This window comes from Sphingopyxis sp. Geo25 (assembly GCF_949769135.1).
In the GTDB taxonomy this organism is placed as follows: domain Bacteria; phylum Pseudomonadota; class Alphaproteobacteria; order Sphingomonadales; family Sphingomonadaceae; genus Sphingopyxis.
In genome coordinates, this window is sequence record NZ_CATKOZ010000001.1 from 1063077 (window position 1) to 1177541 (window position 114465).

Consider the following 114465-nt stretch of genomic DNA (forward strand, 5'->3'; position numbering starts at 1 on the left):
ATGCGAAGGGCAAGCCGCGGCGCGTCGTCATCCAGCTCATGCCCGCACCCTTCAGCCGAGGCTGGATCGGGAATATCCGCAAGCTCGCCGCCGCGCATTGGTGGGACGGGACGAGCGTCAACCGGGTGCAGGACAATTATGTCGTGCAATGGGGTGACGCGACCGAGAAGAAGCCGTTGCCCCAAGATTTGGTGACGGTGCCCGAGAGCGAATATGTTGTTTCCGACCCCGCCAGCAAAGATACGACGAGCGGCGGAAAGCCGGTCATCATCCTATCCAAGGACGAAGCGGCGCGGCGGGCAGGAAGGATGGATAGAGACCGAGGGCTCGACATATATGGAAGCAGCTTCGAACCGGCAACCGACGCCTATGCGCCGAGGGTAACCTTCGAATCGGGTTGGCCGATCGGTCTCGACGATCGCAAGGTGCCCGATCAACGGTGGCCGCTGCACTGCTATGGCATGGTCGGCGTCGGCCGCAATATGTCTCCCGATACCGGGTCGGGTGCCGAACTCTATGTGGTTATCGGGCAAGCACCCCGCCATCTCGACCGCAATATTGCCCTGGTCGGACGCGTTGTTCGCGGGATTGAGCATTTGTCGAGCCTGCCCCGGGGGACCGGGGCGCTGGGTTTCTACGAGACCGGGGCTGAACGGGTGCCGATCATGTCGATCCGCGTGGCGACGGAATTGCCTGTCGCCGAACGGCCGCGGTTCGAATATCTGTCGACCGACAGCGAAAGCTTTCGACGCTATGCGGACGCACGCGCCAACCGCCGCGATCCCTTTTTCATTCGTCCGGCGGGCGGCGCAGATATCTGCAACATTCCCATTCCGATCCGGCCGGTCGAAGCGAAATAGCCGCCTTGGAGGATTTCACCGTCACGACGCGGCTTTGGCGCTGGCAGTCGGCGACCGCGCCGGCGGCGTGGTTTTTCGTCACTATTTCGGGCGACGTCGCCGATGGAATAAGGCTCGCGGCGATCAGCGGGCAATGGCTCGATGGCCGCAAGGGCTTCGGATCGGCCAAGGTACGCGCGACGATCGGCGACACGATCTGGAGCACATCGGTGTTTCCCCACAAGGAAAGCGGCGGCTGGTTGCTGCCAGTCAAGGCTGCGGTGCGCAAGGCCGAAGGGATGGTTGAAGGCGACGATGTGACGGTGACCGTCAGTCTTTAGGCGGCGTATCGGGCCTGGCTTCGCGAGCCTGCGCCTTGCGTTTGCGCAGATTGGCGCGGAGCGCCTCGGCGAGGCGGCGCTCGCGTTCGAGGTCGGCGGGGGAGGGCGGCTTGCTCACGCGGCGGCGATGCGGGGAAATCGACCCGGCGTCAAGTCTCGCACCTTGACAGGCGAAGGCCGCCCCGCCATAGGCCGCGCCTGCCCCGCGAACAGGCGTTCCCGGGCGCCCCGGACGCTGCTGTAGCTCAGTGGTAGAGCGCACCCTTGGTAAGGGTGAGGTCGAGAGTTCAATCCTCTCCAGCAGCACCATTTTTCCGCCTTCGTTTCCGACTTTACCGGGGCTCGCCCCCCGGGCTAGGATTGCTGTACGCCGCGCGCGGCGACCGAGGGGACATGTGGTGAGCGACGGCAGAGGAGCGAGGGCGAGCGGCTATTGGGCGTTCCTGGTCGTGCTGATCAGCGTCTCGCTGGCCTTCGCCGCAATTCTGCTGCCCTATTTCGCCGCGATCCTGTGGGCGGTGATCGTCGCGATCTTGTTCGAGCCCGCCTATCGCCGCCTGCTGGCCGTCATGCCGGCCCGGCGTAACGGCGCGGCCCTGCTTACGCTGCTGATGATTCTGGCGATCGTCGTGCTGCCCGCCGCATTGCTGACCGTCGCGCTGCTCAACGAGGCTGCCTCGGTGTATCAGCGGATCCAGTCGGGCAACCTTGATCCCGAACAAATCTTCGTCGCGTTCGAATCGGCAATTCCCGCATGGCTGTCGGATGCGCTCGACCGGCTCGGGATCGGCAACATTGCCGCCGTGAAAGACATGTTCGGCGGCGGCGCCGCGGCAGGGGTCCGCGCGGTGCTGGGCCAGGCCCTGTCGATCGGGCAGGGGGTTTTCGACCTGTTCGTCAAGCTGATGGTGATGCTCTACCTCGCTTTCTTCCTCATTCGCGACGGAGAGACGATCCAGCAGCGCGTCAGCGCCGCAATTCCCCTGCAGACCGACCATCTGCAGCTTCTGGTCGAACGGTTCATCGTGGTGGTGCGCGCGACGATCAAAGGGAGCATCGTCGTCGCGATCCTGCAGGGCCTGATCGGCGGTATCGTCCTCTGGGCGCTGGGGATCGAGGCTGCGCTGCTGTGGGGGGTGTTGATGGGCGCGGCTTCGCTGCTTCCTGCGGTGGGCACCGGGCTCGTGTGGGTGCCGATGGCGCTCTATCTTTTCCTGTCGGGATCGATCTGGCAGGGCGTCGTGCTCGTATTCTGCGGCCTGTTCGTGATCGGGATGGTCGACAATGTGGTGCGGCCGGTACTCGTCGGACGCGAAACGCGCATTCCCGATTATGTCGTGCTGATCACGACGCTCGGCGGGCTCCAGCTTTTCGGCCTGCACGGCATCGTGATCGGCCCGGTGATCGCCGCGATGTTCATCGCGGTATGGGATATCGCCGCGACGATGCGGACCGAGGCGTCGGCCTGAGGGCGCTCAGATCCGGGCGCCCAGCAACCAGTCGTGAAACAGCTTGACCGCCGGCTGGCGTAGCGCGCGCGGGCGGCAGACGAACCAATAGCTGTACGGACTGTCGACATCGAAATCGAAGAGGCGGACGAGGCGCGGATCATGGGCGTCGTCGAAATGGTGACCGTGCATGAAGGCAACGCCGATCCCCTGCGCGGCCGCTTCGAGCATCAGCGGGCCTGAATCGAAGAAGTCGATCCCGGCGGGCTCGAGATAGGGCATCCCGATCGCCTTTTTCCATTCGGCGAAGGTTTCTGGCATTTCGCGGTGGAGCAGGATCGTCTGGCGCTGGAGCTGTTCGGGCACGGCGATCGCGCGGCCCCCGTCGGTCAGCGTCCGCGCCGCGATCGGGAACACCTTGTCCTGGTCGAGGCGCGCCGCATAGAGCATGGGGTCGATCGATCGGGCGAGCGCGATGGCGACGTCGATCCCTTCGCCGAGCCGCGCTTCGGCGTGCGACATGGTGTCGATATCGATGTGCAGTTCGGGATGGTCGCGCCTCAGTTCGGGCAGGCGCGGAAACAGCCGTTGCTGTGCAAAGAGCGGCAGGACGTTGAGATGGAGGCGGAGCGACGCGTCTGGGCTGCCCGCCTTTTCGATCACGCCGCGCAGCTCGTCGAGGATCGGCGAGAGCTGATCCTGCATTTCTCGCCCCGTCTCGGTGAGCCGGAGACCATGGTGATGGCGGTTGAACAGCGGCCGCCCGACGGCATGTTCCAGCGTCTGGATGCGCCGCGACAGGGCGGGCATCGACAAGCCGAGCTCGCTGGCGGCGGCTTTCACCGTGCCATGGCGGGCGACCTCCAGAAAGGCCTCCATGCTGCTGAGGGGAGGAAGGCGTGGCATGTGCGTCTCTCGGCGGATGATGGCATGGCGATATCGGACATGCCAGACAATTTGTGCAGTGCGGCATAGTATCGTTCGAATATTACGCGCTCTCGGGGCTCGAAAATCGCGAGCGATCGCCCTATCTTGCGCATTCCGACCTTTTTGCGGGAGATACGCCTTGGCCGATGCGGCAATAAAGGAAAAGCAGGTCAAACTGCAGGTGGCGACGTTGCGGGCCGAGGAAAGCGGCGCCGGAATCGCGCGAATCCCGCGCACCGCGATGGCCGAACTGGGCCTGACCGAGGGCGATGTCGTCCAGATCAGCGCCAAACGCGACACCGCGGCGCGGGTCGTCGCGCCCTACCCCGAGGATGAGGGGCTGGAGGTTATTCGTCTCGATGGCCTGCAACGCGCCAATGCGGGCGCGGGCGCCGGCGATATGGTGGCACTGAGCCGTGCCGAAATGCGACCCGCGACGCGGGTGACCTTTGCGCCAGCGCAGGAAAATCTTCGCCTGCAAGGCTCGGCGATGGCGCTGAAACGCAGCTTTTTCGGCCGGCCGCTCGTCGCCGGCGACACGGTGGCGACCGCCGGGCAGCAGCGACTTCCGGCGGGCGACATGCCGCCGCAGCTTCGCCAGATGCTCAACGCGCCCGCCTATGCGCTTGCCGAGGTGCGCCTGATCGTCGTGTCGGCGAACCCCAAGGGGATCGTGTATATCGACGAGAATACCGAGGTCGAACTGCTCGCGGAATATCAGGAGCCGCAGGACGCGCGGCGTACCGACGTCACTTATGACGATCTCGGCGGGCTTGGTGACACGATCAATCAACTCCGCGAGATGGTCGAATTGCCGCTTCGTTACCCCGAGTTGTTCCAGCGCCTCGGCGTCGATCCGCCGCGCGGGGTTTTGCTGCACGGCCCGCCGGGCACCGGCAAGACGCGGCTCGCGCGTGCTGTCGCCAACGAAAGCGACGCGCAATTCTTCCTGATCAACGGCCCCGAGATCATGGGCAGCGCCTATGGCGAGTCCGAAAAGCGGCTGCGCGAGATTTTCGAGCAGGCGACCAAAGCAGCGCCGTCGATCCTGTTCATCGACGAGATCGATTCGATCGCGCCCAAACGCGGACAAGTGACCGGTGAGGCCGAGAAGCGCATCGTCGCGCAGTTGCTGACGCTGATGGACGGGCTCGAGCCGCGGACCAACCTTGTCGTCATTGCCGCGACCAACCGCCCCGACGCGATCGACGAGGCGCTGCGGCGTCCCGGTCGCTTCGACCGCGAAATCGTGATCGGCGTGCCCGACGAGAAGGGACGACGCGAGATACTGGGCATTCACACGCGCGGTATGCCGCTGGGTGACGACGTCGACCTCGACGAACTGGCGCGCACGACCTTCGGCTTCGTTGGCGCCGACATGGCGGCGCTGACGCGCGAGGCTGCCATCGAGGCGGTGCGGCGGATCATGCCCAAGATCGACCTCGAGGAAGGAACGATTCCGCCCGAGGTGCTCGAAGGGGTTCGCGTGACCCGCGACGATTTTCTGGGCGCACTGAAACGCGTCCAGCCCTCGGCGATGCGCGAGGTGATGGTGCAGGCGCCGAATACGCGCTGGAGCGACATCGGCGGGCTCGACGCGGCGCGCGACAAGCTGATCGAGGGAATCGAACTCCCCTTGAAGCATCCCGAAGCGTTCCGTCGGCTCGGCATCCGCCCGGCCAAAGGCTTCCTGCTCTATGGCCCACCGGGGACAGGCAAAACCTTGCTTGCGAAGGCAGCGGCGCGCGAGTCCGACGCCAATTTCATCGCGATCAAGTCGTCCGATCTCCTGTCCAAATGGTATGGCGAGAGCGAGCAGCAGATCGCGCGCCTGTTCGCGCGGGCGCGGGCGGTGGCACCGACGATCATCTTCATCGACGAACTCGACAGCCTGGTGCCCGCGCGCGGCAGCGGCACGTCGGGCGAGCCGCAGGTGACCGAGCGTGTCGTCAACACGATTCTCGCCGAGATGGACGGGATCGAGGAAATGCAATCGGTTGTCGTGATCGGCGCGACGAACCGCCCGAACCTGATCGATCCGGCGCTGCTGCGCCCCGGACGGCTAGACGAACTGATCTATGTGTCGGTACCGAGCGCCGAGGGGCGGAAGCGCATCCTCGAAATCCATACGTCGCGGATGCCGCTCGCGAAGGACGTCGATCTGGCTGCGCTTGCCGAAAAGGCCGATCGCTTCACGGGCGCCGATCTGGAGGATCTGGTGCGCCGCGCGGGTCTCGCGGCGCTCAAACGTTCGATCAACAGCGATCTGGTCACGCTGGAGGACTTCGAGGCGGCGTTAAAGGACACGCGCGCGTCGGTGACCGAGGCGATGGAAAAGGATTATGAAAAGATCCAGGGCGAGATCAAGCAGCAGGCGATGAGCGTCGACCCGATCGGCTTCTTTGCGCCGGGGATGCTGAAGCCGGTTCGCGAGCAGAAGCACGCGGGCGAACCGACGAAGGACTAAGAGTTTGCGGGCTGGTCCTGCCTGAGCGCGGACCAGCCCCACACCATCAGCCAGACGCAGAAGGCCGCCATCAGCCCGTAGGCGACCATCGGGTGCCAGTTGTAGAGCAGCACGCCGATCGCGGGTGAGATGATATACGCCGATCCGTTGATCGACGCGGTCATGCCGGCGACCGCGCCTTGGTCGCGGCGCGGGACCGATAGCGACGCGCCGGCAGTGAAGCCGGGACGGAACAGGCCAAAGCCGAGCGATGCCGACGCGAAACCGATGACGATCGCGTGCAGATCCTGTGCGAGCCCGGTCATCAAGATGCCGAGGATGGCGAGGGCGGCACCCGCGAGCACGGTCGGCCGCGGCGTCAGCTTCAGGATCGGGATCAGCCCCCATTGCGCGAGCAACGTTGCGAAGGCGCCGGCCATCAGTACGATGCCGGTAATCGCCGCGCCCTCATCGGGTTTCAGCCGCAGGTGCAGGCGGTCGAGAATCAGGAAGCCGACGACGCCCAGCATCATCGCCTGCGCCTGACCGCCGAAGAAGCCCGCGAGCAGCCATGGCCGGACGCGGCGGTCGCGCCAGTGAAGCGGTTCCTGTTCGGCTGGGTCGAGTTCATTTTCCTCTTCTGCCGTTGGTTCCGACGGGCCCGCCGACAGGGGGTAGGAAGCAATCGCGCCGCGCGCGGCGAATCGTGGCACGTCGTCGGGCAGGCGCCAGCGCAGCATGACGAGCACGATCAGTCCGATCAGCGCGAAGACCAGCAAGGGGCCAGCGAGGCCGACCATGGGCAGAATGAAGAAAGGCGCGATCGCGGGTCCGATCACCGTACCCAGGCCAAAGGAGGAGGAGACAAGCGACAGCGCCTGCGTGCGCTGTTCGGGGTCGGTGCGCGAAGCGACATAGGCCTGCACCGCGGGGGGAGATGCCGATCCCAACCCGCCATAAAGGCTGCGAAAGATTGCGAAGACAATGAAGGTGAAACCAGCGGCCAGATAGCCCTCGAGTCCGGCCCACAAGGTCAGGCCGCACAGCGCCATCGACGAAAAGAAGCCGATGACCCCTAGCGCCATCAACGCTTTGCGCCCGCGCTTGTCCGATTGCCGCGCCCAATGCGGTGCGGTCAGCACCCAGAGCAGTGCCGACCAGCTGAACGCCAGGCTGACCCATACGTCGGGAATGTGGAGCTTGGCGCCGATAGCGGGGAGGATCGACTGCATCGCGGTATTGCCCGCCGCGGCTACGAGCATGATCGCGAACAGCACGGCCATGCGGTCGGCTGGAATCGATCGCGATGCGGCAGTCACTTGGTCCCCTTTTTGCGCATAGTTCGTTGCGGGTTGCCCCTCCCCGTACATCGGGTTGCATTTCTGTCCAGTGTCAAGACTGACTCTTTTGTTGCGCGAGCGTCACGATTTTGCCACGCATTCGTCAACCGCAACAACGCGAAAGCCATCATGACCAATCCACGGGCGCACGCCCAATCGAATGTCTCGCCGATCCGCAAGATCCGCGAGAAACTGAAGCGCTTTTTCGGCCCCTGGGGCATGTTCGTAAAGGGCTTCATCAAGCATCCGGTCATGGTGGGATCGATCGTTCCGTCCTCGCCAACGCTGATCCGCAATATGCTGCGGCCGGTCGACTGGAAAAATACGAAGCTGTTTGTCGAATATGGCCCCGGTGTCGGCACCTTCTGCCGTCCCGTCCTCGAAAAAATGGCGGGCGACGCGACCCTGATCGCGATCGACACCAACGAGGATTTCATCGACTATCTGCGCAAGGATATTCGAGACAGTCGCTTCATCGCCGTTCATGGCTCGGCCGCCGATGTCGAGGAGATCGTCCGCGCGCATGGGTTCGAGCGGGCCGACTATGTGCTGTCGGGCCTGCCTTTCTCCACTCTTCCGTCGGGCGTCGGCCCTGCGATCGCCGCCGCGACGCATCGCGTGCTGCGCCCTGGCGGCGCTTTTCTCGTTTATCAGTTCCGCGCCCGCGCGCGCGATTTCCTCGCGGCACATTTCAGGCGCATCGACAATGCGTTCGAGTGGGTGAACGTCCCGCCCTGCTTCCTGTTCTGGGGCTGGAAGGACTAGCGCAGCACATCGACGTTCGGGTCGTGTTCGGTCAGCCCGAAGTTCAACCGGCGCGTAACGGTATAGTCGGCGAAACCCACGACAAACCAGGCAAGAAGCCAGCGGAGGCGCGTAAGCCAGGTTCCGCGCTTCTTGTGCGATTCGACGGTGACGACGTCGCATTGCGGCTCAAGGCCCGCGACGAAATCGCGCAGCCTTTGGGCAAAGGCGGCATCGGTGATCCGCACCATCAACTCGACATTGATGAACAGGCTCCGCATGTCGAAATTGGCGGTTCCGATATAGGTGACGTCGTCGATGACGATCAGCTTCATGTGCAATTTGCACGGCTGATATTCCCAGATGTCTGCGCTGCGGCGCAGCAGGAAGCCGTAGAGAAGGCGGGAGGCACCGATCGTCGCCGGATTGTCGGACTTCGCCGCCATGACGAAGCGCGCCTTGCCGCGGCGCGCCAGGCGCCCGAGACGCCGCAGCACGCCTTGGCCGGGCGAAAAATAGGCCATTGCCATATCGAGGCGGCGGCCGCGGTCGAGGTCCGCTCGCACGGCCCGCGCCCAAGGCGACAGCCGCTCGGTCGGTCCGCCGACCAGCCATTGCACCGGCTCCGTTCCGATATTCCATTCGCGTACCAGTCGCCGCAGCATCAGCAGCTTGCCGTCGTCATGGACCGTATAGTCATGGATCGTGTCGAACCATTGCACCGCGCGCTCGACGGTCGGGCCGGTCACAACAAGGCCAAGGTCGAACCAGCAGTCGGCGGACGGCTTGCTCAGATAGTCGTCGGCAATATTGAAGCCGCCGGTGACCGCCACATGCCCGTCGATCAGGATCAATTTCTGGTGGTTGCGGACGAGGTAGCTCGATCGCCAGCGGCGCGAGAAGAAGGTCACCGTGCCGCCTGCCTCGCGCAGCGGCGTGAAGACGCTGTCGGCCACATCGCCCGAACCGAAGCTGTCGATCACCGCGCGCACGCGCACGCCGCGCTGCGCGGCGGCAGTCATCGCGCCCAGCACGCGGGTGCCCGCGCCGTCATGCTCGAAGATATACATGATGAGGTCGATGCTGCGGATCGCCCCGTCGATCAGCGTGAGCAGGCGTTCGAGGCGCCTTTCGCCGTCGAAGATCAGTTCGAGCCGGTGGCCGCCAACCTCCGCCTTCATCCGGTCGCTCGCGCTTCCGGAGGGCTCGCTGACGCTAACGGCGGTATCGGTCATCTCCTGCTCATAGGCCGGGCGCGTCGAGGGCCGCAAGCACGGGGTTGGGGGAGGGCGGTTTGATTGACATTCGCATGGACCCCTGCTAGCGCGCAGCGCTTGCCGCCATGCCATTGGCTGGCCTCTCCGTCTTTTAAGGAAACAACATGGCCCGCGTTACCGTCGAAGATTGCGTCGACAAGGTTCCCAACCGGTTCGACCTGGTGCTGCTTTCGGCGCACCGTGCCCGCGAAATCTCGGGCGGCTCGGAGCTGACCGTCGATCGCGACCGCGACAAGAACCCCGTCGTCGCGCTGCGCGAAATCGCCGAACAGACGATCCGTCCGGTCGAGCTCAAGGATGCGCTCGTTGGCACGCTGCAGAAGGTCGTCGTCGACGATGACGACACGCCCGATGAAATCAGCTCGATCGCGCGTTCGGCAGAAGCGCTTCGCCTGACCGCCGCTGCGCCGCCGCGCAGCCCGGCCGGTGGCGGCGCCGACTTCGAATAAGCGAAGCGCGACAGCGATCGCCAAAGGGGGCCGCGGGAAACCGCGGCCCTTCCTGTTTTCAGGCTCGTAGCGCGGTCAGGGAAGCCGTTTCAGTTCGGCGATGCGGATCGCGCGCGAGGCGAGCAACGGTTCGATGATCACGCCGATGCGCTGTGCGCGGGGCGAACCGATCGTGACGTTGAACAGGCTGTTCGCGACCACATCGGCAATCTGGACCCCGTCGGAGCGGCGGCTGTCGGCGAGCGAGGCCTGGCCCCATCCGGCGAGCCCCGTCTGGATCGTTTCGCGCACGCCCGCGAGGATCGCGGGATCATAGCGTCCATCGTCGATCACCACGTCGGTACACACGCCGCCGGTTTCGGGAAGCCAATTGCTCACCGCCAAATCGAGGAGGGCGGTGTAGAGCGCGAGGTCGCTCGGCAACTTGCCGTCGGAGGGCGGCGCCAGCGTCTGGCGCCTCGCGACCGCGACCCAGGCACGTCCACCGGCGCGGTCGAACAGCTCGAGCAGATAGGCGCGCTCGGTGAGGCTGATCCGGCTGCCCTTGAGTTCGCCGCGCAAGCCGGTGACGGCGCGAAAGCGCGCGTGGATGGCCGCTGCGGCCTCCGATGACAGCATCACCGCCGCGAAAGTCATCGCCCCGGCGTTGAGGCCGCCGGACTCATCGCAATAGATGGTCATGGCGCGCGCGAACCCGTGCCGATCACTTCACTTTGCCGAAGAAGGCGACGGCGCGCGAGGTGCCGACGGGAATCGGGGTACTCCAGAGCCAGCGGACATGAGTTACGTCAAAAACGGTGGCCGGGCGCGGTGCCGCGCCCGCGACCGGAACCGTGAGCATCTCGATTGCCCCGAAAGTCTGGCCGCCATCGACCGAGACGGTGAAATCTTTCGGATCGGACGTGCCGTCGAATACCAGTCCCTCGGGAATGGGATTGACGATCTTGACGTCGGCAGCGGGTGCCGCGCCGCCATTGGTGAAAATCAGCGTGATCCGTACCCGGTCACCCGGAACGACGACATCGGGCGAGGTATAGCTTTTGGCGGCGGGCTGGCCTGGGCTGGCGGACGTCAGCTTCTCGAGTTCGACCTTCGAGGTCAGCGTGCCCTGTGCTGCTGCAGGCTGTGAGCCCAGCAGGAGCGCGGCCGCAAGCAGCGCTGGTCCGCAAAACCTCATACGTCTCTCCTCGAAGCCGTTTCCATCACGCCGGGCAGGGATAGCGTTTCCGCATCAGCCCGTCGAATGCCGAATAGATCGAGATCATTTTGCGCGACTGGGCGGGATAGCTGCGCAGATGCGCGAGCCACTGTTCCGGGGTGAGCGTGCCGCTTTCGGGTGGGCAGCTTGCCGTTTTGCGACCGGCCTTGCGGTCGGCATCGATCCGCGCCTTGTAGCGCCTGCCGGCCTCGATAACCTCGCCTTTCAGGCGTTGCGCTTCGGGTGTGGCAATGGCGAGCGGGCCCAGCCGCTCGAGCAGGCTCGCGCGCTGGAGAAAGGCGGCGACGCTCATGTCACCGGGCGCCATGCCGCACAGCAGGACACCCGCACTGAGGGCGGCGATAGCCAATCCGGGCCGCATGTCCCTGCTGGTCATGCGGCCCGGAATCGCTTCAAATCACTGAACAAGGTCTGAATCAGACGCCTTGCGGGTTCGCGTCGCCGAAGGGGCGCGGCTTGCGCTTGATCTGCGGCAGGCCGCCGACGTGGCCCGATACGGGCGTCCCCGACCTGTCCTGATCATTCTCGCGGCCGATATCCTCGCCCTTGATCGCGCGGCGCGCTTCCTCGCCCGACAGCGTCTCATATTCGAGCAGCGCGCCCGCGAGGAGGTGCAGCTCGTCGAGATGATCTGTGAGTACCTTGCGCGCGGTCTTTTCGCCTTCCTCGACCAGTCGGCGGACCTCGGCATCGATCAGTTTGGCGGTCTCTTCGGACATGTTCTGCGCGCGCGACACGCTGTGGCCGAGGAACACCTCGTCCTGATTGTCGCGGTAGCGCAGCCAGCCGAGCTTTTCGGACATGCCATATTCCATGACCATCGCGCGCGCCGAGTCGGTCGCCTGCTGGATGTCGTTCGACGCGCCGGTGTTGAGCTCGTCCTTGCCATAGATGAGCTGTTCGGCGATGCGGCCGCCGAAGCAGAGCGCGAGACGCGCCTTCATCTGTTTCATGTTCATCGAATAGCGGTCGCGTTCGGGCAGGTTCCACGTCACGCCCAGCGCACGGCCGCGCGGGATGATCGTTACCTTGTGCAGCGGATCATTGCCCTCGACATGGAGCGAGACGAGCGCGTGGCCGGCCTCGTGATAGGCGGTCGCTTTCTTCTCGTCCTCGGTCATTACCATCGAGCGGCGCTCGGCGCCCATCATCACCTTGTCCTTGGCTTCCTCGAACTCGTTCGAGGCGATCAGGCGCTTGCCCTTGCGCGCCGCTAGCAGCGCCGCCTCGTTCGCGAGGTTCGCAAGGTCGGCACCCGAGAATCCCGGCGTGCCGCGCGCGATCCGGCGGAGGTCGACGTCGGGCGCGAGCGGCTTCTTGCGCGTGTGGACCTCGAGGATCTTCTGGCGTCCCTCGATGTCGGGGCGCGGCACGACGACCTGGCGGTCGAAGCGGCCCGGGCGGAGCAGGGCGGGGTCGAGCACGTCGGGGCGGTTGGTTGCCGCGACGATGATGATGCCTTCGTTCGCCTCGAACCCGTCCATTTCGACGAGGAGCTGGTTCAGCGTCTGCTCGCGCTCGTCATTTCCATTGCCGAGCCCGGCGCCGCGGTGGCGGCCGACGGCGTCGATTTCGTCGATGAAGACGATGCACGGCGCGTTGCGCTTCGCCTGCTCGAACATGTCGCGGACGCGGCTGGCGCCGACACCGACGAACATCTCGACGAAGTCCGAACCCGAAATGGTGAAGAAGGGAACGCCCGCCTCACCCGCGATCGCGCGGGCGAGCAGCGTCTTGCCGGTACCGGGCGAGCCGACGAGCAGCGCGCCCTTCGGGATCTGGCCGCCGAGCTTCGAGAATTTGCTGGGGTCTTTCAGGAATTCGACGATCTCCTGCAGTTCCTCGCGCGCCTCGTCGATGCCTGCGACATCGTCGAAGGTCACGCGGCCCTGCTTTTCGGTGAGCATCTTGGCGCGGCTCTTGCCGAAGCCCATTGCGCCTGAACCATTATTCTTCTGCACCTGGCGGAACACGAAGAAGGCAATGCCCAGAATCAGCAGGAAGGGCAGCGACTGGACGAGCAGATACATCCAGAAATTGGGCACCTCGGTCGGTTTTCCGTCATATTTGACATTATTGTCGTTGAGCATCTTCAGGAGATCGGGGTCGCGGACGATATTCGCGGTGAAGCTTTCGCCATTGTCGAGCTTGCCGGTTACGCGATCCTCGGACAGCACGACCTCTTTGACCGCGCCTTCCTGAACCTTCTGCCGGAACTCGGAATAGGCGAGGGGGGCTCCGGTCGGCTGCGTCGCGCCGCCGAACATCGAGGCGACGAGGAGCATAGCGAGCAGGATGCCGCTCCAGATCATCACGCTCTTCATCCAGGGATTGCCCTGCGGTTCCTTGTCGTCCTGCATCGGAAACTTTCCAAACTTCGCGCACGTTCGCGCTTCAATCCCGATAATGTAGGATAATTGGGTTAAATGACAATGAGCCAGATTGTCCTATTTTCGGGCTTTTCGGCGCGGTGCGGCGGAAATGCGCCAGATCGTGCCCTGAAGTCCCGGCACGGCGTCGATCAGCAGCGCGCCGACCATCGCGCGGCGGCCGCCCTTCATCGCCGCGATCACCCCGTCGAGCGAGGCGCCGCGCAGGCGAAGCTGACCGTCGTTCGCGCGCAGGCGCTGGGTGACGACGCGGCGGAAAATCTCGGCCGGATAGCCCTCGTCGCGAATGACCGCGATGTCCGAGGCGTCGGGCCAGTTCGCGATCAGCCGCTCGACCGCCCAGTCGATCGCCTCGTCGGCCTCGGCGAGCCAGCCCGCCGAACGCGCCGCCGCCTCGACGTCGATCGCGGTCTGCGAGGCGAGGGCGTGGCGCAGCCGCGCGCGGTCGAAACGATCGTCGCTGTTCGACGGATCGTCGACGAACGGAATATCGTGATCGAGCGCGATGCGCAGCAGTTCGGCGCGGCGCCACGCGAGCAGCGGGCGCAGCACGAGCCGGTAGCGCGCGCGGATCGCGGCGAGGCCGCCGACCCCGCTGCTGCGGTTGAGGCGCATGACGATCGTTTCGAGCTGGTCGTCGGCATGATGCGCGGTGAGCAGGTGCGCCAGCCCGTTCGCCGCGCGCCAGTCCTCCATAAGTCGATAGCGTTCGGTGCGCGCCGCGGCCTGCAGCGAACCGCGAAGCGGAACGGGGGGCATCAATGTCGCGTGCGGGATATGCTCGCGCGCGCAGAAGCCCGCGACCATGCGCGCTTCCTCCGCCGATTCCTTGCGCAGGCCATGGTCGACGGTGACCGCCCGGACCTGTCCGGGCAGCAGCGTCGCCATGAGCCAAAGGAGGGCCATGCTGTCGGGGCCGCCCGACACCGCGACGCCATAGTGGAGGCGCTGCCAGTCGGGGCCGGCGAGCGCGGCAAGATCACGGCCGAGACGCTCGACCGCGTCGCCGCTGTCAACAGCCTGCTTTTGCTTTTGCGGCGGCTGCATCGGTGCGGACATCCTGCGGCGCTTTTGCCCCATAGACTTCGTCGAGTTCGCGGAACGCCTTGCAAGCGTCGGCCTTGCGTCCAAGCTTGTCGAGCGCCACCCCCATGTACATCAGGCTGTGCGGGGCGCGCGGGCCATCGGGGCGGTCCTTGTAATTGTTGTAGAAGGCCACCGCGGCGAGGCTGGGCTTGCCATCGTCGAGATAGGCGCGGCCGAGCAGGTTCTGCGCATAGCTCGCCTGGTTGCTTTTCGGCCATTTGGTGACGACGGTCTTGAGCTGGGCCTGCGCCTCCGGATAGAGTTTCGCCGACCAGAGGCGGAAGCCGTAATCATAGGCGTCCTGCTGCTCGTTGCCCGATGACGGGATTTCGACCTTCTTCACGAGCGCGAGGCGTGCCGCGTCGGGCTTTCCAGTGCTGGCGGCTGGCGGCGTCGCGGGTTTTTTCGGCGGCGTGGCTGTCGCCACCGGGGTTGGCGTCGGCGCGACCGGCTTGGGCGCGAGGGCGACCGGCAGGCTGGCAGGCGTCACGGCGGGCTCTCCGGCAGCGGCGGGGGGCACACGCTTGTCCATTTCGGCCTTGTAGGCAGCGAACTGCTTCTCGAGCTCGCGGAGATGGAAGGCATTTTGCTCGGTCTGGCCGGTGAGCGCCTGAAGCTGCGATTCGAGAGCATCGACGCGCGCGGTGAGGTCGGCGACCGGCGAATTGCTTTTCACCGCCTGGCCCGGCGTCGCCTCGGGTGCGATCTCGCCTTCGAAGAAGGTCGGGGCGCCGCCCGGGAACACTTGCCGCTGAACCGCGCGCATTTCCTTTTCGAGCTTGTCGACGCGTTTCGCGACCGTCGCGTCCTGCGCCAGCGCGGCGGGTGCCGCCACGGCGATCGCGATCGCGGCCGCGCCGGCAAGGGTGATGTGATGCTTCGTCATGTGCCGATTGGCCCCCAAGAGATATTAACTATTCTGCGGGTCCATCCATAACGCCGCAAAGCGCGGGCGCGCAAACCCATTTCGGCGCGATGCCGCGCGTTGTCGCCGGAACGAGGCGAGACAGCGCGCGGTTAGCCCCTGGTCTTGGGCGCCGCGGCGGGCACCGCCGGGCTGCCTTCGGCGCGCGCGACGAGGTCGGCCGGCTTCAGCGAAATGCCCTTCACCAGCGTGTCGGCGGGGCCGATCGGGCCGACGTCGCGGCCGCCGACGGTGACCTTGAGCGCCTGCGGGATGCTGGTGCGCAGCGTGAACTGCTCGATATAGGCGGGCGGCACTTCATAGGTTTCGCCAGCGTCGAGCGTCCGCCAATTCTCGGTCTTGCCCTTGGCATCGTCGAAGCCGATCCAGACCTCGGAAATGCCGGTCAGCACGACGGGTGCGTTGGCTGCGATCGTCGCCCCGGCCTTTGCCGGGGCGGGTGCCGCGACCTTGGTTGCGGGGGCTTCCGAAGCGTCGGCAGCCTGGTTCTGTGCAGCGACCAGCGCCTCGTCGGGTTCGACCGACAGGAAGCGCCAAACGCCATAGGCCGACACGAGGATGAGCGCGACGATCACCAGCGTCCACGTCAGGCGCGCGGTGGGCAGGCGGGCGGGATCGGTGGGTTCATAGGCTTCGTAGAGCGGACGCGAACCATAGGCGTCTTCTTCCAGCTCGCGGCGGATGCCGGCGCCGATCTCGGCCTCGGGCAGGTCGACCGCGCGGGCGTAGGCGCGCGCGAATCCGGTCACATAGGTGCGGCCGGGAAGTTCGCTGAAGTCGGACTTTTCGATGGCTTCTAGATGTCGCTGCGTGATGCGCGTACGCGTCGCGACGTCGGCGAGCGACAGGCCCGCCTTCTCGCGCGCGAGGCGGAGCTTGTCGCCGGTGCGCGTGATCGCCAGTTCGCCCTGCGCGGCGACCTCTTCATCTGCCATTACTGTCTCCGTGCCGGTCGTTTGCAACCCGTATCGACCGTGTGGCAACGTTCATCGCATTGACGATGCGCGAAAGTCAAATGAAGTTCGGCGAACGAACGGCTGAAAAGACGCGGATTTGAGTTTGGCGGAAAAGGCGGCGAGGTCGCCGGTGCGGCAGGGCGGAGAACGGGGATGTTTCGGGGCAGAAGGCTGTCATGCCTTGCCCGGTTATCGCGGCAAGGATTTTTCAAAGTTCAGGAAAGTTCAGCCTGGTTGCGCCCTTCCTTGTCGGCCGGGAGGATTGCCGAATGCATGCGGCATGCCCCGCCGCGGCCGGACTGGCAAGCCGAGCCGCGACCGCTTTTATCCGTCGGATGAGAGAGCGGGACGAAGGCTGGCACAGCGGGATGACGTAGGAAAGGCCTGTTTGAAGGCGGTGTCGGCTTTGGGTGGTTAGCTGTCACTTGGCGGAAGCTGCCAATTGTCCGGCAGATCAGCAAAATGACCCCACGAGGACCATTGGTCGTCGCTTCCGTTTGCTCGTGCCGCCAATCGCCATTCTGGCGGATCGGGAAAGCCGTGCCAAACTGACTGCATCAGCAGCAGTTCCTCGCCATCATGCGTAGCGAAAAATGCGACGTCAGCACCAATAAGCTTTTCAATTTCAATGCCGAATACAGATGCGCCTGCGTTTCGCATCGACGTCCACTCAATAGCCTTTGCCGCTCGCTCGCGGAATCCCGTCAGTTGCACTTCCGCGATCGCATCGGAAGCATCCCAAGGATCGGCTTCCCAAGCATTTGAAGCGGAATTCATTCGTTCAGCTTGAGACATCAGCGCCTCCCATGCTGAACGTTACAATGACCTAATAGCGTCCGCAATTGGTCGCTTCCGACCACCCCATTTAGATCGCGGAGAAGTACGGAAATCGGGTGGACCTACCGATTGGACGCAAGCGCCTCCCACGCCGCTGCTTCTAACCGGCCATCGCCATTTGCGATTATGTTACCCTCACCGTCAGCGAGGGCGAAAGACTTTTGGGTCTGACCGAGCGAAGCGGAACCATCAATTGCAAGCAGCATGGTATAAAAGGCGTCAGTCAGAGCGTTGTCGAGCGCCGATACGACATAATTTCTTTGCTCCTGTGACAGGTTCGCCGCTGCAAGAAGAGTTGCTACCTCTGACCCTCCCGATGCGTCGGCATAATTCGCGAGCATAAGATCGCGCTGTTCACGACACGCGACAGCAAAATCGGTAGGTCCCATCGGCATCTCCCCAATTGGTTGATGGCGATTGATCGCCGACTTTGCGAACGTCCGCAATCGGTCGTATGCTGTCATTCGTCATCCCGGACTTGATCGGGGATCCACCGCAGCGCTGAAGTCATGGACCCCGGATCAAGCCCGGGGTGACGATGATGGTTAGGGCAACTTCCGACCGCGACCGGTCACCCCACGCTACAGCACATATTTGCTGAGGTCGGTGTCGCCGACCACATCGGCGAGCTGCTTGTCGACATAGGCGGCGTCGATGTCGAGCGTCGTGCCGGGAGCGTCCTCGGCGGTGAAGCTGATTTCCTCGACCAGCCGCTCCATGATCGTCTGGAGGCGGCGCGCGCCGATATTCTCGACCTTTTCGTTCACGTCTGCGGCAAGTCTGGCGACGCGCGCGATCGCCTCGGGCTTGAAGTTCAGCGTCACCCCCTCGGTGCCGAGCAGCGCCGCATATTGTTCGGGGAGGCCCGCCTTGGTTTCGCTCAAGATACGGACGAAATCCTCCTCGGTCAGCGCGCCGAGCTCGACGCGGATCGGCAGGCGGCCCTGCAGTTCGGGGAGCAGGTCGCTCGGCTTCGCGACATGGAACGCGCCCGAGGCGATGAAGAGGATATGGTCGGTCTTCATCGGGCCATATTTGGTCGCGACGGTCGTGCCTTCGATCAGCGGCAAGAGGTCGCGCTGGACGCCCTCGCGGCTCACCGAGCCGCCGCGCACGTCGCTGACCGCGATCTTGTCGATCTCGTCGAGAAAGACGATGCCGTTCGCTTCGGCATCGGCGAGCGCGACGCGCGCGACATCATCCTGGTCGAGACGCTTGTCCTGCTCCTCTTCGAGCAGCCGTTTCCACGCCTCCATCGCCTTCATGCGGCGGCGCTTCTTCGGCCCGCCGCCGAGCGCCTTGCCGAGCATGTCGGAGAGGTTGATCATGCCGACCTGACCCGGCTGCCCCGGGAGTTCGAACGGCATCGACGGAGTGTCGCTGACCTCGATCTCGACGTCGCTCTGTTCGAGATGCCCGTCGCGGAAGCGCTGGCGGAAGCTTTCGCGCGTCGCCTCGCTTGCGCCCTTGCCGGTGAGCGCATCGAGCAGCCGCTCCATCGCGGCCTCCTCGGCGGCGGCGCGCACGGCCTCGCGGCGGCGGTCCTTTTCGAGCCGGACGGCTTCCTCGACGAGGTCGCGGGCGATCTGTTCGACGTCGCGGCCGACATAGCCGACCTCGGTGAATTTGGTCGCCTCGACCTTGATGAACGGCGCGTCGGCGAGCTTCGCGAGGCGGCGCGAGATCTCGGTCTTGCCGCAGCCCGTGGGGCCGATCATCAGGATATTCTTGGGGCTCACCTCGTCGCGCAGGTCAGGCGCGAGCTGCTGGCGGCGCCAGCGATTGCGCAGCGCGACGGCGACCGCGCGCTTGGCGGCGGCCTGGCCGATGATATGCGTGTCCAAGGCGGCCACGATGGCCTTCGGAGTCAGATCCTTGTTCATATTTATTTCCGGATTTCGATGGTTTCGGAGGTGAACTGGTCGTTGGTATAGACGCAGATGTCGGCGGCGACTTCCATCGCCTTCCGGGCCAGCACCTCGGGGTCTTTTTCATAGTCGGCGAGCGCGCGCGCGGCGGAGAGGGCGAAGTTGCCGCCCGAGCCGATCGCGGCGATCCCGCCCTTGGGTTCGAGCACGTCGCCGTTGCCGGTGATGACCAGCGTTACCTCCCTGTCGGCGACGATCATCATCGCCTCCAGATTGCGGAGATATTTGTCGGTGCGCCAGTCCTTGGCGAGCTCGACCGCGGCGCGGAGGAGCTGGCCGTTGTGACGTTCGAGCTTGGCCTCGAGCCGTTCGAAGAGCGTGAAGGCGTCGGCGGTCGCGCCCGCGAAGCCGCCGATGACGCGGCCGTCGTGAAGGCGGCGGACCTTCTTCGCGTTCGGCTTCATCACGGTCTGGCCCATCGAGACCTGGCCGTCGCCGATCACGACGACCTTGTCGGCACTGCGGGCGGAAAGGATGGTGGTTCCGTGCCAGGGTGCGGCACTTTGCGCATGGGGATTGGTCATGCGGCGGATATGGGCGATGGGTCGGTGCGCCGCAAGGGGAGGGGCAAGGGACGCGCCTGCGGGAGGTGACGTCAGGCCGTCGGCGGCGGGTTCGCGGCCAGATATTCGACGATCGCCTTGACCTCCTGCGCGCGGTCTTTCGGGATGACCAGCACATCGTCGCCGAGCGTGACCACGATCAGGTCCGAGACGCCGACTACCGCGAGGCGCTTGCCGCCGTCGGCGCGGAGGTAATTGCCGTGCGCGTCGAGCGCGACGACATGGCCCATTCGCACGTTGCCGTCCTCATCCTTGTCGGCAAGGTCGTAAAGCGCCGCCCAGCCGCCGACGTCGGACCAGCCGGGATCGACAGGCACGACGACGAGCTGTTCGGCGCCTTCCATCACCGCATAGTCGATCGACTGCGACGGGCTGGCGAGGAAGGCCTGCGGATCGGGGTGGATCAGGTGGCCGTCGGTGCGCGAAGCCGCCATCGCGGCGTCGCAGGCATGGGCGATGGGCGGCTGCTGCCGTTCCAGCTCGGCCAGGAAGCGATCGGCGCGCATCAGGAAGATGCCGGCATTCCAGTAATGCCCGCCCTCGGCCAGCATCGCCTCCGCCTTGTCGCGCGCGGGCTTTTCAACGAAGCGGCGAACACGGTTGACGCCGGGCGCGATGGTTTCGCCCGCCGCGATATAGCCATAACCGGTTTCGGGATGTGCGGGCGCGATGCCGAAGGTCGCGAGCGCGCCCGCTTCGACCGCCGGTCGCGCGGTGTCGACGGCGCGCAGGAACGCCGCGACATCGGTCATCAGATGGTCGGCGGGCATGACGAGGATCAGCGCGGCGGGATTGCCGGCAAGTGCGGCGAGCGCGATCGCGGGGGCGGTGTTGCGCGCCGCGGGCTCGACGATGATCGCCGCGTCGCCGACGCCCGATGCCGAAAGATCGGCCTCGACATGCGCGACATGCGCTGGTCCGCAGACGACGAGCGGCGGCGCGAAGCGGGTGCGGTCGTCGACGCGGGCGAGCGTCTGCCGGAACATATCGCCGTCGCCGATCAGCGGCTGAAACTGTTTCGGCGCCTCGCTCGTCGATACGGGCCACAGACGCGTGCCGGTGCCGCCCGACAGGATGACGGGGACGATCGTCATGTAGGCCAGCACAGCAGCGCGCGGGCGCCGGATTCGAGCGCGATCGTGTCGGCGCGGTCGGTCGCGATGCATTCGCCGAGCGTGACGGCTTCCCCCTCGATGCTGCAGCCGTCGGACAGGGGCACGAAGATATAGGCTTCGGCATCGCTCGGGAGATCGGCGGTGACGTCCGGTCCGGCGAGGTGCAGCAGGTGGAAATGGGGCCCGTCGACGAGAAGGCGGCTTTGGCTTGCGGCGACGCGGCCGTCGCGCGGATCGGGGCGCGGCCGCGTTTCTGCGACGGCGATCCCGGCGTCGAGATGCAGGTCGCGCGGGCGGCCATAGTCGTAGAGGCGGTAGGTACAGTCGACATTCTGCTGCACCTCGACGACGATCAGGCCCGCGCCGATCGCGTGGATCGTGCCCGCGCGGTTATAGACGAAGTCGTCGGTGGTGGCGGGGCGCCAGTCGATCCTGTCGACGATCGATCCGTCGAGCGCGGCCGCGCGCAGCGCCTCGGGCGTCGCCGCGGCCTTCAGCCCCACACCGAGTTCGGCGTTCGGGTCGGCGTCGAGCACCAGCCAGCATTCCTCCTTGCCCGACGCGAAACCTGCTGCGCGCGCGGCAGTATCGTCGGGGTGGACCTGGATCGACAGCCGTTCCGAGGTGAAGAGGAATTTGACCATGATCGGCGCGTCGGTGCCGGCGGGGAGGGTGAACCAGATCTCGCCGATCCGCCGTCCGTCGAAAGCGCCGAACGCGGCCGGAAGATCGATGCGACCCCAGGGCTTTTCGACGGGAACGGGGGTAAGGCGGGTCAGCATCGAACCGAAGGTGCGAGGTTGCCGGAGCGGCGTCAAGCGGCGCGGTAGAGGCGGTTGCCCCCACCCGAGTTCGGCTGGTCGGGCCAGAGGCCGCGGGTGTCATAGACGATCTTGTCGCCGCGCTCTTCGAGCGGGATCGACTTGAAGAGGTCATGGTCGACGAGGACGATGAGCAGGTCGCACTGCGCCAGCGCGCTGTCGAGGTCGATCAGCTCGGCGCCGGTCCCCGCGAAGTCCATCGGCAGGCCGCGCGCATAGGGCTCGACGATGCGGATCTGCTTGCCGAAGCGGCGGGCGAGCGCCGCGGCGACCTCGACGGCGGGGCTTTCGCGGAAATCGTCGATATTGGGCTTGAAGGCGAGGCCGAGGCAGGCGACGCGCGCCTCGGGATGCTGCGACACCAGCATTTCGGCGGCGCCGATCACATGCGCGGTCTTGGCCAGATTGACCTCGCGCGCGGTGCGGATCAGGCGGCTGTGATCGGGCGCGCCGTGAACGAGGAACCAGGGATCGACCGCAATGCAATGGCCGCCGACGCCGGGGCCGGGTTGCAGGATGTTGACGCGCGGGTGCCGGTTGGCGAGGCGGATAACCTCCCACACGTCGACGCCCATCTCCTCGGCCATCATCGACAGCTCATTGGCGAAGGCGATGTTGACGTCGCGGTAGCTGTTCTCGACCAGCTTCACCATTTCGGCGGCGCGCGCGGTCGTGGTGACGCACGCGCCGCGGACGAACTGACGGTAGAAAGTCATCGCGCGACGCGCGCAGCGAGGCGTGATCCCGCCGATGCAGCGGTCGTTGTCGACCAGCTCGACGAGGATGCGGCCGGGCAGCACACGCTCGGGGCAATAGGCGACGAAAATCTCGGCGGCGCCGGCGCAGGCGCCCGGCACCTTGAGGTCGGGACGAAGCTCGGCGAGCAGCGCGGCCACCTTTTCGGTCGTACCGACGGGCGAAGTCGATTCGAGGATGACGAGATTGCCCGCTTCGAGCTGCGGCGCGATCGCGCGCGCGGCGGACAGGACGTGGCTGATGTCGGGACGGTGCTCCGCGTCGTGTGGGGTCGGCACCGCGATCACGAACACGCCCGCAGGCGCAACCTCGGTCGATGCCGTCAACGTCCCGCGCGACACGACGCCCTGCACGAGGCCATCGAGATCGACTTCCTCGATATGCACCCTGCCGCTGTTGACGGTGCCGACCACCTCGCGGCTGACATCGACGCCGGTGACGCGGCTGCCCGATCGCGCGATCAGCGCGGCGGTCGGCAAGCCGATATAGCCGAGGCCGAGGACGGTGACCTTCTGTTCGCTGTCAATGGGCACGCGCTACGATCTCCGCTATTCTGTCCGCCGCCTTGCCGTCGCCAAAGGGATTATGGGCGCGGGCCATGACGTTATAGGCGGCTTCATCGTCCAAAAGACTGAAAATTTCAGAAATGATGCGATTTTTGTCGGTGCCGACGAGCCGCGCGGTGCCCGCCTCGATGCCTTCGGGGCGTTCGGTCGTCTCGCGCATCACGAGCACGGGCTTGCCGAACGAGGGTGCCTCCTCCTGGACGCCGCCGCTGTCGGTGAGGACGAGATCGCTAAGGCCGAGCAGGCGCACGAAATGCGGATAATCGAGCGGATCGATCAATGCGACATTCGGCAAGTTTCCAAGCAGAGGTTCCATCGCCCCGCGAACATGGGGATTTGGATGGACCGGAAACACGACCGCGACATCGTCGCGCGCCGCGATTCCGGCAATCGCTTCGGCGATCGCCTGCATCCCGTCGCCGAAATTTTCTCGCCGATGCGAGGTGACCGCGACAATGCGCTTGCCCGCGAACCGCGCGGCAAGCGGATCGAGACCGGCGGCGAGCGACGGTTCCTCTTCGATCCGCGCTCTGGTCGCGAGCAGGGCATCGATGACCGTGTTGCCGGTGATGTGAATTCGCTCCATCGGAACATTTTCGGCGCGAAGCGCGGCAGCGGCGGTTTCGGTCGGCGCGAAATGCAGGTCGGCGACCGCGCCCGCAACCTTCCGGTTCACTTCCTCGGGCCAGGGATGATAGATGTTCCCGCTGCGCAGCCCCGCCTCGACATGGCCGACCGGGATCTTGCGGAAATACGCCGCAAGCGTCGCCGCCATCGTCGTGAGCGTGTCGCCGTGGACGAGAATCCGGTCGGGCTTTTCGCGGTCGAAGGTTTCGCCGAGGCCGGTGACGAGCCGAGCGAGGAGGGCGTCGAGCGACTGATTCGGGGTCATCACGTCGAGATCGACGTCGGGAACGATCCGACCGATTTCAAGAACCTGGTCGAGCATCTCTCGGTGCTGGGCGGTGACGCAGACGCGTGTCTCGAGCGTGACTCGGGTACGGAGCGCATGCACGACCGGAAACATCTTGATCGCTTCGGGGCGTGTCCCGAAGACGGTCATTACCTTCATGCTTTGGTCCTCCAGCGGCGTCCGCGGTCCATGGCGCGTGCCGGTGCGGTGCCTAATGCGCGATTAATCGTCAAAGCTTGCAACACCCTTAAGGTCTCGGAGCGCAGGCCGAAACGGGTTTTGACCGCGGTCATGCAACGCTCCCCGGCAAAAGCCGTTGTTGTTTCGCGAGGCGAGGGAGGCTAGGGGAACGGCGTTTGACCGCCGGTCCGGAGTCCTCCCCGCGGTAGCGGTGTTTTCGAATTGGGTTCTTTTCATGTTCTGGAAGCGTAAGAGCAAGTCTGCTCCTCCGATGCGCGACAGTTTTGCGATTCCCGACGGTCGGCGTGTCTATGCCATCGGTGACATTCACGGGCGCGACGACCTTTTCGCCGAACTGATTGGATTGATCCGCGCGGACAATGCGGCGCGCGATCATGCCGAAGTGACGCTGATCCTGCTGGGCGACCTTGTCGACCGAGGCCCACAGTCGGCAGAGGTTGTCGAGCGCGCGATCCGGTTGAAGGACGAATTTCCCGATACGCGCCTGTTGATCGGCAATCACGAGGAATGTTTCCTCGCCGCGTTGACGGGGGACGTCAGGCGGCTACGCTATTTCATGCGCATCGGCGGCGACGCGACCGTGCGAAGCTATTGGAAGGATGAAGCGACCTTCGTTGAAGCCAGTTTCGAGGAGGTCGCGGAGCGTTTGCCGGCCATCGTCCCGTTCGAACATGTCCAATTCCTCGGCGGTGGCGAGGATGTCGTCGAAATCGGTGACTATATATTCGTTCATGCCGGCATTCGCCCCGGCGTGCCGATCGGAAAGCAGTCGTTGGGCGATCTGCGCTGGATCCGTGAAGAGTTCCTCGATGACGAGCGCGATCACGGCGCGATAATCGTGCATGGCCACACGATCTACGATGAGGTCGATGAGTGGCCCAATCGCATCGGCATCGATACCGGCGCCTATAAATCCGGCGTCCTTACGGCGATTGTTCTGGAGGGGACCGAGCGCCGCTATTTGAAAACGGACGGTGAATGACGGGGGTGGGCGGGTTTTCATCGCGGCATTCCATCGATCCGGCTCGTTGCCGTTTCCTCGCCCTTGAGAACCGGCCTTTCGGCCACTAGGCGCGAGCGAAACCGGAAAAGGTCCGGTTGTCGCAAAGGTTTACGGATTTGCCGAACCGTCTCCGTCATCATGTTTGTTATTGGGAATGTCGCAGCTTGTCGCTATCAACCGCCTGCGCAAGCTGAACATTCGCGCCGCGACCTGCCGCGCTCGAGAGGTTTGAGAATGGATATTTGGGACGGTCAGGCACTTGCGCTGCGCGAACGCGCCATGGCTCAGGCCGTGCATTGGTTGGCTTGGCTCGCCGATCTGCCGCGTCGGCGCCGCCAGCAAGTGGCAATAATGATGGACGCAGTGCTGTGCGTGGTTGCGGTCTGGATCGCACTGTCGCTCCGCGTCGGCGAGTGGAATTTGTTCACACGCCCAGTCTTCATCCTGTCGGCCGTTGCCATCATCCTTTGGTTCCCGATTGCGCTGCGGTGGGGCATCTATCTGTCGATCATCCGCTTTTCCGGCGGCCGGACGATGATGGGTTTAGCGGTGGCGTCGGCCCTATTCGCGATTCCGATGGTTTTGATATTCATGGTGGTCGGCATCGCGGGGGTTCCCCGCACCATGGGTCTGCTCCATCCGATCATTTTCCTTGCATTGCTGTCGGTCAGTCGGTTGACGATCCGCTTTGCGCTTGTCGACATCCTGCACCGGGCGAATGGCGGACGCGAGCTGAGACGCGTGCTGATCTATGGTGCCGGCAGGGCCGGTCAGCAGCTTTCGCTTTCGCTTCGTCACGAACCGCATGTCCAGGTTCTGGGCTATGTCGACGACGATGTCCGCCTCAACGGTCAGCGGCTCGACGGCATTCCGATCTATTCGTCCGACCGTCTCGCTTGGGCGATCCGGACCCTGATGATCGACGAGGTACTGATCGGCCTCCCGCGGATTTCGAGGGCCCGGCGCAGAGAGATCATCGACGCACTCCAGAATTTCCAGGTGCAAGTTCGCGTGTTGCCGAGCCTGAGCAGGATCATGGATGGCGAGGTTTCGATCAACGACCTGCGGGCCGTGCAGATCGAGGATTTGCTGGGGCGTGACCCGGTTGCGCCCAATGCGCTGTTGATGGGGCGCAATATCGTCGGCAAGACCGTGCTCGTCTCGGGTGCCGGGGGGTCGATCGGTAGCGAGTTGTGCCGCCAGATCCTGAGCTTTCGGCCACATCGCCTGATCCTGGTCGACCAGTCCGAATACGCGCTCTATGCCATCGACGATGAACTGACGGCTGCGGCGGCGCAGATTGACGGTTCGGCGATAGCCATCGTTCCCGAGCTGGGGAATGTCGCCGATCGCGATTCGATTTCACGCATTTATTCGCGCTGGAGGCCGGACACGGTTTTCCACGCCGCCGCATACAAGCACGTCCCGCTTGTCGAGACCAACCCGGTCGCGGGGATGCGCAACAACATATTCGGCACACTGTTCAGCTGCCTCGCGGCCGAGGAGGTCGGGGTCGCCACCTTTATCCTGATCAGCACCGACAAGGCTGTTCGACCGACGAACATCATGGGGGCGTCCAAGCGGGTCTGCGAGTTGATCCTGCAGGCACGCTCGGCAAAGCGGCGCTCGACGGTGTTCACGATGGTCCGGTTCGGTAACGTTCTGGGATCAAGCGGATCGGTCGTTCCGCGCTTTATGGCGCAAATTCGTGCCGGAGGACCAGTTACGCTCACCCATCGGGACGTTACGCGGTACTTCATGACCATTCCCGAGGCGGCGCAACTCGTGATCCAGGCGGGTGCGATGGCGAAAGGGGGCGAAGTTTTCGTGCTCGATATGGGGCAGCCGGTTCGGATTCGTGACCTTGCTGCGTCGATGATCCGGCTGTCAGGTCTTTCCGTGCGCGACGACACACATCCCGACGGCGACATTGAGATTCGCGAAATCGGGATGCGGCCAGGCGAAAAGTTGTATGAAGAGCTGCTGATCGGCGAGGATCCGCAGTCGACGATGCACGAGCGCATCATCCGCGCCAGCGAAACGATGTTAGACTGGGACGATCTTGCGCGCGCGCTCGATGGCTTGGCGGGTCATCTGGCACGCGGGGAGGCTGACGAGGCGCTGCAGATCCTCCGCGCGCTGGTACCTGAATATGCTCCTCCGGTCGACCATTCGGTGATACAGGCCGCAGGGTAAGGCAGGCGGGTTTTCAGGGCCCGTCAAAGTGGTTCAAAAACACGCTAGCGCGCCCTGAAACTATATCCTAAGGGCTCCCCTCCCTGCTCCCCCGCCGGTCATCTTCAAAAGATAATCGAGAAAGCATTTTACGGAATTCCATGCTGATTGCGAAGACGACATCGCCCACGCGGCACGACGAACGCAATGTGCTGCGCTGGCTTCTGCCAGCGACGATTCTGCTCGCCATGCTTTTGGGAGGTTCTTCGCGGGCCGACATTCTTTCCCTGCTGATCCTACGCCCCCTGTCGGCGTTGCTGCTGGTTTATGCTCTCTATCGCTATGGCGCCGAGGCGTGGCGCCAATCGCCATCGCTGATGGCGTTGACGGGGGGCGTGGTTCTGCTGGCCGTCGCGCATGTCGTTCCGTTGCCCCCCGCTGTGTGGTCGGCGCTTCCGGGGCGGGAGGTCGTGGTCCAGACATTTGAAGTTGCAGGTATTCCGCTGCCCTGGCTGCCGTTGTCGATGTCGCCCGTCGGTGCATGGAACGCCCTGTTCAGCCTCATGCTGCCCGTCGCGGCTTTGATATTCGCTCTCGCGGCCAGCCCCGAAGACCGACTTCGAGCGCTCAAATGGGTGATGGCAATCGGGTTGGTCAGCGGATTTATCGGGCTGATGCAGATGCTCGGTCCACCGCGCGGGCCGCTCTATCTCTATAAGGTGACCAACGTCGGCGCGGCCGTTGGCCTTTTTGCCAATCGCAACCACCAGGCCGTCCTTATGGCGAGCCTCTTCCCCCTTTTGGCGATGTACGCTTCGCTGGCTGACAATTCGCGCGGACGGTTGCAACTTCATCGCGCCATTGCGATTGCGGCCGCCGCTTTCATCACGCCCATGATCCTTGTCACAGGATCGAGAAACGGCCTTGTCCTCGGCGCCATCGGACTTGCGCTGGCGGTATGGGTCTATGGCAGGGGCGCGGAGAAGCTGGCCGCCAAGCCGACGGCCATGCGCTGGCGCCGATGGGCGCCTTATGCGGTCGTCGCGGTGCTCGTGGGCCTGTCGTCGTTGACTATCTTTGCGGCGCGGGGTGTCGCCTTCCAGCGGCTCGTCAATCTCGATGCCTCGCAGGATCTTCGCCTGAAGGCGTTCCCGACCGTCGTCGAAATCGCCCGGGATACCTTCCCCTGGGGCAGCGGGATGGGGAGCTTCGACGAGGTTTACCGGCGCTACGAGCCTGGGCAGTTGCTGTCCCCCAATTATTTCAATCGCGCGCATAACGACTGGCTGGAGATCGTGATGACGGGCGGCCTGCCGGCGGTCCTGCTTGCGGCGATGGCGATCACCCTGTTCATCATCGCAGTCGTCGCGGTGCTGAAGCAGAAGGAGCGGGGACGGTCGCGTCGCCGGATATTGATTTCGGCCCGCTGCGCGGCCGCCATATTGCTGTTGCTTGCCATAGGCAGCATTGCCGAGTATCCGGCGCGGACACCCTCGCTGGCTGTGCTTGGAGTATTGTGTGCGGCCATCCTCAGCGGTGTCCGCAAGATAGACACGGACGTTTCTTCGCGCGACCGCCAGGCCGCGCCGAATCGGCATCGTGATACCGGAGAAATTTGACCATGATGCGTGCTATTTTCGCGGCTGTTGTTCTCGCCATGGCGAGTGGCTGTGCCTCGGTTCCGCCGCTTCAGTCGAACCAGTCCATCCAGGTCGTGGACGCAGCGGAGCTTCCGCCGCCAGCAACCGCCGGTATGGAAGGCGGGTACCAAATCGGGGTGTTCGATCGCTTGCTGATCGATGTGCTCGGTTTCGAAGAATTGGCCAAGCGCGAGGTTCAGGTAGATGCGGCGGGCAATATCGCATTTCCGATTGCCGGATCGGTACGCGCCGCCGGCCGAACGCCGGGTCAGGTTGCGCAGGACATCACGGCGCGGATGCAGGCAGGTCATATCCGGAACCCCCAAGTCTCGGTCAACCTGTTCCAGTCGACGAGCCAGTATGTTACGGTTGAAGGGCAGGTGACGGAGCCCGGAAACTATCCGCTGGTCGGCGACATGACGCTGATGCGCGCGGTTGCAGCCGCCAAGGGGCCCGACGAATTCGCGAAGCTGGACGATGTCGTCGTCTTTCGCACTGTGAACGACAAGCGGATGGTCGCGCTCTATAATCTCGCCGCGATCCGTCGTGGTTACTATAGCGATCCGCAACTTTACGCGAAGGATGTCGTCGTGGTCGGCGATTCGCCGGGGCGTAGGCTGTTTACGCGGATCATCGAGGCGTCTTCGCTGATTACCGCGCCGATCATCGCGCTGGTTAGCAGCAATGCTTTGTAATACCGCCCCGTATTGCAACGTGGCCCCTTCTGAATGAGCATGTCAATGAATCGAATCCCCTTCGAATTGCCCGGTAACGAGACTGCGGGGCCGAATTCCGGTGCGGAAACGGCCGAGCCGCCGCTGGTGCTCCAATATTGGAGCATGGCGCTGCGCCATCGCTGGGTCGTGCTCAGCATCGTTATCGGTTCGATCGTCGTCGGGATTCTCGCGACATTGCTCGCGACGCCGCAATATTCGGCGACCTCGCGCATCGAGATTTCGCGCCAGCAGCAGCGCATCACCAACGTGCAGGGCGTGGAATCGGAAGAAACCGGCCGCGACCTCGAGTTCTACTTCACGCAATATTCGTTGCTTGAGGCGCGCTCCTTGGCCGAACGCGTGTCGCGCCAGCTCAACCTGCCCCGGAACGAAGCCTTTTTCGCTGCGCACGGGATCGAACCCGAGGGAGGCGCCTTGTTGAATATCGGCGGCGACCGTCCGCTCGATAGTGCTGCGCTGGCGGAGCGGCAGAATCTTGTCGTGGAAACGCTGCTCGAGCATGTCGCGGTCAATCCGATCCGCAGCTCGGCGCTCGTCGACGTCAGCTATTCGAGCGCGTCGCCTTCGCTTTCGGCCCAGATTTCCAATGCGTGGGTGCAGCAGTTCATCGCGCAGAGCATGGACCGACGGTTCGAATCGACCACCGACGCACGGCGGTTCCTCGAAACGCGGCTGGACGGTCTTCGCCAGCGGGTGGAACAGTCCGAGCGAGATTTGGTGAACTACGCTTCGCGTCGCGGGATCGTTCGTTTGCCGCAGGAGTCGTCCGACGGGCCGACCCGTAACATGGATACACTGGCGGGCAGCAACGTCCGTCAGATCAGCAACGCGCTCGCGCAGGCGACGGTCGCTCGCGTCGATGCCGAAGGAAAGCTCGACGCGGCGCGCGCGCGGCGCGCCAACGAAGCCGCGCTCCAGAACCCGGCACTCAACGAGTTGCGGAAGCAGCTTGCGGAGGCCGAAAGCGAATATTCCCGCGCATTGGTGCAGTTCGAGCCCGAATATCCGGCAGCGAAAGCCCTGCGCGAAAAGGCGGACTCGCTTAAGCGCAGCATCGCGGCCCAGGAAGGGCGTGCGGTTGAGAGCTATGTCACCAACTACGAGGCGGCCGCCAAGCGCGAAGGCGCCTTGAAAGCTCGTCTCGACAAGCTGCTCGGCCAGCTCAACCAAGAGCAACGCGATAGCATCCAGTACAATATCTACCAGCGCGAGGCGGATACCAACCGCCAGCTCTATGATGGTCTTCTGCAGCGCTACAAGGAGATCGGCGTAGCAGGTGTCGGCGCGAACAATATCTCGGTGGTCGACGTCGCGTCGGTTCCCGAACGTCCGTCCTCGCCGCGGCTCATCGTCAATATCCTGATGGCGTTGGCTGCTGGCATCGCCCTTGCTGCAGCGGCAGTGTTCGTCCTCGAAAATCTCGATGAGGGACTTCGCGAACCCGACCAGGTTCGCCAGCGCCTCGGCCTCCCGCTCCTTGGCGCGGTTCCGATGTTCGAGGATGGCAATGTTCGCGACCTGCTGGCCAATCCGAAATCGTCCCAATCGGACGCCTATTTCACCGTTCGAACAAACCTTGGCTTCTCGACCGATCATGGCGTGCCGCAGTCCCTCATGACGACGAGTACGTCGCCCTCTGAGGGCAAGTCGACGACGAGTTTTGCGCTGGCGACGATCCTCGGCCGCATCGGGCGGAAGGTCATCCTGATCGACGCCGACTTGCGCAAGCCGACAATCAACAAATATTTCGACGCGGAGAACAAGTTCGGTACGAGCAACTATCTGGCCGGGGACGACAATCTCGACGGCCTCATCCAGCCGACCGAGCATCCCAATCTGAGCTTCATGGCTTCGGGCCCTCAGCCGCCGAATCCTGCCGAGTTGTTGGGCGGCCGACGCCTGGAGCAGTTGATCGTCGAGCTCCGCAAGCGCTTCGACCATGTGATTGTCGACAGCCCGCCTATGCTCGGCTTTGCCGACGCACCGCTTGTGGCGAATGCCGTTGAAGGGGTGGTCTATGTCGTCGAATCGCAGCGGACCCCCGCACGCGGAGCGACGCTGGCGCTGCGCCGACTTGCCGAAGCGCACGCTCGCGTGTTCGGCGTCGTGCTTACCAAATATCGCGTCAACCAGGCGGGCTACGGCTACGGCTACGGCTACGGCTACGGCTACGGCTCCGACGGACGGGACAAAGCCGACACCGAGGAAAACTGATCGGTGCGGAAGGGATATTCGTTTCGCAAGCGGTCGGATAGGGGGGACGGCATCGCGCCGTTGCTCGCTGCGATTCGCCAGGGCCTGACGCCGTTGGCGTTGTTGGCTGCCATCGTTGCGCTGGGCCTTGCCTGGCTTGCGTTTATGAACGCAAGGGTCGGCGTCGGGCTTCGGTTGATGCCCGATACGACGATGGGGGCGGGTTTCGATCCGGTGCGGTCGCGACTGTCCACGTTCGAGAAAAAGCAGGTCACGCCGGGTTTCAAAGATCAGGCGGCAGCGGTGCGGGTGGCAAAAGCCGCGCTGCGCCAATCACCGTTGAACCCCCGCGCGTTGCGGATGCTGGCGTTTGCCGACATCGCAGGCGGACGTATCGACCGGGCGGAGGCCAAGATGGTCATGGCAGACCGCTTGTCGCGGCGTGACGGCGCGACGCAGTTGTGGCTTGCTGATCGGCGCGGACGGCAGGGCAGGATCGGCGACGCCCTGCGTCATATCGACGTGTTGCTGCGAACGAGCCCGGAAGCGACGACGCCGCTGCTCGAACGATTGGCCGTGGCGCTGGCGCTTCCCGAAGCGCGCGCTGCGATCAAACCGATGATCGTCGCCGATACACCATGGATCGAGCGTTTCTTCGCTGTCGCGGTGGAGCGATCGCCCAGCATGGCGCCGCTTGGCGAACTGGTGGCTTCATTGCGCGAAGCGCCTCGCCTCCAGCGGCTCGAGGGCAGCTACGCCTCGCTCGTTTACCGCCTTGCGGGCGAGCAGCAATATGACCTGATGCGCAAGGTCTATGTTAAGTTGCCGGGTGCGCGAGTGGGAGATCTTTACGACGTCAGTCTTCGCTCGGCGGTCGACCCCAAGGGTTACCGGCCTGTGATCTGGGACTTCGGTTCGCGATCGGATCGGGGGGCTGCGATGCTCGGTCCCGACGAGGCCGAGTTCTTCGCGATGACCGACGTGCGCGGCGTTGCGGCAAGTAAGGCGGTGTTCCTGAAATCCGAGGGGCAGGCGCTGCGATTCCGGAAGAAGGAAGGTGTCGGGGGCGACGGAGCTGCGGCGTTCTGGCGCGTAACCTGTGTCTTAGGGCGCGCGGCGAAGACTTCGATCCAGAGCCGGAACCTGCTCGAGACGCCCAACGGAACCGTCCTTCGCGTTCCGTTCCCCGCTGGCTGTGGCGCGGCGCAGATCGAGATGATCGTCGACGGAGCGATGCGCCGCGATCCGACGCGGGTCGTTCTGTCCGAAATCGGTCTGTCGCGCTGATCGCTTCGAATTTCCGGGTTTTGTTGGCCGTTGGCCGTATCTAGATGGAATGGTACATGCCCCGCGTTTCGGTTGTGGTCCCAGTGTATAATGCCGAAGAATATATCGGCGAGACGCTGCAGTCGATCGGCGGTCAGACGTTCAGCGACTTCGACGTCCACGTCGTCGACGATTGTTCGACCGACAGCTCCGCCGCGATCGTGCAGGCCTTTTGCGCTGCGGACGACCGATTTTTCTACCATCGCTCGCCAAGCAATTTCGGCGGGCCCGCAGGACCGCGAAATTTGGGGATCGAGAAATCGTCCGGTGAATATGTCGCGTTCTGCGACGCCGACGACATATGGGTCGCCCACAAGCTGGAAACGCAGTTGACCGTCGCTGAAGAGACGAGGGCCGACGTCATATCGGCAGTCGTCCGGGATTTTCATGACGGCGAGGAACGCGTTGTCGTCGCGCCGCCGTCGGGCGCCGCCCCGCGTTCGGAAATCTCTCACGCGCGCTTGTTGCTTAAGAACTGGATTGCACTTTCCAGTGTCGTCGCACGCCGCTCGGCGCTCGAGGCGGCCGGTCCGTTCAACCCCGCGCGAACGCACATCGCGGTCGAGGACTTCGATATGTGGCTTCGCATCACCCAAAGCGGCGGGCGCGCCGTGCGGGTGGGCGTGCCGCTCGTGCACTATCGGAAGCTTCCGACATCGATCTCGGCGAGCAAGACGATGATGATACGCAAGGCGCTGAACATGATCGGCGACGATTATGAGCGGCGCGGGAAGGGTGCGCTCTTCAAAATTCTGCGTCCGATCCACTGGGTCTTGTATGTGGGCACCTCGGCTTGGATGCGCGCGATCCGGCGCGAGCTTTGACGGCGAAGTGTCGACGCTATGGAGAATATGAAATGACGACCCCCTACGACTCCAAAAGGATACTGATTACCGGGGCCGCCGGATTCCTCGGCAGCCACCTGTGCGAGCGGCTGGTCGCACAGGGGCATGAGGTGCTGGGCATCGACAATTATTTTACCGGCCGCCGGGCGAACGTCGCTCATCTTCTCGGCAAGCCGAACTTCGAAATGATGCGTCACGACGTGACCTTTCCCCTCTTCGTCGAGGTCGACGAAATCTATAACCTCGCCTGCCCGGCGTCGCCCGTGCATTATCAATATGATCCGGTGCAAACGACGAAGACCAGCGTCCATGGCGCCATCAACATGCTAGGCCTCGCGAAGCGGACGGGAGCCAAGATTCTCCAGGCATCTACGTCGGAGGTTTATGGCGATCCCGAACAGCATCCGCAGACCGAAGAATATTGGGGCAATGTGAACCCGATCGGCCCGCGATCCTGCTATGATGAAGGAAAGCGCTGCGCTGAGACGCTGTTCTTCGATTATCATCGACAGAATAACGTTCGCATCAAGGTCATGCGCATCTTCAACACCTATGGTCCGCGAATGCATCCCGAGGATGGCCGTGTCGTATCCAATTTCATCATGCAGGCGCTGACCAGCCAGCCCATCACCATCTATGGGGACGGTTCGCAGACGCGTTCCTTCTGCTATGTCGACGACCTGATCGAAGGCATGATCCGCCTGATGAATTCGCCTGACGATGTTACGGGGCCGATTAACATCGGCAATCCGGGCGAATTCACGATCCGTCAGCTGGCCGAAAAGATCGTCGAGATGGTTGGCGCCGATGCTGAGCTGGTCTTCAAGGATCTGCCCGTCAACGATCCGATGCAGCGCAAGCCCGATATCGGCAAGGCGATCTCGCTGCTCGACTGGCGACCGACGATCGCGCTTGAGGACGGGCTTGGCAAGACGATCGAGTATTTCCGGTCGCTGGTAAGCGAACGTCAGAGCGCGTGACTATGGGGCGCGAAGCCATACCTGTACTGGGAGGCTCTGCGATGCGGTCGCCGATGCTGTCGATCGTTTGGTTTACGATCGGCTTTGCGCTTATTGCGGCCCTCTACACCGGGCTGATGTTCAAATTCTGGGCGATCGGTTTTGTCCTTCTGCTGACCGGTGCGAGCTACGCAGCGCTGGGCGGCTATACCGTCGCCTCGCTGCGGTCGGTCGATAGGGCCAACAGGCGGCCGACCTCGGCTCTGTTCAATATCATCGTGGCTGTGATTGCTCTGCTCGGCCTGTGGGCCATGTTTTACGACCGGACCGAGATTCGCGGTATCGACTATGTCAATTTGGGGATCGCGGCCGCCCGCGCCGAATTCAACCGCGTGGGTGAACGTGGCGGCCTGATCAGCGTCGCGGGGAATATTTTCTCGGCGGCCGTGTATCTTCCGCTCATCAATATGATATTCGACTGGGAAAAATGGGGGCGGGAACGCTTCATCGTTCTTGGGCTCGTGATCGCCGGAATGCTCGGTCTGACTTATATCACGGGCGGGCGCACTGCGCTGCTGATTGCGGTCGCCGTAGCTGCGGCGGCGATGCTTGGGCGAGGCGCGATCGGTCTGCCGCGGCTGCCTAGCTTTCTGACGAGAGCCCGGCTCATCGTCGGCGGCATTGTCGTGGCGATTCTGTTCGGTGCGATCTTCGCGCTGCGCGCGACAGCATTTGGCGCGGCGAGCGCTGGCGACTATCTGAGCCAGCTCTGCATCCACCTCGCGCAACCAGCGATCGAGATCATGGCGCAATGCTATTCGATCCCCTATTCGAGCGGACTGGAAAGCGTTGACGATGTTTCAAATTTCGGGACCGCCGTCCTTCTGTACGCCTTCCATGTGGCGTGGGTGGGCAACGTCATCATTGTCGACGTCAATCCGGGCGTATCGACCGCCTTTTCGGGTTTTCAGGACATGTTCCTGAGCAGGTTCGGCTATCAACTCACCGCGACCGACTATGACGGATATTTCATCCCGGCCGCGGCAAGCGTGGTCTACGACTTCGGTTATCTGGCCATGGCTATCGGATTTGCATTGCTGGGCTTCATGCTGGGGCTGTTTCAGCGGGCGATGCGCGCGGGAAATTTGTTCTTTGGCCGGGTTGCCTTTTGCTACATCGCTGCGGCGCTGCTGCTGTGCGTTTTGATCAGTCCTGCCAATCTGCCGGTGCTTCTCCTGTCGATCATGGCCATCTCGGCCATTGCTGCCGCGTCGATTTTCGCGCGGGCGCTGGGTTTCGAACTCGTCTTCCTGAAAGAGCTCCCGGCCCGCGAGGCCGGAAGATGAACAAAGCCTCGGACAGACGGCAGTATCGGCATGTCGGGGTCGTCCAAATCTATCCGTGGCGCCCCCACGCCTTCCAGCGCGACTATTTGTTGACGCTGGCCAGCGACAATGGCGCGGAAACCAGCGAACTCGTCTGCAACGGGTCGCTGGAGAAATGCTACGATAAGCAATATCAGACGGTCGGCTTCGGATCGGTCGACCATTGTGTCAAATGCCGATTGGGGCGCAGCGCGAAAGCGCGTTCGCACCGGCAATTCGCGATCGACTGGTCGACCAAGGACATTCCAGTCGAAGGCGAAGAACAGGCAATAATCTCCAACCGCGCAGCGCTGGTTCGAGCCGAGGTGGCAAGCGACGTCAGTCCGGATATCGGCGGACGCGGCCTGCTGCACGCGTATCGGGCTGGCTATCACTCGGCCGTGAAATGGATCGAGAGCTGCAACGTCGACCTGATCCTCCTCTTCAATGGTCGTATCGACATACTCAAGGGAGTGGTCGATGCGGCGACGGCTTGCGGCGTCGACTTCATGTCCTACGAGCGGTCGTGGTTTGGCGACGGGCTGATGCTGCTGCCCCGCGAGAACTGCCTGGGGCTACGTCATATTCATGACATGTGTAGAATCGTCGGCGATTCCGAACTCGCCGAAGAGGATCGGGTCCGCGCCGAGCGGATCATCGCGGGGCGTGTCCACCGGACCGGCAGCAACGAGTGGCGCGATTTCCAGAAGCGCGGCGAAGGAAATTACTCGGACCTCATAAGCCAGATCGGGAAAGCGCCGAAGGTGCTGGTTCTTCCCTCGAGCAACTACGAAATCTGGGGGCACAGCGACTGGCGGGTCGAATGGGTCGATAATTTCGAGGCGATCGACTATCTGCAGTCGGCGCTCGATGTCCCCTTCGAGGATTTCCTGATCCGCGGCCATCCGATATGGGCGCAGCGAGTCGGTGTAAGCTTTGGCAATCGGGCCGACGAGCATTATCGCGACTATTGCGCGCGGCGGGGAATTCGCTACGTCGAGCCGACCTCCGCAATCCACACATCGACGCTGATCGAAGCGTCCGACCTTGTTGTCCTGAACGCCGGAAGTTCGGTCATGGAGGCCGTGTGGCGCGGCAAACCGGTGATATCGCTAGCGGTCAGCACCTATCAGACTGCTGGTGTCTGCCCGACGTTACTTGGCCCCGGCCAGCCAATCGATCTGCCTGATGACGCGACGCGCCGTCGTCAGATCGTGAAGTTCATCCACGCCATGGACCGGGTCGCGCCGACATTCGTCAATCACCTGAAGGCGGTATCGTCCGGCGAGCAACAGGCGTTCGAGGGCGGGGATTTCGGCGATATCGTGCGCCAGCTCGAATTCGACACCCTGATGTCCCCCGGAAAGAACGAAGCGCCGGTTGGCGCTCCGATCGAGCGGCGACCGACCTTGGTAGAGAAGGCGCGTGCGCTGCTCAAATACGGCGATCGATAGGCGGGATGCAGTATTTCTTCTCGTCGACCCTGTTGCTTGCGATGGCCACAGTCATCCACGCGCTTCGCATTATCATACTGTCCTTTCTGCTCGGCAATACCGACTTCGGCGCGGTTTCGACGATCTTGCTCCTCGCGACCCTGTTCACCGAGTTCGGCGCGCTGGGCTTTTCCCAGCTGATTTATAACCAGCCGCTCTTCCATCCCGGTCGCGTGTCGAGGCAAAGTCGCAGGATCGGCCTGTTCTTCCTTACGGGCATGGGGCTGCTGCTCGCAAGCGCGGCGACCGTAGCGGCCATCGCCTCTGCAATTTCGCTGTTCGCGTTCGTCACGATCTTTCTGACGCTGTTTTGCGCCGCGTCCAACATGATGGTGCTGTCGGCGTGCCGGTCGTCGCGCAGCAGCTTTACGCATCCGATTGCTTATTTCATCAAGTCGATTGTCGTCATCCTCGACATCGTGATCCTCGGCTTCTTCACGCCGCCGCTTGCGAAGATGGCGCTATGGGGCGAGGTGGTCGCGCTGCCGATCCTGCTCTTCTATGCCTGGCACGTCGGGATATTGAAGCTGCGCTGGACGACCGCCCGCGAAGTGCCGGCGGTTTTCGCCGCGCATTTCAAGCTCGGCTTGACCGCGATTGCTTCCGCCGCATCGGGCATGCTGTTCTTCAACCAAGAGCGCCTGTTCGGCGTAGCGGCGCTAACGCTGGAGCAGCTCGGCATTCTGACCAAACTGCTGCTACCCAAGATGATCGCGGCGCAGGGAGCGTTCCTGTTGGGCGTTCACTTCCATCGGATGGTCGTCCGCATGTCGGAAGCCGATCGGTCCGCCCTGTTCGCCCGCGCGAAATATTATGAGCGGTTTGCGGTGCCGATCGTAATCTTCACGGTCGCCGCGGGCGGCTATCTGGCGGTGCAGCTCAATATGTTGATCTATGGTATCGCCACCGAATATTCGACCGGATTGGCTGTGACCGTCCTCGCGTTGATCTTCTTCTTCAATCCCTATTCGATCATGCTCCAGGCTACCAATCGTTACTCGTCGCTAGCAATCGCAAACAGCGTTGCGGTGACCGGCTTTATTGCACTGGTCGGGATGGCCGGACCGCACGATCCCGGTGTCGCTGTTCTGTCGGCGCTGTCGGCGTGCCTGTGGTTCCTGATCGTGCGGATCTTCGTCGCCCGTAGCTTTTCCGCCAGCCGCGGATGACGGACGCGGCGATCAATCTTCGATGGGTATGAACAGCGACCAACTGGCGGGCGTGCCGGCCGAAACTGCGCGCGCCACCGGCTTGCCGATCAGAGTCGCAAGAAACTTCGGCGGCAAGCCGTAGCCGGGCCGTATCGCGCGGAGATTCTCGGCCGTCAGCATATCACCTGCTTGCATGTCCTTCGCGATATAGAGCGAGCGACGGAAGATGCGCGAGCCGTCCTCGGCCGGTGTGCCGCCAAAGGCGATCCCACCGATGGCCTGCCAAGCGCGGTCGCATTCGACGCGCAAGGCTAGAAACTCCGAGGGTTCCATCGAAAAGGCGCTGTCGACGCCGCCGTCGGCGCGCGCCAAGGTGAAGTGCTTTTCGATCAACGGCGCACCGAGCGCGACCGAAGCGACCGAAACGCCCGTGCCCATGGTGTGATCCGACAGGCCGACCTCACATCCGAAAGTCTGCCGCATCGCCGGAATGGTGGCGAGGTTCGTGTTCATCGGTTCGGCAGGATAGGTGCTGGTGCATTTGAGCAGGATGATGTCCTGGGCGCCCGCGCGCCGCGCGGCGAGCACGGCTTCGCCGATCTCGGCCACGGTTGCCATCCCGGTCGACATGATCATCGGTTTTCCAGTCGCTGCGACGCGCTCAATCAGCGGAATGTCGACGAGTTCGAACGAAGCGATCTTGTAGGCCGGCACGTCGAGCGTTTCGAGGAAGTCGACGGCGCTATGGTCGAAGGGCGAAGAGAAGCACGCGATCCCGAGCGATTTTGCCCGCTCCATGATCGGCGCATGCCAGTCCCACGGCGTATGCGCCTCATCATAAAGGTCATAGAGATTGCGCCCGTTCCACAGGCTCTTGGGGTCGTCGATGATGAAATCCGCCGTGTGCAGGTCTAGCGTCATCGTGTCGGCGGTATAGGTCTGCAGCTTGATCGCATCGGCGCCCGACGCGGCGGCAGCGTCGACGATTTCCAGCGCGCGGTCGAGCGAGTTGTTATGGTTGCCCGACATTTCGGCGATCAAATAGGGGCGGTGACCCGCACCAATCTCCCGGTTGCCAATTTTCATCTCGCTATTCCTGTTATCCAGATATCAAAAAGGTGAGGCGTCGCGCTCGCGGTCGCCGCGGGGGGTGACCGCTCCCTATCCCGCTCCGAACGGCGGGACAAGCATCGCTCAGGGCCGGAAGAGAAGCTGTAGTTCGAAGCGATCGCCTGACTGCGCATAGCCGGCATTGCGGAACAGGCGCTGCGAAACAGCGTTTCCGGGCAATGTCTCGGCCAGAATGACGAGATCGCGCCCCTCCTTGCGGCTGAGCGCCTGCTGTGCCGCCCTAATCATCGGAAGGCCGAGCCGCCGGCCGGTGACGATCGGGTTGAGATAGAGTGAAATTTCGTAGTGCCGATCGGCAAGGCGATCGAATCGGACGACCCCGATCGGAACGCCGTTTTTCTCCGCGATCAGCAGGAGATGGTCCGGCGACGCGGCGATGCGTTCGAACCATGCACGATGCGCCTCCCATTCGATTATACGAGCGTCGCGCGATACCGCACGGACATAGGGATCGTTACGCCACGCGAGGATGGCCGCCGCATCGTCGCGTGTCGCCCGCCGCGTCGTCACAGAAGCATCGTCGAGGGTCAGCAAAGCCGCCGCCACGCGCTCCGCGCCCCTGGCATCGACGAGTTTTCGGCAGCGCCGGGCCTGCTCCAGTCGGCCGTCCGGATCGGCGAGGATCGCAGGCAGCATTGCGCGCAGCGACGCCCAGTCGCCGGCCTGTACCAGCCACTGGAGACCCTCGTCCGCAAGCTGGTTGGCGATCTCGCGCTGGTTCTCCGCGGTGATGACCGCGATGGCTGGAGCGGCGCTGGCCATGCGTTCCCACGTGGTGCCGCCCGCCGCCAGAATGAAGAGGTCGTGATGCCGAAAAAAGGCCGTGAGATCGGGAAGGTCTACGTCGACTTCGACGTCACCGTCGGTGCTGGCGGCAGCTTGAATCGAAGCAATGTTGGGGTTCATCCCCGACGTGACGATACCGATTTTGCCACCGAACCCTGCAGCTCGCACCGTTTCGAGAACGGGGACCGTCGCGCGGGCCGGGTCGGTCCCGCCCATGAACAGGCCTATCGATGCCACGCCGTTCGATTGTTCGTGAGGCTCGCCGGTCCCGTAGCGCGGATCGATCAGGGCATAGTGCGGGCCGCCGAGTAACTCGGCCTCGCCGACCACATCGCGATATTTGGTCCGGTGATCGCGATCCCAGTTGGGGTCGACGACGAGGTCGGCGCGGAGCGGACGATCGGCGAGATCGTCGATCACCAGAATTCTGCAACCGAGTTCGTAGCGGGCCAGATCGTGCCATTCGGCATCCAGCGCGTAATGATCGACGATGATCCAGTCCGGCCGCCCGCGAGCGAGTGCTGCCAGCAACTCCTGGAAATCATGGACCTGCCCGTGCGGGAGCCAGCTTACCGGATCGGCATCCTGTTCCGGGAGGGGCGAAGGGAGGCGCAGTGCGCCGTCGGCGAATTCGGCGAGAAGCGGCGCAAGGTCAGCGCCCCATTCCTGGACCGCGAACCGGACATCAGCGCCGAATTTTCGAAGCGCCCGTGCGAGCGTCAGGCACCGGCGGACATGGCCGATCCCGATACGGGGAGATGCGTCGGCACGGACGATGATCTGCACGGCCTGCTCCGATCCGGTCAGCGAACCTTGAAGAGGGGTTCGAGCGGCGGGCAGCGCAGCGCTTCGAGGAGCGTGCCGGCGGCAAGCAGGTCTCGGAGCCGCGGGAACAATACTCGATAGGTGTCGAGCAGCGCCGCGAGATCCGTGTCGCCATGCGCGAAACTGAGGTTGTGCGTGCCGTAGCTCAGAATGCCGCGCTGATGCCATTCCTGCATCAGCCAGGTCTTGATCGCGAAGCTGCTCGCGCCGGGCTGGTCGCTGATGGTCAGGAACGACCAGCTCGGATGGCCCTTGATGTCGAGGACATGCGCAATCTGCGTTTCGTCGATGATCGAACGCACCGCGGATTTCAATCCTTCGCCGAGCGCGCCGATCCGCGTGACGACGGGTTCGCGCTTCAGCTTTTCGAGCGTTGCCTTCGCCGCGGCTAGCGACAGGAGTTCTCCGCCGAAGGTGAAGGAAAAGAAGACCTCTTCCATCATCTGCATCACGTCGGCGCGCCCGGCGACGGCCGATACCGGGTAGCCGTTCGCCAGCCCTTTGCCGAATGTCGCGAGATCGGGCATGACGCCGAAGAGTTCCTGCGCCCCGCCGTTGGCATAGCGGAAGCCCGTGATCGTCTCGTCGAATACGAGAATTGCGCCGTGCCGCGTCGCCAGCTCGCGCACTCCTTCGAGGAAACCGGGCGCCGGATATTCGATGTTCATCGGTTCGAGGATCACCGCAGCGATATGGTCCGGCCATTCGGCAAAGACGCGTTCAAGCGATGCGAGGTCATTGTACAGGAACGGGTGCGAGAGCTCGCGGGTCGCCGCCGGCACACCGCGATTGCGCGCCGTCGTGCCGATGTACCAGTCCTGCCAGCCGTGATAGCCGCAGACGGCCACATGGTCGCGGCCGGTGAAGGCGCGCGCGATCCGGATGGCGCCCGAGGTCGCGTCAGAGCCGTTCTTGCCGAACCGGACCTTTTCCGCGCACGGCACCATCTCGCAGATCAGCTCGGCGACTTCGGCCTCCAGCGAAGCTGGAAGCGACAGGATGACGCCGCGATCGAGCTGGTCGCGAACCGCGCCGTCGACGTCAGGATCGGCGTAGCCGAGCGTTACCGAGCAGAGACTGCTGATGAAATCGACATATTCGTTTCCGTCGACATCCCAGACGTGGCTGCCCTTGCCTCGATCGAGGTAGAGCGGCGACACGCCGACCGGGAATTGCGTTCGGCTTTTGCTGAACGTCTGGCTTCCCAGCGGGATGACATTTTCCGCCCGGGCAAGCATGGCTTCCGAACGGTCGAAATGGCGCATTGTCGATACTCCTGTCGTGGTCGGGCCGATGACCCGTCAATTGTCGGCGAAGCGGGCAAGCAGCACGAGATCCTCGAGGCGTCCGTCCGAAACAAAATGCGCGCGGCGAATGGCCTCGACCATGAAACCGGCGCGTTCGAACGCGATCTGGCTGCCCTTGTTGTCGGCATAGCAGCCCGCGGTGAGCTTGCGCAGCCCGAGGTCGCGGAAGCCGATGTCGGCGACCGCCGCGATGGCATGAGTCGCGATGCCGCGCCCCCAGGCGGCCCGCGCACCGATCATCAGGCCGATCTCGCCCAGTCCGTGATGGCGGTCGATCGGTCCGATCTTGATATTGCCGACATGCTGACCGAGCGCCTTCGAATGGATCGCAAGGAACAGCGATGCCGGGCTGGCCAGCATCGATTCGATATAGGCGGCAACACCGTTGTGATCATGGACCACGAAACGGCTTTCGAGATAGCGATTGATTTCGGGGTCGTTGAGCCAGGCGACATAGGAGTCGCTGACATCTTCGGGGGTCAGAACGGCGAGCCGTACGACGTCATTTTCCCAATGGGGTGCCGAATCGATCCGCATCAGGTTTCCATGCGGATGTCGATGCCGCTGTTGCGGACGTGCGAGCGGGTCTGGATCGGGTTCTGATCGCGAAACGCGAAAAAGGTGCCAGCGGAGATCGCCTCCGCACCGCCGTCCAATACGCCGTCCGAAAAATGGCTTGCGATGCCACAGCCGCCCGAAAGGATGACCGGAATGGGCAAGCTGTAGGCGACTTCAGCGCATAGCGCGCAATCGAGCCCTTTTCCCGTGCCGTCGCGGTCGGCGTCGACCAGCACGATCTCCCCCGCGCCGCGCTGCGCCGCTTCGTGCGCCCATTCGACGACGCTGCGCTCGGTGCGGCGCGAGGCCCGGTCGGTATGGACGCGCGGGGTGCCGTCGTCGTCGCGGCGATAGTCGATCGAGACGACGACACATTGCGCACCGAACTGCCCGGCCGCGGCGTCGATGATGTCCGGATTCTCCGCGGCGACGGTGTTGATCACCACCTTGTCGGCACCGTGGTCGAGCAGCCGACCGAAGTCCTCGGCGCTGCTAACGCCGCCGCCCACGGCGAGCGGCATGAAGGTTTCGCTGGCGAGCCGTTCGATGATCCCGAGAAGAAGCTCGTCGGAACCGATCGGGGTCCGGTCGATGTTCAGGACGATGAGCTCGTCGGCCATCTGCGCCTGATATATTTTCGCTTGCGAGACGGGGTCGCCGACGTCGAAGGACTGATCGAACTGGCGCGTCGTGACGAGCACCGGCCGAACCATCGAACCGATCTGGCGGTGCTGGATCAGTAGCTTGGGGATGAGGCGTTTCTTCAGCATGGCGATTACAGCGCGAGGAAGCCTTCGAGGAACCGGATGCCGGCATCCTGGCTCTTTTCGGGGTGGAACTGTGCCGCGACGACATTGCCGCGGCGGATGACCGCGGCGAAATCCTGGCCATGGGTGCAACGGCCGATCGTCTCGCCGAACTCGGGATCGAAGAAGGCAAAGCTGTGGTCGAAATAGAAATCGGCCTTGCTGCCTGCAGCGAAGGCCCCGAACGGCTCGTCGAACATCACGTCGTTCCAGCCGACGTGCGGGACGCGCACCCGGGCGCCATTGGCGATCAGCGGCAGCACCTTGCCGCCCATCCAGTTCAGTCCTTCATGATCGCCAAGCTCGAGCCCGCGGCGGGCCATCAACTGCATTCCGACGCAAATGCCGAGCAGTGGGCGATGTTCGACAAGCGCCCATTGTTCCAGCGCCGGCAGCATCCCGCTTTCGGAAAGCCGTCGCATGCAGAAGGCGAAGGCGCCCACGCCGGGCAGGATGACATGGCTGACGCCGTCCAGCTCGGCCGCGTCTGTGACGAGACGCGTCTCGCAACCGATATGCTCGAAAGCGTTTCGGATCGACCGGATGTTGCCTGCGCGATAATCGATGATGCCGACAACGGTCATCAGGGCGCTCAGGCCTCGTCGTCGGCGAAGGTGAACGATTTGCCGGTACGCATTTCGTAGCGCGCCAGCATTTCGTCCCGCACCCCCTTGGGCATCGCGCCGACGCGCGACCAGCGTTCAAAATCGTGGGTCTTCTTGCCCGGGCGGACCGCGTCGGGATCGTGCTGATAGGGCGAGACCATGTGCTCCATCGCGATGCGGTTGAATTCCGCCTCGCTGAGGCCGACGAAATTCAGAAAATTGTCGAGGCTGGGCGGACGGCGGTTTTCGAACTCGTCGATCAGGTGCTGCCCCTCGTTCAGGGTGATATTGCCCTGCCGAACGTCGATCGCCACCAGATGCGACGGGCGGGTGTAGCCGCGCTTGATATATTTGATGTAATCGCGAACGCCCTGCATCTGGCATTCGATCTTCTCATACTGGTATTGCGGAGGGACGTTCTCGACCTCGTCGCCCTGCCAACCCAGTTCGTCCATGATGATCTTCGACTGCTTCGGCACATCCCACGGAATGTACGAGCCGAGGCAGACCGACCGATAATTGAGCGCGCGCAGGTCCTTGAGCGGCGGATATGAGAAGCATTTGAGATCGCGCGGGTCGACCTTGCCGCCGAGGCGCACGAACATGTCGTCGGCGCTGATGCCGAGATTGACGTAGCGGTTGAACCGCTTCTCGTCGACTTCCTCTTCCTGCTCGTAGCTGAAATAGGCGGTATATTCGGACGAGGGCTCACCCCAGAAGATCAGCGGAACCTTCTTCTCCAGCGCAACCCACATGGGGTAGGAAAAGATGCCGGTGTGGCAATGCCAGCAGAAATCGCCCTTTTCGAGGAAGGACTGGAGCATCAGCTGCTGCACGACCTTCCAGTTCGGGGTGAAGGTCATGATGTCGACGCCGAGCTCGCGACACACCTTCTTGGTGTTTTCCTCGAGGCCGGGACGGAAGAAGCCATGGTCAAAGCGGACGACCAACGGCTTGATCCCATATTCCTTCACCAGATAGTAGAGCGTCCAGGTGCTGTCCTTGCCACCGCTGAAGGGCACGATGCAGTCATAGTCGTATTTGCCGCGATGCTCGGCGATCAGGGCGTCGAGTTCGCCCTTCTTCTGGGCCCAATCGATCCGGTTTTCCTTGAATTCGATCTGGCGGCACACGTTGCACACGCCCTCGTCGTCGAAGGCGATGGTTTCGTGGGTTTCGGGGAGGCCACATTTGCTGCAGCGTTGCATCGGAAAGTCTCCGGAATATGGGGGTGCGGGGAGGGCAGTTGGCGGTTCTCTAGACAGCCGATATCAGCTTTTCAAGGCTTCGTTCCGTTCGTGCGGGTTGGCTTCCAGCAAGCCGGCATCCTGTTGCAGTAGCCGCAAAATGTCGAAATAATCGCATTCGCCGCCCAGCGCCCCGACGATCCGGCGAACGAGCGCCAGATCGTCGGGATAGTCGACGGTCAGCCGCAGATGCGAAGCGGGGACGGCGGCCGTCAGGTTTGCGCGCGACGCACCGCTTTCCGGCGCCCGCATCCAGAGCGTCACATGTTCGCGTTCGGGCCCCGAAACGGCGAGCCGGTCTGCGCGGTCGAGCAGGTCGCGTGTAAAGCATTCGGTGTCCATCCCGTCGGCAAAGCCGGGCGGGTCGACATTGCTGGCATAGTCGACCCCGGCCGACCGATGCAACGCGACCACTTGTGCGATCAGGGCCGGATCGATCAACGGGCAATCGCCGGTCAGCCGGAGAATGGTCCTGGCGTCAAAGACGTCGGCGCCGACGACATAGCGTGCGAGAACGTCGTTCAGCGGCCCGCGCACTACCGGTACGCCATGGGCCTCCGCTGCGGCCGCGAGCGGATCGTCAGATGGGTCGTCGCTGGTCAGCACCGCGACCAGGTCGATTCCCCGAGCCCGACGGACGCGGTCGGCCATGAAGCAGATCATCGGCAGGCCGCCGAGATCGGCGAGCACCTTTCCAGGCAAGCGGCTGCTCGACATGCGGGCCTGAATGAGCGCTACGGTATCGGACATGTCAGCTCCGCCACTGCCGGGGATCAAGAACGTGCGGGTCGTCGCCCGCCAGTTCGGGGGCCTCGATCGCCGATGTCGCATTCCACGCCGTGACGATATCGCGCAACTGCGCCGTGCTGTCGACGCCGACGAGGCAATAATCGACCGTATCGAAGCTTTTCGTAACGGCCAAGGCAGCTGCGAGGCGCGATAGGCCGGCTTCCGCACACCATCGGTCCCAGCGGGCGAGCCAGCCTGCCGCCTGGGGCACGCGCGCGACGGCCCGGTCGCGGTCAACGAGGAGCAGGCCTTGCAGGAACGCCGAGCGCATCGAAACCTCGGTGTCCGTAAGCGCTTCGGCGAGGCCGTCGATGCGCTGATCGTAGGCGTTGCCGGGCAATTGAGCCATAACATGGTCCGGCCATAGTGCTGCGCCGGGCAGCGTTTCCGCTGAATAATGCGATGCCCCGACGCGGATTCCGCTTCCTGCCAACGTGTCGGCCAAGGCCTCGCGGAGCGCGGCGCCATGGGGCCCGATCGGCAGTGACGCGTCGTGGAAGATGATCCCGCACAGCCGGTCGCCTAGCCGCCGGCGACTGAGGTCGACCGATGCGCGCAGCCACGACACCGCCTCGGCGCTGTCGAGTCCTTCGGGCATTGCCGGAATCTTCGAGACGATGCTGAAATCCAGCCGCCCGCAGAGCGCGCCGAGCCGTTCTTCGATGTCGCCATAGGCCGGCGCAGTATCGAGGCGACGGATGCCACCTTCATAGGCCGCTGCCAATATGGTCCGCGCTTCAGATTCCGAAACAGGGTGGTTGCCACCCGCAAAACCATAGGCGAGGCCGAACTGCACCGTACCGAGCGCGAGTTCCATGGATTTTGCCGTCAGGCGCCGATCGCGCGGCTGAGTCGATCGACGACATAATCCTGTTCGGACGGGTCGAGCGACGGAAACAGCGGAAGCGTGATCGCGCCGGCATAATAGGCCTCGCTGGCCGGAAAATCGCCGGGCGCGAAGCCGCGCGCCCGATAATAGGGCTGGAGGTGGATCGGGATATAGTGGACGTTCACCAGTATCCCGTCGGCGCGCAGTGCGGCGAAGACGTCGCCCCGCGAGGTGCTGTCGGCGACTTCCACGACGTATAGGTGATGCGCCGATTGCCGATCGTTCGGTCGAACCGGAAGCTTCAGAGGGAGCCCGGCGAGCTTGTCGTCGTAGCGGCGCGCGGCATCGTCCCGGCGACGAAATTTCTCGTCGAGGCTCGTCAGTTGCGAGCTGCCCAGCGCGGCCTGAATGTCGGTGATGCGATAGTTGAAGCCGAGATCGATCTGCTCGTAATACCAGGCGCCCTCGCCACCGCTTTGCATCTGCGCGGCGTCGCGGGTGATCCCGTGGCTGCTCAACAGCCGTATGCGGTTGGCGAGTGCTGCGTCGTCGGTCAGGCACAGTCCGCCTTCGCCGGTCGTCACGATCTTCACCGGATGAAAGGAGAAGACGCTGATGTCGGCATAGCGGCCGATCGGTTCGCCGCGATAAGTGGCGCCGACGGCGTGCGAGCTGTCCGAAACAATCCTGAAGCCATAGCGGTCGGCGAGCGACCGGATTTCCTTGAGGTCGCAGGGCAGGCCGGAGAAATCGACAGGGATCACGACCTTGGGTAGCCGGCCGTCGCGCTCGGCAGCGGAGAGCCGTTCTGCGAGCGCGCCGACCGACATGTTGCGGGTCACCGGGTCGATGTCGACGAAATCGACATCCGCGCCGCAATAGAGGGCGCAATTGGCCGATGCGACGAAGCTGATCGGCGACGTCCACACGATATCGCCCGGGCCGACGCCGAGCGCGAGGCAGGCGAGGTGGAGCGCGGCAGTCGCGTTGCACACCGCGACCGCGTGGTTGCCGCTGTGGAGCGCCGCGAAGTCGGCCTCGAAACGCGCGACCGCCGGTCCTTGGGTAAGAAACGGCGACCCGAGGGTATTGACAACCGCCGCGATATCGGCGTCGCTAATTTCCTGCCGGCTATAGGGGATAGGCCGCATTACTGACCGTCAACGGCAAAGGCGGAATCGACATGCTGCTGGATTAGGCTGCGGATATCGTCGACCGACAGGAAGTCCTCGTTCGTGCCACTGTCGTATGAGAAGCCCGCCGGAACCAGTTTGGCGCCCACGCGGTCGCAATAGCGGTCGATCGCGTCGGGGTCGCCGGGCGGCAGGATGGCGAAATAGCTGCCGAGATCGACAGTGTTGGGGCTGTCGCTGGCGGTGATCATTTCCTCGTGGATCTTTTCACCAGGACGAATACCGATGATTTCCTGTTTCGCGGCCGGCGCGACCGCGGTTGCGACATCGGTGACGCGATAGGACGGAATCTTGGGTACGAAGATTTCACCACCCTCGGCATGATTTAGAGCCCACATCACCAGCGAAACACCGCCGTCGAGCGAGATGTTGAAACGCGTCATCGACGGGTCGGTGATTGGCAGGCTGCCGTGGTCGCGGCGGCCGAGGAAGAAAGGAATGACCGAACCGCGGCTGCCCATGACGTTGCCGTAGCGGACCACGCTGAAGCGGATGTCGCGGCTACCGCGTATATTGTTGGCGGCGATGAACAGCTTGTCCGAGCAGAGCTTCGTCGCACCATAGAGGTTGACCGGTGCTGCCGCCTTGTCGGTCGAAAGCGCAACGACGCGCTTCACGCCCAGGTCGAGGCAGGCTTCAATGATGTTCTGGGCGCCGATGACATTGGTCTTGATGCATTCGAACGGATTATATTCCGCCGCTGGAACCTGTTTAAGCGCGGCGGCATGAATGACCGTATCGGTGCCCTCCATTGCCCGGCGGACGCGGTCGACATCACGGACATCGCCGATGAAATAGCGGAGGAAAGGATATTTCGATTCGGGAAACTCCTGCGCCATTTCAAACTGCTTAAGTTCATCGCGCGAAAAAATTACCAGTCGCCGGGCCTTCGCGGTCTGGACGACGTGCCGAACGAAAGCCTTGCCGAAGGAGCCGGTGCCGCCCGTGAGAAATATCGAAGCGTCGTCAAGCTGGAACGGGGTCATAAACGTCCTTAAGGTTTTGCAGGGGGCCGCCCATATCCGACAGGATTTGGCTTGTCGAGGCAGCTGTCGCCAAGCCGCGGCGTCTAAGAGCCGTATGTGGATCGCACCAGTTTGCGCAGTTCGTCCTCAAGGCCCAACGGCTGGTTGCCGGCGCGATTTGCCCGCGGGTCGAGGACGCTCGATCGGAATAGCCGACGCCCGATCGCGGGGAAGAGCCGGTCGGCGCCGGCGACGACGATCCGCGGTAGGGAGACGATACGAAGCCTCATACGAGCCTCCTCAACCAGCACCACGCCGAGAAGGTCATAGTCGAAAAGCCGGGGATCGGCTGCGAAAGATATTCCGCCTGTCCCCGACCGCGCGGCATTTGCCAATTGGCGCGCGGCGTCGGCATAGGTGATCATGGAGCGCCGAACGGGGTGTCCCGAAGCGGCCGGCAGGTGCCTCAGCCGGGTTGCCAGCGATAAAAGCGGAGCCAGCAGGCTAGGCTTAGCCGCTGAAAACAAAAAGGGCAATCGTACGCATTCGACCGAAAATGCGTCATCGGAATTTCCTAGCAGGACATGCTCGGCCGCGGCCTTCGATCGGCCATATGCATTGATCGGTCGCTCGACAGTCCGATCGTCGATATGCTCGGCCGCGCCGAGAATGGAAAAGCTGCTGACCTGAACCAGCCGGGGAACGCCGGCATCTTTCGCGGCGTGCGCGATCGCCCGGGGAAGATCTATGTTCGCCGACTGTAGCGTCGGTTTGTCGCCCGTTGCGCTGCCGGCAGCATTGATGACAGCCGCGCAGCGCGCGAGAGTCCCGGCAGGCGGAGTGCCGTCTTGGCCGATTCGGACATGTTCGAAGCCTGGCAGCGGCGTGTCCGCCTTCCGCGTCGCGGCAATGGCTCTTTCGGGGCCCAGCTCGCGCAGCAGTGCCTGCCCGAGCTCGCCATTGGCGCCGACCACCAGATACCGGTCGCGGGTCATCGGCTTTGCGGCCCGGATGCGGCATCGCCCGACCCGGCGCCTGTCGCGGTTGCCCACAGGATCCGCAAATCCTGCGCGAGCGACCAAGGACCGTCGTAGCTTTTGTCGATTAGCGCCAGCTTGTCCGGGGTCGACATATCTATCCCGCGAATCTGTGCGACGCCGGTGATGCCGGGAACGAGGTCGAATACGCCCTGCGTTCGTCGCGCTTCGGTCAATTCGACCTGGTTCGGAAGCCCCGGTCGCGGGCCGACGAAGGACATGGTCCCGTTGAGAACGTTCCAGATTTGCGGCAGCTCGTCGATCTTGAGGCGGCGCAAGAGGCGGCCCGTAACGAGGATGCTGGCGGCGCCAACCTGATGCGATGCGACGCTGGGCGTGGCGACGTGCATGGTCCGCAACTTCAGCAAACGGAACGGACGCTCGCGCAGTCCGAGGCGTGTCTGGAAGAACAGCGGCGAGGCTTTCGCTTCGATCGCGATGGGAATCGCGGCGGCGAGGCACGCGATGACGGCAACGGGAGCCAGAGCCAGACCGAGCAGGACATCGAACAGGCGTTTCATGGGGTCAGTCGGGCGGCGATCGAGAGGAGGAGGACGCGATGACGTCGCTCATAAGGGCTCCCCGGACAGCGCACAACCATTTGATACGGCGGCCATGCAATCTGACCCGCTGCGGCGTTCAATAGGCAGCTAAAATAGGATTGTCGGCCTATTTCCTACTTTCCGTGACGGTTCCATGACGGTTTCGGGACGATGATCCTTCGTCCTTTCTCAAGGAGAATCGAATGTCATGTGAAGCCGCAACTGCACCTATTCTTTCCCCCGCCGATCTGGCGCTTGCCAAATTGCTGGCCGTGAAAACCGGATCGCCCGACAGCTTTGCGCGGGTCGATATGAACGACATTCTGGCGCTTATTTCGTCAGCCGCCTTCGGATTCCAGCGCTATGAGACCGTCGGAGCGCGCGACGCCGATACGACCCAGCCGAACGGCACGCTCAGCTATGTCTGGAACAACAACGACGATCCCGATGATACCGCCAACGGCTTCTATGCCTGGGATCTCTCGGCGACCGACTGGATCGAAGCGCCGTGGATTGCGAACGCCCTGTCGACAGCGGTCAACGATCTCGTCGAAGCGGTCGACGGCCAGTTCGCCGCAATCGAAACGAAACTCGACAATATGAAGAGGCAGGAGGTCGTCTATTGCGGGGTTACGGCCTCGACCGGTTCGCAGATCTCGCTTCAGACGGCCTATGGTACGGAAACGACGCCTGATATCTATCGCCTGTATCGGTTCCAGCTGAACTCGACCTATCCCGGTCCGTCGGTCAACGTTCCGACGGTAGCGCTCAACGGCGGCGCGCCGGTTCCCGTCTATGACCATGCCGGCCAGCTTATCGATCGCGAACAGCTAAAGGCGCAGCACTATGTCACGCTGCAATATCGCACCGCGTTCGGCGGGATCTTCAGTGTCGTCTCGCCGGCTAAGGCGCACACGTCGCCCCCGATCATCCTGACCGACACGGAGTCGAGCAGCGGCAATGCCTATGTGACGCGGACCCGCAATCTCGATTATCTGCCCGACAACAAACAGCTGTACCTGGCGCGCTTCAACGGCACCCAGACGGCATCGCACCTGTCGTTGCAGGTAAACAGCGCGCCTGCGCTCCCGGTATATGAACTAAACGGTGGGGTGCCGGTCGCTGGCCGCATTCAGGCCGGCCAGCTTTACACGCTGCAATATGTCGAAGCTGGCGATCCCGACGACGCCGGCGGCGCGCCCTACTGGATCATCCTCGATCCGGCTGAAGACGTCGGCCAGCGGCAGGCGCTCGTCGCGGCCCAAATCGCGGAGCAAGCGACGCTCTCGCTTCGCGAACGCTGGCGCGACGACAATCTCGCAGCGTTCGATGCTATCCCGCGCACCACGCTCTTTGACCACGATTTCGCAACCGACGTCGATGCCGGCATGTATCGCGCCCGCCTTGGAGGAGAAGCGCTCACCGAGGAGTATATCGCGTATGACTGGAATGCCGAAGGTTACATCGAGAAGGATCTGTCAGGGAACGACGGCCTTTGGTGGGACGCGAATCATGTCTGGCCCGGTCCCGGCTTCCTGCAACTGCCGCTCGTCCTGCAGCCGACGTGGCACGCTGCGCTGAGCAGTTCGACGCCGCTCAAAAATGCCATTCTCACCACGCGGCTACGGCTCGTCGATTTCGAGTTGCCACCGGGCGCCGTGCTGGCATGGCATTTTCAGACCATCGACGATTCGCCGGGCGGATCGGGGAAGGCGGTGAATTATATCAGCGTCGACAGGCTGGTCAGCGATGCGGCCGGCTTCGGCATCGGTCCCGATAGCGGAATCAGCTGGCCGCATCTGAAGCCATCCGTTGCCGATAGCGGATGGTTCGACTTCTCGGTGCGTTTCATCCCCGACGACGCCTTCTGGCAACCGCTGGCGACCAGCGTATTGCGTGGCAATGGCCCGGACGGAACCAACACTTATTCGACGGCGCCGATCCGGCGCGCGCTGGAGGGGACGTTTTTGTCGATGATCCTGGTCGTCCTGTTCCCGCAACAGATCAACCCCCGGGCGCGCCCCGCCCGCCGTGCGAAAGGTACGCTTCAGCTCGACTCGATCCGGCTGGATGTCGTGACCTAAGCCGCCTTCCTATCTGGACGACGCGGTGGTGCCGACACCGCGTCGTCTCGAAGGGGGAATTGCCGATCAGGGCAAATCCGGTAGTAAGAAGGGCAGGTCCGGGCCGTCCGAGCCGATGATCGGAGCAAGAATTTGGCCAAGGTTTCGGATATTTCCCATCGTATCGCGGAAGCCATGGGGCTGGCGTGTGACCTGGAAATTCATGCGTTCGAGGCGGGTTCGGAGACATTCGTCCGTCTGTTCGCCGACCCGGAGCTGACCAAGGCACTGGCGAACCCCGTCTCGGTCCAATTCGGTGCGCCGATACCGCATTTCTATCACGACCATCCGGGTGGCCTGCGCGTCAAGGTGGTTAACGCCAACAGCCAGGGCGTGGTGTTCGACGACGATCCCTATGATCGCCCGGTTTCGTTGCTGTCGTTATCGGGGAACAACGGCGGCGATCTGGTTGGAAACCGCCTCAAGGCTGGTTCGGGCCTGCGCGTCCAGACCGTGTCAGAATGGATCGCTGGCGGGCCGCTCATGCCATCGCAGTTTGTGGGCGACGATCGTGAGCAGCTGGTCGCGGCCATTGGCGAAGGAGCGGCCTGGCGCGGCGATGTCCAGGGGCACTGCATCCAGCTCGGCCGTGGCCAGCTAACTGTGTCGGCGCCATTCAATCTCGAAAACAGGGTAATTTTGCGCGGCCAGAACAAGCGAGGATCGAAGATCAAGGCGGGGCCGGACCATTCCGGTCCTTTCATGACGACAGTCAGGAACGGCAAGGCCAGCTCGTTCGATAATTCGATCGAGCAGCTCACCCTCGATTGCAACAATGTCGCCGGGCTGGGCGGTGTGGACAGCGAGGCGTGGCAAGAAGGCGGTGGCCTCCGGAGCGTACTGATAGAGAAATTCCGGGGAATCGGCGTCCAACTGCGCGGGATGGACGGCGGCGCAGCGCTTTGCCGCTTTTCCGACAGCGAGATCTTCGGTTCGCCCCTCGGCTGCATCTCCGGCATCCGGTTGCACGACATGCTCGCCGCGCAGGCGTTTCAATTAGTCATTTCTGCCACCACGGTCGCCGGAGGCGGCGCGGATAACCGCTCGATGCCCAGGGCGGTCGATATCTTGAGCGGATCGCTGCGCCTTTATGCCAGTCACGTCGAGAATTGTGTGACGGGCGTCTATATCGACGGGGCCGGAGACCATCTCATCGAAGGATTGAGCGGGGCTGATGCCGCAGGCGGCGTTACAAACCTGGTCGAAATCGCACCCGGCTTCACCGGAACGTTGCGGATGCGAAATTGCTGTCGCAATGGGGCTGTGAACTTGCTGAAGGACAATCGTCCTGGCGGGCTCGGCACGATTTCCTACGATACGGACGTGACGATCCGGAACGAGCCCGAGGCAGCGCAGGGAGCGATCCTCGCATCGGCGAACATCGATGGCACGCGAACCCCCAGGATCACGAAGGGATTCGGAGTCGCCGCCGTGCAACGCAAGGGTATCGGCGACTATGTCGTCGTGATGACCCGATCCACCCAGACCGCGAACGACTTTTCGGTGTTCGCCACGACGAACCAGGGCACCGGCAATGTGCGGTGCGATTTGACCGGGGTCAACTCGGTTCGTCTGCGTTGCTTCGACGCAGCCAATAATCCTGTAGATGTGAATGAACTCAAGCTGCTCGTCGTCAGGGTTGCATAGTCCGCTCCGGTGTAGACCCGCCTAGCGACTGGTAGATGTCGCGATACCATCTGACGAACTGCGGTATTCCGACGGCAATCGGCGTGGTCGGCCGGAAACCGAGATCGCGTCCGATCGCGTCGATATCGGCAAAAGTGGCGGGAACGTCGCCGTCCTGCATCGGCAGCAGGTTGAGTTCTGCCTTTCGTCCGCATGCTTCTTCGACTGCGGCGATCAGATCCATCAGAGGCTCGGGCCTGTTGTTACCGATATTGTAGAGCCGGTGCGGGGTGGTAAAGCCGCCCGCCTTTTCCTTGCCGTCGTCGGCCGGGGGATGATCGAGGCTGCGCAGCACACCGTCGACGATATCGTCGATATAGGTGAAGTCGCGCTGCATATCGCCGTGATTGTAGACGTCGATCGGCTTGCCCTCGAGGATGTTCGCCGTGAATTTCCACAGCGCCATGTCGGGGCGTCCCCACGGGCCATAGACGGTGAAAAAACGCAGGCCCGTCTGCGGAACGCGGAACAGATGCGCGTAGGTTTCACTCATCAATTCGTCGGCGCGCTTCGTCGCGGCATAAAGCGAGATCGGATGGTCGGTACGGTCTTCGACCCTGAAAGGCATGCTCTTGTTGGCGCCATAGACCGAGGAAGAGGAGGCATAGACGAGGTGCGCCACGTTGCGATGACGCGCGAGTTCAAGGATGTTGAGGTGCCCGGCAAGGTTCGAACGGACATAGGCCGCAGGGTTGTCGATCGAATAGCGTACCCCCGCCTGCGCGGCGAGATGGACGATCCGGTCGAAATCGACAGGCCCCAGAACGGAGACCAGCGCCGCATCGTCGCCGACGTCGGCGGCGTGAACGGTCAGCCGGTCGCCGCCGAGCCGTTCGAGCTCCGCGATCCGGGCGTTCTTGAGCGCGACGGGATAATAATCGTTGAAATTGTCGACGCCGATCACGGTCTCGCCGCGCGCGAGCAGCCTTGCCGCGACATGCATTCCGATGAATCCTGCGATACCGGTGACCAGGATAGCCATGGTCAGACCTCGCCTGCCATGGGATAACCCTGCGGATTGTCCGACTGCCAGCGCCATGAGGAGGCGCACATCGCGTCGACGTCGAGCGCCGCGCGCCAGTGCAGCAGCTTTTCGGCTTTGGCGGTCGCGGCGTAGCTTCTGGCGACGTCGCCGGGACGGCGGGGGACGATCTCCAAAGGAATGGGCCGGCCGCTCGCTCGCCGATAGGCGATGACGAGTTCCTTGACCGTTACGCCTTGCCCGGTGCCGACGTTGATCGCCTCGCACCCCATCGCGCGGCCGGTGTAGTCGAGCGCCGCCAGATGCGCGTCGGCGAGGTCGACGACATGGATATAGTCGCGCTCGCCGGTGCCGTCGCGCGTGTCATAATCGTCGCCGAAGATCGAGAGTTTTGCGCGCCGACCGACGGCAACCTGCGCGACGAACGGCATGAGATTGTTGGGAATCCCCTGCGGATCCTCGCCGATCCTGCCCGATTCATGCGCGCCGACGGGGTTGAAGTAGCGGAGCAGAACCGCCGAGGCATCAGGCGTCACGCTCACCCAGTCGCTGATGATCCCCTCGACCATCGCCTTGGTGCGGCCATAAGGATTGGTCGGACCGATCGGATGTTCTTCGTCGAAGGGCAGATATTGCGCTTCGCCGTAAACGGTGGCGGACGAGGAGAAGACGATGCGCCGACAGTTTGCGGCATCCATCGCCGCCAGCAGATTGGTCGAACCAGTGACGTTGGTCTGGTAATAGAGAAGCGGCTTTTCGTTCGATTCGCCGACCGCCTTCAGCCCCGCGAAGTGAATGACGGCGTCCGGCGCGAAATCGACCAGTGCGGCGGTCAGGGCGTCGGCGTCGCGAATGTCGCCCTCCACCACGGTCATGTCCCGATTGGTCAACTGACGGACGCGCGCGAGGGCGACCGGCGAACTGTTGCAATAATTGTCGAAGACGCAGACGTCGTGCCCGGCGGCGAGCAACTGGACCAGCGTGTGGCTGCCGATATAGCCAGCCCCGCCGGTTACGAACACCTTCATTCACGTTCCTTTCGATGCGCCCGTGTTTTGCTGCCGATCCTTGGAGCGCCGCCCATATAGCTCAAAGAACACGAAAAGATGAAGATCGACGGCGTCAGCCCGCAGCGATGGCCTCGACCGGACGGGTCTTGGCAAAGGGGCTGAGGCCGAGCCATGCCTCGATGCTGGCGGTCAGTCCGTCGTCACCGGTGAGCAGGAGGCGCCGATCGGCCGTGGCCGCCGCAACCGAATCATAGCCCATCCAGATCGCGGTCATCGTCCTCAGGTCGGTCGCGGCATAAAGGTCGACGTCGTGGCCCGGATCGACCGAGCAGAGCTCGGTTTCGGCGCCGGGCTCGACGACGAGCCACCATGAACGGCGGTCGGCGGGAAGGTCGGTGTAGCGGAACTGGACGATCGTCTTGCGGTCGGGCATCGGGTCGAGGACGAGCCCGCGGCGCATGTCCCACATCAGCAGCTGCACATCGAGCTTCTCGAGCGAGAGGTCGCCGTCGATCCAGCGCTTGCCCCAGATGCCGAACGCCTCGACCACCGGCGCGAGCTCCTGTCCCGCGCGGGTCAGTCGATATTCGAACACACCCGATTCCCCATCGACCGGCGTGCGGTGGACGATCCCCGCCGCCTCCAGATCCTTCAGCCGCTGCGACAGCAGCGCGGGCGACATGCGCGGGACGCCGCGGCGCAAGTCGTTGAAACGCGTGGAACCTGCGGCAAGTTCGCGGACCAGCACGATCGTCCAGCGCGTGCACAATATCTCGGCCGCCATCGCGACCGGACAGAATTGACCGTAACTGGCGTTCGCCATGCTATGCTCCTCCTGCGCGCATCATATCGCAGGAGTCGTGTCCGGCGCGAGTTCAGTTTCTGTACCGGGGTCGATTCAGTTCCTGAACTATCTCCGATCGCCGCGGGCCGTCATTACCCGTCGCCATCAAGGGACATTCATGGAGATGAACATGTTGGTAGCGACTGAAGAAAAGACCCCGGAATATTGGTATGGCATCGCGGACCGGATCGCCGCGAAGATCGGGGAGACCGCGGCCGCGCACGATCGCGATGGCAGTTTTGTCGCCGAGAATTACGACCTGCTCCGCGAATCGGGGCTGATCGGCGCGGCGGTGCCCGTCGAGCTTGGCGGCGACGGGATGGACCATGCGACGCTGTGCGGCGTGGTGCGGCGGATCGGCCGGGCGTGCGGTTCGACCGCGCTCGCCTTTTCGATGCACTGTCATCAGGTCGCGGTCGCGGCGTGGCGCTGGCAGCATATGCAGGCGCCGACCGATGGGCTGCTGCGGCGCGTTGCGGCCGAGAATCTCGTGCTCGTGTCGAGCGGCGGGTCGGACTGGCTGCAGGGGGCGGGGACCGCGACGAAGGTCGAGGGCGGCTTCCGGATCGACGCGCGCAAGGTCTTTTCGAGCGGTTGCCAAGCCGGCAGTCTGCTGATGACGAGCGCGGTCTATGACGATCCCGAAGCGGGCGCGACGGTCCTGCATTTCGCCATTCCCTTTTCGGCCGAAGGGGTAACGATCCTCGACACCTGGGATACGATGGGGATGCGCGGCACCGGATCGCACGATGTCGAGCTGAAGGCGGTGTTCGTCGCCGACGCGGCGGTGTCGGGCCGCCGCCCGCAGGGCAAATGGCATCCGTTGTTCCATATCATCAGCATGATCGCCTTTCCGCTGATCTATTCGGCCTATCTGGGCGTTGCCGAAGGCGCACGCGACGCGGCGCTGGAGATGGCGCGGAAGAAACCGGCGAATGCGGGATTGGTCTCGCTGACCGGCGAGATGCAGAATGCGGTCTGGACCGCCGAGACTGCGCTTGCTGCAATGATAGCCACCGCCGCGACCGCGCAGCCGGGCCCCGAGACGACGAGCCGCGTGATGACCGGTCGGACCGTCGCGGGTCGCGCCGCGATCCGCACCGTGGAGTTGGCGCTCGAAGTGGGGGGCGGCGGCGCCTTCTATCGCAAGTCGCCGATCGAGCGTGCCTTCCGCGATATCCAGGGCGCGCGCTTCCATCCGCTGCAGGAGCCTGCGCAGCTCGAGCTGGCGGGACGTCTCGCGCTCGGCCTCGATATCGACGGCTGACGCCCAGGCTGGCCGGGCTGCATGAGGTGCCGCCCGGCCACTTGCATTCGGGACGTCAACGCTCGACAAGGCGCCATGGATATTGCGTTCGACAATAGTTTTCACGATTCCATGGAGGGCTTCTACGCCCCCGCCGAAGCCGCGAAGCCATCGGCGCCGCGGCTGCTGGTCTTCAATCGGCCGCTCGCCGACCGGCTCGGTATCGACGTCGCCGATGCGAGCGACGATCAACTCGCGCGGCTCTTTTCGGGCGAGGAGATGCCCGGCGGCGCCAACCCGCTCGCCCTCGCTTATGCCGGGCACCAGTTCGGCCATTTCTCGCCGCAACTCGGCGACGGGCGCGCGCTATTGCTCGGTGAGCTGGTCGCGCCCGATGGCGCGCGCTTCGATATCCAGCTCAAGGGGTCGGGACCGACGCCCTTTTCGCGCAACGGAGACGGCAAGGCCGCGGTCGGACCGGTGCTGCGCGAATTCCTGATATCCGAGGCGATGGTCGCGATGGGCGTCCCGACCACCCGGTCGCTCGCCGCGGTCGCAACCGGGGACCGCGTGCAGCGCGAGCAGGCGCATCCGGGTGCAGTGCTGACGCGCGTCGCCAGCAGTCATATCCGCGTCGGCACCTTCCAGTTCTTCGCCGCGCACTTCGGGGTCGACCATGTCGTGCAACTCTCCGACTACAGCGTTCGGCGGCATTTTCCTGACCTGGGCGCTGCGCCAAACCCCCATCTCGCGCTGCTCGACCGGGTGATCGGCTTGCAATGCAATCTGGTCGCGCGCTGGCTCGGCGTCGGCTTCATCCACGGGGTGATGAACACCGACAATGTCGCGATCAGCGGCGAGACGATCGACTACGGGCCCTGCGCCTTCATGGACCGCTTCTCGGTCAACACCGTGTTCAGTTCGATCGACGCGAACGGCCGCTATGCCTATGGCCGCCAGCCCCAGATCATGCACTGGAACATGGCGCGCTTCGCCGAAGCGCTGCTGCCCGCAATCCACGCGGTCGACCCCGACGGTGTCGAACGCGCGAAACAGCTGGTCGACGCAATCCCCGAGCGCTTTCGCGCCGAATGGCACGCGCGGATGCGCGCGAAGCTGGGGCTGGAGGGCATCGCCGCCGACGATGGCGCGTTGATCGACGCGCTGTTCGACCGGCTGGAGGAGCACAGGATCGATTTCACCTCCTTCTTTCGCGCGCTCGCGATGCTGCTGCGCGGCGAGGGCAGGGCGCTGGAGGGGCTTCTTCCGGCCTCCGATGCGATGGCGCCATGGATCGCCGAATGGTGGGAGCGGATCGAGGGTGGCGGCAGCCCGCTCGACCGCGCCGACGCGATGGACCGCGAGAACCCGCTCTATATTCCGCGCAATCACCTGGTCGAGGCGGCGCTCGGCGCGGCGGAGGCGGGCGATCTTGCGCCATGGTCCGAATTGCTGGAAGTGGTGCGCCACCCCTATGCGCGCCGTCCCGAATGGTCGCTGTTCGAGGCGCCGGCGCCAGCCGAGTTCGGCCCATACAAGACCTTTTGCGGTACTTGAGGCGGAGGCTTATTCCGAGAGTTCTAGCAGATACTGGCCGTAGGTTGTTTTCGCGAAGAATTTGCCGCGTTCGATCAGCTGGTCGCGATCGATGAAGCCCTGCCTGTAGGCGATTTCCTCGAGACAGCCGATCATCTGGCCTGTGCGCTTCTGGATGACGCGAACGAATTCGGATGCCTCGACCAGGCTGTCGTGGGTACCGGTGTCGAGCCAGGCATAGCCGCGCCCCATCTGTTCGACATAGAGGTCGCCTGCCTCCATATAGAGGCGGTTGAGGTCGGTGATTTCAAGTTCGCCGCGTGCCGAGGGGCGGATCTGCCGCGCGAGGTCGACGACGCGGTTGTCATAGAAATAGAGGCCGGTGACGGCAAAGTTCGATCGCGGCTGCGCCGGCTTTTCTTCGATGCTGAGCGCGCGGCCGTCGTCGTCGAGCTCGACGACGCCATAAGCGCGAGCGTCGGCGACCTGATAGGCGAAGACTGTGGCCGCCTGCTGCCGGTCGCGGGCATTCGCGAGCAGTTTCTGGAAACCGGCACCGAAGAAGATGTTGTCGCCGAGGACGAGCGCCGCCGACTGGTCGCCGATGAAGTCGGCCCCGATATGGAACGCCTGCGCGAGCCCTTCGGGGCGCGGTTGCAGCGCATATTCGATCGCGAGGCCGAGTTCGTTGCCGTTCCCGAACAGGCGGCGGTAGTTGTCGAGATATTCGGGCGACGAGATGATCAATATCTCGCGAATGCCGGCGAGCATCAGCGTCGACAGGGGGTAATAGATCATCGGCTTGTCATAGACGGGCAGGAGCTGCTTGTTGATCGCGAGCGTCGCCGGGTGGAGCCGCGTTCCCGATCCGCCGGCCAGAATGATTCCGCGCATCTTGTCTTCCCCCTATCGTGCCAGCCGCTCGGCCAGGATCGCGTCGACCGCATCCTGCCATGGGCGCAGCGTCAGGCCAAAATCATCGTGCAATTTTCCGGTCGCGAGCCGGCTGTTCGCCGGCCGACGCGCGGGCGTCGGATAGTCGGCGGTCGCGATCGCGCGGACCTCGGGCACCTTGAGCCCCGCAGCAGCGGCGCGACCGAAGATATGGCAGGCGAGGCCATGCCATGTCGTCTCGCCGCCGTTGGCCGCGTGCCAGGTTCCGGGCGCGCGATCCCTGTCCAGCATCGCGAGCAGCGCGTCGGCGAGGTCGTCGGCGTTGGTCGGGCAGCCATGCTGGTCGGCGACGACGCCCAGCTGGTCGCGCTCGGCGCCCAGGCGCAGCATCGTGTTGAGGAAATTGGCGCCGCCGGCGCTCAACAACCAGGCGGTGCGGACGATGACATGCGTGACGGGCGCGGCGGCGCGCACCGCAATCTCACCCGCTGCTTTTGACGCGCCATAAACGCCGAGCGGCGCGACGGGGTCGGTTTCGACATAGGGCTCGGCCTTGGTGCCGTCGAAGACATAATCGGTCGAGACATGGACGATCGGACAGTCCTGCCGGGCGGCGTGGTCGGCGAGAATCCCCGGGGCCACCGCGTTGACGGCGTGGGCGAGCACGGGCTCGCTCTCGGCGCGATCGACCGCGGTGTAGGCGGCGCAGTTCAATATGGCGCGCCAGCGCCTGCCGTCCATGTGGCGGTGGATCGACGCCGCGTCGGCCAGGTCCAGCGCGGCGCGCGACGGCGTTTCGCACGCGATACCGCGGTCGCGCGCCAACCGCGCGACCGCGCCTCCGACCTGCCCATTGGCTCCGGTGATCAGCAGCGGCAAGTCCAGCATCAGGCGGACTTCGCGATTCCCAGGCGCTCGCCCCGATAGCGGCCCGACAATATGTCCTGCCACCAGTCGCGATTGTCGAGATACCAGCGGATCGTCCGCGCCATGCCGCTTTCGAAATTCTCGCGCGGCGCCCAGCCGAGCTCCGACTGCAGCTTGCCCGCGTCGATGGCATAGCGAAAATCATGTCCCGGCCGGTCGGCGACGAAGCTGATCTGCTCCCGGTAGCTGCGGCCGTCGGCGCGCGGTTCGATGCCGTCGAGCGTGTCGCAGATGACCTCGACCACCTGCAGATTGGTGCGTTCGTTGTTGCCGCCGACCATATAGCTTTCGCCCGCGACGCCCTTTTCGAACACGGTGCGCAGCGCGCGGACATGGTCGTCGACGAACAGCCAGTCGCGGATATTGTCGCCGCGCCCGTAAACCGGCAACGGCTCGCCGGCGATGCATTTGATGATCATCAGCGGGATCAGCTTTTCGGGGAAATGATAGGGCCCGTAATTGTTCGAGCAATTGGTGACGAGCGTCGGCAGGCCATAGGTGTGGTGCCACGCGGAGACGAGATGGTCCGACCCCGCCTTCGACGCCGAATAGGGCGAGCGCGGGTCATAGGGCGAGGTCTCGGTGAAGAAGCCCTCGTCACCCAGCGCGCCGAACACTTCGTCGGTCGAGATGTGGTGGAAGCGGAAGCCGGCCTTGTCTGGATCGGGAAGAGCGCGCCAGTAATCGGTTGCCGCCGACAGCATGGTGAAGGTGCCGACGATGTTGGTTTCGATGAAGGCGGCGGGGCCGTCGATCGACCGGTCGACATGGCTTTCGGCGGCGAGGTGGGCGATGATGTCGGGTCGCACGTCCGCGATCAGACTTTCGACGAGTGCGCGGTCGCATATGTCGCCGCGCACGAAACGGAAGCGGTCGCTGCCGCTGACCGGCGCGAGCGACGAGAGGTTGCCCGCATAAGTCAGCGCATCGAGCACGACGACCCGGTGCTCGCTTTCCTCGATAAGATGCCGCGCGAGCGCCGAGCCGATGAATCCGGCGCCGCCGGTGATCAATATGGTCTTGGAAGCGGTCATGCCCGTGCGTGTTCCTTATTCGTTCAATGGTGCGAGCGGCGTGCCCTCATAGGGGAAATCGAAATCGGCGTCCGACAGGAAAGGCAGGGCTGCATCCTTGGCGGATAACATCGGAAAGGTTTCCGTGCCGTCAACCACCGGCCACGCGATCGCGATCGATGGATCGTTCCAGCATATGCCGCCCTCGGTTTCGGGAGCATAATAGTCGTCCACCTTATAGATGACCTCGCAATCCGCCTCGAGCGTCAGGAAAGCGTGTCCGAATCCGACCGGGACGAACAGCTGGCGCCCATTCTGTGCTGAAAGTTCGGCGGCGACGTAGCGGCCGAAGGTCGGCGAGGCCCGGCGCAAATCGACCGCGACGTCGAATATTTGCCCGCGGATGCAGCGAACGAGTTTCGCCTGCGCGTGTGGGGGGCGCTGGAAATGGATACCGCGGATCGTTCCCGCCTGTTTCGAATAGCTGTGGTTGTCCTGCACGAACTTTGCCGTCACCCCGAGGTCGCGCAAGCGCTGCTCGTGGTAAGTCTCCGAAAACCATCCCCTGTCGTCGCCGAAACGGCGGGGCGTCACCAATTGCGGAATCATGATGAAAACCGGCCATTTAGAGGAAACATATGGGGGCCTTACCGTCCGGAAAATGGCAGGCCAATTGAAAAGTCGGGTCTGGCCACCAGCATTTCTGCCCCAGATTGCTACGAAACGGGCATAATTGGAGCCCGAGACATCTATTGCACCCGATGACGGCGAGTTCGGTTGAGCGACCGGATCGCAATTGCTAGGGACGCCGCGGCACCATCTAGAGGACGAAGCCTTGCCCCCAGCATCAGTGAAGATCACCGTCGTCGGCACGGGATATGTCGGAATTTCCAACGCCGTGCTGCTGGCGCAGCGCAATCGCGTCGTCGCGCTCGACATCGATGCGCGCAAGGTCGCGATGATCAATGCAAAGACCTCTCCGATCGCCGACCCCGAGATCGAGGAGTATCTGGCGACCCGGCCGCTCGACCTGGTGGCGACGACTGATCGCGAAGAGGCCTATGCCGGTGCCGATTTCGTCCTTGTCGCGACCCCCACCGACTATGATCCCGACACCAATTATTTCAACACCAGCACGGTCGAGGCGGTGATCGCCGACGCGTTGAAATTGGCGCCGCAGGCGTTGATCGTGATCAAGTCGACGATTCCGGTCGGTTTCACCGACCGGATGCGCGCGGAACTCGGCAGCGATGCGATCGTCTTCTCGCCTGAATTCCTGCGCGAAGGTCGCGCGCTGTACGACAATCTCCATCCGTCGCGGATCATCGTCGGCGACACGCATCCGCGCGCGGGCGAGTTCGCCGGACTGCTGCTCGACGCCTCGCTCGAACCCGCTACACCGCTCCTCCAGACCGGCAACACCGAGGCCGAGGCGATCAAGCTCTTTGCCAACACCTATCTTGCGATGCGCGTCGCCTTCTTCAACGAACTCGACACCTATGCCGCGACGCACGGCGTCGATTCGCGGCAGGTGATCGAGGGCGTGTGCCTCGACCCGCGTATCGGCAGCTTCTACAACAACCCGTCCTTCGGCTATGGCGGCTATTGCCTGCCCAAGGACACGAAACAGATGCTGGCGAATTATAAGGACGTGCCGCAAAACCTGATCGCGGCGATCGTGTCGTCGAACACGACACGCAAGGATTTCATCGCATCGGAAATCATCAAGCGGCAACCGCGCGTCGTCGGCATCCACCGGCTCGCGATGAAGGCCGGGTCGGACAATTTTCGTGCGAGCAGCATCTTGGGCGTGATGAAGCGGGTCAAGGCGAAGGGGATCGAGGTCATCGTCTACGAGCCGTTGATCGAGGAGGACCGGCTGTTCAACTCGCGCGTCGTCCGCGACCTCGACGCCTTCAAGGCCGAGGCCGACGTGATCATCGCCAACCGCGTGACGAGCGACCTCGCGGATGTGGAGGACAAGGTTTATAGCCGCGACCTCTTCGGCGCAGACGCCTGAAATCCTGTAGCAATTTGCGGTGAGGCGAGAGGCCTCGCCGGAACTGTCCCATAAGCGGAGCGTTGGCTGTGCAGAAGGGGAGAATTGGGTTGCGCAGCCACATCACGCAAGCCAAAAGTCGGCATCGGCCGGAAACAGATGCCACAGATTGAAAACCCTCGCGAATATGGCGCATCTTCGTCCGTGGCGGCCCGGCGGCTTCTGATCCTGTCGGCGTCGCTGCTTTGCGTCGCCGTGGCGAATGCGGCGAATGCGCAGCAGGCGGAAACGACCGCAGCGGCGCAGCCTGCTGCGGAAAAGGTCGAGAACAAACCTTCGGTTCCCGACATTGCGGCGCCGACCCCGCCGCCTGCCGACGTGGCGCTGCCAGAGGTTGCGCCGATCATTTCGGACGAGGAGTTCAAGGCGTCGATCCCGCCGATCAGCGCCGAGGACGATCCCGAACTCGACAGGCCGCTCGAATCGATCGCCGAGTTCGAGCGGCGGCAGGCCGAGGCTGCGAAGGCGCGCGAGGGCTCGGACAAAGAGGCTGCGAGCAAAGGCGACGTGCCGAAGGTCGATGGCGCCCCGGTGCCTGCGCTCGCCAACGGGGACAGCATGGAGGCGATTGGCGACGCGCCGATCAGCGACGCCGATCTGGCAGCGCCGTTGCCACCGCTCGACAGTTTCGATGTCACCCCGGTGGAATTCGCCGAGCCCGAAGACGCCAGCGAAAGCCGCAGCATCGCCTATGCGGTGAAGGTCACCGGGCTCGAGGCGCCCGATGACAGCACCGATGCCGATCTCGCCGACCTGTTCGGCGATCTGTCCGCTCTCTACGATGGCGACGGAAAGGCCGACAACATCGCGATGCTGCGTGCCCGATTGTCCGCCGACGCCGAGCTGATGTCGCGCATCCTGGCGTCAGAAGGCTATTACGATGCAGTCGTGAATACGCGGATCGATCGCGGCGATCGGCCCGACCGCAGCGATGCGGCGGCGGTCGAGGCGGCGCGCAGCCAACCGATTACCGCGCTCATCGACGTCAAGCCGGGGGTCCGGTACAGCTTTTCCGACATCGTCATCGATGCGAAGCCGACGGTGCCGCCAAAGCTGATCGAAGATAATTTCCCGCTCGCGGTCGGCGAGCCAATCGTTGCGCAGCGCGTGCAGGGCGCGGAGGCAGCGCTTGCCCTCAAGCTGCCCGAGGAAGGCTATCCCTTTGCCAAGGTGGGGCAGCGGGACGTCCTTCTCGACGGGGATACGGGGAAGGGGCTCTATACATTGCCGGTCGATATCGGGCCGCGCGGCCGCTTCGGCGGCATCGAGACGACGGGCAAGCTCGCATTCGACGGCGAGCATGTCGGCGTGCTGGCGCGGTTCAAGCGTGGCGATCTCTACGACAGCCGGATGGCCGACGATCTGCGGCAGGCGCTCGTTGCGACGGGGCTGTTCGCCGCCGTGTCGGTCGAACCGCAGCCGACCGGTGAAAGCGCCGGGGACGACACCGAATATGTGACGGTGCTGGTCACGCAGGAAAAGGGACCGCCGCGCACGATCGCCGCGACCGCGGGCTACGGGACCGGCGAGGGCATCCGGATCGAGGGCAGCTGGACACACCGCAACCTGTTCCCGCCCGAAGGGGCGCTGATCGCGCGCGGGGTGATCGGGACGAAGGAACAGGGCGTCGGCGTCACGTTGCGGCGCTCGAACGCGGGCAAGCGCGACCGGACGTTCGAGCTGATCACCGAAGCGACGCGCAGCCGCTATAACGCGTTCAACGCGATCACCGGGCGCGTTGCGGCGCGGATGAGCTATGATTCGACGCCGATCTGGCAGAAGAAGCTGACCTATGCCCTCGGCGCCGAACTGATCGCGACGCGCGAAGATGATTATGACTTTACGCGCGGCGTGCGCGAAAATGATTTCTACACGATCTTCGGGGTCAGCGGGCAGGTCGGCATCGACCGTAGCAACAGCCTGCTCGATCCCACGAAGGGCTTTCGCCTGACCGCGCTCGTCCAGCCCGAAGGCTCGCTCGCCGGCCGCTTCTCGCCTTATGCGCGAACGCAAATCGACGGCAGCGCCTATTATCCGGTGACCGACAGCATCGTCCTGGCTGGCCGCGTTCGTGTCGCGTCGATCATCGGCGCGGCGCGCGAGCGGCTGGCGCCTTCGCGGCGTTTCTATGCCGGCGGCGGCGGGTCGGTGCGCGGCTATGGCTATCTGCAGCTCGGTCCCAAGGATCCCAACGACGATCCGATCGGCGGGCGCAGCCTGAACGAGGCGGCGGTCGAGGCGCGCTATCGCTTCGGCAATTGGGGCGTCGTCGGCTTCCTCGACGCCGGGCAGGTCTATCGTGGCTCCACCCCCGATTTTTCGAACCTGCGCTTCGGCGCCGGGATAGGCGGGCGCTTCTATACCAATTTCGGGCCTATGCGGCTCGACCTCGCGACGCCTATCAACCGGCGTCCGGGCGAGGCGCGGATCACCGTCTATGTCTCGATCGGGCAGGCGTTCTGATGGGCGACGACGCGATCATCGCGGGCGAGGAGGAGGCGCCCAAGACGGCGACCCGGTCTTGGCCGCTGTGGATCGCCAAATGGATCGGCCTGACGTTGCTCGGGCTGGTCGTGCTCGTCGGCCTGTTCCTTGCCGGGCTGAACAGCGATGCGGGGCGGCGCTTCGTCGCGAACCAGGTCGAGAAATATCGGTTCGAGAACGGGATGAAGATCGGCATCGGCCGGCTCGACGGATCGCTGTTCGGCGAGATGGTCATCCGCGACTTCACCCTCGGCGATCCCAAGGGCATATTCCTCCGCTCGCCCGAAGTGCGGATCGACTGGCGGCCGTTCAAATATCTGAAGAATCATATCGACATCCGCTCGGCGACCGCGCAGACGCTGGTGGTCGAGCGATTGCCCGCGTTCAAGCCGGTCCCCGACACCGGTGAGCCCCTGCTGCCCGACATTGATATCGACGTGCGGAAGGTGCGCGTCGACCGGCTCGTGTTCGAGCCGGCGATCACCGGCGAGCGGCAGGTCGCGACGATCGATGGCAAGATCGCAATCGCCGACCGCCGCGCGCAGGTGACGGCGAACGCAGAGACGATCGGCCGGGCGGCAAAGGGCGACAAGCTCGCGCTCGTTCTCGATGCCGTGCCCGACAAGAACCGGCTGGCGATGACGCTCGACCTCCATGCTCCGGCGGGCGGCGTGCTTGCGGCGATGGGCGGGTTCAAGGAGACGCTGACCGCGAAGCTCGACGGGCGCGGCGACTGGAAGCGCTGGGACGGTGCGCTGACCGCCAATCTCGGCGCCGGACCGCTCGCCAACCTCGCGCTCTCGGCTCGCGACGGGACGGTGGCGATGAAAGGTGTGACACAGGCGTCGCGGCTGTTCGCGGGGCAGACGGCGGTGCTGCTGGGCCCCGAGACCGCGATCGACCTGACCGCGCGGCTCGACAAACGAAAGGCCGACATCGACGGACGGCTGTCGTCGAACGCTGTCCGGCTCGGCGTCAGCGGGGGCGTCGATCTGGGCAACAACCGGTACGAGGATCTGAGGCTCGCGCTCAACATTTTGCGCCCCGATGCGCTTGCGAAATCGGTGCGTGGCAGCGGGCTACGCGCGACCGCTGCGCTTGACGGCGCCTTCGCGCTGCCGACGGTGGCGTATCAGGCGAATGCCAACAGTCTCGCGTTCAACGATATTGTTGTCGAAACGCTGAGCCTGGCGGGCAAGGCGCGCGTCGATGCCGACCAGATTTTCGTGCCCGTGGCGGGGCGCGCGGTACGGATCCGCGGGCTCGACACCGTCGCGGGCGGGACGTTGGTGCAGGTGCGGCTCGACGGCGACCTTGCCTATAAGGACGGCCGTATCCTCAGCGACAATCTGCGCCTGCGCTCGCCGCGCATCGACGCGAAGGCAATCGTCATCGCCGATTTGAACAAGGGGTTCTACACCGGCGCGATCGATGGGCGGGTGAACGACTATCGGATCGAGAGCGTCGGCCTCTTCGACATCGATACCGACGCCGACCTCAAGACCGCGCCGCGCGGCGGGTTCGAGATCGCCGGCCGCGTCCGGGCGCGTTCGACCAAACTCTTCAATTCCGGAGTGCGCGATTTCCTAGGCGGCAATGCGACTGCGTCGGGTGACGTCCGCTATGGCACCGACGGGATCGTCCGCTTCGCCAATCTGCGGCTGACGGCGCCGAAGCTCCGCGTGACGGGCGGGCAGGGGACCTATGCGCCGGGTGGCCGGATCCAGCTCGCGGCGCGGGCGCATTCGACCGACTATGGACCGGTCGGGGTCCAGCTTGCCGGGACGGTCAGCGACCCGCGCGCGGTCGTGACCGCGGACCGGCCGGGTCTGGGCATCGGGCTCGCGAAGCTGGTTGCGCGGATCACCGGCGCGCCGAACGGATATCGCCTCGCCGCGACGGGCGAGACCGACTATGGCCCGCTCTCGGCCGACGTCGTGCTGCTCACGGCGGCAGGGCCGCTGACGATCGATATCGAACGCGGTGATCTGTCGGGGATCGGATTCAGCGGGCGGCTGGAAAAGAGCGCGGCGGGGCCGTTCGTCGGGCGGCTCGACGCGTCGGGACAGGGGCTTGGCGGCCTTGTCCGGCTGAGCGGGCAGGGGCGATATCAGGCGGCCGCGGTCAATGTTCGCGCGAACAACGTCGTTCTGCCCGGCGCCGCAAATCTCGCGGTCGGTTCGGCGGTCGTCGACGCCGATATCGTCCTCTACGACAAGCCGCATATCGTCGCCGACATCCAGGTCGCCGACACGCAGATCCGCCAATATGACATCGCCGTCGGACGCGTGAAGATCGATTATCGCGACGGGCGCGGGCAAGCGCAGGCGCTGGTCGAGGGGGAGAGCGGGGTGCCGTTCCGCATCGCCGCGAACGCCGACCTCCAGCCCGAATTGTGGCGCGCGTCGGTCGTCGGCCGTGCGACCGGCGTCGATTTCCGCACCACCTCGCCCGCGCGCATCGTTCCGCATCGCGACTATTACGAACTTCTGCCGACGACGGTCGCGCTCGAACGCGGCAGCAGCGCGCGCATCGCCGGCCGCTTCGGTGAGGGGATCATGATCCAGAGCCGTCTCGACCGCGCAAATATGGCGATCGTCAACGCCATCTATCCCGGCCTCGGGCTCGGCGGCCGCGCGACGGGGAGTATCGATTTCGAACAGGCGCACACCGACGCTTTCCCGCGCGCCGATGCTCGGCTGACCGTCACCGGCTTCACACGCACAACCGCCGCCTCGGTCAGCCAGCCGGTCGATATCAATTTCGCGGGTAAGCTGCTGAGCGACGGCGGCGAAGCGCGCGCGGTCGTGCGCAAGCGCGGCAGCGTGATCGGACGGTTGCAGGCATCGCTGCGTCCGCTCGGACCCGGCGCTGGCGACTGGTTGACGCGGCTGCGTGCCGCGCCGCTGAGCGGCGGGCTGCGCTACAATGGCCCTGCCGATACGCTCTACTCCTTCGCCGGACCGGCCAACCAGGGTATATCGGGGCCGGTCGCGGTCGCCGCCGATTTCAGCTGCCAGCTCAGCGATCCCTGCTTGCAGGGCGTCGTGCGCGGCAACGCGATGGTTTATGAAAACCAGGCCTATGGTACGCGCCTGACCGACATGGTCGTGAACGGCCGTTTCACCGGCAACCGGCTGGAAATCGAGCAACTGACCGCGAAGGCAGGCGACGGGACGGTGCAGGCGAAAGGCTTCGTCAGCCTGTCGCAGGCCGACGGCTACCCGATGGATATCAGCGCGACGCTCGACAATGCGCGGCTCGCGAAGAGCGAGAATATCGCCGCGCGCGCGACGGGGACGCTGCGTCTCGAAAAGGTCGCGGGACAGGCCGCGCTGCTCTCGGGCGATCTGCGCCTTCCCGAGACGCGCTACCGCATCGTGCGCGAAGGCGCGGCGAGCGTGCCGGTGCTGACGGGCGTGCGCCGGAAGCTGCCGACCGGGCGCAGGCGGATCAGCGGCGACGGGCTCGCGGCGGTCGGGGGCAGCCTGTTCGATCTGATCCGGCTCGATATCCGGATGCGCGCCAAGGACCAGATCTACGTCAAGGGCATGGGGCTCGAATCCGAATGGCAGGCCGACGTCCAGCTCGGCGGCACGACGGTCGCGCCGCGCGTCAACGGCGAGATCGAACTGGTGCGCGGGACGCTCGATTTCGCAGGGCGCTCGTTCGAGCTGGAGGAAGGGCGCGTGACCTTCCCCACCGGTGACGCCTTCGACCCCGCGCTGCGCCTGCTCGCGAGCGACACTTTCGACAATGTAACCGTGACCGTCGCGGTCACCGGCCGCGCGAGCAATCCGCAGGTCGCTTTTTCCAGTGTCCCGGGGCTGCCGCAGGACGAGATCGTGTCGCGGATCCTGTTCGGCGATTCGATCACGTCGCTGTCGCCGCTGCAGGCGGTTCAACTCGCGGCATCGCTCAACGCGCTGAGCAGCGGAGGCGGGGGCCTCAGCCCTCTCGGTGCGCTGCAGTCGGCGGCGGGAATCGACCGGTTGCGCGTGCTCGGTCCCGACGATGTGACGGGGCGCGGGACCGCGCTTGCCGCTGGGCAGTACATCACCAAGGACATCTATCTGGAGGTGATCACCGACGCGCGCGGCTATACCGCGACGCAGCTCGAGATCAGCCTGACGCGCGCGCTGTCGCTGCTCAGCCAGGCAGGCGGGTCGGGGCAGACGAACGTCAGCATCCGCTACCGGAAGGATTATTGATGCGGGGGCTCGTCCTTCTGCCAATGCTCCTGCTGGCGGCGTGCCATGACGAGCCGAGCTTCGACGAGCGCTATGACAAGGCGGCGAAGGAGGTCGAGGCGCGGGCAAAGCGGATGGACGCCGATATCGCCGAGGCAGACAGAGCGGCCGCCGCGTCCGACGAAACACCGCAAGCCTTGCCAGAGGCAGCAAAGCCGTCTAACGCGCCCCCGTCATCTGGGGAGTAGCCAGCCGTCCGGTAGCGGACGGGCCACCGCGTCAACATACTCGGTCGAGAGGCCGTGGTGCGGAGGAAGCGGATCACCGCTTGGGCGAGACCAATGGCATCGAACCTTCCGTCCGGGCCGGGCGGCGGGGAACGATGTCCGTTGGAATTGCCTGCCGCCCGGCCCCGGAGTCTGTTCATGGAAGCCCTGTTCACCTCGACCGCGATCGTCGCTCTCGCCGAAATCGGCGACAAGACGCAGTTGCTCGCGATGCTGCTCGCGACGCGGTTCAACCGTCCGCTGCCGATCATCTTGGGCATATTGGTCGCGACGCTTGCCAACCATGCGCTTGCCGCACTGCTGGGCGCACAGGCGGCGGCTTTCCTCGATAGCCAGGTTTTTCGTTATGCGGTCGGCCTGTCGTTCGTGGCGATGGCGGCGTGGACGCTGATCCCCGACAAGTTCGAGGATGAGGACGCGCCAAAGCCCCGTTTCGGGGCGTTCCTGACGACGCTTGTCGCCTTCTTTTTGGTCGAGATGGGCGACAAGACGCAGATCGCGACCGTCGCGCTTGGCGCGCAGTATCACAATGTGGCGTTGGTGACCGCCGGCACGACGCTTGGGATGATGATCGCCAATGTGCCGGCGGTGTTCCTGGGCAATGCCTTGCTGAAGCGCGTCGATCTCGCGAAGGTCCGGATCGCGGCGGCGGCCCTGTTTCTGGTCATCGGCTTTTGGGTGCTGGCGCAGACGGCGGGCTGGATCGGCTGACCCTTCGCGGTGGCCCGCTGTCTCGATCACTCGGCCTCGGTGCTCAGGCCCAGTTCGGGGATGCCGATCGAACGCCGGCCGCCGAAATCGGAGCGGACGACGATCGCGCCCTGCTTTTCCATATATTCGACGAGCCGCCGGATGCGCCCCGGCGAGCGCGTGCCATAGGCGCGGCCGAGCGCGTCGTCGTCGGGGCAGGGACTGCCCTCCATCGCGGCGCGCGCGATCTGGACGAAGGGCGCGAGCATGTCGTCGGGCAGCCGCGCTGCGGCCTCGAGTAGCTCGCGCCACTTGGCGTCCGCGGGGTCGAACACACCGCCCTTGGCAAGCGCGAAACGCCGACGGAATTGCGGCAGGTCGAGCGGCACGCGGCCGAGCCGCTGCATCCGGCAACGCACCGAGAAATCCTGGTAGAGGAAGGATTCGGGATGAAAGGCGCAGTCGGGATCGGCGAGCATTTCCTCGAGCGCGGCGATGATCGCGGGCTCGGCGTCGAGCGCCTCGACCTCGGGAAACAATGTGGGTGCGGCCACGGGCGCTTCGTCGTCGGCCTCCCGTTCGGCAAATTGGCGGATCAGGTCCTGCGCCGCAACGGGTTGCGGCGCAACAGCCGGGGTCGGCAGCGGCTGCGTCTCCAACTCGGCGAACAGCATCATCCGCATATCCTGCGGCTCGGCACTCGGGAGCGGGAGCAGGCCGTGCGTCCCGGCGCGCGTAGAGGTTTGCGTCGATCCGATCTTGACCGCGACCGGCCGCCGCGAAATCGCCGGGCCGAGCCCAAGGAAATGGCCACGCTCAAGGTCGCGGATCGCCTCGGCCTGCCGCCGCTCCATGCCGAGCAGGTCAGCGGCGCGCGCCATGTCGATGTCGAGGAAGGTGCGGCCCATCAGGAAATTGCTTGCCTCGGCCGCGACATTCTTCGCGAGCTTGGCGAGCCGCTGCGTCGCGATCGCGCCGGCGAGGCCGCGCTTGCGTCCGCGGCACATCAGGTTGGTCATCGCGGCAAGGCTCGCGCGGCGGACCGTGTCGGACACGTCGCCCGACGCGCTGGGGGCGAACATCTGCGCCTCGTCGACCACCACCAGCGCCGGAAACCAATGCTCGCGCGGGGCGTCGAAGAGCGCGTTCAGGAAGATCGCAGCGCAGCTCATCTGCGCCTCGATATCGAGGGTATCGAGCGCGAGGATCACCGATGCGCGATGCTCGCGGATGCGCGCGCCCATCGCCGCGATCTCGCGCTCGCTATAGTCGCCCGCGTTGACGACGATGTGGCTGTAACGGTCGGCAAGAGTGACGAAATCGCCCTCGGGATCGATCACGACCTGCTGGACCAGCCCCGCGCTCTCTTCGAGCAGGCGGCGCAGCAAGTGCGACTTGCCCGACCCCGAATTGCCCTGCACGAGCAGACGCGTCGCGAGCAATTCCTGCACATTGACGTGAACGGCGGCCCCCCGCTCGTCGGTCCCGATTTCGATGCTGCTGTTCACCAAGGCAGCCCCTATCGGGCGGCCGGGGGCTTGGCAACCGCTCAGCGGCGATCAAGGTGCGCGAGGTCGTCCGGGCGGTTGACGTTGACGATCCGACCGCCTGCGGAGACGGGGATGGCGCCGATTTCATCGGTCCAGGCGCGCATTGCACGCGGCTTCCCGGACGCCAGCCAGCCTTCGAGCCGCGCAGCGTCGGCGACTGGCCAGATGCCGATCACGGGGCAGGAATCGACATATGCGGCCTTATCCTGCGCGCAGAGCCTCTCGAGCAATCCTGTCGGTATTTCGGGGGTGTCGCAAGGAAGCGACAGGATGCGGTCGCGGCCCTGTTCCTTCGCCGCGAACAACGCTCCGGCCAGGCCGCCCAGCGGGCCGAGGCCGGGTTCCGGCCGATCGGGCACGCGGACGTATGCGGGATGATCGCGTCCCGAAATGAAGATGACGTCGCAATGCTGCGCCAGCGCAGCGACCGACCAGTCGACGAGCGAGCGTCCGCGCCACAGCGCCGCCGCCTTGTCGCTGCCGAAGCGTTCCGACCGGCCGCCGGCGAGGACGACGCCGGCGGTTCGTGTCCCGGGCCCGTCAGTCAATCGTGCGCGCCAGCTCGCGGTTGAGCCACAGCGCGACGAGCGTGCCGATCGCGCCGGAGAGCAGATAGCCGCCGGCTGCGAGCAGGCCGAACTCGCTCGACAACCACAACGCCACCATCGGCGCGAAGCCCGCGCCGAACAGCCAGGCGAGGTCCGAGGTCAGCGACGAGCCCGTGTAACGGTGGCGCGGCGAGAAGTTCGACGACAGCGCCCCCGACGACTGGCCAAACGACAGGCCGAGGATCAGGAAGCCGAGAATCATGAACGCCGCTTCGCCGGCCTCGCCCGCCGCCAGGAGTTGCGGTGCGAACCCGCTGAACGCCGCGATTGCGGCGGCGGTGCCGCCGAGCAGGGTTCGGCGGCCGATGCGGTCGGCGAGATAGCCCGACGCGATGATCGACAGCACGCCGACCACCGCCGCGATCGCCTCGATCATCAGGAAGCGGATCGGCGTTTCCTCGGTGAACAAGAAGACCCACGACAGCGGGAACACCGTCACCATATGGAACATCGCGAAGCTGGCGAGCGGGGCGAAGGCGCCCACCGCGATGACGCGCCATTCGGATCTCACCGTGTCGGTGATCGTCGCGGGTTCGAGTTCGCGATCTTCAAAGAGTTCGGCATATTCGGGCGTCACGACGATGCGCAGCCGCGCGAACAGCGCGACGACGTTGATCGCGAAGGCGACGAAGAAGGGATAGCGCCAGCCCCAGTCGAGGAAATCCTCGGCAGGCAGGGCGGCGATCAGGAACATGAAAAGCAGGCTGGCGACGATCAGGCCGAGCGGCGCGCCCAATTGCGGGATCATTGCGTACCAGCCGCGCTTGCCCTCGGGCGCGTTGACCGCGAGCAGCGAGGCGAGGCCGTCCCACGACCCGCCGAGCGCGACGCCCTGACCCATGCGGAAGAGCGCGAGCAGCAGCGCCGCGCCGATGCCTGCCGAATGATAGCTCGGCACGAAAGCGATCGCTGCGGTCGACCCGCCGAGCAGGAAAAGCGCGATCGTCAGCTTGGCGCCGCGGCCATAAGTCCGGTCGATCCACGAAAAGATGAAGGTGCCGACCGGCCGCGCCAGGAAGGCGAGCGAGAAGATCGCGAACGACCAGAGCGTGCCTTCCAGCGGGTCGAGATGCGGGAACACCAGCTTGGGAAACACCAGAACCGACGCGATCGCATAAACGAAAAAGTCGAAAAATTCCGACGTTCGGCCTATGATGACGCCGATAGCGATTTCGGCCGGAGAAATCGGATGGCCGTCGGTGTGAAGCGCGCGGGCATCGCGTTCGGCCGGGGTCGTCGAAGGCGCGGTTTCGGCAGACATAGTTGGCGTCCTGCTGCTGGCGCCGGTTTGCGGCGCGAGTCGATCATAGGGCAAAAGCGCCCGTTATGAAATTGCCCCTGCGCGATGATCGGCGCTCGCGGGATTGGACAAAATGTCCTATGTGCAGTGCAACAAAGGAGGCCTAGGCGCGCGTCATGCCAAGCAATCTCCCTCGTTTCTTCGCCAGGATACTGCGGTTTTCGCCGCTCGCCGCGCTGCCGCTGCTCTCGGGCTGCGGTCTGGTCGTCCTTGACCCCGCGGGCGACATCGCGCGCCAGCAGGGCAATCTGATCGTCATTTCGACCGTGCTGATGCTGCTGATCATCGTTCCGGTCATGGCGCTGACGATCTTTTTCGCGTGGCGCTACCGAGCGAACAACAAGGAGGCGACCTACAAGCCCGACTGGGACCATTCGACCCAGCTCGAGCTGGTCATCTGGTCGGCGCCGCTGCTGATCATCATCTGCCTCGGCGCACTGACCTGGGTCGCGACGCACCTGCTCGATCCCTATCGCCCGCTTGCGACGACGCCCGAACAGGTCGTCGCGGCCGACGCCAAGCCGCTCGACGTCAATGTCGTCGCGCTCGACTGGAAATGGTTGTTCATCTACCCCGAACAGGGCGTCGCGACGGTCAACGAATTAGCGCTGCCGGTGAATCGCCCGGTGCGCTTCCGCATCTCGGCCTCGTCGGTGATGAACAGTTTCTACATCCCGGCGCTCGCGGGGCAGATCTATGCCATGCCGGGCATGGAAACGAAGCTGCACGGAATTTTCGACAAGACCGGCGAGTATGAAGGCTTTTCCGCCAATTATTCGGGCGCCGGCTTCTCGCATATGCGCTTCGCGGTGAAGAGCCTGCCGGCCGCCGATTTCGACAAATGGGTCGCCGATGCCAAGGCGTCGACCGATGGCGGCCTTGATCGCGCGACCTATCTCAAGCTCGAAGTGCCCAGCGAGAAGGAGCCGGTGCGCCATTTCGCCACCGTCGACCCGCAGCTTTTCGACGCGGTGGTCAACATGTGCGTCGAACCCGGCAAGATGTGCATGCACGACATGATGGCGATCGACGCCCGGGGCGGCGCGGGCATTGCGGGCATCCAGAATGTCCGGTCGGTCGCCTATGACAAGTTCGCCGCGCGCGGCACCGGCAACCTCGCGGGCTGGAGCGTGCGCTATGTCGCGGCGCTGTGCAGCCAGCAGATGAAGTCGGCCGACCGCCCCGACGCCAGGCCGGTGAACCCCGCGCCGCTGAAGGGCGAGGGGCTTTCACGCCCTGGCGAGACCGAGCGTACGGCGCTTAACGCATCTACCCCCCGACCGATGTCCTGAAGGCAGCCAAGATTGTCATGACCCCGCCTCCGCTTCCCCCGACCGATCCCGTCTTCGGCAAGCTGTCGCTCGCGGCGCTGCCGCTGCACGAACCGATCCTGATCTTCACCTTCCTCGGCGTCGCCGTCGGCGGCCTCGTCGTCCTCGGCCTGATCACCCGATATCGCCTGTGGGGCTATTTGTGGAAGGAGTGGTTCACCACCGTCGACCACAAGCGCATCGGGATCATGTATATGATCCTTGGCCTCATCATGTTCCTGCGCGGTTTCGCCGACGCGATCATGATGCGCCTGCAGCAGGCGATGGCGTTCGGCGGGTCCGAAGGCTATCTGCCCGCCCACCATTATGACCAGGTGTTCACCGCCCACGGCGTGATCATGATCTTCTTCGTGGCGATGCCGTTCATTACGGGCCTGATGAACTATATCGTCCCGCTGCAGATCGGCGCGCGCGACGTCAGCTTTCCGTTCCTCAACAATTTCAGCTTCTGGATGACCGCCGCGGGCGCCGCGCTGACGATGGTCTCGCTGTTCGTCGGCGAATATGCGCAGACCGGCTGGCTCGCCTATCCGCCGTTGTCGGGGATCGCCTACAGCCCCAATGTCGGGGTCGATTATTATATCTGGGGGCTTCAGATAGCGGGGGTCGGTACGACCTTGTCGGGCATCAACCTGATCGTGACGATCCTGAAGCTGCGCGCGCCGGGCATGGGCCTGATGAAGATGCCGGTCTTTACCTGGACCTCGCTCTGTTCGAACATCCTGATCGTTGCGAGCTTCCCGATCCTGACCGCGACGCTCGCGCTGCTCAGCCTCGACCGCTATGCGGGCACGAACTTCTTCACCAACGATCTCGGCGGCTCGCCGATGATGTATGTGAACCTGATCTGGATCTGGGGACACCCCGAGGTCTATATCCTGATCCTGCCGCTGTTCGGCGTGTTCAGCGAAGTCACCTCGACCTTCTCGGGCAAGAAGCTCTTCGGCTACACGTCGATGGTCTATGCGACCGTGTGCATCACCATCCTGTCCTACCTCGTCTGGCTGCACCATTTTTTCACCATGGGGTCGGGCGCCAGCGTCAACAGCTTCTTCGGCATCACGACGATGGTGATCTCGATCCCGACGGGCGCGAAGCTCTTCAACTGGCTTTTCACCATGTACCGCGGCCGCATCCGCTTCGAACTGCCGATGATGTGGACGATCGCCTTCATGCTGACCTTCGTCGTCGGCGGCATGACCGGCGTGCTGCTCGCTGTCCCGCCCGCCGACTTCGTGCTGCACAATTCGCTGTTCCTCATTGCGCATTTCCACAACGTGATTATCGGCGGCGTGCTGTTCGGACTATTCGCGGCGATCAACTATTGGTGGCCGAAGGCCTTCGGGTTCAAGCTGAACGTCTTCTGGGGCAAGGTCAGCTTCTGGTGCTGGGTGGTCGGTTTCTGGCTCGCTTTCATGCCGCTCTATATCCTCGGCCTGATGGGTGTGACGCGGCGGATGCGCGTATTCGACGACCCGAGTCTCCAGATATGGTTCGTCATTGCCGCGATCGGTGCGGGGGTGATTGCCTGCGGAATCGCCGCGATGCTGATCCAGTTCGGCGTGAGCATCTGGAAGCGCAAGGAACTGGCCGACGACAGCGGGGATCCCTGGCACGGCCGGACGCTCGAATGGGCGACCAGTTCGCCGCCGCCCGACTATAATTTCGCCTTCACGCCGGTGATCCACAATCTCGATGCGTGGCACGATATGAAGACGCGCGGGCACGAACGTCCGGTCGGCGGCTTCCGCGATATTCATATGCCGAGCAATACGGGGACGGGGATCATCCTTGCCGGTTTCTGCCTGGCGATGGGCTTTGCGCTGGTCTGGCATATCTGGTGGCTGGTGATCGCCAGCTTCGCCGCGACCATCGCCTATGCGATTTTCCACACCTTCAATTACAAGCGCGACTTCGACATTCCGGCGGCCACGGTCGCCGCAGTCGAAGAGGCGCGCACTCGCCAGCTGGCGGCCGGAGCCTGATCCGATGAGCGCAAACACCGTCACTGCGGGCGATCCTGTCCGGTTCTACGACCTCGACGAGCACGCCCATCCCGAGGGGCACAGCACGATGCTGGGCTTCTGGATCTACCTGATGAGCGACTGCCTCATCTTCGCGATCCTGTTCGCCTGCTTCGCGGTGCTCGGCGGCAATTATGCCGCCGGCCCGGCGCCGAAGGATCTGTTCGACCTGCCGCTCGTCGCGCTCAACACCGCGATGCTGCTCTTCTCGTCGATCACCTACGGCTTTGCGGTGCTGCAGATGCAGCAGGGCAAGGTGAAGGGCGTCCAGCTCTGGCTCGCGATCACGGGTCTGTTCGGCCTCGCGTTCCTTGGCATCGAGCTTTACGAGTTCCATCATCTGATCGAGATCGGCGCGACGCCGCAGCGCAGCGCCTTCCTGTCGAGCTTCTTCACTTTGGTCGGCACGCACGGGCTGCACGTCACCTTCGGCATCGTCTGGCTGGTCGTGCTGATGGTCCAGCTCGGCAAGCATGGTCTGATCGCCGCGAACAAGCGCCGCGTGATGTGCCTCAGCATGTTCTGGCATTTCCTCGACGTCGTCTGGATCGGCGTCTTCACCATTGTCTATCTGATGGGAGTGCTGCGATGAGTGCCGATCCCCACGCCGCCGGTCATGACGAGATCGAGCTGCCGCACGCGTCGATGCGCGACTATGTGATCGGCTTCGTCCTGTCGGTGATCCTGACCGCCATTCCCTTCTGGCTGGTGATGGAGCGGCCGTTCTCGGCGGGAGCAACCGCGGCGATCATCATGGCGTTCGCGGCGGTGCAGATCGTCGTGCACATGATTTTCTTCCTTCACATGTCGCCAAAGGCCGAGGGCGGCTGGTCGATCACTTCGCTGACCTTCACGATCATCGTCGTGGTGATCATGCTCGCGGGCTCGCTGTGGGTGATGCACCATCTCAACACCAACATGATGCCGCCGCACGATGTGAGCCAATTGCCGTGACGCGCGCCCGCCGGGCGGCCTTCGCCGCCGCGGCGCTGGTTGCGGCGGCGTGCCTCGCGGCGCTCGGTATCTGGCAGGTCGAACGGCGGGCGTGGAAGCATGAACTGGTCGCGGCGGTCGATGCGCGCATTCATGCACCGCCGGTTGCGGCGCCCGGTCCAGGTCGATGGCCGACGATCAATGCGAAGGACGACGCCTATAGGCGCGTGAGCGCAACCGGGCGCTTCCTTCACGACCGCGAAACCCTGGTGCAGGCGGTTACGGAGCGCGGCGCGGGCTATTGGGTGCTGACGCCACTGGAGACGCCGGACTTCACCTTGCTCGTCAATCGCGGCTTTGTGCCGAAGGACCGCAAAGCAACCGCGGCGCGAGCGACAGGCAATCCGCCCGGCGAGGTCGAGGTTACCGGATTGCTCCGCGTTACCGAGCCGGGCGGCGCCTTCCTGCGCACGAACGATCCCGCCGCGAACCGATGGTATTCGCGCGACGTCGCAGCGATCGCGAAGGCGAGGGGGCTTGGCGAGACCGCGCCCTATTTCGTCGATGCCGATGGCGCGCCCAACCGTGGCGGCTACCCGGTTGGCGGGCTCACCATCGTCCGCTTTCCAGACAATCACCTGGTCTATGCGCTGACATGGTTCGCGCTTTGCGCGCTCAGCCTCTTTTTTGCGTGGCGGCTGTGGCGTATCCGGGATTGATGACCAGTACCGCAACCCTGCCGACCGTGGCAGCCGAGGCCCCCGCCGAAGCGAATGCCGGCCGCCGCAACATGGCGCTGCTGATCCAGCTTCGCTGGCTCGCCGTGGGCGGGCAACTCGCGACGATCGGTATCGTGACCGGGCCGATGGGGATTTCGCTTCAGCGGGCGCCGCTGCTCGCTGCAGTCCTTGTCCTGATCGCGATCAATTTTGCCAGTCTCGCCCTGCTCCGCCGCGGGCGCGCGGTGACGAACGCCGAACTGACGGCCGTGCTGCTTTTCGACGTCGCCGCGCTTGGCTGGCAACTCCATCACAGCGGTGGTCTCGCCAATCCCTTCGCCTCGCTGTTCCTGTTGCAGGTCGTGATCGGCGCGATGTTGCTGACCCCGGCATCGTCGTGGGCGATTGTGGTCGCGGCACTGGCGGCCATCGGGGTGCTTGCGGTCGACCCGACGCCGCTCCTGCTGCCCCCTTCCTATGCCGCCGATCCGATGGGGCTCTACCTCAAGGGCAGCCTCGTCTGCTTCCTGCTGATCGCGGTGCTGCTCGTCGCGTTCGTGACGCGGATCAGCCGCAATTTGCGCGAGCGCGACGCTGCGCTCGCCGCGAGTCGCCAGCGTGCGGTGGAGGAGGACCATATCGTGCGCATGGGATTGCTCGCCTCGGGCGCGGCGCATGAACTCGGCACCCCGCTGTCGACCTTGTCGGTGCTGATCGGTGACTGGAAGACGGCGCCGGCGATCGCCCGCGATACCGAATTGCAACAGGATCTGGCCGACATGGATGCGGCGGTGCGGCGCTGCAAGGCGATCGTCAGCGGCATATTGATGTCGGCGGGCGAGGCACGCGGCGAGGCGCCGCAGGTCACGACGATGCGCGCCTTTCTGACCGCCCTGGTCGAGGAGGCGCGGGCGGGGCGAATGCCGGGGACGGTCGAATTCAACGACCTGTTCGGTGCCGACCTCGCGATCATCTCGGACCCTGCGTTGCGGCAGGTGATCGGTAATGTGCTAGACAATGCCTCCGAAGTCTCGCCCGAATGGATCGCCCTCACCGCGTCGCGCGACGGCGGTATGGCGGTGATCGAGATTTCGGATCGCGGGCCGGGATTCAGCGACGAGATGATCGAGCGCTTCGGCCAACCCTATAGTTCGACAAAAGGGCGGCCGGGCGGCGGGCTGGGACTGTTCCTGCTCGTCAATGTGCTGCGCAAGCTTGGCGGCAGCGCCAGCGTCGCCAACCGCGATGCCGGCGGCGCGGTGGTGCGCGTGATCCTGCCGCTGTCGGCGGTCGCCGCCGAAGGAGAGTCGGTGTGAGTGGCCGGCGGCAACTGCTGATCGTCGAGGATGACGATGTCTTCGCGCGGACGCTGAAGCGTTCGTTCGAAAAGCGCGACTATGCGGTGCGGGTCGCGTCGAGTCCCGAGGAGACGAAGGCGTTGCTTGGCGACTGGCAGCCGGGCTTTGCGGTCGTCGATCTGAAACTCGGCAATGCTTCGGGGCTTGCCTGCGTCCAGATGCTGCGCGCAGTCGATCCCGCTATGCGTATCGTGGTGCTGACCGGCTTCGCCAGCATCGCGACCGCGGTCGAGGCGATCAAATTGGGGGCGTCCTATTATCTCGCCAAGCCGTCGAACACCGACGATATCGAAGCGGCGTTCGACCGGGCGGAAGGCGACGTCGATGCGCCGCTCGATGCCAGGCCGTCGTCGATCAAGACCGTCGAGTGGGAACATATCCATCAGACGCTGGTCGAGGCAAATTTCAACATTTCGGAGGCCGCGCGGCGGCTGGGGATGCATCGTCGCACATTGGCGCGGAAGCTCGAGAAACGGCAGGTGAAATAATGCGGCGGCTGGCACGCTTCGACCTTAACCTGCTGCAGATATTCGACGCGATCCATTCCAAAGGCGGCGTATCGGCGGCAGCGCGCCACCTCAACCTGTCACAGCCCGCGATCAGCCATGCACTCGCGAAGCTGCGCGACGCCTTCGACGACCCGCTGTTCGTACGGCAGGGTAACAAGCTCGTGCCGACACCCGCGGCGCGGGCGATCGCCGGGCCGGTGCGCGAGGCGCTGCGCGGGCTCGACGCGGCGCTCGATGCGGCGGCATCCTTCGATCCGGTGCAGTCGACGCGCGAGTTCCGCATCGGCGTCCGATTGTCGGGCGAGATGCCGCGCTTCTCGTCGCTGGTTGGCCGCGTACGGCATGATGCGCCGCACGTCGCGCTCGCCAGCGTGACCTTCCGCCGCCGCGACCTGGTGACGGCGCTTGCGAACGGTGATCTCGACCTCGCGCTCGATGTTGCGCTTCCGACCGACGAGCGGCTGTGCCGCCACTTTCTCGGCACGGAGCCGCTCGTCGTCATCGCACGCAAGGGCCATCCGCGCGTCGATGGCGCGATCGACCTCGATACCTATCTGGCGCTCGATCATGTCGTCGCGACGGCGCGTCCGCACGGCCCGGGGATCGAGGATATGGCGCTGGAGCGGATGGGGCTTGGCCGCCGGGTAGCCGTGCGCTGCCAACATGCGATTACCGCGTGGCAGATCATCGCCGGATCCGACATGCTCTATTCGCTGCCGCGCTCGCATGCCGAGGTGCTCGACGCGGTTTGGCCGATGCAACTTCTCGACCTGCCGCTGCCGGTCGATCGCGGCGGAACCTACCTCTACTGGCATCAGGCGGCGCAGGCCGACCCGGCGCTCGAATGGCTACGCAGGATCATCATCGACGAGATGGCCAAGCCCGACTGACTATTCGTCAGACGAATACCATATATTCCGACCTATCATTTTGATCGATGGTGGAGCGCGACTAGCATCGCGCCAGCTTCAGCGGAGAGCCGTCCATGACCGAAATCGAACTTCAAGCCGAACTTAACGACCTGCGCATGTCGAAGGATGCTCAGCCGCTCTTCGACGCTGTGAAACGTCATATCGCAGAGAATGTCGACCCGATTACCGAAGAATTCTTCCGTTTGGGCGAGAACCGTGCTGATCGCTGGAGCTGGGCGCCGGGCCAGCTCGAACTGCTCGAAGGCGCAAAGAATAAGGCAAAGGCCGCGGGCCTCTGGAACTTCTTCCTCCCGCACGGCGACACGGGAACGCCGCTCAGCAACCTCGACTATGCCTATATCGCGGCCGAACTCGGAAAGTCGCCGCTCGCATCGGAATCGCTGAACTGCTCGGCGCCCGACACCGGGAATATGGAAGTGCTCGAAATGGTCGGCACGCCCGCGCAGAAGGAGCGTTGGCTTAAGCCGCTGCTCAATGGTGAAATCCGGTCGGCCTATGTCATGACCGAACCCGGCGTCGCGTCGTCGGACGCCAGCAATCTCGAAACCAGTGCCGTGCTCGACGGCGACGAATGGGTGATCAACGGCGAGAAATATTTCATCAGCGGCGCCGGCGATCCGCGCTGCAAAATCCTCATCTGTATGCTCAAGACCAATCCGGAGGCGTCGCGGAAGGGCCAGCATTCGCAAATCCTGGTGCCGATGGACACGCCGGGGGTGAAGGTTCTCGGTCCGATGCGCGTGTTCGGCGCCGACCATGCGCCGCAGGGCCATATGCACATGCGGTTCGACAATGTCCGCGTGCCGCGCGAGAATATTCTGCTTGGCGAGGGCCGGGGGTTCGAGATTTCGCAGATGCGCCTGGGGCCGGGCCGTATCCATCACTGCATGCGTACCATCGGCAAGGCCGAGGTCGCGCTCGACCTGATGGTAAAGCGCGGCAACTCGCGCACTGCCTTTGGCAAGCCGCTGTCGCAGCTCGGCAAGAATCTGGAAGTCATCGCGCGAGCGCGCTGTGATATCGAAGCGATGCGCCTGATCGTGCTCAAGGCCGCGAAGGCGATGGACCTGCTCGGCAACCGCGAGGCGCGGGTCTGGGTGAGCATGGCGAAGGCGATGATCCCCGAGCGCGCATGCCAGATCATCGACCAGGCGATCCAGATCCACGGCGCGACGGGCATCTCGCACTGGACCCCGCTTGCCGAGCTCTATGCGGACGTGCGCCATCTGCGCTTCGCCGACGGTCCCGACGAGGTGCATTACATGGTCGTCGGCCGCGACGAACTCGGCCGGCACTGACCACGATTTCGCGGGAGGGGGCGGGGAGGGGGTACGGCCTTCCAACCTTGCCGCGGCGAATTGCGCCACCGTGCCCCCGCCGTCACGATCCGTCGGGCCGTGAAGGCGGGGCGCATCCATGCTGGATAGAGATGCAATAGCCGGCAACGAGCGGCCGCTCCCGAGCCGCTGCGCCACGAATGCGTCGCCGCCGTTTCGGTCCTCCGGGATGGAGGGCAGCAGAAGAAGTCCATCGTTCGCGGTTCGTGGGAAGGGCACAAAAATGCTCACAGCTCGGAGCCGCAACGGCTCAAGCTCTTGGCCCGCGTCAACCTAAGCTAACGATTAAGTCACTGAAAAATGGTGGACGCACTAGGGCTCGAACCTAGGACCCGCTGATTAAGAGTCAGCTGCTCTACCAACTGAGCTATGCGTCCACATGCCGGTTTCGGCATTCTTCGGCGGGGCCGGGAAACTCCCTGTCTCGCGAAGAGAGCGCGCCGCTATCATGGTGTTTCGGGCTTGGCAATGCCCAATTGCAGATTTTCTTCAATGAAAGCGGCGTGTCCCGGTTTTGCTGTCGTTTTCGATCGCCAGGATGATGCCGACGCACGTCATGATCGTCAGCATCGACGAACCGCCGTAGGAAAAGAGCGGCAGCGGGATGCCGACGACGGGCGCCATGCCCATCACCATCGACAGGTTGATCGCGATGTAGAAAAAGATCGTCATCGTGAGCCCCGCCGCGGTGAGCTGGCCGAAGCGCGTCCGGGCACGGAGCGCGACGCGCGTGCCCCAGCGCAGCAGCAGGAAGAACGCGAAGAGCAGTGCCAGGCCACCGATCAGTCCCCATTCTTCCGCCATCGTTGCGAAGATGAAGTCGGTGTGGCCTTCGGGGAGATAGTCGAGATGGCTCTGCGACCCGTTGAGGAAACCCTTGCCGCCGATCCCGCCCGAACCGATCGCGATCTTCGACTGGCTGATATGATAGCCCGCGCCCAGGGGGTCGCTTTCGGGGTCGAGGAAGATCAGGACGCGCTTCTGCTGATAGTCATGCAGCATCGAGAAGAGGATGGGCAATGCCGCGACGCCGGCACCCGCTGCGCTGCCGAACCACCAGAAGGGAAGGCCCGCGACGAACATCACCACGACGCCGCCGATCGAGATCGCGAGCGCCGTGCCGAGGTCGGGCTGGAGCATGACGAGTGCCGCCGGAAAGCCGATCGCGAGGAGGGCGGGCCAGAGCGCGGTGAAGGTGCGCGTGTTGCCCGGCGGTAGCTGCGTATAGAAGCGTGCAAGCGCGATCACGATCGCGACTTTCATCAGCTCGGATGGCTGGAGGTTGATGAAGCCGAGGTTCAGCCATCGCTGGCTGCCGCCGCCGACGAAACCGAGCAGTTCGACCGCCATCAGTAGCGCGAGCACCCCGATATAGCCGATATAGGCGAAATCCTCGAAGAGACGGAGCGGAAGGCGTCCGATCACGAGCGCGGCGCCCAGAAAGACGAGGAAGCGGACACCCTGCTGCCACGCCCAAGGCGACCAGTTGCCGCCCGCCGCCGAATAGAGGACGAGCAGACCGAAGCCGCAGATAGCCGCCAAAAGCGCAATGAGCTTCCAGGGGAAGCGCTGGATCGCGGGTGGAACCGGGATCATTGGGCGAGGCCCGGATCGGGCGCCGCAATGCCGGCCTTCCAGGCGGCGTAGTTGCGGTCCATGCGTTCCTTGATCGTGCCGCCCCAGCCGGCCTCGAAGGTCTCGAGCGCCTCCATCCCCTTTTCGCGATCGTAGATGAAGGTTAAGACGTCCTTGGCGACGGGCGCCGCGGCGCGGCTGCCGCCCATGCCATGCTCGATAATGACCGAAATCGCGTAGCGGGGATTGTCGACCGGTGCGAAGCCGATGAACAGGCCGTGGTCGCGAAAGCGCCACGTCCCCCCCTTGCCGTTACCGGTGTTGAGGCCGCGCACCTGTGCGGTGCCCGTCTTGCCCGCCATCGCGATGCCGTCGAGCGGCAGGCGGCTGCGCCCGGCGGTGCCGCCCGGCCCATTGACGACGAGGTCCATGCCTTCGCGTGCGGTGGCCAGCGCCTCGGCAGAGAAGGGGAGGGCCTCATTCTTGAACTGCCGGTTGACGAGGCGCGGATAGAGGCGGCGGCCCGACGCGATGCGCGATGCCATGACGGCGAGCTGGAGCGGGTTCACGCTGACATAGCCCTGGCCGATGACCGCGTTCAGCGAGTCCGATGCCGACCATGGCTGGTCATATTTCTTCATTTTCCAGGCGCTATCGGGAATCGTCCCGAAACGCTGGTTGCTGCCCGCGAGCTGGAATTCCTCGCCTAGCCCCATCAGGCGCGCGGTCGGCGCGATCGCATCATAGCCCAGCCGGTGGGCAACCCAGTAGAAATAGCTGTTACAGCTTTTCATGATCGCGTGCGGCATGTCGAGGCTGCCATGCGTGCCAAGGCAGCGGAAGAAGCGGCTGCCGAGACGGTAGCCGCCGATGCAGGTGTGGCGCTCGCTGGGGTCGATGCCATGCTCGATCGCGGCGATCGCGGCCATCGGCTTCAGCGTCGATCCCGGCGGATAGAGGCCGCGCGTCGCCTTGTTGATCAGCGGCTGGTGATCGTCGGCGCGCAGCCAGCTATATTCCGAATTGCTGATCCCGTCCGAGAAGCTGTTCGGATCGAAGCTCGGCATCGAGACGAAGGCGAGGATGTCGCCGGTATGCGTGTCGATGACGACCGCCGCGCCGGACTCGGGGCCCATGCGCCGCGCGACATAGTCCTGCAGGTCGGCGTCGATGGTCAGGTGAACGGTCTTGCCCTGTACGTCGGGCTGGGTCGACAGTTCGCGCACGACCTTGCCACGCGCGGTGACCTCGACGCGTTTGGCGCCGGGCTTGCCGCGCAGCATCTGCTGGAAATATTTTTCGAGTCCGTCCTTGCCGGTCTTGTAGCCGGGGGTGATGTAGAGCGGGTCCTTGACCTTCTCATATTCCTCGGCGGTCGGCGCGCCGACGTAGCCGATGAGGTGGCCGACGGCGGCGCCGGTCGGATAGTTGCGCGCGAAGCCGCGCTGCGGCGCGACACCGGGCAGTTCCGGCAGGTGGACGAGGATCGACGAATATTCCTGCTCGGTCATATCCTCGGCGATCGCGACCGGCTGAAAGCCCGATGCGGCCTTCAGGTCGCGCTCGATACGTTCCATCGCGTCATTGTCGAGGCGGAGCAGCGTCCGGAGCTGCCCGAGGACATTCTCCTTGTTGTGCAGCCGGTCGGGGATGATGTCGACGCGCAAGGACACGCGGTTGTTCGCAAGCGCCTTGCCGTTCCGGTCGACGATCCAGCCGCGGCGCGGCGGAACCAGCGTCAGATTGACGCGGTTGCTCTCCGCTTCGAGCACATAGCGTTCGTTGTCGATCACCGAAATATAGGCCATGCGCGCGGCGAGCGCCACGCCGACCGCCGCCTGCGCGCCGCCGACGACGAGCGCGCGGCGGGTGAAGGTGAAGCCGCGCCAGGCTTCGGTGATCGGGGGACTCTTTTTGCCAAACATGAAGGGGTTTTATCGACGTTTCAGGCGGAAATTGTCAAACTTGCCGGTGAGGCGAAGGAAGAGCGGGAGGAGCAGGATCGAAACGATAATTTGCGGCGCGACCAGGCCCAAAACGCGTCCGGTCTCGGCGTGCGGATGGGTGAGCAGCGCGGCGATCGCCTGGACGAGCGCCACGAGCAGCGCGCCGATCGCCCAGTCGTGGAAAAAGCCGCGCCAATAGATGCGCTGCGACAGATAGGCGATCGCGATACTCGCCGCGGTCCACAGGAAGACGGCCGTGCCGATCGGTGCGCCGCTGAACAGGTCGTCCCACAACCCGAGGGGGAGGCCGATCCACACCGGCCACATCTCCGTCCGCAGCAGCTGCCAGCAGAGGAAGAACAGCAGGCCGAGCGGCGGCAGCACCGGCGAACTCGCGACCAACGGCAGCATCAGCGGCAGCGCCGATGCGATCATCACCGTGGCGACCGGCACCGCGCGCATCCGCCACAGCGATGCCGGTTCGCCGAGACGCGGCCCTTTCTGGTTCATGGCGCCTTCGGAACCTCGGGCACCGCGTCGGCGTCGGGCTTCAGCAGCGCCTCGGCATTGTCGGGCGTATAGGGGCGAAGCACCGACACCGCGTCGACCTTCGCAGGGTCGGCGAGCGGGCGGGCGAGGGCGCCGTCGTCCTGGCGGCGGATGACGATCGCGACCGGGATGTTCGGCGGATAGAGGCCGCCGGTCCCTGAGGTGACGAGGATATCGCCGGGTTTGAACGGATTGTTCGCGATATTGAGCGTGCGGATGTCGAGATCGCCGTTGCCGCGGCCATAGGCAAGCGCGGGCAGACCGTCGCGCGCGCGGCGGACGGGAACGATATTGTCGATATCGGTGATCAGCAGCACCTGCGACACCGACGGACCCGAGCCGAGGATGCGGCCGATCAGACCGTCGGCACCGCGCACCGGTTGACCCGCTGCGACACCCAGATTGCGTCCGATGCTGAGCAGCGCGATGCGCTTGCTGCTCGTCGAGGTCGAGGTGAGCAGATACCCGTTGGCGATCGCGGTCTTGTCGGCTTCCTGCAGCTTGAGCAGCGCCTTGAGCTGGCGGTTCTCTTCCTGCAGCGAGCTGGTCGCGACCAGCTGGCGGCGGGTCGCGGCGAGTTCCTTGCGGAGCCGGCGGTTCTGCGATCCCGCGCCGACATAGGCGGACACGGCGTCATCGATGCCCGAGATCGAACCGATGACCGACCGGCTGGCGCGCGCGATCGGCGCCGTGACCTCGTGGCTCGCGACGCGCAGCGCAGCGAAGCCGACGGGATCGACGACCGACAGCACAGCCAGCAGCAAGCCCGCCACTGCCCCTGTCACCGCAATGACATAGGCAACGAACAGGCTGTACTGGGCCTTTCGGGATTGCCCCGGACGCCGATGTGCCGGGCGGACCATGGTGCGACGTTACCCGATCAGGCTTGCTGCAGCACGCCGCGGAAGGCCGGATCCTCCATCGCGCGGCCGGTGCCGATCGCGACGCAGGTCAGCGGGTCTTCGGCGACCGTGACGGGCAGGCCGGTCGCGTCGCGGAGCAGTTCGTCGAGCTCGGCGATCAGCGCACCGCCGCCGGTCAGCACGATTCCCTGGTCGACGATGTCGGCCGCGAGTTCGGGCGCGGTGTTCTCCAGCGCGATGCGGACGCCCTCGACGATCGTGCCGATCGGTTCGGACAGCGCCTCGGCGATCTGCGCCTGGTTGATCGAGATTTCCTTGGGCACGCCGTTGACGAGGTCGCGGCCTTTGATGTGGATCGTCATGCCGACCCCGTCGGCGGGGATGCGCGCGATGCCGAAATCCTTCTTGATCCGCTCCGCGGTCGCTTCGCCGATCAGCAGGTTATGGTGTCGGCGGACATAGGAGACGATCGCTTCGTCCATCTTGTCGCCGCCGGCGCGGACCGAGGTGGTGTAGGCAAGGCCGCGGAGCGAGAGCACCGCGACTTCGGTGGTGCCGCCGCCGATGTCGACGACCATCGATCCGATCGGCTCGGTGACTGGCATGTCGGCGCCGATCGCGGCGGCCATCGGCTCCTCGATCAGCCACACTTCGCTGGCGCCCGCGTTCGACGCGGCGTCGCGGATCGCACGGCGTTCGACGCTGGTCGAGCCCGAGGGGACGCAGATCACGATTTCGGGGCTGCGGAACGCATTGGGCTTTCCACCATGCACCTTGGTGATGAAGTGCTTGATCATCTGTTCGGCGACGTCGATGTCGGCGATGACGCCGTCACGCAGCGGACGGATCGCCTCGATGCTGTCGGGGGTCTTGCCCATCATCAGCTTCGCATCGTCGCCGACCGCCTTCACGCGCTTGATGCCGTTCAGCGTCTCGACCGCCACCACCGACGGCTCGTTGAGCACGATGCCCTTGCCGCGCACATAGACCACGGTGTTCGCGGTGCCGAGGTCGATAGCCATGTCTTGGGAATTGAATTTAAGCCAGCGAGAAAAGAAGGACATCTATACTGCTTCCTGTCATCGGCGCCGCCGGTCCAGGATGGACCGTGCCCCCGTAGAATTTTGACTCCGCATGTCCCGCCGTCAACAGCAGCAATCAGGGGGAGAGTCCGGCCTGTCCGAACGGATGGCTGGATAAAATGATCAGGCTGTGCGGATGGGTCGCGATTTGCGTCCGACTGCGCTAGGAGAGCTTCCATGTCAATACGCCGCCTGCCGGAAAAGCTCGTAAATCGGATCGCGGCCGGTGAAGTGGTTGAAAGACCGGCCGCGGCGCTCAAGGAGCTGGTTGAAAACGCCATCGACGCCGGCGCGACTCGCATTTCGGTGCGAATCGCCGAGGGCGGGATGGCGCGGCTGGAGGTCGAGGACGACGGTTGCGGAATGACCGCCGCCGACATGGCGCTGGCGCTCGAACGCCATGCGACCTCGAAGCTGCCGACCGACGAGATCGAGGACGTCACGACGATGGGTTTTCGCGGCGAGGCGCTGCCCTCGATCGCGAGCGTCGCGCGGCTGACGCTCGAAAGCCGGGTTGCCGGTGGCGACGGGTGGCGACGCGTGGTCGACAATGGCGCCGTGATCGCCGAAGGACCGGCGGCGCTGGCGAAAGGGACGCGCGTTCTCGTCGAGGATCTGTTCGCGCGCGTTCCGGCACGGCGCAAGTTCCTGCGCAGCCCTCGCAGCGAATATGCCGCCTGCCTCGATGTCGTGAAGCGGCTCGCGATGGCGCGCCCCGACATCGCTTTCGTCGTCGAACATGACGGGCGCCGCGTCCTTGACGTGCAGGGCGGACAGGATCGGCTGTCGCGGGTCGCCGCGCTCACGCAGCGCGAGCTGGCGGCGAACAGCATCGGGGTCGATGTGGAACGCGGCGCGGCGCGGCTGGGCGGCGTCATCAGCCTGCCGACCTACAATCGCGGCATCGCCGACCATCAATATCTGTTCGTCAACGGGCGCCCGGTGAAGGACCGGCTGCTCGTCGGCGCGCTGCGCGGCGCCTACGCCGACCTGCTCGCGCGCGATCGCCATCCGGTCGTCGCGCTGTTCCTCGATATTCCGACCAGCGAGGTCGACGTGAACGTCCATCCCGCGAAGACCGAAGTGCGGTTCCGCGATCCGCAACTCGTTCGCGGGATGATCGTCGGCGGGCTTCGCCGCGCGCTCGACGAGCATGGGTTCCGTAGCGTGCAGCGTCCCGCCGAGGCGGCGCTGTCGGCGTGGCAGCAAGAGCCGGTGCCGCCGCCCGAGCCCGCAACCGGGTTCCTCTTCGGCCGCCGCACCGAGCCCGCCGTCCACCTGTTCGGCGCCGACATCACGCCGGCGGGCGAGGATGTCGCGCGCGTCTATGACCGGCTCGTGCCCTTTGCGTCGGCGGCGCCCGCGCCGCCCTCGGGGCGCGCCGAGGTCGCCGTCGCGCCGCCGCCGATGGCCGACGAGCACCCGCTCGGCATCGCGCGCGGCCAGATCGCCAACACCTACATCGTCGCCGAGGCCGAGGACGGGCTTGTGATCGTCGACCAGCACGCCGCGCACGAACGGCTCGTGCTCGAACAGCTCCGCCACGGCATGGCGGGGCGCGCCGTGCCGTCGCAGGGGCTGCTGCTGCCCGAAGTCATCGAACTCGACGAACCCGCGTGCGACCGGCTCGAAGCCGCCGCGCCGCAGCTCGCCGCGCTCGGCGTCGAGCTCGAACGCTTCGGCCCGGCGGCGGTCATGGTGCGCGCGACGCCCGCGATGCTCGGGGCGATCGACACGCAAAAACTCGTCAACGACATCGCCGACGATCTCGCGGGCTATGACGCCGCGCTCGGCCTCTCCGAAAAGCTCGAACTCGTTGCCGCGACGATGGCGTGCCACGGCTCGGTGCGGGCCGGACGAACCCTCAGCGTACCCGAAATGAACGCGCTGCTCCGCCAGATGGAGGTGACGCCGCATTCGGGCCAGTGCAACCATGGCCGCCCGACCTGGGTGAAGCTTGCGATGGACGATGTGGAGAAACTGTTCGGAAGGAAATAGGATGAGGTTTTTCGCAATCGCACTGCTATTGGCGGCATCTTCCATACCGGTGCATTTCGTGATGGCTGCCCCGGCCAAAAAGCCCGACGCCTGCCCCGCCAAACCCGTCCTGCCGCCCGAGCTGTCGGGCTGGGCGCGGAACAGTTCGAACAAGACCATCTACGGCTATGGCGACGCACGTGCTGCCGACTGGCCGCCGCTGGCGGCCGCGCGCACCGGGCTCGCGCTCCACCGGTACGAAAGCCTCAGCTACTGGATCGCGCCCGCGCGCGAGCCCGATCCGTTCAAGTTCGGCGGCATGGTGCCGATCATCGTCAAGAAACCCGGCCGCCTCACCGTCGCGCTCGACGAGGGCGCGTGGATCGATCTCGTGCATGACGGAAAGACAGTAGCGTCGGTCAGCCACAGGCACGGCCCCGCTTGCTCGGGAATCCGCAAGACGGTCGACTTCAACGTGACCGAAGGCCGCTACCTGCTCCAGATCGTCAACGCGCCGAACGCCTCCATCCGCGCGATGGCGGTGGTGCGCTGATCAGCGCGGCAGGCGTTTGACGAGCGCGCCGCTGGCGTCGCCCGGGATCGGTGCGACGCCGATCAGTCGCATGAGCAGCGGATAGACTTCGATATTGTCGACGATGCCGACGTCACCCTTCAGCGGCGTGCCGCTTGCCACGAAAAGCGCGAGCATCTGCAGATCCTGATTGTCATAGCCGTGGGCGCCGCCCTTGACCGGCCATTGCGGCGGGCCGGCGAGGATCGACCAGCCGGGCTCGGCGATGCAGATGATCGCCGCGACGCGCGGATTCTTGCCATAGTGCAACCGCTCGGGCAGCTCCTCGCGCCGGTTGCACGTCATATGGTCGTGCGGCTTGAGCAGTGCGTCATAGACGCGGTTGTCGGTCCCCGCGGCGGGTTCGATCGCGGCATAGGGGCCCGTCTCGACCGCGATGATGCTGGGCAGGTCGATCAGGTCGGCCAGCTGGATCACGCGGCTTTCGTCGATCGCGCGCATCCCGTGATCGGCGACGACGAGCAACTGCGCCGGCTGGCCCATCGCAGCGAGCCCTGCGACGAGGTCGCCGATCCGTGCATCCACCTCCGCGATCGCGGCGTTCACTTCGGCGCTGTCGGGACCAAACTCATGCCCCGCGCTGTCGACCGCCTCGAAATAGAGCGTCACGAAGGCCGGGCGGATGTCGGCGGGACGGCGCATCCAGTCGAGGATCGTGTTGACGCGCTGCGCATAGCCGACATTCTCGTCGTAGCGGAGCCAGTCGGGCGGACGTATCTCGTGGATCGCGACCTCGCTGCCCGGCCAGAACATCGTCGCGGTGCGGACGCCGGCCTTGTTCGCGGTCACCCAGGCCGGCTCCGCCTCGTCCCACCAGAAGGGATCGAGCGACTGCTTGGGGTCGCCAAGGCTGAACTTCACCGCGGGTCGCCGCGGGTCGATCATGTTGTTGCCGGTGATTCCGTTGGTGTCGGGGCGCTTCCCGGTGACGATCGCATAATGATTGGGGAAGGTCTTGGTCGGAAACGACGGGCGCAGCGCGCCATGCGCGCCCTCGGCCGCCAGCTTAGACAGGGTCGGCGTGATGCCGCGCTCCCGATAGTCGGCGCGAAAGCCGTCGATCGAGATCAGGATGGTGACGGGCTTGCGCACCTCCTGCGCTTGGGCGGGGCAGGCGGCGAACAACAGCAGAAGAAGCGGGAGAATGCGTATCATGCGCGGGCCGCTATGCCCGAAATATGACCGCGACGCGACAAGGGCTCAGGCCATCTTGATCCCGGCGACGTCGCGCTCGACCACCGCGGTCGCGCGCTTCGACAACGTGTTGGTCGGCGTCGTCACCTTGTCGACGACCATGAAGTGCGATTGCCATGCCTCCTTGCCGACCTCGCACACGACATAGCCGCGCTGGTCGTTCGCGAATTTGAGCTCGGGGTTCAGCTTCAGGAACACGTCGGTGCCCTTGCGCTGGTCGCTGCCGTCGCCGCCGCTCGAGATCGAGGTCGCGACGATTTCGGCGGCCACGATCTTGTCCCTGTGGACCAGATCGCCGCAGAAATTCTGGTGCTCGTCGCCGGTCAGCACGATGGTATTCTTGAGCCCCGCGAAACGCGATAAAATGCGCTCGCGCGGGGCGTCGTAACCCGGCCAGCTGTCGAGATTGACGATCTTCTTCGGCTCGTCCTCGCGGCGGCGGCGGTCGAGCGACATCATCGTCACCTGCTGCGCGATGCCGTTCCACGTCGCGCCGCCTTCGCCGAGATTCTTCGCGAGCCAGTCCTCCTGCGCCTTGCCGAGCACCTGCGCATCCTTGGCAAACACTTCGGGGCACGCCGGCTTGAAGCCGTCGCCGCATGGCTGATTGCTGCGATACTGCCGCGTATCGAGTATCTGCATCGCCATCAGATTGCCGTAGCGCAGCTCGCGGTTCGCCGCGATGAAGCCGCCGCGCGGGAGCAGCGCCTTACGCACCGGCATATGCTCGTACCACGCCTGGAACGCCGCCTGGCGGCGTAGCATGAAGACTTCGGGCGGCGGCGCGTCGGGGTCGTTGCCGTCGAGGTCCATCTTCCAGTCGTCATAGACCGAGACCCAGTCGTTGCGGATCTCGTGATCGTCGAAGCTGGAAACGAAGGCGTGCTGCGAGCGCGCCGCCTGCATGTCGATGTCGAACAATGTTTGCGAATAGGCGGTGCGGAAGTCGCCGAGATCCTGGAGTCCGCGTAACGCATATTGGCGCACCGGCCGGACGGGGAGGCCGTCGGGAAACAGGTAATCCTGCTGATATTCATAGATGAAATCGCCATAGTGATAGACGAAGGCGAGGTCCTCGCGGGCGAGATGACGGTACGCGCCATAGAAGCCCGATTCATAATGCTGGCAGCCGCAGACGCCGAACGTCAGCGCATCGACGTTGGCGCCGACCGGGGGCAGCGTCTTCGCCCGCCCGCGCAGGCTGCGCTCGCCGCCTGCGGTGAAACGGTAATAATAGGGGCGGTTCGGCTGGAGCCCGGCAACCTCGACATGAACGCTGTGGCCGAGTTCCGGACGGGCGAGTTCGGTTCCCTTGGCGACGACCTCGCGAAAGCCGCTGTCGGGAGAGACCTCCCAATCGACAGGCACGTTGACCGGCGGCATCCCGCCGTGCGGCGCCATCGGCTCGGGCGCGAGGCGGGTCCAGATGACGAAGCCATCGCTCGCCGGATCGCCCGCGGCGACGCCAAGCCCGAACGGAAAGTCGCGGAAGATGCCGGCCTCCGCGCGCAGAATCGCGGGCGCCGACAGGCCCGCGAGCGTCGCGGTAGCAAGAAAATGGCGGCGGTTCAGCATGGCGGCTCCGAAAGCGAAAGTTGCGACTCAGCGCGAACGGCATAGCCGAGCCATCCACGCATGCCCATGCGCCGCTTTGGACCTTTTGCCGCTTGTCAGCATCGCCCAAGTTTGAGACAGACCGGTGATCAACCGGGGGGATGATCATGAGCAGAATATCGAACAAGCGCAGCGCATTGGCTTTGGCAGGGGCGCTCGCGATCGCGGCAGCGCCAACTACCATTCTTCATGCGGCCGCACCGACGACCACCGCCAGCTCGGCCGAGAGCGAGATGATCGTGCGGCAGCGCGCCGCGACCGAGAAGCTGCTGAAGGAGCTCGACCGCCAGACGGGGACGATCCCGATTCGGGCGGCGAAGGCCGACCTCAATCTCGGCGACCAATATTATTTCGTCGGGCCCGAACAGTCGCGCACGATCCTGGTCGACATCTGGCGCAACCCGCCCGCGTCGGCGAACGGTGTGCTCGGCATGGTGTTTCCGAAGGGCAAGAGCTTCATCGACGACACCTGGTCGGCGGTAATCACCTATGAGGGCACCGGCTATGTGTCGGACGATGATGCCAAGACGATCGACTATGAAGAGATGCTCGCGAACATGAAGGCGAGCGACGAGGCGCAGGCGGCCGACATCCGTGCGCAGGGCTATCCCGCGGGCATTCTCCAGCGCTGGGCGCAGGCACCGACCTACGATGCGGGTCGGCATTCGCTCGTCTGGGCGCGCGACATCAAGTTCGACGATACGCCCGAAGATACGCTCAACTACGACATCCGCTTGCTCGGACGCGAAGGTGTGCTGAGCATGAACATCCTCGCAAGCATGAGTCAGCTCGACGATGTGCGCCAGGCGGCAAAGACCTTCGCCAGCGTCGGCAGCTTCCATGCCGGCGCGCGCTACGCCGATTACAACGCGTCGACCGACAAGAAGGCCGAATATGGCCTCGCAGGGCTCGTCGCGGCCGGTGGCGCGGCGGCGGTCGCGAAGAAGGTCGGGTTGCTGGCGGTCCTCGCCAAGTTCGGCAAATTCCTGCTGATCGGCCTCGTCGCGCTTTTTGCTGGCTTCCGCAATTTCATCGGCGGACTGTTCGGCCGCAAGCCCGCGATGGACGCCTCCGAATGGGAAGCGCCCGCCGACGAGGACAAGCGCGACTGACCTTCCTCGTCATGCCGGACTTGATCCGGCATCCACCGCTGCGTTCGACCGCTTGGACCCCGGATCGAGTCCGGGGTGACGAGGCAAGGACGGCTGGGCGATAGCTACCGCCCGATACTGAGCCGAGCGAACACGGTCGCGCCGATCGGGTTCTTGCCATAGGCGGCATCGAGCAGTCGCGGCTTGTCGAACGCCGCGACGCTGCCGCCCAGCGCGAGGTTCAGCGGCCCGGTGAGCGGAATGCGATAGGCATAGCCCGCCTGGAATTTGGTTACGCGGAACGGCACATCGTGAAGCGGGTCGTCATGGTCCGAAAACAGCTCGTCATTTTTCACATTCTCGATACGTCCGAACAGCGTGTGATGATCGTCGATGTCCCAATTCACCTCGGCGAGATACGCGGTGAGCGTGTCGCCGGGATCGCGGTTCTTCGCACTGAACGCTGCGCTTGCGGACAGACCCTTGCCGTTCGCATATTGGACGCTCGCGGTGGTGCGATGCTCGTTCTCGCCCGGATGCTGCGCCTCGGGTTCCTTGAGGCGCGCATGGCTGACCTGCAGCGCCCAGTCGGGCGTTGGGGTCCACGTGCCACGCACTGCCCAACTGTCGAAGCGCGGCGTTTCGATGTTCCAGCGCTTCTCGTCAGGCTCGCGGCCGGTGAAGAGCGAGCCCTCGAGTTGAAACGCCCGCGTCTGATAGCCCAGCGTCGCGACGCCATAGGTGATGTGCGTCGAATCGAACCAGTGGTGGGTGATCGGCGCCTCGGGATTATAGCGGGCGCTGCCGCGGTGCATGAAGGCGCTCGGCCCGATGGCTGGCTCGCCGACGGGACCGCCATAGAGGAAGATGCGTTCGCCATTGTCGCCGACATCGATGTCCACCCGAGCCGCCAGTTCCATGAACAGGTCGTGCGGATGTTGGCGATCGACGAGCGGCTCGCCGCCTGCGGTCTCGCCGGTCGCGAACAGGTTGGGGTAGCCGCGGTTCGACATCAGCGGCTCGAGGCTCATCATCGATTTGAGCTGGATGCGGCCCCATCCGGTGTCCTTTTCGCCCGACAGCATCAGCATCGACTGGATAGTGGCCTTGTCGTCGCCGCGCGGCCCCGACTGGTCCGAATAGACGCCCCAGGCGAAGCCGTGCGCCATGACCATCCAGTCATCGCCGGCGTCGATATGCAGCCCGGTGTGGCCGCCTTCGTTGGCGGGCAGGCGCGCGGTTCCCGACCCCTCGGCGGGGCTCGCCGGATCGCCGTGGCTCACCGCCGAATGGTCCATCGCCGAATGATCCATCCGCGCATGATCCATCGGTTCGTCGCCTGAGGCCGCTCCGGCGGACATGTCATGTCCTCCATGATCCTGCGCGGCTGCGGATGGGGAAAAGAAGGCAAGCGCCGCGGCGCCCGCCAGAAAAGGCAGTTTCGACATATAAATTTCCTGACAAAGAACGGGAATGGGGTTTCCGTCTTCGTCAGATGCGGGGGGGCGGGGTGCTCGGCGGCGCATTGGCGCCCGCGAGCGCCGTCATCGGCTGCGCAACGGGCGCGGCAGCGGGAAGGGGAAGCGGCGCTTCCGCGGCTGGCAGCGCCGGATTGGCGACGCAGCCGATGCAGAAATGGCCCACTTTGCCGGCATTGCCGTCAGGCTTGTGCGTGGGTTGCGTGCCATGACAATCGACCGGCGCGCTCTGCCCCCGCGCCGGCAGCGCCATCGCGGGCAGCGACAAGCCGATCAGGAACAGCGCGAGGAGCAAATGCCGCAACATCGCGCCGCCCATAGCACGGCCGAACGGGAAGAGAAAAGGCGGGGCCGTCAAAACCAAATCCGCATCATCCAGAACGCCATCGCGACCATCATGACATTTTCGGTCAGCGAGACGAAGCCCAGCGGCACCTTGCTGCTGCCACCGACGCACGCGCATTTGATGTCGCGTCTGTCGATATAGACGGCTTTTAACACGGATGCCGCGCCGATGCCGCCGATGAAAAGCGCGATCGGGATCGACAGTCCGGGCAGCGCGTGCGCGGTCATCAGCACGCCAGCGAGACCTTCGGCAAACGGATAGATGCTGGCATAGGGCACCCAGCGCCTGGCGAGCAGGTCGTAGTTCAGAAACATCGTCGCAAACCGGTCGACGTCCTGTAGCTTGAGCAGCGCCAGCACGACCATGCTGAACGAGATGAACCATTCGGCGGCGCGGAGCGTGAAGGCGCTGCCCTCGACCGCGAAGCTCGCCGCCAGCGCCATCAGCCCGGTCATCGTGAACAGCGCGATGACCGGGGTATAGCTGGTGGCGTTCGCGTCGGCGACTTTCAGTCCGAAATGATGACGGAGATCGTCGTAGCCTCCGACGCGGACGCCATCGATGAAGGTTTGCGGCGTTGTCTTGACGCCATGTTTCGCCTTGAAAGCGTCGGTTTCTGTGCGCGTCGTCAGCCAACGGTCATCGACGGTATAGCCCCGGCGTTCGAGTAGATGCTTCGCCTTTAGGCCAAAGGGGCAGATGTGGTCGGGAAAGACCATGCGATGGAGGGTTGCTTGCTTCGTCATGCGACCCATATAGCTTCTGTACCATGGTACGGAGTCAAGCGATGCAACTCACGATCGGTAAATTGGCGGCTGCGGGCGGCGTCGGGGTCGAAACGATCCGCTATTATCAGCGGCGCGGGCTGATGGGCACGCCCGCGCGCAGCGGCGGCGACGGCTGGGGTGGCGGCATCAGGCGCTACGATGCGGACGATGTGCGCCGCCTTAAGTTCATCCGCTCGGCGCAGACCTCGGGCTTCACGCTCGACGAGATTTCCGAACTGCTCGAGCTCGATCAGAGCGACGATCGGCCGCGCGTGCGTGCGCTGGCGCGCCAGCGGATCGAGGTGCTCGATGAGAAGATTTCGCAGATGACCGAAACTCGGGCTGCTCTCGCGCGCCTCGCTGATCAGTGCGCGAAGAGCGACAAGGGGCCGTGCCCGATTCTGGCCGCGTTCGACCCGGCCTAGCTATGCAGGAAGTGCATCACGTCGCCGTCGTGGACGACATAGGCCTTGCCCTCGGCGCGTAGCTTGCCGGCTTCGCGCGCCTTCGCCTCGCCGCCGAGCGTGACATAATCGTCATAGGCGATCGTCTCGGCGCGGATGAAGCCCTTCTGGAAATCGCTGTGGATCTCGCCCGCGGCTTCGGGCGCGGTCGCGCCGGTGCGGACGGTCCACGCGCGCGCTTCCTGCGGGCCGACGGTGAAGAAGGTGATGAGGTGGAGCAGCTCGTAGCCGGCCCGGATGACGCGCGCGAGGCCGGTTTCGTGCAGGCCCATCTCTTCGAGGAATTCGAGCCGGTCGGCCATGTCCATCGTCACCAGCTCGCTCTCGATCGCCGCCGAGACGACAACGGCCTGCGCGCCCTCGGCCGCGGCCTTGGCGAAGACCTTTTCCGAAAAGGCGTTGCCCTTCGCCGCGCTGCCTTCGTCGACGTTGCAGACGTATAGGACGGGCTTCGAGGTCAGCAGCTGTGCGGTCCGCAGTACACGGGCTTCCTCGTCATCCTTGGGTTCCACGAGGCGTGCGGGCTTGCCGTCACGCAAAAGGTCGAGCGCCTGGCCGAGGACCGACGCGGCGATCTTCGCCTCCTTGTCGCCCTGTGCGGCCTTCTTGGCAAAGGCGGGAACGCGCTTTTCGAGGCTTTCGAGGTCGGCGAGCAGCAGCTCGGTCTCGACCGTCTCGGCGTCGGCGACGGGATCGACGCGGTTTTCGACATGCTGGATGTCGTCATCTTCGAAACAGCGCAGGACATGGACGATCGCATCGACCTCGCGGATATTGCCAAGGAACTGGTTGCCCAGCCCTTCGCCCTTCGACGCGCCGCGCACCAGCCCGGCGATGTCGACGAAGGCGAGCTGCGTCGCGATGATCTTCTTGCTGCTCGCGATCGCCGCCAGCTTTTCAAGCCGCCCGTCGGGCACCGCGACATTGCCGATGTTCGGCTCGATCGTGCAGAAGGGATAATTTGCCGCCTGCGCCGCCGCGGTTTCGGTCAGCGCGTTGAACAGGGTGGACTTGCCGACGTTGGGCAGGCCGACGATCCCGCATTTGAAACCCATAAAAACTCCGTGAGGTTTGGCGCGCTGCTGGATGGAACGCCATGTCTTGCCCGCGCCCCTAGCGCCAAGTCGCGTCCGATGCCAGCCATATGGCGCGCCAGACCGGCTGGAGGGCGATGCACGTGGCCCGGCGACGATGGAGTTCGCGGTGCAATGGCGCGTGGGTGCGCCGAACCGAACGAGGGACTGGACGAAAGATGCAGGAAATTCAGACGCGGTGCGCTACGTCCCGGTTATGCGAAACCGATTCCTGATCGCGGGTCTCGCTGCGATGGCGGTGTCTGCCGCCGCCTCCGCCGCGCCCTCGGGCTTCGAGGCGGCGGTGTTCAAGGATCTCAACCATTTCCGCGAGGATCCCGCGGCCTATGCCGATGACCTGACCGGCTATCGCGATCGCTTCGACGGCAAGCTGCTGATCGCCGAAGAGGGCGAGGACATCGACATCATGACGAACGAGGGCGTCGCCGCGGTCAATGAGGCGATCCGTGCGTTGCGATCGGAGGCGCCGCGACCGTCCTTCGTTTGGAGCGACCTGCTCCAGCGGGCTGCCGCCGACCATGTCGCGGTGCAATCGCGGTCGGGTGCCGTCGGTCATTATTCGAACAACAGCGATCCCGGCGTCAGGATGCGCGCGCGCGGCGGCGGACCCTACGTCAGCGAGGTCATCACCTATGGCCATCAGACGCCGCCGGGGGTTATCCACCAGCTACTGATCGACGACGGCGTTCCGGGGCGCGGCCACCGCTTCAGTCTGCTGCGCAGCGACCTGCGCTATGCCGGGGTCGCCTGCGGGTCGCACCCGCACTATCGCCTGATGTGCGTGATCCTGATGTCGCCGACGCGCGACGGCACCGCACCCCCGCCGCCGCAGCGATCGGCTCCATAGCGAGCTTGCCAGCTGTATTGCTATGGCATAACAGTGATCTCGCTGAAAACAGGAGAGATCATGATCCGACGTGCGAAAATGGCCTTGGCGTTGCCGTTGTTCATGACCTCGGCCGCCGGGGCGACACCCGTCGCAGACCGGCGTGTTGCCGACGAAACCGCCGTCGCGAACACTGCGAAACAGGCAATGACCGCGACCGGCGCGCGCGGCCTCGCCATCGCGGTGATCGACAGGGGCAAGGTCGTTTCGGTGCAGACGTTCGGTGATCGCAATGCGAAGGGCGACCCGCTGACGCCGCATACGATCATGTACGGCGCGTCGCTGACGAAGGCCGTCTTCGCTTACACGGTGCTAAGGCTGGTCGACGAGGGCAAGGTTGATCTCGACAAACCGATCGCGGCAATGCTCGCCAAACCACTCCCCGAATATGGCAATCTCGACGCTTATGGCAATTGGGGTGACCTCGCCGGCGACGATCGTTGGCGGACGGTGACGCCGCGTAATGTCCTCAACCACAGCACGGGTTTCGCAAACTTCTCCTTTCTTGAACCCGACGAGAAGCTACGTTTCCATTTCGATCCCGGCAGCCGCTACGGCTATTCGGGCGAGGGCATCATGCTGCTCCAGTTCGGGCTCGATAAGGGGTTGGGACTCGACACTGGGCAACAGGTTCAGCGGCTGGTCTTCGATCCACTCAATATGCCGAACACCAGTCTGGTATGGCGCTCCGATTTTACGGCCAACTATGCCGACGGCTGGACGCTCGACGGCAGCGTCGCGGCGCATGACGAGCGCCGTCGTGTTCGCATGGCCGGATCGATGGATACGACGATCACTGATCTCGCGAATTTTGCGGTCGCCTTGGTGGCGGGCAAGGGGCTTTCGAAAATGGCGTGGCGCGAACTGGTTCGCCCCGGCCAGCCAATCCGTTCGTCCGCGCAATTCCCGACCTTGGCGGGCGACGTACCCGAGGCGAAGCAGCACAGGGGGCTGGCTGCGAGCGTCGGGCTGATCACCTACACAGGTCCGCAGGGGCTCGCCTTCTTTCGCGGTGGGCACAATGATTCGACCGGCAATGCGCTCGTCTGCCTCGTAAATCAGGAGCGTTGCGTCCTCATCATGTCAAACGATGTTCGCGCCGAGGCCGCTTTCCCGCTGATCGTTCGTGACATTCTGGGTGACACCGGTACGCCATGGCGCTGGATTTTCGGCGACATGAAATTCGTCTGAGGCGGCCGCCCGCTCCCGCGATCAAGGGAAGCGGACGGCCCGCCATCAGTTACCGACCGGCTGATTGTCGGTGCGGCGCACGACGATCGTCGACGAGCGCGGTTGCTCGCCGGCGACCGGCCAGTTTCCGGTCGGGTGCTGGATGTTGACGAAGAAGGTCGTCAGATCCGGCGTATAGGCGATGCCCGTGATCTCGCAGCCGACCGGGCCGACGAGGAAGCGTTTGGACTGCTTCGTGGTCTGATCGACGTAGAACATCGCGTTGTGGCCGAACGCCTGATCGATCGTGCGGCCCGACACGCCCGAGTTGCCCGGCACGCTATGATCGGTCTGCACCCACAGGCGGCCCTGCGGGTCGATGCGGAGGCCGTCGGGACTGGAGAAGGTGTCGCCGTTGATGTTGCCGACAAGGTTGGCGCCGCCCGACGACAGCGAGGGATCGCCGGCGAGGAGGAAAATCTCCCAGCTGAACTTGGTCGCCAGCGGCGAGTCGCCTTCCTCGCGAAACTTCAGAATGTGCCCGTGCAGGTTGGTCACGCGCGGGTTCATCGGATCGGTGACGCGGCGGCCGCTGTTATTGGTAAGCGTCACGAACACCGACTTGTTGTCGGGTGCGACGGTCAGCCACTCGGGGCGGTCCATCACGGTGCCGCCGGCGACGCGCGCCGCCGACTGGGTGTTGATCAGCACGTCGGCCTGGTTGTTGAAGTTGACCGTCGTCGGGGTCGGCGGCGTCGTGCTTTGGCTGACGTTGCCCGGATCCTGCGCGCCCGCGGTCAGGCCGTTCTGGCCGGCGACCAGTGCGCGCCATTCGCCGCTGCCATCGGCATTGAAGCGCGCGACGTAGAGCGTGCCATAGTCGAGCAGGTCGGCGTTCGCCGAACGGATCGTGCTGTACGCGCGGTCGGGGACGAATTTGTAGATGCAGCCCGGCGTCGAATCGTCACCCATATAGAAAGCGACGCGGCGGTCGCTGTTCTGCATGAAGGCGACATTCTCGTGGCTGAAACGGCCCATCGCGGTGCGTTTGGTCGGCGGCGACAGCTCGCGCAGCGGGTCGATTTCGACCACCCAGCCATAGTTGGTCGCTGGCTGCGTCGGGTCGAGGTAATTGTCGGTCGTCTCTTCGCACGTCAGATAGGTGTCCCACGGCGTGCGGCCGCTCGAGCAATTGTTGAGCATGCCCTTGATCGTACCCGACAGCAGGCCCGCGGCGGGGCCACCGGCGCGGTAGCTGCTGTTGCCGGTATAGCGCTTGTTGTAGGTCGATCCCGCGCGCACCGCCCATTTGCCGTCGCTGCCCTTGGCGATTTCGACCACCGCGATGCCGACTGCCGACAGCGCCAGCGCTTTCTGGTCGGCGGTCGCGGTCGCCGCGTTGTAGCTTCCGGCCATCAGGATGTTGAAGTCGGGATATTCGAAATTGAGCGCGAGGAGCCCGCCAAGGTTCGGATCGGTGCCGGGCAGGCGGAAATATTCCATCCCGTCGTGATTGCCGCCGGCCCATTTCTCGGCGACCGCGGGGGTCGGGAAGCTGCCCGTATAAGCCGCGCCGGCCTCGACCGAATCGCCGGCTTTCAGCAGCACGTCGACCGTATAGCCGGCGGGCACCGTCACGCCATCGTTCTGGTTCGCTGCGACCGACGCGAAATTGATCGCATAGCTGGCGGTCGGGGTGGGGGTCGGCGTCGGGGTCGGCGTCGGGGTCGGGTTCACCGTGACGGGCGGCGTGCTGCTATCGTCGCCGCAGGCGGCAAGCGCGGCGACGGGCAGCACCGACAGGCCGAACAGCCCGTTGCGAAGCAGCGAACGGCGCGACGGATTTTCGGCGACGATTGCTTCCAGGCTGTTCGGTCCGTGAAGGTCGTCGGTGTCGCGGCGATAAGGCGCGCGCGCTTCGTCGGTGAGATGTGACATGCAGTCCCCTTTTTCGGTTGAGCCCCGGGACCCGGCGTCCCGGCCTTTTCCAGGTAGCTCCCGATTGCAGAGGGAGGTGTCAGGGGTGTTGCGTCACCGTGTCGCGAAGAAAGGATTTATATTACAAGGTTCTGACAACGGCTCAGTCGAGCACGGCGCGAACCAGCGGACCCGCCGCGCTGCCGCCGAGCCAGGCGAGCTGGACATCGGCCGAAACCTTGTTGATCGCCTCCTGCGGCTTGTTGCCGGGATGGACCGCGCGGCGCAGCGGCCGGGTGCCTGCGGGTAGCGCCATGATCTCTGCGATCGCGCGCGGGACATCCATCGGGTCGGCGCTGCGGCCGCTGCCGTCCTCGGTGCCCATGCCGCGCGTGAAGGGCTCATAGGCCCCAAGCAGCGCCGGGTCGCTCCGGTCGCGCAGCGCGCCGGTGTAGATATTGCGGTTTTGCCAGACGCGCGTCGGATAACCGCCGGGCTGGATGATCGTGACCTCGATTCCGTGCGGCACGAGTTCATAGGCAAGCTGTTCCGACAACGCCTCGACCGCGAATTTCGTCGCCGAATAATGGCCGCCACCGGGCACGATCACGCGGCCGAGCTGCGAGCTGATGTTGAAAATCTGGCCGGACCGGGCGGCGCGCATCTGCGGTAGCAGGGCCGTAAGCATCCGCTGGATTCCGAAGACATTCGTCTCGAAAATCAGCCGCGTCGCCTCCATATCCTGCACCTCGACCGGCCCGGTGATGCCGATACCGGCATTGTTCACCAGCGTGTCGATGCGGCCGCCCGCCAGATCGAGCGCCTTCGCCGTGCCGCTTTTCACCGACGCGTCACGGGTGACGTCGATCTCGACGATATGAAGGTTGAGCCCGTCCTTCGCGGCTTCGGCTGCGAGGCTTGCCGCCTCGGGCCGGGGGATGTTGCGCATTGTCGCAACCACCTTCGCGCCGAGCCGGGCATAATGGAGTGCGCCAAGGCGGCCGAAACCGCTCGAGGCACCCGTGACCAGCACGGTGCGACCTTTCAGCGACGGCGCGGCGGCGGGCGTTTCGGCGTGGAGGAGGACAGGCGCCGCAGCGGTCAGCGCGGCGGCTCCGGCGATCAGTTCGCGGCGGCTCGGGATATGGCGATCGGACATGGGGGGGGCTCCTTTCGGAACCATCATGCCTCAAAGCATGGAAAGCGCCATATCGCCTGTGTCAGCCGTTCAGGCGCAGCGCAAGGTCGCTCTGGAAGCGCACGTCGTCGCCGTCCGCGAGCCATGCCGCCTCGGCCGAAATCGCGCCGAGCAGATCGGTCAGCGGCTCGACTTCGCTCTTGTGATAATTGCCGAGGACATGGCCGGTGACGCGGTCCTTGTGTCCCGGATGACCGATGCCGATGCGCACGCGGCGGAAATCGTCGCCGATATGCTGGATCAGGCTGCGGATGCCGTTGTGGCCCGCCGCGCCGCCGCCCTGCTTTACCTTCACCTTCATCGGCGCGAGGTCGAGTTCGTCGTAGAAGACGGTGACGTCCTGCGGCGTCAGCTTGTAGAAATCCATCGCGGCGCGCACGCTGCGCCCGCTTTCGTTCATGAAGGTGCCCGGTTTGAGGAGCAGGATGCGGTGCCGTCCGATGCGGCCGTCTTGGAACCAGCCCCGGAATTTCTTTGCCGGGGCCGGAAAGCCATGCATGTCGGCGATGACGTCGACGGCCATGAAGCCGACATTGTGACGATGCATCGCATATTGGGGCCCGGGATTGCCGAGGCCGACCCAGAGCTGCATGGCGCTGACTTTCTGGGGAAAGAAGAAGCGCCCCTCCCATCGGGAAGGGCGCTTCCAAAAAGGGCTTAAGCTTCAGTCGTCGCTTCGCCGTCGTCCTTCGTCGTGTCGCCGTCGCTCGACTTGAGCGCCGACGGGGCGACGATGGTCGCGATGGTGAAATCGCGGTCGGTGATCGCGCTTTCGACGCCCTTGGGCAGGGTGACGTTGCTGATGTGGATCGAATCGCCGACGTCGAAGCCGGTAACGTCGATCGAGATTTCGTCGGGGATCTTGTCCGCCTCGCAGACCAGTTCCAGCTCGTGACGGACGATGTTCAGGACACCGCCGCGCTTCAGGCCGGGCGAGGCTTCCTCGTTCGCGAACACGACCGGCACTTCGACATGGACCTTGGCGTCCTTCGAGATGCGCAGGAAGTCGGCGTGGATCGGACGATCCTTGACCGGGTGGAACGAAACGTCCTTGGGCAGGGTGCGAATGGTCTTGCCGCCAACTTCGATCATCACGACCGAGTTCATGAAGTGACCCGTCATCAGCTGCTTCATCAGCAGCTTTTCTTCGACGTGGATCATCAGGGGTTCTTCCTTGCCGCCATAGACGACGGCGGGGACACGACCGTTGCGACGCAGGTCACGCGAGGCTCCCTTGCCTCCGCGTTCGCGCGTCTCGGCCGTCAGCGTCAGCTGATCGCTCATAGTTTTTCTCCGAGTACGGTTACACAGTTCCGCCACGCCTCCAGGGATGACCATGACGGAAGCGCGGGCGCATAGCGGGGAAGCGGCGGAAATGCAAGCGCCGCGGCCGCTATTGCACGCGGCTGACCTTATAGCCCTCAGCTTCGAGCATTGCGGGAACGCTGTCGCTTCCGACCAGATGCCCCGCGCCCACCGCCATCAGCACGGTGCCCGGCCGCTCCATCCGCCTTTGGACCCAAGCGCTCCAGCGCCGGTTGCGGTCGGTGAGGATCGCCTTGCGCGCGGCAGGCACGCTGTCGACGTCCTCGTTGACGATCTTTGCCAGCGCATCGGCGTCGCCGCGCGACCAGTCGGCCGCCATCGCCTTGACATCGCGGACGGCGTCGCCCGCATGTTCCGCCGCGCGGACGAGCATCGCACGCTGCGCGGCGGGATCGAGCGTTTCGAACAGCATCAGCTGGCTCTCGGCGCTTTCGAGGCCCGATATCGGTTTGCCTGCCTTGTCAAACGCCGCCGTCAGGCCGGCCTCGACGCCGTCGGATGGCGAGAGCGCGGCCTCGTCGGCGACGCGCTGCCCCATCAGGACGAGGATGGCCCAGTCGTCGAGCGCGTCGCCGCCGAAGTCGCTTCCGGCTTCGAGCCTGCGGTAAGCTGCGAGCGCGGTGGGAGGCAGCCGCGCATCCATCGCGAGCGGCTTTTCGCGCGGTGCCAGTTGGCGGAAAACCCGCCCCGCCTCGGCAAGTTGCCGCGGCGAGAGTTCGAGCACCAGCTCGTCCGCCGCCGCGACAGCCGTTGCGACCTTGCCGCCGTCCCAGTCGGTCCCGGCGGGCAGCGCGTGCATCGTGCCCAGCATATAGATATGCGTGTCGTCGTCCTCGACGAGCCACATCGCCGGGCGCGCCTCGACAGCCGGCTGGCTGCCGCACGCTGCGAGCAGCAACGGGAAAAGGGCCGCCGCGATGCGGCGACCCCCGTGCCGGAAGGGGAGGGCCCCGGCCCGCATCACTGGATGCGCTGCGCCTTGAGCCCGCGCTCCGCCAGATAGTCCTGCACGCTCTTCTCGCCCGCGAGATGACCCGCGCCGACCGCGACGAACACGGTGCCCGGCTTGTCCATCCGCGTCTTGATCTGGTCGGCCCAACGCGCATTGCGATCGAACAGCAGCGTCTTGGCGAGTTCGGGCGTCGCCTCCATGCTCTCGTTCATCGTCACGGCCAGTCCGTCGGGGTCGCCCTTGCCCCAGAGCAGGACCATCTTGTCGAGTTGCGGCCCCAGCTTGTCGATGTCCTTGACGACCGACTTCAGGAAACTGACCTGCTCGACCTCGGGCAGCGTATCGAAGAAGCCGAGCTGTTCGGTGAGCGTCTCGAACCCCGAAATCGGCTTGGCCCCCGCCTTGGCCTTTGCCGTGAGCTGCTTTTCGACGCCCTGATTGGGATCGTAGCCGTGCTTGGTCAGCGGCAGCACCGACAGCGTGACCCCCGCGAACCAGGGTTCGAAGGCGTCGAAGGCATTGGCGGGCAGGCCGAGCCCGGTGAGCGTCGCCTGATAGGCCGCGAGCGTTTCGGGATCGAGCTTCTGCGGCAGCGGCTTGCCGCTCTGGTCCATCGCCATCGGAAGGGTCGCCTTGGCAACCTCGGCCTGATCGTCGGGCAGGACGAGTTCGAGCACCAGTTCGTCGGATTTGTCGAACGCCTTTTGCACCGCACCGTCGAACCAGCTGAGGCCTGGCTTCAGGACGTGGACGGTGCCGAACAGATAGACGGTGGTGTCGGCATCCTTCACCGCCCACAGGGCGGGCTTGATCTTGACGGTCGTTTCGGCAGCGGCGGGCTCCTTGGCCAGCGCGATGCTTGGGGGCTGCGCGGCATAGAAGGCGACGGGCAGGATCGCACAGGTCGCGGCAAGCGTCTTGAACCAGGTCTTCATCGAAAAACACCTTTCTTGATGGGCCTTATGGCCGGTGAAGTTGGGGAAGGGGAGAGGCGAGTTCAGCGAAATTTGAACCAGAGATAGGCCAGCGCATTGGCGGTGAGCGACAGGGCGAAGAGCGGCATGGCCTCGACCGGCGGCGCGAGATCGGCCCGCGCCAGCACCCACCAGACGGGGCAGGGGAAAATGAAGGCATAAAATCCAGCCAGGCCGCCTCGACGGTACGCCAGCATTTCATGGTCGTCGACATTGCGGTGATAGATTATCAGCGAGACCATCAGTCCGACGGTCCACAGCAGCGACAGGAGGATCGCTACCGCGGGGCTGATGGCGTCGTCGTTGAAAAGTCCGCCAGTGCCCGTCGACTGCAGCAGGATCGCGGTCACAAAGCCGAGCGCCCCGGCCAGGAGCAGGCTGATCCAGTACAGGCGCTTGCGCGGCGACCAGCTGCGCAGCCAATCGGCGTGACGCCGGAAATAATAGGCGATCGCCGCAGCCCCGATCGCGAGCGCGAACAATGGGCCGATCCATGTCGCGAGCGGCTTGCCGCCTGCCTCGACGGTCGATTCATTATATCCCGCGAAAGCTCCGGCGAGCATCGCGGTGCCGATGCCGATGGCGATCGGGATTCCCATGCCCGGGGCTCCGCCCTGCTTGCGATCATTCGCCATTTTCCGCTCCCTTGAAACCGTCATCGAAAATCTCCTCGATCGGCATCTCGAACAACCGTGCGAGCTTGAAGGCGAGCGGCAGCGACGGGTCGTATTTTCCCGTTTCGATCGCGTTCACCGCCTGCCGCGAAACGTCGAGCCGGTCGGCCAGTTCGGCCTGGCTCCAGTTCCGCATCGCCCGAAGCACCTTGAGCCGGTTCTCCATGCATCACCTTTAGTCATCCAAGCATGACATTGTGTCAGCTGTTATTGACTAAATGACATGATTCGCTGACCATGTCAACAACACCTTACATTTTGCAATGCGATAGTGACATTGCCCATATCATGGGCGCGCCGTCCCTTGACCGTGCGCCCCTGCTGCGCCAAGGGCGACGACGATTGTTGCACCTGCGAAAGACGGAAAAAAGGTGACCGAAGGGGCGGAAAAGAAAGTCCTGAGCTTCCAGGACATGATCCTGACGCTGCATGCGTATTGGAGCGCGCGCGGCTGCGCGATCCTGCAGCCCTATGACATGCGCGTGGGGGCAGGGACGTTTCACCCCGCGACGACGCTGCGCAGCCTCGGTCCCGAGCCGTGGAACGTCGCCTATGTCCAGCCGAGCCGCCGACCGACCGATGGCCGCTATGGCGAGAACCCCAACCGCCTTCAGCATTATTACCAGTATCAGGTGATCCTGAAGCCATCGCCCGCCGACCTGCAGGACCAATATCTGGGCAGCCTTGCCGCGATCGGCATCGACCCGCTGCTCCACGACATCCGCTTCGTCGAGGACGACTGGGAATCGCCGACGCTCGGCGCATGGGGGCTGGGCTGGGAAGTCTGGTGCGACGGGATGGAGGTTACCCAGTTCACCTATTTCCAGCAGATGGGCGGCTTCGACTGCAAGCCCGTCGCGGGCGAACTGACCTACGGCCTCGAACGCCTCGCGATGTACATCCAGAATGTCGACAATGTGTACGACCTGAAGTTTTCGGACGCAGTCGGCGATGTCGCGGCAGTCAGCTACGGCGACGTGTTCCTCGAAAACGAACGGCAATTCTCGAAATGGAATTTCGAGGTTGCCGACACCGATACGCTGTTCGCGGGTTTCAAGGCCGCCGAGGACGAGTGCAAGCGCGCGATCGACGCGGGCGTGCCGCTCGCGGCCTACGATCAGGCGATCGAGGCGAGCCATCTGTTCAACCTCTTGCAGGCGCGCGGCGTGATCAGCGTGCAGGAACGCGCCAACTATATGGCCCGCGTGCGCGACCTCGCAAAAGGCAGCTGCAAGGCGTGGATCGACAGCCAGTCCGAACGCTGGACCCAAAACTATCCGGGGTGGACGCTGTGAACGACTTTCTTCTCGAACTGCGCAGCGAGGAAATTCCGGCGCGGATGCAGGCCGGCGCGCGCGCCGAGCTTGAAAAACTGTTCCGCGCGCAATTGAGCGCCGCGGGCCTCGCAACGGGCGAGCTGACCGTCTGGTCGACGCCGCGGCGTCTGGCGCTAATCGCGCGCGACTTGCCCGAGGCGACCGCTGCGGTCAGCGAAGAACTCAAGGGGCCGCGCAGCAGCGCGCCGCCACAGGCACTCGAAGGCTTCCTTCGCAAGACCGGCCTTCGCCAAGACCAGCTCGAGGATCGCGACGGCGTCTGGTTCGCCGTGATCGACAAGCCCGGCCGCGCGACCGCCGAGGTGCTGGCCGAGGCGATCCCCGCGATCGTCCGCGGCTTTGCGTGGCCCAAGTCGATGCGCTGGGGCAAGGAAAGCGCGAGCAGCGAAAGCCTGCGCTGGGTGCGCCCGCTGTCGGGCATCGTCGCGATCTTCGGCGAGGAACTGGTGCCGTGCGAAATCGGCGGCATCGCCAGCGGCTTCGCGACGCGCGGCCATCGCTTCCACTGCCCGGGCGAGATCACGATCGGCTCGGCGGCCGACTATGCCGAAAAGCTGCGTGCGTGCCACGTCATCGTCGATCATGAGGAACGGCAGGCGATCATCCGCGACGGCGCCGCCAAGGCGGCGGCCGATGCCGGGCTGAACCTCGTCGAGGACGAGGGGCTGGTGATCGAGAATGCCGGGCTGACCGAATGGCCGGTGCCTTTGCTCGGCCGCTTCGACGAAGCGTTCCTCGAAGTGCCGCCCGAGGTCATCCAGCTCACCGCGCGGGTGAACCAGAAATATTTCGTCGTAAACGGGGCGGACGGCAAGCTCGCCAACGGCTTCGTCTGCACCGCGAACATCGATGCGAAGGACGGTGGGGCCGAGATCGTCGCGGGCAACCGCAAGGTGCTGGCGGCGCGGCTTTCGGACGCGCGCTTCTTCTGGGAGCAGGACCAGAAGAAGACCCTCGCGCAGCACGCCGAAAAGCTCGCGAACATCACCTTCCACGAAAAGCTCGGCACCGTCGCCGACAAGGTCGAGCGCGTCGCGAAGCTGGCGCGCTGGTTGGTGGAAGAAGGCATCGTCACGGACCGTTCCCCGGCGAAAGCCGGGGCCCATGGCGACGGTGCAACTGGACCCCGGCTTTCGCCGGGGAGCACGGAGTTGGCCGATCAGGCCGAACTCGCCGCGCGGCTGGCAAAGGCCGACCTCGTCACCGAAATGGTCGGCGAATTCCCCGAATTGCA

General features: G+C 64.5%; 103 protein-coding genes and 2 tRNA genes (2 of these 105 running past the window's edge). 43 read left to right on the top strand and 62 right to left on the bottom strand.

The window, feature by feature from the left end:
• Both QOL68_RS05310 and QOL68_RS05315 read left to right on the top strand, forming a co-directional pair.
• On the top strand, positions 1–860 hold the 3' portion of the coding sequence (locus QOL68_RS05310) for a peptidylprolyl isomerase (RefSeq protein WP_282947592.1). The gene continues 166 nt to the left of window position 1, outside the view; 860 of the gene's 1026 nt are visible here — the last part of the coding sequence; its start codon lies beyond the left edge, outside the window; its stop codon occupies positions 858–860.
• A 5-nt stretch (positions 861–865) separates the two neighbouring features.
• A complete protein-coding gene (locus QOL68_RS05315; RefSeq protein WP_204994245.1) occupies positions 866–1180 on the top strand; it encodes a DUF1905 domain-containing protein in 315 nt (104 codons plus the stop codon).
• On the opposite strand, the gene QOL68_RS05320 is transcribed toward QOL68_RS05315, so the two are convergent.
• Entirely contained in the window at positions 1170–1298 is a 129-nt protein-coding gene (locus QOL68_RS05320; protein ID WP_269433198.1) for a hypothetical protein, read from the bottom strand. The genes QOL68_RS05315 and QOL68_RS05320 overlap by 11 nt on opposite strands.
• A gap of 116 nt (positions 1299–1414) precedes the next feature.
• Between QOL68_RS05320 and QOL68_RS05325 the strand changes: the two genes are divergently transcribed.
• Together QOL68_RS05325 and QOL68_RS05330 are read left to right on the top strand one after the other, a co-directional pair.
• Positions 1415–1489: transfer RNA gene (locus tag QOL68_RS05325), tRNA-Thr, on the top strand.
• An 86-nt stretch (positions 1490–1575) separates the two neighbouring features.
• Positions 1576–2649, top strand: a complete 1074-nt coding sequence (locus QOL68_RS05330; protein ID WP_502957373.1) for an AI-2E family transporter — start codon at positions 1576–1578, stop codon at positions 2647–2649.
• 6 nt (positions 2650–2655) lie between these two features.
• On the opposite strand, the gene QOL68_RS05335 is transcribed toward QOL68_RS05330, so the two are convergent.
• The gene (locus QOL68_RS05335; protein WP_282947598.1) at positions 2656–3534 is read right to left on the bottom strand and encodes a LysR substrate-binding domain-containing protein; all 879 of its coding nucleotides are present in this window, start codon (positions 3532–3534) and stop codon (positions 2656–2658) included.
• Between the two features lie 160 nt (positions 3535–3694).
• Between QOL68_RS05335 and QOL68_RS05340 the strand changes: the two genes are divergently transcribed.
• The gene (locus tag QOL68_RS05340) at positions 3695–6022 is read left to right on the top strand and encodes a CDC48 family AAA ATPase (RefSeq protein WP_282947600.1); all 2328 of its coding nucleotides are present in this window, start codon (positions 3695–3697) and stop codon (positions 6020–6022) included.
• On the opposite strand, the gene QOL68_RS05345 is transcribed toward QOL68_RS05340, so the two are convergent.
• Positions 6019–7320, bottom strand: coding sequence for an MFS transporter (locus QOL68_RS05345; RefSeq protein ID WP_231729098.1), 1302 nt, complete (start codon positions 7318–7320; stop codon positions 6019–6021). The genes QOL68_RS05340 and QOL68_RS05345 overlap by 4 nt on opposite strands.
• Positions 7321–7470: 150 nt before the next feature.
• Between QOL68_RS05345 and QOL68_RS05350 the strand changes: the two genes are divergently transcribed.
• Positions 7471–8106, top strand: a complete 636-nt coding sequence (locus QOL68_RS05350) for a class I SAM-dependent methyltransferase (RefSeq protein WP_282947603.1) — start codon at positions 7471–7473, stop codon at positions 8104–8106.
• On the opposite strand, the gene QOL68_RS05355 is transcribed toward QOL68_RS05350, so the two are convergent.
• A complete protein-coding gene (locus QOL68_RS05355; protein WP_282947605.1) occupies positions 8103–9320 on the bottom strand; it encodes a phospholipase D-like domain-containing protein in 1218 nt (405 codons plus the stop codon). The two genes, QOL68_RS05350 and QOL68_RS05355, sit on opposite strands and share 4 nt — an antisense overlap.
• Before the next feature lie 146 nt (positions 9321–9466).
• Here QOL68_RS05355 and rpoZ point away from each other — a divergent pair, with 146 nt between their 5' ends.
• A complete protein-coding gene (gene rpoZ / locus QOL68_RS05360; RefSeq protein ID WP_058453888.1) occupies positions 9467–9811 on the top strand; it encodes a DNA-directed RNA polymerase subunit omega in 345 nt (114 codons plus the stop codon).
• A gap of 75 nt (positions 9812–9886) precedes the next feature.
• Here the strand turns inward: rpoZ and QOL68_RS05365 are convergent, their stop codons facing one another.
• From QOL68_RS05365 to wecB, 15 genes are all read right to left on the bottom strand, one after another.
• Positions 9887–10492, bottom strand: coding sequence for a DUF3800 domain-containing protein (locus tag QOL68_RS05365; RefSeq protein WP_282947608.1), 606 nt, complete (start codon positions 10490–10492; stop codon positions 9887–9889).
• Between the two features lie 22 nt (positions 10493–10514).
• Entirely contained in the window at positions 10515–10988 is a 474-nt protein-coding gene (locus QOL68_RS05370) for a hypothetical protein (RefSeq protein ID WP_282947609.1), read from the bottom strand.
• Positions 10989–11013: 25 nt separating this feature from the next.
• Positions 11014–11406: a hypothetical protein gene (locus tag QOL68_RS05375; protein WP_282947611.1), complete on the bottom strand. Its 393-nt coding sequence runs from the start codon at positions 11404–11406 to the stop codon at positions 11014–11016.
• 40 nt (positions 11407–11446) lie between these two features.
• Positions 11447–13390, bottom strand: a complete 1944-nt coding sequence (ftsH, locus tag QOL68_RS05380) for an ATP-dependent zinc metalloprotease FtsH (RefSeq protein ID WP_204994240.1) — start codon at positions 13388–13390, stop codon at positions 11447–11449.
• Positions 13391–13477: 87 nt separating this feature from the next.
• Complete coding sequence (tilS, locus tag QOL68_RS05385) at positions 13478–14479, bottom strand: tRNA lysidine(34) synthetase TilS (protein ID WP_282947614.1); 1002 nt, start codon at positions 14477–14479, stop codon at positions 13478–13480.
• A complete protein-coding gene (locus tag QOL68_RS05390) occupies positions 14433–15392 on the bottom strand; it encodes a tol-pal system YbgF family protein (RefSeq protein WP_058453882.1) in 960 nt (319 codons plus the stop codon). Before QOL68_RS05390 ends, tilS begins: the two co-directional genes overlap by 47 nt.
• A 131-nt stretch (positions 15393–15523) precedes the next feature.
• Positions 15524–16366: a helix-turn-helix domain-containing protein gene (locus tag QOL68_RS05395; protein ID WP_282947617.1), complete on the bottom strand. Its 843-nt coding sequence runs from the start codon at positions 16364–16366 to the stop codon at positions 15524–15526.
• Between the two features lie 435 nt (positions 16367–16801).
• The gene (locus QOL68_RS05400) at positions 16802–17182 is read right to left on the bottom strand and encodes a hypothetical protein (protein WP_282947622.1); all 381 of its coding nucleotides are present in this window, start codon (positions 17180–17182) and stop codon (positions 16802–16804) included.
• 104 nt (positions 17183–17286) lie between these two features.
• Positions 17287–17688 (bottom strand): hypothetical protein, encoded by a 402-nt coding sequence (locus QOL68_RS05405; protein WP_282947624.1) that lies wholly within the window; start codon positions 17686–17688, stop codon positions 17287–17289.
• Positions 17689–17805: 117 nt separating this feature from the next.
• A complete protein-coding gene (hslU, locus tag QOL68_RS05410) occupies positions 17806–19107 on the bottom strand; it encodes an ATP-dependent protease ATPase subunit HslU (protein ID WP_282947626.1) in 1302 nt (433 codons plus the stop codon).
• A 2-nt stretch (positions 19108–19109) separates the two neighbouring features.
• Positions 19110–19676 (bottom strand): ATP-dependent protease subunit HslV, encoded by a 567-nt coding sequence (gene hslV / locus QOL68_RS05415; protein ID WP_282947627.1) that lies wholly within the window; start codon positions 19674–19676, stop codon positions 19110–19112.
• A gap of 71 nt (positions 19677–19747) precedes the next feature.
• Positions 19748–20809, bottom strand: a complete 1062-nt coding sequence (locus QOL68_RS05420) for a mannose-1-phosphate guanylyltransferase/mannose-6-phosphate isomerase (protein ID WP_282947629.1) — start codon at positions 20807–20809, stop codon at positions 19748–19750.
• Positions 20806–21612: a class I mannose-6-phosphate isomerase gene (locus tag QOL68_RS05425; RefSeq protein ID WP_282947631.1), complete on the bottom strand. Its 807-nt coding sequence runs from the start codon at positions 21610–21612 to the stop codon at positions 20806–20808. Before QOL68_RS05425 ends, QOL68_RS05420 begins: the two co-directional genes overlap by 4 nt.
• Before the next feature lie 32 nt (positions 21613–21644).
• Complete coding sequence (gene wecC, locus QOL68_RS05430; RefSeq protein ID WP_282947633.1) at positions 21645–22940, bottom strand: UDP-N-acetyl-D-mannosamine dehydrogenase; 1296 nt, start codon at positions 22938–22940, stop codon at positions 21645–21647.
• Positions 22930–24045, bottom strand: a complete 1116-nt coding sequence (gene wecB, locus QOL68_RS05435) for a non-hydrolyzing UDP-N-acetylglucosamine 2-epimerase (RefSeq protein ID WP_282947635.1) — start codon at positions 24043–24045, stop codon at positions 22930–22932. Before wecB ends, wecC begins: the two co-directional genes overlap by 11 nt.
• Positions 24046–24205: 160 nt before the next feature.
• On the opposite strand from wecB, the gene QOL68_RS05440 reads away from it, so the two are divergent.
• The 10 genes from QOL68_RS05440 (at position 24206) to QOL68_RS05485 (ending at position 38991) form a co-directional block, all read left to right on the top strand.
• The gene (locus QOL68_RS05440; RefSeq protein WP_283419586.1) at positions 24206–25069 is read left to right on the top strand and encodes a metallophosphoesterase family protein; all 864 of its coding nucleotides are present in this window, start codon (positions 24206–24208) and stop codon (positions 25067–25069) included.
• A 255-nt stretch (positions 25070–25324) separates the two neighbouring features.
• Positions 25325–27286 carry a polysaccharide biosynthesis protein gene (locus QOL68_RS05445; RefSeq protein WP_282947637.1) on the top strand — a complete coding sequence of 654 codons (1962 nt, stop codon included), beginning with the start codon at positions 25325–25327 and terminating at the stop codon, positions 27284–27286.
• 140 nt (positions 27287–27426) lie between these two features.
• Complete coding sequence (locus QOL68_RS05450; protein ID WP_282947639.1) at positions 27427–28884, top strand: O-antigen ligase family protein; 1458 nt, start codon at positions 27427–27429, stop codon at positions 28882–28884.
• A gap of 2 nt (positions 28885–28886) precedes the next feature.
• Positions 28887–29600 carry a polysaccharide biosynthesis/export family protein gene (locus QOL68_RS05455; protein WP_283404281.1) on the top strand — a complete coding sequence of 238 codons (714 nt, stop codon included), beginning with the start codon at positions 28887–28889 and terminating at the stop codon, positions 29598–29600.
• Positions 29601–29645: 45 nt separating this feature from the next.
• Positions 29646–31856 carry a GumC family protein gene (locus tag QOL68_RS05460; RefSeq protein WP_282947643.1) on the top strand — a complete coding sequence of 737 codons (2211 nt, stop codon included), beginning with the start codon at positions 29646–29648 and terminating at the stop codon, positions 31854–31856.
• Between the two features lie 144 nt (positions 31857–32000).
• On the top strand, positions 32001–33122 hold the full coding sequence (locus tag QOL68_RS05465) for a tetratricopeptide repeat protein (RefSeq protein WP_282947645.1): 1122 nt from the start codon (positions 32001–32003) through the stop codon (positions 33120–33122).
• Between the two features lie 56 nt (positions 33123–33178).
• Positions 33179–33985 (top strand): glycosyltransferase family 2 protein, encoded by an 807-nt coding sequence (locus QOL68_RS05470; RefSeq protein WP_282947647.1) that lies wholly within the window; start codon positions 33179–33181, stop codon positions 33983–33985.
• Between the two features lie 32 nt (positions 33986–34017).
• The gene (locus QOL68_RS05475) at positions 34018–34986 is read left to right on the top strand and encodes a UDP-glucuronic acid decarboxylase family protein (RefSeq protein WP_282947648.1); all 969 of its coding nucleotides are present in this window, start codon (positions 34018–34020) and stop codon (positions 34984–34986) included.
• Positions 34987–36133: 1147 nt separating this feature from the next.
• Positions 36134–37783 (top strand): hypothetical protein, encoded by a 1650-nt coding sequence (locus tag QOL68_RS05480; RefSeq protein WP_282947650.1) that lies wholly within the window; start codon positions 36134–36136, stop codon positions 37781–37783.
• Between the two features lie 5 nt (positions 37784–37788).
• Positions 37789–38991 (top strand): hypothetical protein, encoded by a 1203-nt coding sequence (locus tag QOL68_RS05485; RefSeq protein ID WP_282947651.1) that lies wholly within the window; start codon positions 37789–37791, stop codon positions 38989–38991.
• A gap of 12 nt (positions 38992–39003) precedes the next feature.
• Here QOL68_RS05485 and pseI read toward each other — a convergent pair whose 3' ends face one another.
• From pseI to QOL68_RS05550, 13 genes are all read right to left on the bottom strand, one after another.
• Positions 39004–40059, bottom strand: coding sequence for a pseudaminic acid synthase (gene pseI / locus QOL68_RS05490; protein ID WP_282947652.1), 1056 nt, complete (start codon positions 40057–40059; stop codon positions 39004–39006).
• Between the two features lie 108 nt (positions 40060–40167).
• Positions 40168–41676: a UDP-2,4-diacetamido-2,4,6-trideoxy-beta-L-altropyranose hydrolase gene (gene pseG, locus QOL68_RS05495; protein WP_282947653.1), complete on the bottom strand. Its 1509-nt coding sequence runs from the start codon at positions 41674–41676 to the stop codon at positions 40168–40170.
• A 17-nt stretch (positions 41677–41693) separates the two neighbouring features.
• The gene (locus QOL68_RS05500; protein WP_282947654.1) at positions 41694–42980 is read right to left on the bottom strand and encodes an aminotransferase class III-fold pyridoxal phosphate-dependent enzyme; all 1287 of its coding nucleotides are present in this window, start codon (positions 42978–42980) and stop codon (positions 41694–41696) included.
• 36 nt (positions 42981–43016) lie between these two features.
• Positions 43017–43559: a GNAT family N-acetyltransferase gene (locus QOL68_RS05505; RefSeq protein ID WP_282947655.1), complete on the bottom strand. Its 543-nt coding sequence runs from the start codon at positions 43557–43559 to the stop codon at positions 43017–43019.
• Entirely contained in the window at positions 43559–44350 is a 792-nt protein-coding gene (hisF, locus tag QOL68_RS05510; RefSeq protein WP_282947656.1) for an imidazole glycerol phosphate synthase subunit HisF, read from the bottom strand. Before hisF ends, QOL68_RS05505 begins: the two co-directional genes overlap by 1 nt.
• A 5-nt stretch (positions 44351–44355) precedes the next feature.
• Positions 44356–44970 (bottom strand): imidazole glycerol phosphate synthase subunit HisH, encoded by a 615-nt coding sequence (gene hisH / locus QOL68_RS05515; protein ID WP_282947657.1) that lies wholly within the window; start codon positions 44968–44970, stop codon positions 44356–44358.
• An 8-nt stretch (positions 44971–44978) separates the two neighbouring features.
• The gene (locus QOL68_RS05520) at positions 44979–46199 is read right to left on the bottom strand and encodes an N-acetyl sugar amidotransferase (RefSeq protein ID WP_282947658.1); all 1221 of its coding nucleotides are present in this window, start codon (positions 46197–46199) and stop codon (positions 44979–44981) included.
• A 63-nt stretch (positions 46200–46262) separates the two neighbouring features.
• Complete coding sequence (locus QOL68_RS05525) at positions 46263–46988, bottom strand: cytidylyltransferase domain-containing protein (protein WP_282947659.1); 726 nt, start codon at positions 46986–46988, stop codon at positions 46263–46265.
• Position 46989: 1 nt separating this feature from the next.
• Positions 46990–47844, bottom strand: a complete 855-nt coding sequence (locus QOL68_RS05530) for an aldo/keto reductase (protein WP_282947660.1) — start codon at positions 47842–47844, stop codon at positions 46990–46992.
• Between the two features lie 11 nt (positions 47845–47855).
• Positions 47856–49007 (bottom strand): UDP-4-amino-4,6-dideoxy-N-acetyl-beta-L-altrosamine transaminase, encoded by a 1152-nt coding sequence (gene pseC / locus QOL68_RS05535; RefSeq protein ID WP_282947661.1) that lies wholly within the window; start codon positions 49005–49007, stop codon positions 47856–47858.
• Positions 49007–50035, bottom strand: a complete 1029-nt coding sequence (pseB, locus tag QOL68_RS05540; RefSeq protein ID WP_282947662.1) for a UDP-N-acetylglucosamine 4,6-dehydratase (inverting) — start codon at positions 50033–50035, stop codon at positions 49007–49009. Before pseB ends, pseC begins: the two co-directional genes overlap by 1 nt.
• Positions 50036–50118: 83 nt before the next feature.
• Positions 50119–51066, bottom strand: a complete 948-nt coding sequence (locus tag QOL68_RS05545) for a sugar nucleotide-binding protein (protein ID WP_282947663.1) — start codon at positions 51064–51066, stop codon at positions 50119–50121.
• A complete protein-coding gene (locus QOL68_RS05550) occupies positions 51006–51572 on the bottom strand; it encodes a sugar transferase (RefSeq protein ID WP_282947664.1) in 567 nt (188 codons plus the stop codon). Before QOL68_RS05550 ends, QOL68_RS05545 begins: the two co-directional genes overlap by 61 nt.
• 293 nt (positions 51573–51865) lie before the next feature.
• Between QOL68_RS05550 and QOL68_RS05555 the strand changes: the two genes are divergently transcribed.
• Both QOL68_RS05555 and QOL68_RS05560 read left to right on the top strand, forming a co-directional pair.
• Entirely contained in the window at positions 51866–53677 is a 1812-nt protein-coding gene (locus QOL68_RS05555; RefSeq protein WP_282947665.1) for a hypothetical protein, read from the top strand.
• A 132-nt stretch (positions 53678–53809) separates the two neighbouring features.
• Positions 53810–55363 (top strand): hypothetical protein, encoded by a 1554-nt coding sequence (locus tag QOL68_RS05560; protein WP_282947666.1) that lies wholly within the window; start codon positions 53810–53812, stop codon positions 55361–55363.
• Here the strand turns inward: QOL68_RS05560 and QOL68_RS05565 are convergent.
• The 3 genes from QOL68_RS05565 to QOL68_RS05575 form a co-directional block, all read right to left on the bottom strand.
• Positions 55350–56384, bottom strand: a complete 1035-nt coding sequence (locus tag QOL68_RS05565; protein ID WP_282947667.1) for an NAD-dependent epimerase/dehydratase family protein — start codon at positions 56382–56384, stop codon at positions 55350–55352. The genes QOL68_RS05560 and QOL68_RS05565 overlap by 14 nt on opposite strands.
• A 2-nt stretch (positions 56385–56386) precedes the next feature.
• Positions 56387–57412 (bottom strand): UDP-glucose 4-epimerase GalE, encoded by a 1026-nt coding sequence (gene galE, locus QOL68_RS05570; RefSeq protein WP_282947668.1) that lies wholly within the window; start codon positions 57410–57412, stop codon positions 56387–56389.
• Between the two features lie 94 nt (positions 57413–57506).
• Complete coding sequence (locus QOL68_RS05575) at positions 57507–58217, bottom strand: winged helix-turn-helix transcriptional regulator (protein WP_282947669.1); 711 nt, start codon at positions 58215–58217, stop codon at positions 57507–57509.
• A gap of 151 nt (positions 58218–58368) precedes the next feature.
• Here QOL68_RS05575 and QOL68_RS05580 point away from each other — a divergent pair, with 151 nt between their 5' ends.
• The gene (locus QOL68_RS05580; RefSeq protein ID WP_282947670.1) at positions 58369–59505 is read left to right on the top strand and encodes an acyl-CoA dehydrogenase family protein; all 1137 of its coding nucleotides are present in this window, start codon (positions 58369–58371) and stop codon (positions 59503–59505) included.
• Between the two features lie 75 nt (positions 59506–59580).
• The gene (locus tag QOL68_RS05585) at positions 59581–61041 is read left to right on the top strand and encodes a protein adenylyltransferase SelO (RefSeq protein ID WP_282947671.1); all 1461 of its coding nucleotides are present in this window, start codon (positions 59581–59583) and stop codon (positions 61039–61041) included.
• Between the two features lie 9 nt (positions 61042–61050).
• On the opposite strand, the gene rfbA is transcribed toward QOL68_RS05585, so the two are convergent.
• Genes rfbA through rfbC form a run of 4 tightly spaced genes read right to left on the bottom strand, consistent with a single transcriptional unit; the run spans position 61051 to position 64463 of the window.
• A complete protein-coding gene (gene rfbA / locus QOL68_RS05590; protein WP_282947672.1) occupies positions 61051–61914 on the bottom strand; it encodes a glucose-1-phosphate thymidylyltransferase RfbA in 864 nt (287 codons plus the stop codon).
• Between the two features lie 12 nt (positions 61915–61926).
• The gene (gene rfbD / locus QOL68_RS05595; protein ID WP_282947673.1) at positions 61927–62802 is read right to left on the bottom strand and encodes a dTDP-4-dehydrorhamnose reductase; all 876 of its coding nucleotides are present in this window, start codon (positions 62800–62802) and stop codon (positions 61927–61929) included.
• Positions 62802–63875 (bottom strand): dTDP-glucose 4,6-dehydratase, encoded by a 1074-nt coding sequence (gene rfbB, locus QOL68_RS05600; protein ID WP_282947674.1) that lies wholly within the window; start codon positions 63873–63875, stop codon positions 62802–62804. The genes rfbD and rfbB overlap by 1 nt, the downstream gene beginning before the upstream one ends.
• A 15-nt stretch (positions 63876–63890) precedes the next feature.
• Positions 63891–64463 (bottom strand): dTDP-4-dehydrorhamnose 3,5-epimerase, encoded by a 573-nt coding sequence (gene rfbC / locus QOL68_RS05605; protein WP_282947675.1) that lies wholly within the window; start codon positions 64461–64463, stop codon positions 63891–63893.
• 241 nt (positions 64464–64704) lie between these two features.
• On the opposite strand from rfbC, the gene QOL68_RS05610 reads away from it, so the two are divergent.
• From QOL68_RS05610 to QOL68_RS05630, 5 genes are all read left to right on the top strand, one after another.
• Complete coding sequence (locus tag QOL68_RS05610) at positions 64705–65874, top strand: nucleotide sugar dehydrogenase (protein WP_282947676.1); 1170 nt, start codon at positions 64705–64707, stop codon at positions 65872–65874.
• Between the two features lie 138 nt (positions 65875–66012).
• The gene (locus tag QOL68_RS05615) at positions 66013–68376 is read left to right on the top strand and encodes a BamA/TamA family outer membrane protein (protein WP_282947677.1); all 2364 of its coding nucleotides are present in this window, start codon (positions 66013–66015) and stop codon (positions 68374–68376) included.
• A complete protein-coding gene (locus QOL68_RS05620; protein ID WP_058454734.1) occupies positions 68376–72608 on the top strand; it encodes a translocation/assembly module TamB domain-containing protein in 4233 nt (1410 codons plus the stop codon). The genes QOL68_RS05615 and QOL68_RS05620 overlap by 1 nt, the downstream gene beginning before the upstream one ends.
• Entirely contained in the window at positions 72608–72835 is a 228-nt protein-coding gene (locus QOL68_RS05625) for a hypothetical protein (protein WP_282947682.1), read from the top strand. The genes QOL68_RS05620 and QOL68_RS05625 overlap by 1 nt, the downstream gene beginning before the upstream one ends.
• 177 nt (positions 72836–73012) lie before the next feature.
• A complete protein-coding gene (locus tag QOL68_RS05630; protein WP_282947684.1) occupies positions 73013–73585 on the top strand; it encodes a TMEM165/GDT1 family protein in 573 nt (190 codons plus the stop codon).
• Positions 73586–73611: 26 nt separating this feature from the next.
• Here the strand turns inward: QOL68_RS05630 and QOL68_RS05635 are convergent, their stop codons facing one another.
• The 3 genes from QOL68_RS05635 to QOL68_RS05645 are packed head-to-tail and all read right to left on the bottom strand — an operon-like array spanning position 73612 to position 76983.
• Positions 73612–75072: a helicase HerA domain-containing protein gene (locus QOL68_RS05635; RefSeq protein ID WP_282947686.1), complete on the bottom strand. Its 1461-nt coding sequence runs from the start codon at positions 75070–75072 to the stop codon at positions 73612–73614.
• 41 nt (positions 75073–75113) lie between these two features.
• Complete coding sequence (gene mobA / locus QOL68_RS05640; protein WP_282947688.1) at positions 75114–75662, bottom strand: molybdenum cofactor guanylyltransferase; 549 nt, start codon at positions 75660–75662, stop codon at positions 75114–75116.
• Positions 75655–76983 (bottom strand): MFS transporter, encoded by a 1329-nt coding sequence (locus QOL68_RS05645; protein WP_058454729.1) that lies wholly within the window; start codon positions 76981–76983, stop codon positions 75655–75657. The genes mobA and QOL68_RS05645 overlap by 8 nt, the downstream gene beginning before the upstream one ends.
• A gap of 155 nt (positions 76984–77138) precedes the next feature.
• Here QOL68_RS05645 and cyoA point away from each other — a divergent pair, with 155 nt between their 5' ends.
• From cyoA to QOL68_RS05690, 9 genes are all read left to right on the top strand, one after another.
• A complete protein-coding gene (gene cyoA, locus QOL68_RS05650) occupies positions 77139–78314 on the top strand; it encodes a ubiquinol oxidase subunit II (protein WP_282947691.1) in 1176 nt (391 codons plus the stop codon).
• A 17-nt stretch (positions 78315–78331) separates the two neighbouring features.
• Positions 78332–80338, top strand: coding sequence for a cytochrome o ubiquinol oxidase subunit I (gene cyoB / locus QOL68_RS05655; protein ID WP_282947693.1), 2007 nt, complete (start codon positions 78332–78334; stop codon positions 80336–80338).
• A 4-nt stretch (positions 80339–80342) separates the two neighbouring features.
• Entirely contained in the window at positions 80343–80969 is a 627-nt protein-coding gene (gene cyoC / locus QOL68_RS05660) for a cytochrome o ubiquinol oxidase subunit III (protein WP_282947695.1), read from the top strand.
• A complete protein-coding gene (gene cyoD, locus QOL68_RS05665; protein ID WP_282947697.1) occupies positions 80966–81331 on the top strand; it encodes a cytochrome o ubiquinol oxidase subunit IV in 366 nt (121 codons plus the stop codon). The genes cyoC and cyoD overlap by 4 nt, the downstream gene beginning before the upstream one ends.
• Complete coding sequence (locus QOL68_RS05670; protein WP_282947698.1) at positions 81328–82029, top strand: SURF1 family protein; 702 nt, start codon at positions 81328–81330, stop codon at positions 82027–82029. The genes cyoD and QOL68_RS05670 overlap by 4 nt, the downstream gene beginning before the upstream one ends.
• The gene (locus QOL68_RS05675; protein ID WP_282947700.1) at positions 82029–83345 is read left to right on the top strand and encodes an ATP-binding protein; all 1317 of its coding nucleotides are present in this window, start codon (positions 82029–82031) and stop codon (positions 83343–83345) included. The genes QOL68_RS05670 and QOL68_RS05675 overlap by 1 nt, the downstream gene beginning before the upstream one ends.
• Entirely contained in the window at positions 83342–83875 is a 534-nt protein-coding gene (locus tag QOL68_RS05680; protein WP_204994185.1) for a response regulator transcription factor, read from the top strand. The genes QOL68_RS05675 and QOL68_RS05680 overlap by 4 nt, the downstream gene beginning before the upstream one ends.
• Complete coding sequence (locus QOL68_RS05685) at positions 83875–84786, top strand: LysR family transcriptional regulator (RefSeq protein WP_282947702.1); 912 nt, start codon at positions 83875–83877, stop codon at positions 84784–84786. The genes QOL68_RS05680 and QOL68_RS05685 overlap by 1 nt, the downstream gene beginning before the upstream one ends.
• A gap of 95 nt (positions 84787–84881) precedes the next feature.
• Positions 84882–86126 (top strand): acyl-CoA dehydrogenase family protein, encoded by a 1245-nt coding sequence (locus QOL68_RS05690; RefSeq protein WP_282947704.1) that lies wholly within the window; start codon positions 84882–84884, stop codon positions 86124–86126.
• 340 nt (positions 86127–86466) lie between these two features.
• Here QOL68_RS05690 and QOL68_RS05695 read toward each other — a convergent pair.
• The 6 genes from QOL68_RS05695 to QOL68_RS05720 all read right to left on the bottom strand — a co-directional run bounded on the left by QOL68_RS05695 (position 86467) and on the right by QOL68_RS05720 (position 92162).
• Positions 86467–86542: transfer RNA gene (locus tag QOL68_RS05695), tRNA-Lys, on the bottom strand.
• Positions 86543–86654: 112 nt separating this feature from the next.
• Positions 86655–87761 (bottom strand): rod shape-determining protein RodA, encoded by a 1107-nt coding sequence (rodA, locus tag QOL68_RS05700; protein WP_204993044.1) that lies wholly within the window; start codon positions 87759–87761, stop codon positions 86655–86657.
• On the bottom strand, positions 87758–89665 hold the full coding sequence (gene mrdA, locus QOL68_RS05705; protein WP_204993043.1) for a penicillin-binding protein 2: 1908 nt from the start codon (positions 89663–89665) through the stop codon (positions 87758–87760). The genes rodA and mrdA overlap by 4 nt, the downstream gene beginning before the upstream one ends.
• 9 nt (positions 89666–89674) lie before the next feature.
• Positions 89675–90196, bottom strand: a complete 522-nt coding sequence (mreD, locus tag QOL68_RS05710) for a rod shape-determining protein MreD (protein WP_204993042.1) — start codon at positions 90194–90196, stop codon at positions 89675–89677.
• The gene (gene mreC / locus QOL68_RS05715; protein WP_215354006.1) at positions 90193–91098 is read right to left on the bottom strand and encodes a rod shape-determining protein MreC; all 906 of its coding nucleotides are present in this window, start codon (positions 91096–91098) and stop codon (positions 90193–90195) included. Before mreC ends, mreD begins: the two co-directional genes overlap by 4 nt.
• A gap of 17 nt (positions 91099–91115) precedes the next feature.
• A complete protein-coding gene (locus QOL68_RS05720) occupies positions 91116–92162 on the bottom strand; it encodes a rod shape-determining protein (protein WP_058456604.1) in 1047 nt (348 codons plus the stop codon).
• 195 nt (positions 92163–92357) lie between these two features.
• On the opposite strand from QOL68_RS05720, the gene mutL reads away from it, so the two are divergent.
• Positions 92358–94178, top strand: a complete 1821-nt coding sequence (gene mutL, locus QOL68_RS05725; RefSeq protein ID WP_282947712.1) for a DNA mismatch repair endonuclease MutL — start codon at positions 92358–92360, stop codon at positions 94176–94178.
• A 1-nt stretch (position 94179) separates the two neighbouring features.
• Positions 94180–94710, top strand: a complete 531-nt coding sequence (locus QOL68_RS05730; RefSeq protein ID WP_282947714.1) for a homogentisate 1,2-dioxygenase — start codon at positions 94180–94182, stop codon at positions 94708–94710.
• Here QOL68_RS05730 and QOL68_RS05735 read toward each other — a convergent pair whose 3' ends face one another.
• Together QOL68_RS05735 and QOL68_RS05740 are read right to left on the bottom strand one after the other, a co-directional pair.
• Complete coding sequence (locus QOL68_RS05735) at positions 94711–95904, bottom strand: alkaline phosphatase family protein (RefSeq protein ID WP_282947716.1); 1194 nt, start codon at positions 95902–95904, stop codon at positions 94711–94713.
• Between the two features lie 45 nt (positions 95905–95949).
• Positions 95950–97518, bottom strand: a complete 1569-nt coding sequence (locus QOL68_RS05740) for an alkaline phosphatase D family protein (RefSeq protein ID WP_282947718.1) — start codon at positions 97516–97518, stop codon at positions 95950–95952.
• A gap of 146 nt (positions 97519–97664) precedes the next feature.
• On the opposite strand from QOL68_RS05740, the gene QOL68_RS05745 reads away from it, so the two are divergent.
• Positions 97665–98669, top strand: coding sequence for a DUF2167 domain-containing protein (locus tag QOL68_RS05745; protein ID WP_282947720.1), 1005 nt, complete (start codon positions 97665–97667; stop codon positions 98667–98669).
• Between the two features lie 104 nt (positions 98670–98773).
• On the opposite strand, the gene QOL68_RS05750 is transcribed toward QOL68_RS05745, so the two are convergent.
• The 3 genes from QOL68_RS05750 to QOL68_RS05760 are packed head-to-tail and all read right to left on the bottom strand — an operon-like array spanning position 98774 to position 101227.
• Positions 98774–100096, bottom strand: coding sequence for a hypothetical protein (locus QOL68_RS05750; protein WP_282947722.1), 1323 nt, complete (start codon positions 100094–100096; stop codon positions 98774–98776).
• A 43-nt stretch (positions 100097–100139) separates the two neighbouring features.
• Entirely contained in the window at positions 100140–100433 is a 294-nt protein-coding gene (locus QOL68_RS05755; RefSeq protein ID WP_156416617.1) for a hypothetical protein, read from the bottom strand.
• A gap of 47 nt (positions 100434–100480) precedes the next feature.
• Positions 100481–101227 carry a glutaredoxin family protein gene (locus tag QOL68_RS05760; protein ID WP_058456610.1) on the bottom strand — a complete coding sequence of 249 codons (747 nt, stop codon included), beginning with the start codon at positions 101225–101227 and terminating at the stop codon, positions 100481–100483.
• Positions 101228–101259: 32 nt separating this feature from the next.
• Between QOL68_RS05760 and QOL68_RS05765 the strand changes: the two genes are divergently transcribed.
• Positions 101260–101664, top strand: coding sequence for a MerR family transcriptional regulator (locus tag QOL68_RS05765; protein ID WP_058456611.1), 405 nt, complete (start codon positions 101260–101262; stop codon positions 101662–101664).
• Here QOL68_RS05765 and ychF read toward each other — a convergent pair.
• On the bottom strand, positions 101661–102758 hold the full coding sequence (ychF, locus tag QOL68_RS05770; protein WP_282947726.1) for a redox-regulated ATPase YchF: 1098 nt from the start codon (positions 102756–102758) through the stop codon (positions 101661–101663). The two genes, QOL68_RS05765 and ychF, sit on opposite strands and share 4 nt — an antisense overlap.
• A gap of 235 nt (positions 102759–102993) precedes the next feature.
• On the opposite strand from ychF, the gene QOL68_RS05775 reads away from it, so the two are divergent.
• Positions 102994–103644 carry a CAP domain-containing protein gene (locus QOL68_RS05775; protein ID WP_282947728.1) on the top strand — a complete coding sequence of 217 codons (651 nt, stop codon included), beginning with the start codon at positions 102994–102996 and terminating at the stop codon, positions 103642–103644.
• Positions 103645–103704: 60 nt separating this feature from the next.
• The gene (locus QOL68_RS05780) at positions 103705–104874 is read left to right on the top strand and encodes a serine hydrolase domain-containing protein (RefSeq protein WP_282947730.1); all 1170 of its coding nucleotides are present in this window, start codon (positions 103705–103707) and stop codon (positions 104872–104874) included.
• A 45-nt stretch (positions 104875–104919) separates the two neighbouring features.
• Here the strand turns inward: QOL68_RS05780 and QOL68_RS05785 are convergent, their stop codons facing one another.
• From QOL68_RS05785 to QOL68_RS05820, 8 genes are all read right to left on the bottom strand, one after another.
• On the bottom strand, positions 104920–106791 hold the full coding sequence (locus tag QOL68_RS05785) for a PhoX family protein (protein ID WP_282947732.1): 1872 nt from the start codon (positions 106789–106791) through the stop codon (positions 104920–104922).
• A 142-nt stretch (positions 106792–106933) separates the two neighbouring features.
• Complete coding sequence (locus QOL68_RS05790) at positions 106934–107929, bottom strand: SDR family oxidoreductase (RefSeq protein ID WP_282947734.1); 996 nt, start codon at positions 107927–107929, stop codon at positions 106934–106936.
• Positions 107930–107990: 61 nt separating this feature from the next.
• Positions 107991–108560, bottom strand: a complete 570-nt coding sequence (gene pth, locus QOL68_RS05795; RefSeq protein WP_282947736.1) for an aminoacyl-tRNA hydrolase — start codon at positions 108558–108560, stop codon at positions 107991–107993.
• Between the two features lie 65 nt (positions 108561–108625).
• Positions 108626–109252 carry a 50S ribosomal protein L25/general stress protein Ctc gene (locus QOL68_RS05800; RefSeq protein WP_282947738.1) on the bottom strand — a complete coding sequence of 209 codons (627 nt, stop codon included), beginning with the start codon at positions 109250–109252 and terminating at the stop codon, positions 108626–108628.
• Positions 109253–109361: 109 nt separating this feature from the next.
• The gene (locus QOL68_RS05805) at positions 109362–110255 is read right to left on the bottom strand and encodes a TraB/GumN family protein (protein ID WP_282947740.1); all 894 of its coding nucleotides are present in this window, start codon (positions 110253–110255) and stop codon (positions 109362–109364) included.
• Positions 110255–111181: a TraB/GumN family protein gene (locus tag QOL68_RS05810; protein ID WP_282947742.1), complete on the bottom strand. Its 927-nt coding sequence runs from the start codon at positions 111179–111181 to the stop codon at positions 110255–110257. Before QOL68_RS05810 ends, QOL68_RS05805 begins: the two co-directional genes overlap by 1 nt.
• Before the next feature lie 62 nt (positions 111182–111243).
• A complete protein-coding gene (locus QOL68_RS05815) occupies positions 111244–111855 on the bottom strand; it encodes a hypothetical protein (protein WP_282947744.1) in 612 nt (203 codons plus the stop codon).
• Positions 111845–112060: a helix-turn-helix transcriptional regulator gene (locus QOL68_RS05820; protein WP_058456620.1), complete on the bottom strand. Its 216-nt coding sequence runs from the start codon at positions 112058–112060 to the stop codon at positions 111845–111847. The genes QOL68_RS05815 and QOL68_RS05820 overlap by 11 nt, the downstream gene beginning before the upstream one ends.
• Before the next feature lie 247 nt (positions 112061–112307).
• Between QOL68_RS05820 and QOL68_RS05825 the strand changes: the two genes are divergently transcribed.
• Both QOL68_RS05825 and glyS read left to right on the top strand, forming a co-directional pair.
• Entirely contained in the window at positions 112308–113189 is an 882-nt protein-coding gene (locus QOL68_RS05825) for a glycine--tRNA ligase subunit alpha (protein ID WP_058456661.1), read from the top strand.
• Positions 113186–114465: the 5' portion of a glycine--tRNA ligase subunit beta gene (gene glyS / locus QOL68_RS05830; RefSeq protein WP_282947748.1), read on the top strand. Its footprint extends 1045 nt past the window's final position; the window shows 1280 of its 2325 coding nt (coding positions 1–1280); it begins with the start codon at positions 113186–113188; its stop codon lies off the right edge, out of view. The genes QOL68_RS05825 and glyS overlap by 4 nt, the downstream gene beginning before the upstream one ends.

Excerpts from the sequence above, each read along its gene's own strand:
- QOL68_RS05765 (WP_058456611.1), top strand. The coding sequence starts at position 101,260 with ATGCAACTCACGATCGGTAAATTGGCGGCTGCGGGCGGCGTCGGGGTC.
- pseI (WP_282947652.1), bottom strand. The coding sequence starts at position 40,059 with ATGAAAATTGGCAACCGGGAGATTGGTGCGGGTCACCGCCCCTATTTG.
- QOL68_RS05370 (WP_282947609.1), bottom strand. The coding sequence starts at position 10,988 with ATGAGGTTTTGCGGACCAGCGCTGCTTGCGGCCGCGCTCCTGCTGGGC.
- rfbD (WP_282947673.1), bottom strand. The coding sequence starts at position 62,802 with ATGCTGGACTTGCCGCTGCTGATCACCGGAGCCAATGGGCAGGTCGGA.
- QOL68_RS05615 (WP_282947677.1), top strand. The coding sequence starts at position 66,013 with ATGCCACAGATTGAAAACCCTCGCGAATATGGCGCATCTTCGTCCGTG.
- QOL68_RS05720 (WP_058456604.1), bottom strand. The coding sequence starts at position 92,162 with ATGTCCTTCTTTTCTCGCTGGCTTAAATTCAATTCCCAAGACATGGCT.
- QOL68_RS05420 (WP_282947629.1), bottom strand. The coding sequence starts at position 20,809 with ATGACGATCGTCCCCGTCATCCTGTCGGGCGGCACCGGCACGCGTCTG.
- QOL68_RS05375 (WP_282947611.1), bottom strand. The coding sequence starts at position 11,406 with ATGACCAGCAGGGACATGCGGCCCGGATTGGCTATCGCCGCCCTCAGT.
- QOL68_RS05395 (WP_282947617.1), bottom strand. The coding sequence starts at position 16,366 with ATGGCAGATGAAGAGGTCGCCGCGCAGGGCGAACTGGCGATCACGCGC.
- QOL68_RS05525 (WP_282947659.1), bottom strand. The coding sequence starts at position 46,988 with ATGTCCGATACCGTAGCGCTCATTCAGGCCCGCATGTCGAGCAGCCGC.
- pseB (WP_282947662.1), bottom strand. The coding sequence starts at position 50,035 with ATGACCCCGTTCCAGCTTGACGACGCTTCGATATTTCTCACGGGCGGC.
- QOL68_RS05825 (WP_058456661.1), top strand. The coding sequence starts at position 112,308 with ATGATCCTGACGCTGCATGCGTATTGGAGCGCGCGCGGCTGCGCGATC.
- tilS (WP_282947614.1), bottom strand. The coding sequence starts at position 14,479 with ATGTCCGCACCGATGCAGCCGCCGCAAAAGCAAAAGCAGGCTGTTGAC.
- QOL68_RS05800 (WP_282947738.1), bottom strand. The coding sequence starts at position 109,252 with ATGAGCGATCAGCTGACGCTGACGGCCGAGACGCGCGAACGCGGAGGC.
- QOL68_RS05400 (WP_282947622.1), bottom strand. The coding sequence starts at position 17,182 with ATGTCTCAAGCTGAACGAATGAATTCCGCTTCAAATGCTTGGGAAGCC.
- cyoA (WP_282947691.1), top strand. The coding sequence starts at position 77,139 with ATGCCAAGCAATCTCCCTCGTTTCTTCGCCAGGATACTGCGGTTTTCG.
- QOL68_RS05575 (WP_282947669.1), bottom strand. The coding sequence starts at position 58,217 with ATGGCGAACGCCAGTTACGGTCAATTCTGTCCGGTCGCGATGGCGGCC.
- rfbB (WP_282947674.1), bottom strand. The coding sequence starts at position 63,875 with ATGACCGCTTCCAAGACCATATTGATCACCGGCGGCGCCGGATTCATC.
- QOL68_RS05620 (WP_058454734.1), top strand. The coding sequence starts at position 68,376 with ATGGGCGACGACGCGATCATCGCGGGCGAGGAGGAGGCGCCCAAGACG.
- QOL68_RS05565 (WP_282947667.1), bottom strand. The coding sequence starts at position 56,384 with ATGGCTATCCTGGTCACCGGTATCGCAGGATTCATCGGAATGCATGTC.
- QOL68_RS05785 (WP_282947732.1), bottom strand. The coding sequence starts at position 106,791 with ATGTCACATCTCACCGACGAAGCGCGCGCGCCTTATCGCCGCGACACC.
- QOL68_RS05470 (WP_282947647.1), top strand. The coding sequence starts at position 33,179 with ATGCCCCGCGTTTCGGTTGTGGTCCCAGTGTATAATGCCGAAGAATAT.
- QOL68_RS05685 (WP_282947702.1), top strand. The coding sequence starts at position 83,875 with ATGCGGCGGCTGGCACGCTTCGACCTTAACCTGCTGCAGATATTCGAC.
- QOL68_RS05390 (WP_058453882.1), bottom strand. The coding sequence starts at position 15,392 with ATGACGAAGCATCACATCACCCTTGCCGGCGCGGCCGCGATCGCGATC.
- QOL68_RS05585 (WP_282947671.1), top strand. The coding sequence starts at position 59,581 with ATGGATATTGCGTTCGACAATAGTTTTCACGATTCCATGGAGGGCTTC.
- QOL68_RS05465 (WP_282947645.1), top strand. The coding sequence starts at position 32,001 with ATGAACGCAAGGGTCGGCGTCGGGCTTCGGTTGATGCCCGATACGACG.
- QOL68_RS05745 (WP_282947720.1), top strand. The coding sequence starts at position 97,665 with ATGAGCAGAATATCGAACAAGCGCAGCGCATTGGCTTTGGCAGGGGCG.
- QOL68_RS05630 (WP_282947684.1), top strand. The coding sequence starts at position 73,013 with ATGGAAGCCCTGTTCACCTCGACCGCGATCGTCGCTCTCGCCGAAATC.
- hisH (WP_282947657.1), bottom strand. The coding sequence starts at position 44,970 with ATGACCGTTGTCGGCATCATCGATTATCGCGCAGGCAACATCCGGTCG.
- QOL68_RS05530 (WP_282947660.1), bottom strand. The coding sequence starts at position 47,844 with ATGGAACTCGCGCTCGGTACGGTGCAGTTCGGCCTCGCCTATGGTTTT.
- rodA (WP_204993044.1), bottom strand. The coding sequence starts at position 87,761 with ATGATCCCGGTTCCACCCGCGATCCAGCGCTTCCCCTGGAAGCTCATT.
- galE (WP_282947668.1), bottom strand. The coding sequence starts at position 57,412 with ATGAAGGTGTTCGTAACCGGCGGGGCTGGCTATATCGGCAGCCACACG.
- QOL68_RS05505 (WP_282947655.1), bottom strand. The coding sequence starts at position 43,559 with ATGCGGATCGATTCGGCACCCCATTGGGAAAATGACGTCGTACGGCTC.
- QOL68_RS05675 (WP_282947700.1), top strand. The coding sequence starts at position 82,029 with ATGACCAGTACCGCAACCCTGCCGACCGTGGCAGCCGAGGCCCCCGCC.
- QOL68_RS05475 (WP_282947648.1), top strand. The coding sequence starts at position 34,018 with ATGACGACCCCCTACGACTCCAAAAGGATACTGATTACCGGGGCCGCC.
- QOL68_RS05810 (WP_282947742.1), bottom strand. The coding sequence starts at position 111,181 with ATGAAGACCTGGTTCAAGACGCTTGCCGCGACCTGTGCGATCCTGCCC.
- mrdA (WP_204993043.1), bottom strand. The coding sequence starts at position 89,665 with ATGTTTGGCAAAAAGAGTCCCCCGATCACCGAAGCCTGGCGCGGCTTC.
- QOL68_RS05520 (WP_282947658.1), bottom strand. The coding sequence starts at position 46,199 with ATGCAACGCTGCAGCAAATGTGGCCTCCCCGAAACCCACGAAACCATC.
- rpoZ (WP_058453888.1), top strand. The coding sequence starts at position 9,467 with ATGGCCCGCGTTACCGTCGAAGATTGCGTCGACAAGGTTCCCAACCGG.
- pth (WP_282947736.1), bottom strand. The coding sequence starts at position 108,560 with ATGCAGCTCTGGGTCGGCCTCGGCAATCCCGGGCCCCAATATGCGATG.
- QOL68_RS05780 (WP_282947730.1), top strand. The coding sequence starts at position 103,705 with ATGATCCGACGTGCGAAAATGGCCTTGGCGTTGCCGTTGTTCATGACC.
- QOL68_RS05740 (WP_282947718.1), bottom strand. The coding sequence starts at position 97,518 with ATGCTGAACCGCCGCCATTTTCTTGCTACCGCGACGCTCGCGGGCCTG.
- QOL68_RS05405 (WP_282947624.1), bottom strand. The coding sequence starts at position 17,688 with ATGACAGCATACGACCGATTGCGGACGTTCGCAAAGTCGGCGATCAAT.
- QOL68_RS05755 (WP_156416617.1), bottom strand. The coding sequence starts at position 100,433 with ATGTTGCGGCATTTGCTCCTCGCGCTGTTCCTGATCGGCTTGTCGCTG.
- QOL68_RS05625 (WP_282947682.1), top strand. The coding sequence starts at position 72,608 with ATGCGGGGGCTCGTCCTTCTGCCAATGCTCCTGCTGGCGGCGTGCCAT.
- QOL68_RS05690 (WP_282947704.1), top strand. The coding sequence starts at position 84,882 with ATGACCGAAATCGAACTTCAAGCCGAACTTAACGACCTGCGCATGTCG.
- mreD (WP_204993042.1), bottom strand. The coding sequence starts at position 90,196 with ATGAACCAGAAAGGGCCGCGTCTCGGCGAACCGGCATCGCTGTGGCGG.
- QOL68_RS05500 (WP_282947654.1), bottom strand. The coding sequence starts at position 42,980 with ATGCGCCATTTCGACCGTTCGGAAGCCATGCTTGCCCGGGCGGAAAAT.
- ychF (WP_282947726.1), bottom strand. The coding sequence starts at position 102,758 with ATGGGTTTCAAATGCGGGATCGTCGGCCTGCCCAACGTCGGCAAGTCC.
- hslV (WP_282947627.1), bottom strand. The coding sequence starts at position 19,676 with ATGACCAATCCCCATGCGCAAAGTGCCGCACCCTGGCACGGAACCACC.
- QOL68_RS05450 (WP_282947639.1), top strand. The coding sequence starts at position 27,427 with ATGCTGATTGCGAAGACGACATCGCCCACGCGGCACGACGAACGCAAT.
- wecB (WP_282947635.1), bottom strand. The coding sequence starts at position 24,045 with ATGAAGGTAATGACCGTCTTCGGGACACGCCCCGAAGCGATCAAGATG.
- cyoC (WP_282947695.1), top strand. The coding sequence starts at position 80,343 with ATGAGCGCAAACACCGTCACTGCGGGCGATCCTGTCCGGTTCTACGAC.
- QOL68_RS05580 (WP_282947670.1), top strand. The coding sequence starts at position 58,369 with ATGTTGGTAGCGACTGAAGAAAAGACCCCGGAATATTGGTATGGCATC.
- QOL68_RS05735 (WP_282947716.1), bottom strand. The coding sequence starts at position 95,904 with ATGATACGCATTCTCCCGCTTCTTCTGCTGTTGTTCGCCGCCTGCCCC.
- hisF (WP_282947656.1), bottom strand. The coding sequence starts at position 44,350 with ATGCTGAAGAAACGCCTCATCCCCAAGCTACTGATCCAGCACCGCCAG.
- QOL68_RS05365 (WP_282947608.1), bottom strand. The coding sequence starts at position 10,492 with ATGACCATCTATTGCGATGAGTCCGGCGGCCTCAACGCCGGGGCGATG.
- QOL68_RS05760 (WP_058456610.1), bottom strand. The coding sequence starts at position 101,227 with ATGGGTCGCATGACGAAGCAAGCAACCCTCCATCGCATGGTCTTTCCC.
- pseC (WP_282947661.1), bottom strand. The coding sequence starts at position 49,007 with ATGCGGCCTATCCCCTATAGCCGGCAGGAAATTAGCGACGCCGATATC.
- rfbA (WP_282947672.1), bottom strand. The coding sequence starts at position 61,914 with ATGCGCGGAATCATTCTGGCCGGCGGATCGGGAACGCGGCTCCACCCG.
- QOL68_RS05815 (WP_282947744.1), bottom strand. The coding sequence starts at position 111,855 with ATGGCGAATGATCGCAAGCAGGGCGGAGCCCCGGGCATGGGAATCCCG.
- cyoD (WP_282947697.1), top strand. The coding sequence starts at position 80,966 with ATGAGTGCCGATCCCCACGCCGCCGGTCATGACGAGATCGAGCTGCCG.
- QOL68_RS05460 (WP_282947643.1), top strand. The coding sequence starts at position 29,646 with ATGAATCGAATCCCCTTCGAATTGCCCGGTAACGAGACTGCGGGGCCG.
- QOL68_RS05790 (WP_282947734.1), bottom strand. The coding sequence starts at position 107,929 with ATGTCCGATCGCCATATCCCGAGCCGCCGCGAACTGATCGCCGGAGCC.
- QOL68_RS05355 (WP_282947605.1), bottom strand. The coding sequence starts at position 9,320 with ATGACCGATACCGCCGTTAGCGTCAGCGAGCCCTCCGGAAGCGCGAGC.
- cyoB (WP_282947693.1), top strand. The coding sequence starts at position 78,332 with ATGACCCCGCCTCCGCTTCCCCCGACCGATCCCGTCTTCGGCAAGCTG.
- QOL68_RS05335 (WP_282947598.1), bottom strand. The coding sequence starts at position 3,534 with ATGCCACGCCTTCCTCCCCTCAGCAGCATGGAGGCCTTTCTGGAGGTC.
- ftsH (WP_204994240.1), bottom strand. The coding sequence starts at position 13,390 with ATGCAGGACGACAAGGAACCGCAGGGCAATCCCTGGATGAAGAGCGTG.
- mreC (WP_215354006.1), bottom strand. The coding sequence starts at position 91,098 with ATGGTCCGCCCGGCACATCGGCGTCCGGGGCAATCCCGAAAGGCCCAG.
- QOL68_RS05425 (WP_282947631.1), bottom strand. The coding sequence starts at position 21,612 with ATGCTGACCCGCCTTACCCCCGTTCCCGTCGAAAAGCCCTGGGGTCGC.
- QOL68_RS05820 (WP_058456620.1), bottom strand. The coding sequence starts at position 112,060 with ATGGAGAACCGGCTCAAGGTGCTTCGGGCGATGCGGAACTGGAGCCAG.
- QOL68_RS05445 (WP_282947637.1), top strand. The coding sequence starts at position 25,325 with ATGGATATTTGGGACGGTCAGGCACTTGCGCTGCGCGAACGCGCCATG.
- QOL68_RS05805 (WP_282947740.1), bottom strand. The coding sequence starts at position 110,255 with ATGCGGGCCGGGGCCCTCCCCTTCCGGCACGGGGGTCGCCGCATCGCG.
- rfbC (WP_282947675.1), bottom strand. The coding sequence starts at position 64,463 with ATGATTCCGCAATTGGTGACGCCCCGCCGTTTCGGCGACGACAGGGGA.
- QOL68_RS05645 (WP_058454729.1), bottom strand. The coding sequence starts at position 76,983 with ATGTCTGCCGAAACCGCGCCTTCGACGACCCCGGCCGAACGCGATGCC.
- QOL68_RS05550 (WP_282947664.1), bottom strand. The coding sequence starts at position 51,572 with ATGAAACGCCTGTTCGATGTCCTGCTCGGTCTGGCTCTGGCTCCCGTT.
- hslU (WP_282947626.1), bottom strand. The coding sequence starts at position 19,107 with ATGAACAAGGATCTGACTCCGAAGGCCATCGTGGCCGCCTTGGACACG.
- QOL68_RS05350 (WP_282947603.1), top strand. The coding sequence starts at position 7,471 with ATGACCAATCCACGGGCGCACGCCCAATCGAATGTCTCGCCGATCCGC.
- QOL68_RS05750 (WP_282947722.1), bottom strand. The coding sequence starts at position 100,096 with ATGTCGAAACTGCCTTTTCTGGCGGGCGCCGCGGCGCTTGCCTTCTTT.
- QOL68_RS05455 (WP_283404281.1), top strand. The coding sequence starts at position 28,887 with ATGATGCGTGCTATTTTCGCGGCTGTTGTTCTCGCCATGGCGAGTGGC.
- QOL68_RS05730 (WP_282947714.1), top strand. The coding sequence starts at position 94,180 with ATGAGGTTTTTCGCAATCGCACTGCTATTGGCGGCATCTTCCATACCG.
- mutL (WP_282947712.1), top strand. The coding sequence starts at position 92,358 with ATGTCAATACGCCGCCTGCCGGAAAAGCTCGTAAATCGGATCGCGGCC.
- QOL68_RS05775 (WP_282947728.1), top strand. The coding sequence starts at position 102,994 with ATGCGAAACCGATTCCTGATCGCGGGTCTCGCTGCGATGGCGGTGTCT.
- QOL68_RS05485 (WP_282947651.1), top strand. The coding sequence starts at position 37,789 with ATGCAGTATTTCTTCTCGTCGACCCTGTTGCTTGCGATGGCCACAGTC.